General features: G+C 56.6%; 90 protein-coding genes and 10 pseudogenes. 49 read left to right on the forward strand and 51 right to left on the reverse strand.

The genetic code is table 11. The annotated features are described in order from the left end of the window. Window positions 1–408: 408 nt before the first annotated feature. The 5 genes and pseudogenes from CUJ84_RS33415 to CUJ84_RS33430 all read left to right on the forward strand — a co-directional run bounded on the left by CUJ84_RS33415 (window position 409) and on the right by CUJ84_RS33430 (window position 4,434). Window positions 409–1,227, forward strand: a complete 819-nt coding sequence (locus tag CUJ84_RS33415) for an IS5 family transposase (RefSeq protein ID WP_105009813.1) — start codon at window positions 409–411, stop codon at window positions 1,225–1,227. Between the two features lie 358 nt (window positions 1,228–1,585). Then, window positions 1,586–1,753 carry a hypothetical protein gene (locus CUJ84_RS38135; RefSeq protein ID WP_158687002.1) on the forward strand — a complete coding sequence of 56 codons (168 nt, stop codon included), beginning with the start codon at window positions 1,586–1,588 and terminating at the stop codon, window positions 1,751–1,753. Next, entirely contained in the window at window positions 1,750–2,817 is a 1,068-nt protein-coding gene (locus tag CUJ84_RS33420; protein WP_105009814.1) for a redoxin domain-containing protein, read from the forward strand. The genes CUJ84_RS38135 and CUJ84_RS33420 overlap by 4 nt, the downstream gene beginning before the upstream one ends. A 76-nt stretch (window positions 2,818–2,893) precedes the next feature. Continuing rightward, window positions 2,894–3,128, forward strand: a pseudogene (locus CUJ84_RS33425) (DDE-type integrase/transposase/recombinase); the annotation flags it as partial. A gap of 358 nt (window positions 3,129–3,486) precedes the next feature. Continuing rightward, on the forward strand, window positions 3,487–4,434 hold the full coding sequence (locus CUJ84_RS33430; RefSeq protein ID WP_245457656.1) for an omptin family outer membrane protease: 948 nt from the start codon (window positions 3,487–3,489) through the stop codon (window positions 4,432–4,434). Window positions 4,435–4,518: 84 nt separating this feature from the next. Here the strand turns inward: CUJ84_RS33430 and CUJ84_RS33435 are convergent, their stop codons facing one another. Further along, window positions 4,519–5,337: an IS5 family transposase gene (locus tag CUJ84_RS33435; RefSeq protein WP_105009813.1), complete on the reverse strand. Its 819-nt coding sequence runs from the start codon at window positions 5,335–5,337 to the stop codon at window positions 4,519–4,521. Window positions 5,338–5,781: 444 nt separating this feature from the next. On the opposite strand from CUJ84_RS33435, the gene CUJ84_RS33445 reads away from it, so the two are divergent. Further along, window positions 5,782–6,216, forward strand: coding sequence for an ACT domain-containing protein (locus CUJ84_RS33445; RefSeq protein WP_105009816.1), 435 nt, complete (start codon window positions 5,782–5,784; stop codon window positions 6,214–6,216). A 366-nt stretch (window positions 6,217–6,582) separates the two neighbouring features. On the opposite strand, the gene CUJ84_RS33450 is transcribed toward CUJ84_RS33445, so the two are convergent. Next, the gene (locus CUJ84_RS33450) at window positions 6,583–7,692 is read right to left on the reverse strand and encodes a redoxin family protein (RefSeq protein WP_105009817.1); all 1,110 of its coding nucleotides are present in this window, start codon (window positions 7,690–7,692) and stop codon (window positions 6,583–6,585) included. Window positions 7,693–8,527: 835 nt separating this feature from the next. On the opposite strand from CUJ84_RS33450, the gene CUJ84_RS33455 reads away from it, so the two are divergent. Continuing rightward, a complete protein-coding gene (locus CUJ84_RS33455) occupies window positions 8,528–8,869 on the forward strand; it encodes a hypothetical protein (RefSeq protein WP_199788885.1) in 342 nt (113 codons plus the stop codon). A gap of 14 nt (window positions 8,870–8,883) precedes the next feature. Beyond that, a pseudogene (locus CUJ84_RS33460) lies at window positions 8,884–9,100 on the forward strand (transposase); the annotation flags it as partial. Window positions 9,101–9,270: 170 nt separating this feature from the next. Here the strand turns inward: CUJ84_RS33460 and CUJ84_RS33465 are convergent. Next, window positions 9,271–9,831, reverse strand: coding sequence for a hypothetical protein (locus tag CUJ84_RS33465; RefSeq protein WP_105009818.1), 561 nt, complete (start codon window positions 9,829–9,831; stop codon window positions 9,271–9,273). A 130-nt stretch (window positions 9,832–9,961) separates the two neighbouring features. Next, window positions 9,962–10,624 carry a transcriptional regulator gene (locus CUJ84_RS33470; protein ID WP_105009819.1) on the reverse strand — a complete coding sequence of 221 codons (663 nt, stop codon included), beginning with the start codon at window positions 10,622–10,624 and terminating at the stop codon, window positions 9,962–9,964. A gap of 687 nt (window positions 10,625–11,311) precedes the next feature. On the opposite strand from CUJ84_RS33470, the gene CUJ84_RS33475 reads away from it, so the two are divergent. Further along, on the forward strand, window positions 11,312–11,560 hold the full coding sequence (locus CUJ84_RS33475) for a hypothetical protein (protein ID WP_105009820.1): 249 nt from the start codon (window positions 11,312–11,314) through the stop codon (window positions 11,558–11,560). Window positions 11,561–11,636: 76 nt separating this feature from the next. Here CUJ84_RS33475 and rpoN read toward each other — a convergent pair whose 3' ends face one another. The 18 genes from rpoN to nifH all read right to left on the reverse strand — a co-directional run bounded on the left by rpoN (window position 11,637) and on the right by nifH (window position 33,083). Continuing rightward, the gene (gene rpoN, locus CUJ84_RS33480) at window positions 11,637–13,193 is read right to left on the reverse strand and encodes an RNA polymerase factor sigma-54 (RefSeq protein ID WP_105009821.1); all 1,557 of its coding nucleotides are present in this window, start codon (window positions 13,191–13,193) and stop codon (window positions 11,637–11,639) included. A 304-nt stretch (window positions 13,194–13,497) separates the two neighbouring features. Continuing rightward, window positions 13,498–13,656: a cbb3-type cytochrome oxidase assembly protein CcoS gene (gene ccoS / locus CUJ84_RS33485; RefSeq protein ID WP_105009822.1), complete on the reverse strand. Its 159-nt coding sequence runs from the start codon at window positions 13,654–13,656 to the stop codon at window positions 13,498–13,500. Further along, window positions 13,653–15,938 carry a cation-translocating P-type ATPase gene (locus CUJ84_RS33490; RefSeq protein WP_105009823.1) on the reverse strand — a complete coding sequence of 762 codons (2,286 nt, stop codon included), beginning with the start codon at window positions 15,936–15,938 and terminating at the stop codon, window positions 13,653–13,655. The genes ccoS and CUJ84_RS33490 overlap by 4 nt, the downstream gene beginning before the upstream one ends. Further along, window positions 15,935–16,420, reverse strand: a complete 486-nt coding sequence (locus tag CUJ84_RS33495; protein WP_105009824.1) for a FixH family protein — start codon at window positions 16,418–16,420, stop codon at window positions 15,935–15,937. Before CUJ84_RS33495 ends, CUJ84_RS33490 begins: the two co-directional genes overlap by 4 nt. Further along, window positions 16,417–17,985 carry a cytochrome c oxidase accessory protein CcoG gene (gene ccoG / locus CUJ84_RS33500; RefSeq protein WP_105009825.1) on the reverse strand — a complete coding sequence of 523 codons (1,569 nt, stop codon included), beginning with the start codon at window positions 17,983–17,985 and terminating at the stop codon, window positions 16,417–16,419. Before ccoG ends, CUJ84_RS33495 begins: the two co-directional genes overlap by 4 nt. Window positions 17,986–18,162: 177 nt before the next feature. Further along, window positions 18,163–18,345 carry a hypothetical protein gene (locus CUJ84_RS33505; RefSeq protein ID WP_105009826.1) on the reverse strand — a complete coding sequence of 61 codons (183 nt, stop codon included), beginning with the start codon at window positions 18,343–18,345 and terminating at the stop codon, window positions 18,163–18,165. Continuing rightward, window positions 18,342–19,205 carry a cytochrome-c oxidase, cbb3-type subunit III gene (ccoP, locus tag CUJ84_RS33510; protein ID WP_105009827.1) on the reverse strand — a complete coding sequence of 288 codons (864 nt, stop codon included), beginning with the start codon at window positions 19,203–19,205 and terminating at the stop codon, window positions 18,342–18,344. The genes CUJ84_RS33505 and ccoP overlap by 4 nt, the downstream gene beginning before the upstream one ends. Before the next feature lies 1 nt (window position 19,206). Continuing rightward, window positions 19,207–19,359: a CcoQ/FixQ family Cbb3-type cytochrome c oxidase assembly chaperone gene (locus CUJ84_RS33515; protein ID WP_017969139.1), complete on the reverse strand. Its 153-nt coding sequence runs from the start codon at window positions 19,357–19,359 to the stop codon at window positions 19,207–19,209. Between the two features lie 8 nt (window positions 19,360–19,367). Next, window positions 19,368–20,102 carry a cytochrome-c oxidase, cbb3-type subunit II gene (gene ccoO, locus CUJ84_RS33520; protein ID WP_105009828.1) on the reverse strand — a complete coding sequence of 245 codons (735 nt, stop codon included), beginning with the start codon at window positions 20,100–20,102 and terminating at the stop codon, window positions 19,368–19,370. Between the two features lie 8 nt (window positions 20,103–20,110). Then, window positions 20,111–21,733, reverse strand: coding sequence for a cytochrome-c oxidase, cbb3-type subunit I (gene ccoN, locus CUJ84_RS33525; protein ID WP_105009829.1), 1,623 nt, complete (start codon window positions 21,731–21,733; stop codon window positions 20,111–20,113). A 1,229-nt stretch (window positions 21,734–22,962) separates the two neighbouring features. Continuing rightward, window positions 22,963–24,063, reverse strand: a complete 1,101-nt coding sequence (locus tag CUJ84_RS33530) for an aspartate kinase (RefSeq protein WP_105009830.1) — start codon at window positions 24,061–24,063, stop codon at window positions 22,963–22,965. Then, window positions 24,060–25,097 carry an aspartate-semialdehyde dehydrogenase gene (locus tag CUJ84_RS33535; RefSeq protein WP_105009831.1) on the reverse strand — a complete coding sequence of 346 codons (1,038 nt, stop codon included), beginning with the start codon at window positions 25,095–25,097 and terminating at the stop codon, window positions 24,060–24,062. The genes CUJ84_RS33530 and CUJ84_RS33535 overlap by 4 nt, the downstream gene beginning before the upstream one ends. Before the next feature lie 328 nt (window positions 25,098–25,425). Continuing rightward, on the reverse strand, window positions 25,426–25,749 hold the full coding sequence (gene fdxB / locus CUJ84_RS33540) for a ferredoxin III, nif-specific (RefSeq protein WP_105009832.1): 324 nt from the start codon (window positions 25,747–25,749) through the stop codon (window positions 25,426–25,428). Between the two features lie 377 nt (window positions 25,750–26,126). Then, window positions 26,127–27,446, reverse strand: coding sequence for a nitrogenase iron-molybdenum cofactor biosynthesis protein NifN (nifN, locus tag CUJ84_RS33550; RefSeq protein ID WP_105009833.1), 1,320 nt, complete (start codon window positions 27,444–27,446; stop codon window positions 26,127–26,129). Window positions 27,447–27,499: 53 nt separating this feature from the next. After that, window positions 27,500–28,921: a nitrogenase iron-molybdenum cofactor biosynthesis protein NifE gene (gene nifE / locus CUJ84_RS33555; protein ID WP_105009834.1), complete on the reverse strand. Its 1,422-nt coding sequence runs from the start codon at window positions 28,919–28,921 to the stop codon at window positions 27,500–27,502. Window positions 28,922–28,974: 53 nt separating this feature from the next. Then, window positions 28,975–30,516 (reverse strand): nitrogenase molybdenum-iron protein subunit beta, encoded by a 1,542-nt coding sequence (gene nifK, locus CUJ84_RS33560; RefSeq protein WP_105009835.1) that lies wholly within the window; start codon window positions 30,514–30,516, stop codon window positions 28,975–28,977. 97 nt (window positions 30,517–30,613) lie between these two features. After that, window positions 30,614–32,095: a nitrogenase molybdenum-iron protein alpha chain gene (nifD, locus tag CUJ84_RS33565; protein ID WP_105009836.1), complete on the reverse strand. Its 1,482-nt coding sequence runs from the start codon at window positions 32,093–32,095 to the stop codon at window positions 30,614–30,616. Window positions 32,096–32,189: 94 nt separating this feature from the next. Next, window positions 32,190–33,083 (reverse strand): nitrogenase iron protein, encoded by an 894-nt coding sequence (nifH, locus tag CUJ84_RS33570; protein WP_105009837.1) that lies wholly within the window; start codon window positions 33,081–33,083, stop codon window positions 32,190–32,192. Window positions 33,084–34,119: 1,036 nt separating this feature from the next. Between nifH and CUJ84_RS33575 the strand changes: the two genes are divergently transcribed. From CUJ84_RS33575 to CUJ84_RS33635, 14 genes and pseudogenes are all read left to right on the forward strand, one after another. Further along, window positions 34,120–34,572, forward strand: a complete 453-nt coding sequence (locus tag CUJ84_RS33575; RefSeq protein ID WP_105009838.1) for a TlpA disulfide reductase family protein — start codon at window positions 34,120–34,122, stop codon at window positions 34,570–34,572. Window positions 34,573–34,624: 52 nt separating this feature from the next. Beyond that, entirely contained in the window at window positions 34,625–34,789 is a 165-nt protein-coding gene (locus CUJ84_RS38140; RefSeq protein WP_158687003.1) for a hypothetical protein, read from the forward strand. Window positions 34,790–35,016: 227 nt separating this feature from the next. After that, window positions 35,017–35,613, forward strand: coding sequence for a hypothetical protein (locus CUJ84_RS33580; protein ID WP_105009839.1), 597 nt, complete (start codon window positions 35,017–35,019; stop codon window positions 35,611–35,613). Between the two features lie 452 nt (window positions 35,614–36,065). After that, window positions 36,066–37,340, forward strand: coding sequence for a diaminobutyrate--2-oxoglutarate transaminase (gene ectB, locus CUJ84_RS33585; RefSeq protein WP_105009840.1), 1,275 nt, complete (start codon window positions 36,066–36,068; stop codon window positions 37,338–37,340). Window positions 37,341–37,887: 547 nt separating this feature from the next. Further along, window positions 37,888–38,589 (forward strand): hypothetical protein, encoded by a 702-nt coding sequence (locus CUJ84_RS33590; protein WP_105009841.1) that lies wholly within the window; start codon window positions 37,888–37,890, stop codon window positions 38,587–38,589. A 480-nt stretch (window positions 38,590–39,069) separates the two neighbouring features. After that, window positions 39,070–39,279, forward strand: coding sequence for a helix-turn-helix domain-containing protein (locus tag CUJ84_RS33595; protein WP_245457661.1), 210 nt, complete (start codon window positions 39,070–39,072; stop codon window positions 39,277–39,279). A gap of 104 nt (window positions 39,280–39,383) precedes the next feature. Further along, the gene (locus CUJ84_RS33600; RefSeq protein WP_105009843.1) at window positions 39,384–40,619 is read left to right on the forward strand and encodes an ATP-grasp domain-containing protein; all 1,236 of its coding nucleotides are present in this window, start codon (window positions 39,384–39,386) and stop codon (window positions 40,617–40,619) included. A gap of 679 nt (window positions 40,620–41,298) precedes the next feature. Next, the gene (gene gltB, locus CUJ84_RS33605) at window positions 41,299–45,948 is read left to right on the forward strand and encodes a glutamate synthase large subunit (protein WP_245457657.1); all 4,650 of its coding nucleotides are present in this window, start codon (window positions 41,299–41,301) and stop codon (window positions 45,946–45,948) included. Window positions 45,949–46,176: 228 nt separating this feature from the next. Further along, on the forward strand, window positions 46,177–47,583 hold the full coding sequence (glnA, locus tag CUJ84_RS33610; RefSeq protein WP_105010018.1) for a type I glutamate--ammonia ligase: 1,407 nt from the start codon (window positions 46,177–46,179) through the stop codon (window positions 47,581–47,583). A gap of 81 nt (window positions 47,584–47,664) precedes the next feature. Next, the gene (gene trxA / locus CUJ84_RS33615; RefSeq protein ID WP_105009844.1) at window positions 47,665–47,985 is read left to right on the forward strand and encodes a thioredoxin; all 321 of its coding nucleotides are present in this window, start codon (window positions 47,665–47,667) and stop codon (window positions 47,983–47,985) included. Between the two features lie 297 nt (window positions 47,986–48,282). Continuing rightward, window positions 48,283–49,527, forward strand: a complete 1,245-nt coding sequence (locus CUJ84_RS33620) for a D-amino acid dehydrogenase (RefSeq protein ID WP_105009845.1) — start codon at window positions 48,283–48,285, stop codon at window positions 49,525–49,527. A 38-nt stretch (window positions 49,528–49,565) separates the two neighbouring features. Further along, window positions 49,566–49,946, forward strand: coding sequence for a RidA family protein (locus CUJ84_RS33625; RefSeq protein WP_105009846.1), 381 nt, complete (start codon window positions 49,566–49,568; stop codon window positions 49,944–49,946). Between the two features lie 227 nt (window positions 49,947–50,173). Further along, window positions 50,174–50,446 (forward strand): annotated as a pseudogene (locus tag CUJ84_RS39335) (aldehyde dehydrogenase family protein); the annotation flags it as partial. 239 nt (window positions 50,447–50,685) lie between these two features. After that, window positions 50,686–51,303: an AAA family ATPase gene (locus tag CUJ84_RS33635; protein WP_245457627.1), complete on the forward strand. Its 618-nt coding sequence runs from the start codon at window positions 50,686–50,688 to the stop codon at window positions 51,301–51,303. Window positions 51,304–51,479: 176 nt separating this feature from the next. Here CUJ84_RS33635 and CUJ84_RS33640 read toward each other — a convergent pair whose 3' ends face one another. After that, the gene (locus CUJ84_RS33640; RefSeq protein WP_105009847.1) at window positions 51,480–52,901 is read right to left on the reverse strand and encodes an IS4 family transposase; all 1,422 of its coding nucleotides are present in this window, start codon (window positions 52,899–52,901) and stop codon (window positions 51,480–51,482) included. A 155-nt stretch (window positions 52,902–53,056) separates the two neighbouring features. Between CUJ84_RS33640 and CUJ84_RS33645 the strand changes: the two are divergent. Further along, a pseudogene (locus CUJ84_RS33645) lies at window positions 53,057–53,296 on the forward strand (Lrp/AsnC ligand binding domain-containing protein); the annotation flags it as partial. Between the two features lie 286 nt (window positions 53,297–53,582). Here the strand turns inward: CUJ84_RS33645 and CUJ84_RS33655 are convergent. Continuing rightward, complete coding sequence (locus CUJ84_RS33655; RefSeq protein ID WP_115097769.1) at window positions 53,583–54,047, reverse strand: Lrp/AsnC family transcriptional regulator; 465 nt, start codon at window positions 54,045–54,047, stop codon at window positions 53,583–53,585. Window positions 54,048–54,233: 186 nt separating this feature from the next. On the opposite strand from CUJ84_RS33655, the gene CUJ84_RS33660 reads away from it, so the two are divergent. The 7 genes and pseudogenes from CUJ84_RS33660 to tnpC (CUJ84_RS33690) all read left to right on the forward strand — a co-directional run bounded on the left by CUJ84_RS33660 (window position 54,234) and on the right by tnpC (CUJ84_RS33690) (window position 62,614). Continuing rightward, on the forward strand, window positions 54,234–55,637 hold the full coding sequence (locus tag CUJ84_RS33660) for an aspartate aminotransferase family protein (RefSeq protein WP_105009850.1): 1,404 nt from the start codon (window positions 54,234–54,236) through the stop codon (window positions 55,635–55,637). Window positions 55,638–55,805: 168 nt separating this feature from the next. Then, window positions 55,806–57,215, forward strand: coding sequence for an aldehyde dehydrogenase family protein (locus tag CUJ84_RS33665; protein WP_105009851.1), 1,410 nt, complete (start codon window positions 55,806–55,808; stop codon window positions 57,213–57,215). Window positions 57,216–57,296: 81 nt separating this feature from the next. Beyond that, window positions 57,297–58,598, forward strand: a complete 1,302-nt coding sequence (locus CUJ84_RS33670; RefSeq protein WP_105009852.1) for an aspartate ammonia-lyase — start codon at window positions 57,297–57,299, stop codon at window positions 58,596–58,598. A 294-nt stretch (window positions 58,599–58,892) separates the two neighbouring features. Continuing rightward, window positions 58,893–60,131, forward strand: a pseudogene (locus CUJ84_RS33675) (CapA family protein); the annotation flags it as partial. 39 nt (window positions 60,132–60,170) lie between these two features. Continuing rightward, entirely contained in the window at window positions 60,171–60,578 is a 408-nt protein-coding gene (locus CUJ84_RS33680) for a transposase (protein ID WP_245457544.1), read from the forward strand. After that, window positions 60,575–60,919 (forward strand): IS66 family insertion sequence element accessory protein TnpB, encoded by a 345-nt coding sequence (tnpB, locus tag CUJ84_RS33685; RefSeq protein ID WP_105005955.1) that lies wholly within the window; start codon window positions 60,575–60,577, stop codon window positions 60,917–60,919. The genes CUJ84_RS33680 and tnpB (CUJ84_RS33685) overlap by 4 nt, the downstream gene beginning before the upstream one ends. A 75-nt stretch (window positions 60,920–60,994) precedes the next feature. Further along, window positions 60,995–62,614, forward strand: a complete 1,620-nt coding sequence (gene tnpC / locus CUJ84_RS33690; RefSeq protein ID WP_105005954.1) for an IS66 family transposase — start codon at window positions 60,995–60,997, stop codon at window positions 62,612–62,614. Between the two features lie 258 nt (window positions 62,615–62,872). Here the strand turns inward: tnpC (CUJ84_RS33690) and CUJ84_RS33695 are convergent, their stop codons facing one another. From CUJ84_RS33695 to CUJ84_RS33780, 17 genes are all read right to left on the reverse strand, one after another. Further along, entirely contained in the window at window positions 62,873–64,042 is a 1,170-nt protein-coding gene (locus CUJ84_RS33695) for a M20 aminoacylase family protein (protein ID WP_105009854.1), read from the reverse strand. 292 nt (window positions 64,043–64,334) lie between these two features. Next, the gene (locus CUJ84_RS33700; RefSeq protein WP_105009855.1) at window positions 64,335–65,261 is read right to left on the reverse strand and encodes a LysR family transcriptional regulator; all 927 of its coding nucleotides are present in this window, start codon (window positions 65,259–65,261) and stop codon (window positions 64,335–64,337) included. Window positions 65,262–65,496: 235 nt separating this feature from the next. Further along, complete coding sequence (locus CUJ84_RS33705) at window positions 65,497–66,930, reverse strand: amidohydrolase family protein (protein ID WP_105009856.1); 1,434 nt, start codon at window positions 66,928–66,930, stop codon at window positions 65,497–65,499. 37 nt (window positions 66,931–66,967) lie between these two features. Beyond that, window positions 66,968–68,140, reverse strand: a complete 1,173-nt coding sequence (locus CUJ84_RS33710) for a M24 family metallopeptidase (protein ID WP_105009857.1) — start codon at window positions 68,138–68,140, stop codon at window positions 66,968–66,970. An 836-nt stretch (window positions 68,141–68,976) separates the two neighbouring features. Further along, entirely contained in the window at window positions 68,977–69,684 is a 708-nt protein-coding gene (locus CUJ84_RS33720; RefSeq protein WP_105009859.1) for a hypothetical protein, read from the reverse strand. Window positions 69,685–69,775: 91 nt separating this feature from the next. Continuing rightward, window positions 69,776–70,849, reverse strand: a complete 1,074-nt coding sequence (locus tag CUJ84_RS33725; RefSeq protein WP_105009860.1) for a DUF2817 domain-containing protein — start codon at window positions 70,847–70,849, stop codon at window positions 69,776–69,778. A gap of 130 nt (window positions 70,850–70,979) precedes the next feature. Continuing rightward, window positions 70,980–72,194: a M24 family metallopeptidase gene (locus CUJ84_RS33730; protein ID WP_245457628.1), complete on the reverse strand. Its 1,215-nt coding sequence runs from the start codon at window positions 72,192–72,194 to the stop codon at window positions 70,980–70,982. 176 nt (window positions 72,195–72,370) lie between these two features. Next, window positions 72,371–74,146: an ABC transporter permease subunit gene (locus CUJ84_RS33735; protein WP_105009862.1), complete on the reverse strand. Its 1,776-nt coding sequence runs from the start codon at window positions 74,144–74,146 to the stop codon at window positions 72,371–72,373. A 17-nt stretch (window positions 74,147–74,163) separates the two neighbouring features. Next, window positions 74,164–75,285 carry an ABC transporter ATP-binding protein gene (locus CUJ84_RS33740; RefSeq protein WP_105009863.1) on the reverse strand — a complete coding sequence of 374 codons (1,122 nt, stop codon included), beginning with the start codon at window positions 75,283–75,285 and terminating at the stop codon, window positions 74,164–74,166. Between the two features lie 89 nt (window positions 75,286–75,374). Continuing rightward, entirely contained in the window at window positions 75,375–76,478 is a 1,104-nt protein-coding gene (locus tag CUJ84_RS33745; protein ID WP_105009864.1) for a polyamine ABC transporter substrate-binding protein, read from the reverse strand. Between the two features lie 71 nt (window positions 76,479–76,549). Next, entirely contained in the window at window positions 76,550–77,713 is a 1,164-nt protein-coding gene (locus CUJ84_RS33750; RefSeq protein WP_105009865.1) for a M20 aminoacylase family protein, read from the reverse strand. Between the two features lie 498 nt (window positions 77,714–78,211). Next, window positions 78,212–79,240, reverse strand: a complete 1,029-nt coding sequence (locus CUJ84_RS33755; RefSeq protein ID WP_105009866.1) for an ABC transporter ATP-binding protein — start codon at window positions 79,238–79,240, stop codon at window positions 78,212–78,214. After that, on the reverse strand, window positions 79,237–80,244 hold the full coding sequence (locus CUJ84_RS33760) for an ABC transporter ATP-binding protein (protein WP_105009867.1): 1,008 nt from the start codon (window positions 80,242–80,244) through the stop codon (window positions 79,237–79,239). The genes CUJ84_RS33755 and CUJ84_RS33760 overlap by 4 nt, the downstream gene beginning before the upstream one ends. A 1-nt stretch (window position 80,245) precedes the next feature. Continuing rightward, on the reverse strand, window positions 80,246–81,127 hold the full coding sequence (locus CUJ84_RS33765; RefSeq protein ID WP_105009868.1) for an ABC transporter permease: 882 nt from the start codon (window positions 81,125–81,127) through the stop codon (window positions 80,246–80,248). Between the two features lies 1 nt (window position 81,128). Continuing rightward, window positions 81,129–82,070: an ABC transporter permease gene (locus CUJ84_RS33770; RefSeq protein WP_105010020.1), complete on the reverse strand. Its 942-nt coding sequence runs from the start codon at window positions 82,068–82,070 to the stop codon at window positions 81,129–81,131. A 5-nt stretch (window positions 82,071–82,075) separates the two neighbouring features. Beyond that, window positions 82,076–83,674: an ABC transporter substrate-binding protein gene (locus tag CUJ84_RS33775; protein ID WP_199788876.1), complete on the reverse strand. Its 1,599-nt coding sequence runs from the start codon at window positions 83,672–83,674 to the stop codon at window positions 82,076–82,078. Between the two features lie 359 nt (window positions 83,675–84,033). Then, window positions 84,034–86,157 (reverse strand): prolyl oligopeptidase family serine peptidase, encoded by a 2,124-nt coding sequence (locus tag CUJ84_RS33780; protein ID WP_105009870.1) that lies wholly within the window; start codon window positions 86,155–86,157, stop codon window positions 84,034–84,036. 1,014 nt (window positions 86,158–87,171) lie between these two features. Here CUJ84_RS33780 and CUJ84_RS33785 point away from each other — a divergent pair. From CUJ84_RS33785 to CUJ84_RS39455, 5 genes and pseudogenes are all read left to right on the forward strand, one after another. Continuing rightward, entirely contained in the window at window positions 87,172–88,185 is a 1,014-nt protein-coding gene (locus tag CUJ84_RS33785; RefSeq protein ID WP_105009871.1) for a D-alanine--D-alanine ligase family protein, read from the forward strand. 228 nt (window positions 88,186–88,413) lie between these two features. Continuing rightward, window positions 88,414–88,983 (forward strand): annotated as a pseudogene (locus CUJ84_RS33790) (MFS transporter); the annotation flags it as partial. Window positions 88,984–89,052: 69 nt separating this feature from the next. Further along, window positions 89,053–90,132: an IS630 family transposase gene (locus tag CUJ84_RS33795; protein ID WP_105009872.1), complete on the forward strand. Its 1,080-nt coding sequence runs from the start codon at window positions 89,053–89,055 to the stop codon at window positions 90,130–90,132. Then, window positions 90,120–91,202 (forward strand): annotated as a pseudogene (locus tag CUJ84_RS33800) (MFS transporter); the annotation flags it as partial. The gene CUJ84_RS33795 and the pseudogene CUJ84_RS33800, both read left to right, overlap by 13 nt. Before the next feature lie 56 nt (window positions 91,203–91,258). Then, window positions 91,259–91,606 carry a CapA family protein gene (locus tag CUJ84_RS39455; protein WP_158687004.1) on the forward strand — a complete coding sequence of 116 codons (348 nt, stop codon included), beginning with the start codon at window positions 91,259–91,261 and terminating at the stop codon, window positions 91,604–91,606. 55 nt (window positions 91,607–91,661) lie between these two features. Here the strand turns inward: CUJ84_RS39455 and CUJ84_RS33810 are convergent. Together CUJ84_RS33810 and CUJ84_RS33815 are read right to left on the reverse strand one after the other, a co-directional pair. Then, window positions 91,662–92,171, reverse strand: a pseudogene (locus CUJ84_RS33810) (IS481 family transposase); the annotation flags it as partial. Between the two features lie 188 nt (window positions 92,172–92,359). After that, complete coding sequence (locus tag CUJ84_RS33815; protein ID WP_105009875.1) at window positions 92,360–93,313, reverse strand: LysR family transcriptional regulator; 954 nt, start codon at window positions 93,311–93,313, stop codon at window positions 92,360–92,362. Window positions 93,314–93,538: 225 nt separating this feature from the next. Between CUJ84_RS33815 and CUJ84_RS33820 the strand changes: the two genes are divergently transcribed. From CUJ84_RS33820 to CUJ84_RS33845, 6 genes are all read left to right on the forward strand, one after another. Next, window positions 93,539–94,240, forward strand: coding sequence for a CoA transferase subunit A (locus CUJ84_RS33820; protein WP_105009876.1), 702 nt, complete (start codon window positions 93,539–93,541; stop codon window positions 94,238–94,240). 7 nt (window positions 94,241–94,247) lie between these two features. Continuing rightward, a complete protein-coding gene (locus CUJ84_RS33825) occupies window positions 94,248–94,880 on the forward strand; it encodes a 3-oxoacid CoA-transferase subunit B (protein WP_105009877.1) in 633 nt (210 codons plus the stop codon). Continuing rightward, window positions 94,881–96,164, forward strand: a complete 1,284-nt coding sequence (locus CUJ84_RS33830) for an ArgE/DapE family deacylase (RefSeq protein WP_105009878.1) — start codon at window positions 94,881–94,883, stop codon at window positions 96,162–96,164. It abuts the gene before it with no gap. Between the two features lie 4 nt (window positions 96,165–96,168). After that, window positions 96,169–97,347, forward strand: coding sequence for a thiolase family protein (locus CUJ84_RS33835; RefSeq protein WP_105009879.1), 1,179 nt, complete (start codon window positions 96,169–96,171; stop codon window positions 97,345–97,347). A gap of 49 nt (window positions 97,348–97,396) precedes the next feature. Next, on the forward strand, window positions 97,397–97,885 hold the full coding sequence (locus tag CUJ84_RS33840; protein WP_105009880.1) for a GNAT family N-acetyltransferase: 489 nt from the start codon (window positions 97,397–97,399) through the stop codon (window positions 97,883–97,885). A 143-nt stretch (window positions 97,886–98,028) separates the two neighbouring features. Beyond that, window positions 98,029–99,336: an aspartate aminotransferase family protein gene (locus CUJ84_RS33845; protein ID WP_105009881.1), complete on the forward strand. Its 1,308-nt coding sequence runs from the start codon at window positions 98,029–98,031 to the stop codon at window positions 99,334–99,336. A gap of 653 nt (window positions 99,337–99,989) precedes the next feature. On the opposite strand, the pseudogene CUJ84_RS39460 reads toward CUJ84_RS33845, so the two are convergent. Further along, window positions 99,990–100,099 (reverse strand): annotated as a pseudogene (locus tag CUJ84_RS39460) (transposase); the annotation flags it as partial. A gap of 190 nt (window positions 100,100–100,289) precedes the next feature. Here CUJ84_RS39460 and CUJ84_RS33850 point away from each other — a divergent pair. From CUJ84_RS33850 to CUJ84_RS33870, 5 genes are all read left to right on the forward strand, one after another. Beyond that, window positions 100,290–102,107, forward strand: coding sequence for a CocE/NonD family hydrolase (locus CUJ84_RS33850; protein WP_105009882.1), 1,818 nt, complete (start codon window positions 100,290–100,292; stop codon window positions 102,105–102,107). Window positions 102,108–102,535: 428 nt separating this feature from the next. Continuing rightward, a complete protein-coding gene (locus CUJ84_RS33855; protein ID WP_105009883.1) occupies window positions 102,536–103,639 on the forward strand; it encodes an ABC transporter substrate-binding protein in 1,104 nt (367 codons plus the stop codon). A 154-nt stretch (window positions 103,640–103,793) separates the two neighbouring features. Further along, window positions 103,794–104,888: an ABC transporter ATP-binding protein gene (locus CUJ84_RS33860; RefSeq protein WP_105009884.1), complete on the forward strand. Its 1,095-nt coding sequence runs from the start codon at window positions 103,794–103,796 to the stop codon at window positions 104,886–104,888. 17 nt (window positions 104,889–104,905) lie between these two features. Further along, window positions 104,906–106,678 (forward strand): ABC transporter permease subunit, encoded by a 1,773-nt coding sequence (locus CUJ84_RS33865; RefSeq protein ID WP_105009885.1) that lies wholly within the window; start codon window positions 104,906–104,908, stop codon window positions 106,676–106,678. A gap of 184 nt (window positions 106,679–106,862) precedes the next feature. After that, a complete protein-coding gene (locus CUJ84_RS33870) occupies window positions 106,863–107,066 on the forward strand; it encodes an IS4/Tn5 family transposase DNA-binding protein (RefSeq protein WP_348632690.1) in 204 nt (67 codons plus the stop codon). Between the two features lie 11 nt (window positions 107,067–107,077). On the opposite strand, the gene CUJ84_RS33875 is transcribed toward CUJ84_RS33870, so the two are convergent. From CUJ84_RS33875 to tnpA, 4 genes are all read right to left on the reverse strand, one after another. Next, on the reverse strand, window positions 107,078–107,374 hold the full coding sequence (locus tag CUJ84_RS33875; RefSeq protein WP_105009886.1) for a hypothetical protein: 297 nt from the start codon (window positions 107,372–107,374) through the stop codon (window positions 107,078–107,080). After that, a complete protein-coding gene (gene tnpC, locus CUJ84_RS33880; RefSeq protein WP_105009887.1) occupies window positions 107,374–108,996 on the reverse strand; it encodes an IS66 family transposase in 1,623 nt (540 codons plus the stop codon). Before tnpC (CUJ84_RS33880) ends, CUJ84_RS33875 begins: the two co-directional genes overlap by 1 nt. A 63-nt stretch (window positions 108,997–109,059) precedes the next feature. Next, window positions 109,060–109,407 (reverse strand): IS66 family insertion sequence element accessory protein TnpB, encoded by a 348-nt coding sequence (gene tnpB, locus CUJ84_RS33885; protein ID WP_003554417.1) that lies wholly within the window; start codon window positions 109,405–109,407, stop codon window positions 109,060–109,062. Further along, a complete protein-coding gene (tnpA, locus tag CUJ84_RS33890; protein ID WP_199788877.1) occupies window positions 109,404–109,772 on the reverse strand; it encodes an IS66-like element accessory protein TnpA in 369 nt (122 codons plus the stop codon). Before tnpA ends, tnpB (CUJ84_RS33885) begins: the two co-directional genes overlap by 4 nt. A 111-nt stretch (window positions 109,773–109,883) precedes the next feature. On the opposite strand from tnpA, the gene CUJ84_RS33895 reads away from it, so the two are divergent. Further along, window positions 109,884–111,101, forward strand: coding sequence for an IS4 family transposase (locus tag CUJ84_RS33895; protein WP_245457662.1), 1,218 nt, complete (start codon window positions 109,884–109,886; stop codon window positions 111,099–111,101). Between the two features lie 54 nt (window positions 111,102–111,155). Here the strand turns inward: CUJ84_RS33895 and CUJ84_RS39465 are convergent. Together CUJ84_RS39465 and CUJ84_RS33900 are read right to left on the reverse strand one after the other, a co-directional pair. After that, a pseudogene (locus tag CUJ84_RS39465) lies at window positions 111,156–111,260 on the reverse strand (IS30 family transposase); the annotation flags it as partial. Between the two features lie 237 nt (window positions 111,261–111,497). Beyond that, window positions 111,498–112,871 (reverse strand): ISNCY family transposase, encoded by a 1,374-nt coding sequence (locus CUJ84_RS33900; RefSeq protein ID WP_105008341.1) that lies wholly within the window; start codon window positions 112,869–112,871, stop codon window positions 111,498–111,500. Between the two features lie 254 nt (window positions 112,872–113,125). Between CUJ84_RS33900 and CUJ84_RS33910 the strand changes: the two genes are divergently transcribed. Beyond that, window positions 113,126–114,151 (forward strand): IS110 family transposase, encoded by a 1,026-nt coding sequence (locus tag CUJ84_RS33910; RefSeq protein WP_105009889.1) that lies wholly within the window; start codon window positions 113,126–113,128, stop codon window positions 114,149–114,151. 523 nt (window positions 114,152–114,674) lie between these two features. Here the strand turns inward: CUJ84_RS33910 and CUJ84_RS33915 are convergent. Further along, complete coding sequence (locus tag CUJ84_RS33915) at window positions 114,675–115,247, reverse strand: methyltransferase domain-containing protein (protein ID WP_105009890.1); 573 nt, start codon at window positions 115,245–115,247, stop codon at window positions 114,675–114,677. Window positions 115,248–115,343 lie beyond the last annotated feature (96 nt).

Here is a 115,343-nt window from a genome sequence, read left to right on the forward strand (position 1 = left end):
TTGGAGCATCCTGTCAACGGGGCAGGGAAGGTTCATGATCGTGCCCACGAGCAAATCTCACATTCCGTCCAGACTCTGCCACGACGATCGCCAATCTAAACGGCGTCGAAGCCCAAGTCTGGCGCGCCCAGCTTCTTGCCTGCGTTGCCGATGGTTCCATCAGAAAGCTGATCTGCTTCTTCGGTCGAACTGGTAATCGACTCATTGAACTCTTGGGCGGCATAGTCTGCGGCCCTGACGACGGCTTACGGCCTAACATTGTCGCTTTACTCCGACCCCCGACGCAGGAGCCACCCTGTGCGTTACCGCGACACTTAGTGTCTGTTCAAGAATGGCGGCCGGGCGCGGGGTTGAGTGAAGGGCGGCAATCAGATTCTTTGTATTTTGCGACAAATACGGAGACATCGAATGGCCTGGACACCCTTCACCCGGCGTCATCATGACAGAAGCCGCATGCGCTACGCAAGCGATCTGACTGACCGTGAGTGGAGCTTGATCGACCCCTTCATGCCAAGGCAGCCCCGACTTGGCCGCAGACGCAAGACGTCCCTTCGGGCGGTGATGGACGCGATTTTTTATCTGCTGCAGTCGGGCTGCCAATGGGCATTGCTACCGCATGATTTTCCACCGAAGAGTACGGTCTATCATTATTTCAAGCGGTTCTGCCGGGACGGGACGTGGCGTCGTATTCATGACGCGCTCTATTGCCGAACGCGGCAGCTTGAGGGGCGCGAAGAGCAGCCATCATTTGCCATCATCGATAGCCAGTCGGTGAAGACAGGCCCGGACGCCCGTTCTGATATCGGCTATGACGCGGGCAAAAAGATCAAGGGTCGCAAGCGGCACATTCTGGTCGATACCCTGGGCATGCTTCTGAAAGCAGAGGTCCACTCGGCGGGCATTCAGGATCGCGACGGAGCGGCACTTGTCTTCGACAAGCTGGCCAACCGCTTTCCATTCATCGAAAAAATCTGCGGCGATGGCGGCTATCAGGGCCCAACGGTCGAAGAGACAAGCCCGCGACCGATGGAGATTATCAAACGCAATCAAGCCGGTTTCCAGGTGCTGCCGAAGCGATGGATCGTCGAACGAACGCTGGCTTGGCTCGGCATAAACCGCCGAATGGCAAAGGATTTCGAGCGCTTCTCAGCCACAAGCCTCGCCTTCATCCAAACCGCAATGATCACGCTCATGACCAGAAGGCTCGCTCGATATCCCCTTTCTTGAATAGACTCTAAGAGAAAATTCAATGAGGCACGGCCTTCCGATGGAGCCGGTAAGTTTGCTGGCGCGGCAGTTTATTGACTGTTGACGAGCCAATAACGATTCTATACCGTCATGACGGAATAAGAAAGCAATTGAGCTACAAAACCGTCTGGAGGCAATTGTGGCACATTTTGAGAATCTACGCATGGTCAAGGGGTCCGACCTCCTTGTCTCGGCGATTGAGAACGAGGGGTCGAGTACATCGGCGTCTCCGGCGAGGAAAACCCTCGGCGTCGTCGCTCCTGCTCCATCTGCATCAAGTCGGCGTCTCCTGTCGCGACGGGGACATCGGCACTCTCACAAAAGAAGGACTGTCGCAATGGCCGCACCCGCAGAAGCCATTTCAGAAGACGAGCTCACCAGCTTTATTGTCCAACAGATGGAACATGAGCTGCGTTTCGAAATAGGGCAACTCAACCAGATACTTAACACGCTCATTCCTGGCGCACGAAACGGCGGACAAAACACTGTGGAGAATAAGACATGACCTCTACCTTAAATAGCGGCTCTCCAGCCCCGTCGATCAACGTGCAGCACTGGCTGCGCGGCGATCCGCTTTCCAACTTCCAGCTCGGGAAGATATACATCCTCGATTTCTTTTCGACTACCTGCGAACCTTGCGGGCCGGCGCTGGCCCGCCTGGCGCAGCTGCAGGAGAAATACAGCGATATCGAAGTTGAGCTCATCGGAGTTGCAGCAGGTGAAAAAGCTGCAACGGCTGACAAGGCCCGAGCTCGGGTGCGCCATTGGTTAACCAAATGGCTCCCGCATTCGAACATTCGGATCGCGTTCGACTACTCAGGCGAAATGGCTAAGCATTGGCTGTTAGCCAGCCTGACTTTCCATGTTCCACAGGCGTTCGTTGTCGACCGAGACGGCAGCATCGCCTTTATCGGCCACCCGGACTCGCTCGAGGACGTTTTGGTAAAAGTGATTGACGGCAGCTGGTGCGCCAGCGCGGAAGCAAAAAATGCCGAAAAGGAACGGATTGCTGAAGGCGAGATCGATGCTGCGAAGTACGCGTTGTATGGTCGAATCTGGGCGGCGACAAAGATTGAGGATTGGAAGACGGCGCTCTCGGCCATTGAAGAGGGCGTCAACCTTTTCCCGGACGACATCTCCTGGCGCCAGTCGCATGTCGGGACATTGATGAGAGAAATGCGCGACATGGAGGCGGGCTGGATCGCATTGGGCCAATTTGCTCGCACTGCAATTGAACGAAACTCGGAAGAGTGGCTTCTCACGGCGATGCAACAACTCTTCTATCCCTATGATTACTCGGGCCTATTGGCGGAACGCCTTTCGATGGGCAAGGAGCTCTCCGAACGAATCCTGAGACTGTATCCGCAGCAGGGTTCTCGCTTACGCTTTCATTCTTACACGATGATTGCCTTTTACTACCATGAGAGCGGCGACAACGACCGGGCAGTGGATTTGATCGAGCAGGCTTTGACGTTCGTAGACGAAGAGTCTTTGCCGGACGTCAAAAAGCAGAAACTGAAGGCGCAATTGCTGTCTGCCCTGGCGGAATACAAGGGTGAGCAGGTTTGATACAGGGGAATTTGCCTGCCTCCGCGGAAGCAGCCTTGAAAATAGCAACCTGTTGGCGCTGCTGAGGCAGCGTCGACATGTCACCAATCATCTTCAGTAGGGCATCGAAATGCGACCATTTCCGGGTGGAAAAGAACATGCCCAAAATCGGTGGCTTCCAATCCTTCGAAACCGCGCGGCGAACCATCGCGGGTTTCGAGGCGATGCTGTGGTTGAGGAAAGGCTTCGGTTTTACCGGTGGCTAGACTGTCAACCACCAGAACGATCTACTTGCGCGCCTCTTTGAACTCAAAAAGGTTAACAAAGCGTGAAATCCATTTCGTTCGGGGGATAATTGCGACCTGGAAAATCTTTGCGACAAGCCCACGGTCAGGTTCTGAACTCGCCCGGCGGTTTCCAGACCAAATGGCAGATCGTTAGGCTTATCCGCGCCGGGCTCCGGCCCAGTCCGCAAATTGATCACTCTCCGGCAAAGGACAACGAATGTTCTGCGATTACTTGCATTCCCTGAAGGGGTCGACGCAGCCAGCCTCGCAACGGCACGGCGACACCGGTCCATCAACACCAGTGGCTTGCGCAGCGGACAACTCTGACGCAACAAAAAGGCGATCTGAGGCGAAAAAGGTCAGGCCCAAGACGGAGGCGCCAGACGGAACACGCAGTCAGTTGATGAAGCGCGTCATTACCGGATTCGTAGTCACTTCCTGTTTACTGGTGGCCACCCCATCATTGGCCGCCGCAGACAAGACTCTGTTTTCCTCCGACGACGGCAATTTCGTCGTTTTCGGCGGACTCGGCCTCGCCAATATCAAGGCCCAGGAATTTGCCTATTACGGCGACCACAAAAACAGCCAGCTGAACTGGGAAAGCAAGGGGATGACCCTTTTCACCGTTGGTGCGGACGCGCAATTTGACAACGGCTGGAGCGTAAAGAGCAGCGTCGAAATCGGCACCGGCGGCAACGGTCACATGGTTGACTACGACTGGGCCAGTCCCGGGCATGAGGACTGGAGCGACCGCTCAATACATCCCCTTACCGAACTCGACCACTATGTCGCCGGAGCGATCCAGTTGGACCGAAGCATCTACGACAACGAGACCAGCAGTATCGCGGTCGGCGCCGGTGTCCAATATACCGACTTCAAGTGGACCGCCTATGGCGGGTCCGGCATCTATTCGTCCGCGGGTGGCTTCCGAGACGACCCCTGGAAGGCTCCAGACTGGGAAAGAGGCATCAGCTATCAGCAACAGATTCCGATTGGCTTCCTTAGCCTGAGCGGCGAATACAACTTTGGCGATCTTACCATCAGCGGCGACCTTCAGACCGGCTTGAGCTTCGGCATCAACGCCATCGACGACCATTGGGGGAGGCATCTCCGTTTTCATGAGGACATAAACCCAGCGCCGACAATCGGCGCAACTGTTGCCCTTGACTACGCGATGACGCCAGCTGCTTCGCTCTATCTGTCCGGTTCGTTCGAGCAGGTGTTTAACAGCCGCGGGGACATGCAAGAAGAGGACACCGAGGAGGGCACACGCTCCGCCTGGGAAAAGGATGTGGCCGGGGCAAACTTTCAGTCGATGTCGATCTCCATCGGGCTAAAGGTCACGTTTTGACGTGGTAGCGAGCCACTTTGCATCAGAAGACCTTCGCCGCGCGCCAGTCTGACTGTTCCGGGACAGTGGGGTCCTAGAGTCTATTCAAGAAAGGGGATATCGAGCGAGCCTTCTGGTCATGAGCGTGATCATTGCGGTTTGGATGAAGGCGAGGCTTGTGGCTGAGAAGCGCTCGAAATCCTTTGCCATTCGGCGGTTTATGCCGAGCCAAGCCAGCGTTCGTTCGACGATCCATCGCTTCGGCAGCACCTGGAAACCGGCTTGATTGCGTTTGATAATCTCCATCGGTCGCGGGCTTGTCTCTTCGACCGTTGGGCCCTGATAGCCGCCATCGCCGCAGATTTTTTCGATGAATGGAAAGCGGTTGGCCAGCTTGTCGAAGACAAGTGCCGCTCCGTCGCGATCCTGAATGCCCGCCGAGTGGACCTCTGCTTTCAGAAGCATGCCCAGGGTATCGACCAGAATGTGCCGCTTGCGACCCTTGATCTTTTTGCCCGCGTCATAGCCGATATCAGAACGGGCGTCCGGGCCTGTCTTCACCGACTGGCTATCGATGATGGCAAATGATGGCTGCTCTTCGCGCCCCTCAAGCTGCCGCGTTCGGCAATAGAGCGCGTCATGAATACGACGCCACGTCCCGTCCCGGCAGAACCGCTTGAAATAATGATAGACCGTACTCTTCGGTGGAAAATCATGCGGTAGCAATGCCCATTGGCAGCCCGACTGCAGCAGATAAAAAATCGCGTCCATCACCGCCCGAAGGGACGTCTTGCGTCTGCGGCCAAGTCGGGGCTGCCTTGGCATGAAGGGGTCGATCAAGCTCCACTCACGGTCAGTCAGATCGCTTGCGTAGCGCATGCGGCTTCTGTCATGATGACGCCGGGTGAAGGGTGTCCAGGCCATTCGATGTCTCCGTATTTGTCGCAAAATACAAAGAATCTGATTGCCGCCCTTCACTCAACCCCGCGCCCGGCCGCCATTCTTGAACAGACACTAAGGGATGCCGGCGCTGTCGCGAGGTAACGGACCGTTGGATTTATAGGGGCGCATCGCGAAAGATGTCCGGATGACGCCAATTGCGGGAAGAGCGAGTAACGCGAGCAGAACCGTTGCTTCATACGTAGCCGTGCCCCTAAGAAGGAGTCAGCGTTGTCGTGCGAGTGTCGTGGGCGTGACGGGATATCCTCTCTCCAATTGGGGTAGGCCGGCACTGCTTTGGCCGCCCGCTCATCGATCCAATATCGTCAATCTGCCTTATGGCAGTTAAGGAAATCTCATTTGTTCGCGCCCCGTCTTAGACAATGAACACCTAAGACATCATGATGATAGGCAAAGGAGACCGCTAAAATGACTATTGTGTCGCGAGACAAGTTCGAAATGCTGTCGAACATGACGCCCTCGCTCGAAGACGGCGAGTATGTGTTCTGCTCGATACCCAATGAAGGGAGCAAAGTCCACAATCTGAGTCCGATTGGGACATTTCACGAAAGAGAAGGTTTGACAGTCATCCTTGAGAAAGGAGAGGCGCACGAAGCGGGGTTCGAAACTTCACTTGCGATGCGCCAGATCACCCTCAATGTGAATTCTGCGCTCGATAGCGTCGGCCTTACGGCGGGCGTCGCCGCCTCTCTCGCAGAAGCTGGCATACCGTGCAACATGGTGGCAGCATATCACCACGACCACATCTTTGTTCCGGCGGGCCTAGCTGATCGAGCATTGCATCTGTTGGAAACGCTGCAACGCGAGTCCGCGCGGGCGAAGCGCAATGTTGACGAACGGTAATCCCCCGCACATAGCCGGCGAAGCCTTGCTAACTTCGCGGGCAAGCGGCAGCACGAGCAGACCTGGCGTTGGTTCGCGATTCGGGTAGACCTTGATATCAGCGCCCAGTTTGACATGGCGCAAAGCTCCGATGATCGCCGTCAATGCATCCAGATTCCCCGTATCCCAGCGAAAGCTTCATTCCGGTTGGCAGCAGCGCACCGATTTCGGAAGAAACTGACAGATGGACCGTCTTCCCTCCTGATGCCGGTTGTGGGATGTGCGCGAAACGCGAGCGATCCGGTCGGATCAAACATGATTTTTGCCCCAATGGTTCGTTAGAATTCCTGTCGACGCTGCCTGAGCAGCGCCAACAGATTCCCATGTTCAACATTGCTTCCGCGGAGCTACACAAATCCCCCCATAACAAACCTGCTCACCCTTATACTCCGCCAGGGTATGCAGCAATTGCGCCATCTGTTCATGCTTCTCGACCTCCGGGAGAGACTCTCCATCTAGGAACCTCAAAGCCTGCTCGAGCAAATCCACAGCCCGGCCGTTGTCGCCGCTTTCATGGTAGTAAAGGGCAATCGTCTGGTAAGAATAAGAGCGTAAAGGAGCATCGTGTTGCTGATACAGTTTCAGGATTCGTTCGGAGAGCTCCTTGCCCATCGAAAAGCGTTCCGCCGATGGAAGGCCCGAGTAATCGTACCAACCGAAGAGTTGTTGCATCGCCGCAGAAAGCCAATCTTCAGAGTTTCGTTCAATTGCAGTGCGAGCAAATTGGCCTAGTGCTATCCAGCCCGCCTCCATGTCGCGCATACTTCCGATCAACGTACTGACATGCCGCTGGTGGAACATGATGTTGTCCGGGAAAAGGTTGATGCCCTCTTCAATGGCCGAGAGCGCCGACTTCCAATCCTCAATCTCTGCCGCCGCCCGGATTCGACGATGCAACGCGCGCTCCGGAGCTTTGATCTCGGCTTCAGCAATGCGCTCCTCTTCGGCATTTTTTGCTTGCGCGCTGGCGAGCCAGCTGCCGTCCATCACTTTTGGCAAGACAACCTCGAGCATGTCCGGATCACCGATAAAGGCGATGCTGCCGGCTCGGTCGACAACGAACGCCTGTGGAACTTGGAAAGTTAGGCTAGCTTTCTTCCAATCCTTATCCATTTCGCCTGAGTAGTCGAACGCGATCCGTATGTTCGCATTCGGGAGCCATTTGGTCACCCATGCGTCCACCTGAGCTAGGGCCTCGTCAGCCGTTGCAGCCCACTCATTTGCTGCAATTCCGATGACCTCAATTCCGATGTCGCTGTATTCCTCCTGCAACTGAGCCAATTGGGACAGCGACGGCCCGCAACTACTGCAGGTAGTCGAAATAAACTCAAGGATGTATGTCTTGCCGAACTGGAAGTTGGAAAGCGGATCGCCGCGCAGCCAGTGCTGCACGTTGATCGACGGGGCTGGAGAGCCGCTATTTAAGCTAGAGGTCATTTTCATTCTCCACCAGTAGTTATCCGACGCTTCGTGCGCCAGGGATGAGCGCGTGAAGTATCAGGTCGAGTTGCTTCGAGTTCGAAACGCGGCGCATGTTCCGTCTGTTGGACCCACGCTTGTGATCTCGTCTTCTAGAACGGCTTCTGCGGGTGCGGGCGGCCATTGCAATGGTGTCCTTCTTTTGGGAGGGTGGCGATGTCTCCGTCGTGACAGGATGACACCGAGCCTCGATGAAGATGGAGGTCTTTAAAGAGTTCCCACTAGTCATGAACACCGATTATGCTTCTCCGCGTTAGACGCCGCGCGGTCGTGCAAGGGACGCCTGTAAGTCAGGCGCCGGAGGTTCAGCCTCTTTGCAATTGCGGATCCGACCGGGACCGGGTCACCATTAATTGTCCGCTTTCCGGAACGACGATCAGGCGCCTGAATGTCCGGCACCCGTTTGATAAAAGGCACAGTGTGCATAGTCACTTGATCTCCCAAAATCGGAACAGGTCAGTAGCGACCCGGCTTACTCTGAGCACGACTCGTGCCAGTCAGGTTGCGCCGATAAGCCTTTGAGATTGCACATGTGCCGTTGTCGATATTCGGAGGGTTTTGTAGGGCTTCCGACATGCGTTGTCGGAAGCCGCCCCGATCACTACCGCGTTGGAGAGGCGCTCCGACAGGCTGCAAATCGGACAAGGCTGCGCTACGAGCGGGGAGATTTGTACAATCCCCATACCGTGGGTACCCATCCCCCCTGGTCGCGCCCTTCTCCGGGCGCGCTTATCGCATCCTAGCCGCCGACCGGGTTCCGCAAGATCAGGAGATCCTCACCCTGGATAATGAGGTGGTTGCGAAAAAGCTCATGGCGGTTAGAGCCAATGTTCGCGCTAGCAGCGATCTTGCCATTGACATCAAAGCTCTGATCTCGTCCGGAACCACCATCGGCCCGGTCCCCCTCCTCACTGAAACGGATAAGGCCGAGTTGGCGCATTTTCTCAATCTGCTGCGTGAGAACCGATTTTTCCGGTACGAGCTAATGCCGCGGCCGAATTGGACCTCGCTCAGCGACTTCCAAGCAGTCGACGCGAGGCGGCTCACTGTCATGGACCCAGCCTATGACGACATTCGCATGCTGTCGCACCAGGAGTTCACACGCAATAGACCGGTGCATTTTTTTGGCTGGTAAAGGAACGGAAGGCGATTAAGGCATCGCAATTTCCGCACGCGCAGAAGGCGTTCATTCTGAAACAATGTGATGAAGGTGTCGGTTGCTGCCGTCTGACGCAAGCGGGCATAAGTCAGGCGACCTACTTCAAATGGAAGAAGAAGTATGCCGGCTCTCCGCGCCGATCAGGCCGGTCTGGAACGTCGTCTTCGTGAGACCTGCGAGAAGCGTGTGCGGTACGGCTATCGTCGGTCAATTCGAAAGGTCCAGATCATGCTATTGATAGCTTAGTTCGAGTGCAGGCGCGGTTTGCTCCTTGCGTGGCGCTTGACCGGGCGCCAAGTGGGCTTCGGCCGAGCCGAGCATAAAATGCGTTGTCACGCTGCTCAAGCCCGCGGCCGGTGGATCGGACTTGGACACGTTCAGTGCCCGAACCGCTCCAGCATACGCTTCAATTGTGCATTTTGCATTCGAAGCTTGCCCGCCAACTGGTGCCGGAGGAGCCTGATCTCTTCATCGAGATTGATTGCATCGTCAGAAGCAGTGGAAACGCTCGGAGGCCGTGGGAGAACGACTGCAATAGTTTTCGCCTTCTTGCCCCGCGTGCTGCGCTTTCGCGTTTGACCTTCACCAAGTCGAAAGGCATTTGGTGCAGCATGTGCAGCTATGTCGGCTTCATTGGACAAAGCTGGATCAGCGGCTTCCTCCGGCCTCGCGCCTTCGATATCTGCGGGAACATCAATAGCGCTTGCCGCCTCGTCGGCATGATCCGGGTCGACTGACACCGCCGCGGAATGATCGTGAAAAACTGCCGTTTCGTCCGTAGGACGGTCTGTGGCGCCCAACTTGTTTTTGGCTGCAGTTTCAGTCGGCTCGGCGATTGCCAATACGTCCGGCTTCACGTCATCGGTCGAGCTGTGTTCTTGCTTCTGCTGGCGTCGCCGTGACACCAGTCTAGCAAGAAGTTTCCAGGGAGACGCCATTTTATTCGACCTCGAATTCTACTGCGTATGCAAACTGCGGCCAAAAACGTTGGCGGCAGAACGATCCGCCGCCAAAATCTTCACTTCAATAAGCATGAGAATGCGGCCAGCGCTTGGCCGACGCTGTCGATCAACCGAGGTTGAGTCGCTTTCGCAGATCGGCATTTTCGGCACGCAGCTTCTCGGCCAGCAGCTTGCGCAGTCTCTGGTTTTCCTCTTCCAGCTGCAGAAGATCCGCAAACTCGTCGACTGCAGCCACCGACGGTGCCGTCGCTGCCTGCACCGCCCTCGGAGCACGCTTGATAGGCGCACGTCTGGCGCTTGTCGCGCTTTCGTCAGACTTTGCTTTGCGTCCTCTCTTCTGCTTTCCGGCGGTGGCATTCGAAGCCGCTGCTGGTTGCACAGAAACCGGGGCTGGGGCCGTTTCAGGCACCGCTTTCCCGGCGCGAGGTTTGCGCACTTTCTTCGATACATCGGACGCCGTGGCGGCCGGCGTTTCAGCATTGGTCATCGTATCGTTTTCGTCGGCCATTGTGGTCTCCTGTAAAGCCGATGCATTTGTCTCCTGCTCGATCGGCAGTGTCAATAACGACCCGGCCTGTTCTTCTGCAGATACAAGCATCTCGCTGCTTTTTGCCTGAGGAGTTAATGACATAAATGGCATTGCCTCGTCCTGCAGATCTTGAGCAACGGACTTGAGATCGGTGTCTCCCCAGATTGAGTTCGGTTTGAAATTGAGCTTTCGGCGACCGGATTTATATTCTATGGCAAAGCTGCGTTGGACTTTTTTCATCGTAAAGAAGCCTCGGGTGTCTGATTCGAAGGTTCGGCGACGTCTTCAGCATCGCAAGCCTTTCAGATAGCGACTGCAGTCCATCCAGTCTATATTTTTTGAATCCTGGCTCACTGGGTCCAATCGAAAACAAGCAACTGCTGGGATATAGTTCCGTTGGCGCCGCTCGATGATTGCGAGCCGATCTTCGCTGGTGAGAGGATAGCCCTTCGACGTGGCAATGCGGCCTGATCCGATGTTCCGGCTATACAAAATTGCGTAAGTTCGTTTTGCGCGTAACCGTCGCATAGATGACCAATAGCTGACGCGCCGAACCCGATCACGGTTGTGCAAGTGTCGACCGAATAGCCGAATGAGTTACGTCGCAACTGGCGGGCTTTCTGCGCCAGCGCAAGCTCATCATCCGGCAAAAGCGAAAATGATCGAGCCCAATTGGGTCATAGTCCTCCGCAATCAGGGTTCGCCCACGGCCGCGGCCTAACTGGCTCGGGTAGGCATATCCGGCAATGCCTTCAACTCGATCAAACGTTGGTTCTATCGTAACATGTGCGCAGCCGAACACGGAACCCGACTGGGCGCATGGCGGCAGCAGCTCCCGCGGGCTTGAGGCAGGGCTGCACCGTCTAAATTTGAAGGACCGTAGTCCAAGTCAAAATTGATGCGGCTTTACCATGGCGGCGCAACTGATTGACCGCAGTTGCCGTCTGCTCGTCGCTTTTGGATCCGATTGATTGCTTTTTGAACAACGAGATCGAGGCGCTGAACTCCGATGCTCGCACGGTTCACCCCGGCCGCTTCGACGGCCTCTTGATCCGGGCGGTGATGCTTGGCGTTCCGCTGCCAAAACCCCAGGGCAGCGGTTTTGTGGTCTGTTCCGCAGTCAGATGGATTCGTCACGGCTCAGTGCAACCTTTGAGGATCGAGGCGCGGGCGTGATCCACCAAGAACTAGCTTTCAGAAAGAACGCGCCGCCGCTTGGAGCAGGACAATTCGATCCGGGGTGAAGACAGCCTCAGAAGCCCGCGACCTTGGCGAGTGCTCGCTTCTCGCGGCGGCGCTGGACCGAAGAGGCGATGTTCATCGCCTCCCGGTATTTCGCAACCGTGCGGCGGGCGAGATCGACGCCGCCCTTCTTCAGCATGTCGACGATATCGTCATCGGAAAGCACCGCCTCCGGGCTCTCCTGCAGGATCAGCGCACGGATCTTGTGACGCACGGCCTCGGCCGAATGGCTGTCGCCGCCCGCGACGGCGCTGATCGAGACGGTGAAGAAATATTTGAGTTCGAAGAGGCCGCGCGGCGTCAGCATATATTTGTTCGACGTGACGCGGCTGACGGTGGATTCATGCATCTCGATCGCCTCGGCGACCGTTTTCAGGTTCAGCGGGCGCAGGTGATCGACGCCGTGCAACAGGAAGGCGTCCTGCTGGCGGACGATTTCGCCTGCCACCTTCATGATGGTTTTTGCCCGCTCGTCGAGGCTGCGCATAAGCCAACTGACCGTCTCCTGGCAACCGGAAAGGAAGGCGCGAGCTTCGTCGTTCTTTTTCACCAGGGAAGAATAGGACTTGTTGACCAGCGGGCGCGGCATCGCATCCGGATTGAGCTCGACCAGCCAGCCGCCATCCGAGGCGGCTCTGACGACCACATCGGGCATGATCGCTTCGGAAACAGGTGCCTCGAAATCGCTGCCGGGCTTCGCATTGAGCTGGCGGATCTCGCCGAGCATGTCGAGAAGATCTTCCTCGTCGACGCCGCAGAGCCGCTTCAGCGTGGCAAAATCGCGCCGGGCCAGCGGTTCGAGGTTTTCGACCAGCTTCTGCATGGCCGGATCGTAGCGGTCCTTCTGCCTGAGCTGGATGGCAAAGCATTCGGCGAGGCTGCGGGCGAAAACACCCGGCGGATCGAGGCTCTGCAGGGTGGCGAGCACGCGCTCGGCCTGTGCGAGGCTCGTGCCCAGCCTCTCGCTTGCCTCGACAATATCGGCCTGCAGACGACCTCGCTCGTCGAGCTGGTCGACGAAATTCTGCGCGATCAGCCGGTCGGCCATGTCAGGCAGGGCGAAGGGGATCTGCTGGGCGAGATGATCGCGCAGCGACACCTGGCCGGCGCCGAAATCGTCGATATCGTAGTCGGCGCCCTCGCCGCTGCCCGGCATCGACTTCCACTGGCTGACGAGCTCCGGCGCGTCGAGTAGCTGCGGGGCCGCGTCGTCAGGAAAGACATTGGTGTAGTTGGCGTCGAGCTCGTCATTCAGTCGGCTGGTGCTGGCGCTGCCGCCATTGTCATACCAGTCGGTGGAGAGCGCCTCGTCACGATTGTCATAACCATCGTCGGAGCCGGCATCCTCCGGCTGATGAGCATACTCTCCATCTTCGGTTTCGCAGCATTCGCCACCCGCCTCGTCGTCGTCCTGAAATTCGAGCAGCGGATTCTGCTCCACTTCCATGGCGATGAACTGTTTGAGTTCGACATGAGTCATCTGCAGCAACTCGATGGATTTCATCAGTTGCGGTGACATCCCCAAAGACTGGGTCTGGTGCAGGAAAAGATTGGCAGAGCATTTCATGATAAAACCCTTGACTCGCAGGAGCTGCCGATCATGGCTTCAGGGCTCGGAAATCGATCCCTTCGCGTGAAAATTGACACGTGCTTGACATCATGAACCATTGGACAGTTTGGGCGCCTTGGCCGGTAATCTGCTTTCGAGATTTCGTGCCAAACCACTCGATTGGCTTCCGAAAAGATGCTCAAATTCGGTTGTTGGGTGAACACAGTTTGGATAGGGGCATGTGTTGCGGACCCGACGAAACGACGACAGTTCGATCTTCGCAATTCCCCATCTGCCTTTCCTGTTTGGACCGAGTGTGCGGTCAGAGTTTTCGTTGATCCGTTTCGTCCTCGGCGAGGATTCGCCAGGCGGCGCCTTGAAGGTCGTCATACTGGCCGCTCTTCAGCGACCAAAGGAATGCCAGGAGTCCTATTCCTCCCATCAGCAGCGCGATCGGTATGAGATAGATCAACATGTTCATGCGGCTTTGACCTCCGCACTCCTGCCGATCCCTCCTCGAGTGTACATATCCGGACGCTTGCTGAGGGCGTTCAGCCGCAGTGCGTTGGTCACGACGATGATCGAAGATGTCGACATTGACACCGCCGCTATCAGCGGCGTTGCCAATCCGGCGATGGCGATGGGCACCGCCAGAGCGTTGTAACCAATGGCGAGAGCGAAGTTCTGCCGGATGAGGCTGGCGGATCGTCGCGCAACGGCGATCGCTTCCGGAACAGCGTCAAGCCGATCGTTGAAGAAAACGAGGTCGGCGGCCTGTCTGCCGATATCGGAGGCCGTGGCCGGCGCCATCGAGACATGCGCCGCAGCAAGTGCCGGGGCGTCGTTGATACCGTCGCCAACCATGAGCACGCGCCGACCTTGGCCATTCAGCCTCTGGCATTCCTCGACCTTCTGTTTTGGCGTCAGAGAGCCCAAAGCCCTGTCGATACCCAGGGCACGCGCCGTATTGTCGACGACGGTCTGCCTGTCGCCCGACACGATCAGCGTTTCAAGGCCGGCTGCACCGAGCCGGTCGATGGCCTCGCAAGCACCCGGACGGAGCGTGTCATCGAAGAAGAAGCGGGCAAGATCGACGCCATTCTTCGACAAGACCACTTCCGAGTACGGACTATCGGCGGTCCGGGACACGAAACTGGTTCCGCAGGCAAACGCCGTGTTGCCCAAGCGATAGATATCCGCTCCGTTCCTGGCCTTCAGTCCGCCACCGGGGATTTCCGTGACGCTGTCGAAGGATATGGGGGCTGTTTCGGCGTCCCGCACCAGAGCCCGAGAAAGAGGATGCCGTGAATGCTCGGCCAATCCGCAGGCGATTGCGGTGGCGCTCTCGTCCATGGCGTCCACTCCGACAAGGCGCGGACTGCCCATCGTCAAGGTGCCCGTCTTGTCAAAGGCCACGGTGTCGGTCTCGGCCAGTCTTTCGAGTGCTGAGCCGTCCTTCACCATGATGCCCTTCCGGAAAAGCTCCCCCGCGGCGACGACCTGGACCACGGGCACGGCAAGACCCAATGCGCATGGGCAGGTGATGATCAGGACCGCTACGGCGACCAGCATGGCCTGTTTCCAGTCTCCGCCCAGGAAGCCCCAGGCAAGGAAGGAGACCAGCGCCAGCAGATGCACGACCGGCGAATAGAGTGTCGCAGCGCGATCGGCGATCCTGCGATAGCGAGCTCTTCCGCCCTCGGCGGCTTCCATGAGGCCGATGATCTCCGAGAGAAGTGAAATCTTGGCAATTCTCGTCGCCCGCAACACGAGCGAGCCGGTCAGATTCATCGCCCCGGAACTCACTTCGCTGTTGCTGGCGACGGCGACGGGGCTGCTCTCGCCAGTGACGATGGAGAGGTCCAGGTCGCTTTCTCCGCTGACGACTATGCCATCGACGGGAACCCGTTCGCCTGCGGCTATCGAGATTTCATCCCCCGCCGCGATCTCTTCTACCGCAATGTAGCGTCGCGACCCGTCCGGATTGATCAGCAATGCTCCGCGCGGGGCGAGCCGTGCCAGTCCGTTGATCGCTGCCCGAGCCTTTTCCCGCATGATATGATCGAGGGTTCTGCCGATCAGCAGGAAGAAGAGCAGCGAGACCGAAGCGTCGAACCACACATGCTCGCCGTGATGGACGGTCTCCCACAAGGAAACAGCATAGGAGAGCGACACGGCGAGTGAGATCGGAACGTCCATGTTGGTGCGCCCGTGCCGCAGCGCATTCCAGGCCGATTTGAAGAAGAAGCGCCCCGCATAAACCAGCGCGGGCGCTGCTATCATCGCCGAGATCCAATGAAACATGTCGCGCGTCGCCGCATCTGCGCCCGACCAGACCGACACCGAGAGCAACATGATGTTGGCGGCCGCAAAACCGGAAACGCCGATCGCGAGGAGAAGCTGATTTCTGGTCTTGTCGTTCTCGGGAGCTGAGGGCGTGAAGAGATGCGCGCGATATCCGGCCGAATTGATCGCTGCGAGGATCTTGGACGGATCGGTTGCACGCGCCTCGATCTCCTCCTGGTAGACGCAGGTCACCCTTCGAGCTGTGAGATTAACTCGCGCTGTCTTGACGAAGGGAAGCGACAACAACGCCCTTTCGATAGTCGATATGCAGCCGCCGCAGTGAGCATCGGGAACACTTAGGTCCAGCTGACGCAATCCCTCGCCGAGCGGCTGGCTGACGAGGCGAACCTCTTCGGCACTGGATGATGTCGTGCTGAGGGCAAGCACGCTTTCCGCGTCCATGGTACAGCAGGTCATTGGCCTAACTCCGCGGTATCGATGCGTTTTGCCTCATGCATGACGACCACGCCGCCGTTTCGCGAGATGGCCTCGACGATCCAGTCACCTTCGGCTAGGCCATGCTCCGCTTCGAACCGCCCCGCGGCTGTCTTCCTGAGCGTAAGGTGGAAGTCCTCGTGGTCTCCGACGGGCCGTTTGAAATTCAGAACGACGTCGTCGACGATCGCAGGCGATCCGCTCTTGTCGCGAATGTCGTAGCGGATCTCGTGCCCCTTTACGGAGAGGTTGCCCTCGATGCCGGAAGCGGCCATTGCCTTCATCGCCGCCGCTTTGCGGTTGAACTCCTGACTGGCGACATAGGTGTTTTCCACGACCAGACCGCTCCAGCTGGAGGAGGCATAGAAGGCCATGGTGACGTTCACCGCGATCACCACGCCAAAGAATGCCGAGGTCGCAAGCAGCATGTGCAAGCCTGTAAAACCTTGAGCGGAGGTCTTCATTTGATGTCTCCCGGTGCATTGAACGCCGCGCGGTAGGTTGCCCGATCGGCATGATCGGTATCTTCGATAACGAACAGAAATTCATTGATCGCGGCTCCGGTAGGCTTGCGCGTAACGAAGACCCTGAGCGTCGTGGCCGCGTCGGGTTCGGCATGGACTGTAAAGCTGCGAGCGTCTTCCTTGCCGAACTCGGGAATGCGCATCGTCGCCCCCTCCAGCCCGACCAGACTTATGTTCACATCCCGGGGCGTCGGCACCATGTTGAGGACACGAAGCGTGTAGCCATTCCGCAGCGAGCCGTCGCTTTCCAGAACATATTGGGGGTTTCGGTCGTGAACGACGTTGAGTTCAAGGCGCTCCCGAAAGGTGAGATGGACGAGCATGGCCACGCCGACCGACGCCCAGGCGACTGCGTAAAACACGGTTCTCGGACGAAAGATGATCCGCCAGTTGAAGTGCCGGATCGCCGGAACGAAGGTCCCATCCTGATTTCGAACCCTGGATGGCTGGACGGCCGTTCGTCCTTCGTCCGTGGCAAGCGACATGTTGCTCGAGTATTCGCTGAGCGTGGCGTAGGCGATCAGGCCGCGAGGCTTCCCGCGCTTCTCCATGCGACCGTCGCAGGCATCGATGCAGAGCGCGCATGTGATGCACCCCATCTGCTGCCCGTTGCGAATGTCGATTCCCATCGGACACACTGCCACGCAGGCATTGCACTCGACGCAATCCCCGACCGGCATGCCTCTGGCTCGAGCCCTCTTGGGGTACCGCGACCGCTGCTCGCCCCGCCAGGCATTGTAGGTGACGACGAGAGAATTTTCATCGAGCATCGCACCCTGGATGCGTGGCCATGGGCACATATAGGTGCACACCTGCTCTCGCATGAGACCGCCGAGCACATAGGTCGTCGCGGTAAGGATGGCGACAGTCGTGTAGGCGACTGCAGGAGCGCGGCCGGTGAACAGCGAAACAAACAGGCTCGGCGCGTCGGCAAAATAAAAGATCCACGCTCCGCCCGTGACGACGCCGATCAGCAACCAGATCGAGTGTTTGACGACACGCTTCCTCAGCTTGGCAAAGCTCATGGGACTAGCGTCAAGCTTCATGCGCGCGTTTCGGTCGCCTTCAATCCCACGTTCGACGGCGAGAAAGAGATCAACCCAGACGGTTTGCGGACAAGCATAGCCGCACCATGCGCGGCCAACCGCTGAAGTGACGAGAAACAGGCCGAAGCCCGCCATGACGAGGAGACCCGCTACATAATAAAATTCCTGAGGCCAGATTTCGATGAAGAAAAAGAAGAAACGCCGTGAAGAAAGGTCGATGAGGATTGCCTGGTCAGGCGCGTAAGGACCCCGGTCCCAGCGAATCCATGGCGCGAGAAAGTAGATGCAAAGCGTAATCAGCAGGACGATCCACTTGAACCGACGGAAACGTCCCTCTGCATGCTTGGGGAAAACCTTCTTCCGAGGAGCGTAGAGAGGCTGCCGGTTGCGACGGGCGTTGAGTGGCTTGCCACTGAGCCTTTTGATGTTATCGGAATCTGGTGCAATGTAGAGTTTCATGGGATCCGTCCGATTTCACCTGCCGTTGTCCCATCTGCGGCGCATCCGTCCTTGATGCAGATCAAGAGCGAAGCCCTTCCAGGGAAAGGAAAACGCCACGCCCTTGAGAGAGGGGGGCGCGGACTGGAGGAACTGTGGGCAACAACCAACGCTGGGACGTCCTTAACAATTGTAGAGTTAGCGGCTTGTCTGCTCGTGGTCGTTGAGGCAGGTCAATCTGCCGATCTTTGCCGGGTCGTCCTGATCGGACGGTGGCGGCTTGGCCTTGGCGTCGACACCCCGCGATCCTATCGTGGCGCGCGGTGTGCCGTAGAGGCCGAGGATCGGTTGTGGCCGTGAGTTGCATGCTTTTCTCCTCACGTCCCGCCGCCGAGAGAATGCACGAAAATGGTAAGTTCCTTGACCGTCGTATCGCCGAGACGCCCTGCCCAGGCAGGCATGACGCCATGCTTGGGAGCGGCCACCTGACGGATGATCGCATCCTCGCCGCGTGCCTTCAGCCATATCGCATCGGCGAGATCCGGCGCGCCCATGTCGGCCTTTCCTTTGGCGTCGTCGCCGTGACATGCGGCACAGTTATCGACGAAGACCTGTTTTCCGGCCTCTGCGAGACCGGGGTCCGACGGTGTATTGGTCAGTCCCCAGACGTAAGCCGCGACCTGCCTTGTCTGGAGGGGATCCAGAACATCGGCAAACGGCGGCATCTCGGAAGCATGAGTGTCCGTATCCCCGTCGAAGCGAATCCCATGCGCGATCGTCGCCTGGATGGCATCCAGGTCTCCGCCCCACAGCCAATCGTCGTCGTTGAGGTTCGGAAATCCCGGGCCGCCGCTTGCTCCCGAGCCATGGCACGGCGCGCAGTTCACCTTGAATGCAGATGCGCCGCCGGCGATCGCAAATTCGCGAAGGGCAGAATCGGAATCGATCTCGCGCACCGTCTTGGCGGCGATCAGATCATGAAGCGTCGTCTGCGATGCCTTGGCCTGATCCAGGTTCTGCTGCAGCTCGGCGCGGCTGGAAAAGCCCAGCATGCCCTTCGTGGCGTCGGTAATCATCGGGATGGCGGGATAGGCGATCGCATAGCCCAAAGCCCAGACAATGGTGGCGTAGAAGGTCCACACCCACCAGCGGGGCATCGGATTGTTGAGTTCGCGGATGCCGTCCCATTCATGTCCGGTCGTTTCGACGCCGCTAAATTCATCGATATGTTTTTCCGACATCTCAATCATCCTTCAGGGGAATATCGGCGGCCTCTTTCGCCGTCTGCTTGCTGCCTGGGCGAAGGGTGAACACAACGACGCCGACGAAGAATGCCGCCATTGCCAGGAGGCCCCAGCTGTCGGCGAAGTGTCTCATTGCAGTGTAGGTTTCCATGGATCACCTCATCGGTAGCCGGTCGCGTCGTCGTAGGTCGAAAAATCGACCAACGTTCCGAGCATCTGCAGGTAGGACACCAGGGCATCCATTTCGGTCAGCGCAGCAGGATCGCCGTCAAAATCGCCGGTCTTCGCCTTCGGATAGCGGGCAAGCAGCGCCGTCGTATCTGCGTTCGGATCGGCTTGGGCCTTCATGTCGGCCTCTGCGTTCGCCAGCATGTCGTCGTTATAAGGCACGCCCACATCCTCGTTGGCCTTCAGGTCCATTACCACGTCCTTGACCGTCACCCTCTGTTCTTTGAGGAAGGCGTAACTCGGCATGATCGACTCCGGCACGACTGCCCGTGGATCCGCGAGATGCTGGACATGCCATTCGTTGGAGTAGCGTGCGCCGACACGGGCCAGATCCGGCCCTGTTCGCTTGGATCCCCACTGGAAAGGATGATCGTACATGGACTCGGCTGCGAGCGAGTAATGGCCGTAACGTTCGACCTCGTCGCGGAACGGCCTGATCATCTGGCTGTGGCAGAGATAGCAGCCTTCGCGGATGTAGATGTTTCGTCCGGCCAGCTCGAGCGGCGTATACGGCCGCATGCCTTCCACTTTTTCAATCGTGTTCTGCAGGTAGAACAGCGGTGCGATTTCGACGATGCCGCCGATGCTCACGACGAGCAGCGAGCCGACGAGAAGAAGCGTCGCGTTCTTCTCGAGGATCTGATGTTTATCTAGTATCGATGCCATGTCTCACCTCATTCGGCAGGCTGTGGTTGGGGCACGAAAGTGGTTGGGATTGCAGCTTCGTCGCGCAGATGGCCGCGGATCGTCATAAACACGTTCCAGGCCATGACGAGACCGCCCGCCAGGTAAAGCGTTCCGCCGACCGCGCGCAGCACGTAGTAGGGGAACATCGCCGCGACCGTCTCCGCGAAGGAGTAGACGAGGAAGCCCTGGGAATTGTATTCGCGCCACATCAGCCCCTGCTGGATGCCGGCAACCCAAAGCACGGCGGCGTAGACGACGATCCCGAGGGTTGCGAGCCAGAAGTGCCAGTTGACCATCCGCAGGCTGTAGAGACGCTCGCGTCCCCATAGCTTCGGCGTCAGGTAGTAGATCGCCCCGAAGGTGATCATTCCCACCCAGCCGAGAGCGCCGGAATGCACGTGGCCGATCGTCCATTCGGTATAGTGACTGAGCGAATTGACGGTTTTCACCGACATCATCGGGCCTTCGAAGGTCGACATCCCGTAAAAGGCGATGGCGACGATCATCATACGGATGATCGGATCGGTGCGGATCTTGTCCCAGGCGCCTGAAAGGGTCATGAGACCGTTGATCATGCCGCCCCAGGAGGGCATCCAGAGCATTATCGAGAAAACCATGCCGAGCGTCTGAGCCCAGTCGGGCAGTGCCGTGTAGTGCAGATGATGCGGGCCGGCCCAGATATACATGAAGATCAGCGCCCAGAAGTGGATGATCGAGAGCCGGTATGAATAGACGGGTCGGTTGGCCTGCTTCGGCACAAAGTAGTACATCATGCCCAGGAAGCCGGCGGTGAGGAAGAAGCCGACGGCGTTGTGGCCGTACCACCATTGGGTCAGTGCGTCCTGGACGCCCGAGAAGACAGAATAGCTCTTGGAGCCAAGGAACGAGGCCGGAACCGCCAGGTTGTTGACCACGTGCAGCATCGCGATGGTGACGATGAAGGCAAGATAGAACCAGTTTGCCACATAGATATGCGGCTCTTTGCGCTTCAGGATCGTTCCAAGATACACAGCGAGATAGGCGACCCAGACGATGGTCAGCCAGAGGTCGACGTACCACTCTGGTTCGGCATATTCACGGCCTTGAGTGATTCCGAGAACGTATCCAGTCGCAGCCATCACGATAAAGAGCTGGTAGCCCCAGAATACGAACCAGGCCAGGCTACCGCCGAAAAGACGCGCGCGACAGGTGCGTTGCACCACGTAGAACGACGTCATGATTAGCGCGTTGCCGCCGAAGGCGAAGATGACCGCCGACGTATGAACGGGCCGCAGCCTCCCGAAATTGAGATAAGGGGCGATGTTGAGGTCAGGAAAGGCCAGTTGCAGCGCAATGACCACGCCAACCAGGAAGCCGACCACGCCCCAAAACACCGTGGCGATCAAGCCATACCGGATCACCTCGTCGAAGTAGCCTGATATATCGACTTTCCGCCGTTGGCCTGCCGGCGAAAAGTCAACCTTCGTGACCATCAGCACAGCCCCCACGGCGAGGCAGAAACAAAGTATGCCCATATGGACCGCAAAGAGATGATCATGCGCGAATGCGGCTAGTAGCAGCGCTAGAAACGCCGCGACCGCGATCACCATCGTTTCCGTTGTGTAATTCATGATGTCGTCCCCAGTACGCCGACGACCGCGTCGCGGCCGTCTTTCTCGCCAGGACTGTCACGAAGCCGCAAATTGCTCCTTGATCCACATCAACGAGAGGGCGGGAAGATGGGACGGCGCTACGATTATAATACGAGGGGTCGTTAGTCGTTGGCACATTCCGACTGTCCTACCGTCACGAAGGGTGTTTTAGGTTCGATCTCGCGTTTTCATGGTGGATCAGTTCTCTGGATTGGCGGAACGCGTTATGGGCCAGGTGCTATACACGAGCGCACGACGACAGATGCAGCCCATCAAACAATGTCAGAGTTTGCTGACGCGCTATAGGATCAACCTGAGGAAGGTGGCCGGAAGAAAAATTATGCTCTTGGCCGACATGCCGTAGGAAACGCCGAATTTAAGGCGCTGCACCTTGAGGTGAGATGTCCAGAAGGAGGGCTAAGGAAATCGTTGCTAACATCGGCTGGGATAAGTGTTTCGAGCGGCAACTTGTCGACGGCGTGCAAGCCCGGCGTATAATCGATGAAGCACGAGCCGATTGGAAGCAAGCTGCGCGCTTCGCTCGATCGTGTCAGAAACGCCGCTACGGGTGAGCGGCATTCTTGTCCCTCCCTATGTTGGTTGTCTGGCCAAAAGGGGGCCGTCCAACACCTGGTTCGCCAAGATAGGTGGAAGTCCGATTCGATCAGAGCGTTCCGCCGGGAGCGTTCTCCTCCCGTCGTACAAGGGTTGCGCGAGTCGTCGGGGCTGGAAGGTGCGCCGAAGACCAACCCCAATGTCATCCCATGGGGGGCTAGTCGTATGCCACCGCAGCGCGGACTGCCGCCGGACCCATCAATAACCGCGAATGCGATCTCAATACTGCGCGATGGGTCTGGCGACCAGCAAGCGCTTCATGATCGAGCCGGAGCCAGACAACCATATGCTGGCGCACCGGAGTCGAAGGCTATCAACTTCAGCCGCATTGGACTGCCTCGTCTTCAATAACGGGAAAGAGCCGATCCGGAACCTACAACCCTATCCGTATTCACCGGTCGCGTCTGTCCGCACCCTATCCCTGCGATGAAGACTGCATGTTGAACTCGACGATGTGCCGGGGTTATCAGAGCGGTGGAACAGGCGATCGCCGCTAGCGATCACCTGGCTACCAAGTCGAAGCATCCCTGGGCCGATGGCCAGATCAAGCGATTTCGCCGCCGCCTCCATTCGGACGTCGCCTGTGGCGCTGTTTAGTCGTTCTCTATCACAAGATCGCCAATGGCTGCAGGATGCATTTGTTCGTGGATGTTTTGCGCATGTGCTATGGCACTCTCGTAGTCAACGTGAAGGTGGACGCGCGACATTGCGCCATTGAGCTCGGTCACCACGACCTTTGATCCGATGGCGACGGCGCGCGTGCCAGCCGGTGCGACAAGGCGCATCGCGAAATCGATGTCGGTTATGATGCAAAGGCAGGGCCTGCCGTCCTCTTCAAAGCATATCGAGCTAATATCGTGTTGATCAAGAAGGACACAGAGAGCATCGCGTTCTGCAACACTCGCGACAGCTAATACTGCTGTGTCGCGTGCTACTGTCACGGATCCGGAGTATCCGTGGCCTGTGATGACCGTGCCCGTCGCCGCTCCGTTATTAGTCAGTGCTTTGCACACTATGGTGACTGCGTGCTTATTAGCATAATCCACTGCCCTATGGTGCAGCACCTTTGCGCCCTGCCGCGACATCTGCGCGATTGTCCCATACCCAATCTTCGGGATTAATCGTGCCCCTGGTACAAGGTGAGGATCTGCCGTGTAGACGCCCTTAACATCTGAATATATTGCGCACGCTTGCTCTCCCAACATAGCGGCGATCACGACAGCAGTCTGATCGGAGCTGTTTCTGCCGAGAAACGTTAGTCTGCCCGACTGATCAATTGCCTGACCACCCGCGGCAATGACCATGTCATGCTCCTGAAGTGCAGCCCTGATTGGCTGAGGATCGACGCTTTCTACCGACGCCCGACCGAAGTCTGAGTTTGTGCGTATCCCGAGGACATAGCCGTTCAACGACGTTACGGGAATCCCAAGGCGACTGACTGCAGCATCCAACAGGCACGCACTCAGCATCTCGCCGATAGCAAGCGTCGCATCGAGATTCGATGGCGTTGCTTCCCTATTGACGCCAAGCACGGTTGATTTCAGCTCGTCGGTCATTCCAGACATTGCGCTGACCACGGCAACTATCTTGCTTCCTCCTTCAGCTCGCAGCTCAGCTAAATGCCGAGCAACTCGGGCATAATGAGAAGGATCTCGAAAACTCGAGCCCCCGAATTTGACAATAGTCGTCTTCATGATTCACCGATCAAATTTTTGGCGATCGCAAGCTGTGCGATGAGGAGTGCGTTGAGTGCCGCCCCAACCTGAATGTTGTCGGCTACCACCCACATCCACAGACCGCGCGGATTCTCGGGATTAACTCGGACCCGTCCGACGTGAACATCTGCAGGATCTCCCAGATAGCGCGGCGTTGGATATCCGTCGCGAATTTCGTCAGCATAAAGTCGAACACCTGGTTCATTTGCCAGGATCTCACGGACCTGTTCTAGTCGAACATGATCGTCGAACTCGACGTATACCGCCTCGGAATGGCCCGTCTTTACCGGCACTCTAACGCAGGTGGCGGTTAACTGAAGATGAGGCATACCGAAGATCTTCCGTGACTCTTGAACCAGCTTGCGTTCCTCAAGAGCCACGCCTTGGCGGGAAATCTCTCCGATCTGAGGTATGACATTGAATGCAAGAGGGACAGGGAAACTCTCCGCAGCGGGTCCGGTGCTCCCCTCGAGCCAGGCTTCGGCACCGTCTTCTAGCTCGCTAATCCCGCGCAGGCCAACTCCTGACGCGGCTTGATAGGTAGTTAAAAGAATCTGGTGAACACCGAACGTCGCTATCAACGGTCGCAGTGCTCGAACTAGCTGTATCGTGGAGCAATTTGGATTTGCTACTAGTCCAGACGGTGGACGAACCGTTAGTGAGCACGCGTTAACTTGTGGTACGATGAGGGGTACGTCAGGCGTCATTCGAAAGGCATTCGAGTTATCAATCACCAAGGCTCCTTGGGATGCGAACCGGGGGCCCCATACGGCGCTGACGTCGTCGCCTGCAGAGAAGAATGCAAGGTCAGTTTTGATATCACCGATATCGCCGATGTCGCGGAGTGCCTCAACTAAGTATGTTTGGTCTCGAAACTTAAGTTGACGCGCACTCGAACTGGAGGCGAACAGCCTCAGTCGATCGATCGCAATCTCGCTTTTTTCCAATAACTGGATCAGGGCCGTTCCGACCGCCCCGGTTGCTCCAACGACAGAAATATCTAATGGTCTCATGAGTACCTCATTTAGACGCTCGTGGTTGGATCTTGCTTTCAAATTTCGAAGCTCGCTTCGGCCGCCCAAGGATGTAACCGGAAGGCTGTCGTCGCGGCTTAATGCACAGTTCAATGCCTCCTCTCTTCAGATCGTTCGAGTTTCGACCTGGTGTTTGCTGTGATGATTGCCTCCGAACGGCAGATTGGATGCCCAGAAAGAGCTTCGCATCGCATGGCTGGATTTGCTTTCGCGCTAAGCTGCCATGCCGCCTTCTGCACGTCTTCGAACCGATGCAATTGTCCCACACTGTGAATAGCGTCGGCGGCTTCTACCGCTCCGAATGGAATCAAGATTCGTGCACCGCACGATGATCAACGGCAACATGAGTCTGGCAGTTCTTGGGACAGACGCGGGCGCACGCTCCGCAGCCGATACAGCGGCCGGGATAATCAATGACCATGATCACGCGACTGAGCTCACCATTAAAGTCGTCCTCGCCATCGCAGGCACCGAGCATGTCACCTGCTTCATCGATGCCGTAGGGATGCATGACCTCGCGTGAGCAGACCTTGAAGCAGCGACCGCAGCCAATGCACATCGCAGGGTTGATCGAATTCAGATATTCCGGCATCCATGTGGACCCGTCGCGAGTCGCGCATGAGCTTGTCATAGATTCCTCCATTTTAGCGAGTTCTGCCGATGACAAATGTGACCGCCGAAGACCCGCCGATTGCCAGACAAACGCGAGTTGGCAGCTGTCTAACGCCGCGATTTTTGCCCAGCGCAGTCCTCACCTTCGCTTCTATGTCTTTCGATCTTTTCGGAGATATTCTCGACCCCTGACGCTTCACGAAGGTCCACGTGTCGCTTGTCTTGTCGCAGATGGAAAATAGTCTGGCCGATGCAAACCGCGCTGTCAGTCCCTTCATATCTTGCGCGACGATCGCAATTCGCAGAGCGCCTGCCGGCAGTTTCGGCCGCTGTTGCTGGAGTCTCCCATTGAAGAGACGAATTGATCTCATTTGCGATTCCCGCCTGTCGGTTGGGTCAACTGGACCGTGGGTTCGGAGGGTGGTTGGCCTGAATGATGTTTGCGAGGTCAAAGATCACATCGCGGGTTCCCCGGTATAATATTGTAAGCTTGTGCTGGCTGCCGACGCGGTCGAACATTGGGAAACCCACCCGCATCAGCGGAACGCCGAGCCGTTTGGCAGCTTCTCGGCCGTGCGAGTGTGTGGCGATAAGATCGGCCGTTGCGGCGAGACTTTCCAGATCACTGAGATCACCGACTTTGACGGTCTTCGCCGGTACCATCTCGAGTGCCTTCGAAGTACCGGTCGTAGTGACCGCGGCCGCAATTTCCGCACCCATGGCAGTAAAAAGATTGGAGAACTGGAAAAGCTGATCCGGCTCGGAGGCGATTGCGATCTTCTTGCCTGCCATATGGAAATGTCCGTCGAGCATCGCATCCTGCAGCTGCATTCGATTGCGGCGGACGTTGAGCGGCGCCTGTTTCCGTGACAGAGCGGCAAGCACGCGAATAAAGCGATCGACGTTCTCTAGGCCCGTTAGCGATCTAAACAGCACGTACGGGACGCCGGTCAGTCTCTGCAGCGCTTCAGCCGGTCGCCGCATATGCTCACCGATTGCGATACACTGCATCGCCGTACCGAGATCGCGGATTTCCTTAACTTTCGTGCCGCCATACGTGGTCGGCATCCATTCTTCAGGGATGGACCCGTCGAGCGCACCTGATACATCGGGCAGGATAACCGGATCGAGTCCGAAGCTTACGGCCGTCTCGCGCAAATGTTCAATATCAGCAACTGTTAAGTTGCAGCCAGGCAAGATAACGATCTTCCCCGGGTCACGATACTGCTTGTCAGGTCGTGTTATTGCCTCGATCATGGCGGCAACAGCTTTAGACCAACCCTCCTCTATGGCGCCATCAAAGTCCGGCGTGTTGGCGACGACCACTTCGGTCCCGATAAGTTCTATCGCCCGCCTGCGTTTGATGTTTTCGACGTCACCGGCGACATCCTCGTCGCGGGCCTCGACCGATGCGGTCGTGCATATTCCGATCAGTCGGGGCCTTGTGCGGGTTTTGAGGTTGAGAATTGCCTCTTCGAGACGATCCGGGCCGCCGACGATTGTCGCGACTTCGTTCATCGCCGTCGTTTGCAGCAGGATCGCTTCATTGAAATGCCTCACGAGCAGTGCGAGCGCGAAGCTCGTACATCCCTGGCTGCCGTGGAGCAGAGGTATTGCGCCGTCAATGCCCAGAAAGGCGAAGGCAGCACCAAGCGGCTGCGACGACTTCAGGGGGTTGACCGCCGCCGACTTGGTTTGAGATACGACGCGTGCCATAGTACGACCTCAACATTCTTTGCGAGTGATCTCGCGGTTTTGGTTCGACGCGCTTACGCTTCTCTTTTCGCTCGCTTTTCAACGACCACGGCCGGCTCCCATGGCGCCGGCGCGCGCACCTGCGGCCACATCGGATTGTGGATTGCCAGGTCAATTTGTCGAGCAAGTTGCACCATTCCCTCATAGCCAGCGTAAGCGTGATGACGCTCCTGGTTAATGTCGAGCCAAGGTAGTTTAGCCTTTAAAGCTATATACTGGGTGCGTCCGCCCGAAAGCATGATGTCAGCCTTTCTCTCGAGTAGAAGCGAGAAAAGCTCGCGCGGCGACATTGACTCGAATAGGAGGTTCTCCTCCTTCAGGGTCTGTTTGACTCGCTCTTTATCTTCGAGTGTCGATTTCTTGACTGATGTACCGACGATCTCGATGCCGATCTCCATCAGGGCATGGACGAGCGACCAGGATTTCACGCCGCCTGTATTTAGAAGCACGCGCTTGCCCTCGAGGCGAGGTCGGTAGGGTTCCAGCCTCGCCCACACCTTTTCCTCTTCTTCCGCTACAAGGATTTCCGTGCGGTGCAAAAGCGAGGGGTCGGCACCCTTCTTTACAAGCAGATCCGCGATCCGCCGGAGCGCCTCCGAGGTGCCGGAAATGCCATAAAAGGAGCCCTCGAAAAATGGAATGTCCCAGCGTTCCTGCATCTTACGTGCCAAAGCAACGAACGCTGTCGAACACACCGTCATCGCTGCGCGTGAACGGTGGGCGGAGGCGACTTGCAGGTATCGCGCGTCTCCGGGGATACAGGCGTGGACGCGGATGCCAAGCTTATCCAAGAGCGGCTTCACCAGCCAGAACTCACCCGAGAGGTTAAATTCGCCAAGTATGTTGATGTCGCAAAGGCCGGGTTCATCGGGCTCCACGGTACCAATGACATGCTTGAGTAGCGCCTCGCCCGCTAGCTTGTTGCCGAGGTTCTTAGATCCGACAAAGCCTGGCGCATTGACCGGCACCACCGGTAAGGCAAATTCGTCCGCCGCTCGCTTGCAAACAACCTCGATGTCGTCACCGATCATCGCCGTAACGCAGGTTGAATAGACGAAGATTGCCGCGGGCGCATACCCCTCCTTGATTTCCCGGATCGCTCTAAAGAGCTTCTGTTCGCTGTGTCCCATCACAATGTCGATTTCCGTAAGATCAGTCGTGAAGCTCGTGCGCCAAAGTGTTGGACCTGACGAGGCAGCGCCGCGGTTGTCCCAGGAATTTCCCTCGCAGGCGAGCGGTCCGTGAATCAGATGTGCGACATCGGTGATCGGCTGCAGTGCGATCTTGGCGCCGTCGAAAGCGCAACCGCCGACGGCCGTTCCCGGGGCCATTGGCCTCGCGCAATTCCTTCGGCGTGCCTTAGGGTCCTTGCTGCCGCTCCTCTCGCTCGCGAGCTCATGGAAGGCATCTTTGATTTTGGCGTTGAGCGAGGCCATTCGTCTGCCTTCATGCTGGGTTTAGAGATAGGCCGTTTGGGAGACCGCCGCTCTTAGCGAGTGAGGTCATACGAATAGTCCGTCACACCCGCGTGCATTGTTTCGCGATCGAGGTTGTCGAAGATCTTGTCGAGGATCGCCGTTAAAAGACGCAGTCCGCCCTGGTAGCCCATGAGGGGGAATCGATGATGATGGTGCCGGTCGAAAATTGGAAACATCAGCCGAACCAGTGGGGTACCGGTGTCCCGTTCGAGATACTTCCCATAAGAATTTCCGATCAGGAGATCCACCGGCTCGGTGAAAAGTAGCGAGCGCAGTGCCCAGAGATCTTTGCCTGGCCAAACCTGTGCATTCTTCCCGAAGGGCGAGGATGCGAGGAGTTCCTTCATCTCGTCCTCCCAAGCCGAGGTGCCATTTGTGGCGAGGCAGTGGGTTGGCTCGCCGCCGGTCTCCATGATGAAGCGTGCCATCGCATAAACGAAATCTGGATCGCCGTAGATCGCGTATTTTTTTCCGTATAGCCAAGCTTGGCTGTCCGCCATCGCATCGATGAGTCGGCCGCGCTCCAGGCGGATCGCCTCGGGAATTTCTCTCCTGGAAATCTCCGATATCACCATCAGAAGTTCGTCGGTAGCTTGGACGCCGAGAGGGTAGTGGAAGGAGGTAGCCACTTGTCCAACGTCTCTGCAATAGTCCAGCGTCTTGCGAGTGTTGTAATGCTGCAGGGACAATGTCCACTCCGCGTTCAACGCCGCCTTCACGTCATTAATTTTGGTCCCGCCGTCATACATCCGAAATTCGCCATCGGAAGGCGTATCGAACTGATCTGATGCATCCTGGATGAACAGGTAAGTCACTTGCATCAAGTCAAGCAGGCGTTTTAATTCGCGATTGTTCCCAACGCAGAAGCCATCAAATCCAGGAATGATGTTGATAGAAGCGGTGGCTTCACTTCGCGCGGCGCCCTTCCAGAAATTCTCCAGCACACCTTTTACCATGCTGTCGTAGCCATCGACATGGCTGCCGACAAAGGCTGGTGTGTGGGCGAAGGGGACATCGAAATCGCGCGGGACCGAACCTTCACTTTTGGCGTTTTCGATAAAACCATGCAGGTCATCTCCGATGACCTCTGCCATACAGGTGGTCGACACCGCGATCATCTTCGGGTTATAGAGCTTGTAGGTGTTGGCGAGACCGTCGACCATATTTTTCAAGCCGCCAAATACAGCCGCGTCTTCCGTCATCGATGACGAGACCACCGATGACGGCTCTTTGAAATGGCGAGATAGGTGCGATCTGTAGTAGGCTACACAACCTTGGCTGCCATGGACGAACGACATCGTTCGCTCGAATCCCGCCGCTGCAAAAACCGCGCCGAGTGGCTGGCAGGCTTTGGCTGGATTAACCACAAGAGCTTGGCGGGCCAAGTTTTTTTCGCGATATTCCCAGGTCTTCGTGAATTCACGTTGGTCAGAGACGACCTGGTCCGGGTGTGGGCATTCGAATTTCAGCTTTTTTTTGGCCAACATCTGCCTGTATTCCGGCTCGCAGAATAGGGGTGCGTGGTCGAGAGTTTTCTCAGCTGATTGCGGCATAGGGTCACCTCTTTCGTTCTGACCGCGGCTCAAAGGCGGTGCAGAAACCTTCGTCGCTTAAGGCCTTGCGCGCGTTTCCGCGCGAATCGTTACGTTCTCACCCAGCATCCGCCGCCCAAGCGGGGTCCTTCCAGGGAGCGTCGTAAAGAGCCCAAACTGGATTATTGATTGCCATATCCATGTCCCGGGCGAAAATCGCGAAGCCGTCATAACCGTGATAAGGACCAGAATAGTCCCAGGAGTGCATCTGGCGGAATGGAATGCCCATTTTCTGCACCGGGTATTTTTCTTTAACGCCGGACCCGACGAGATCGGGCCGAATTCCCTCAATGAATTTCTCTAGTTCATAGCCAGTCACATCGTCGTAGATCAGCGTGCCTTCTTTTACGTAATGGCCGGTGCGCTGATAGTCGTCGCCGTGACCGAATTCGTAGCCTGTTCCTACGATTTCCATACCGAGGTCCTCATAGGCGGTGACGACGTGACGAGGACGCAATCCGCCAACGTAGAGCATTACCCTTTTGCCAGAGAGGCGCGGCGAGTATTTGTTGATTACGTTTGAGACGAATGGCTGGTATCTGGCTATCACCTTTTCGGTTTTTTCTTCGATTTCCGGCCCAAAATGCTTGGCTATGTTGCGGAGCGAGGCATCAATCTGGGACGGACCGAAGAAATTATACTCCATCCAAGGAATGCCGTATTTTTCCTCCATATGCCTGGAGATGTAATTCATCGACCGATAGCAGTGAATGAGGTTGAGCGTCGCTCTCGGCGCGCGCTCCACTTCTGCGAGAGTGGCATCTCCCGACCAGTTGCCGACCACGCGCAATCCGATTTCCTCGAGCAGGATGCGTGAGGCCCATGCATCCCCGCCAATGTTATAGTCGCCAATCACATTTACGTCGTTGGGACCTGACGCGAATTGTATGTCTTTCTTGTCGAAGACCCAATCTCGAATTGCGTCGTTGGCGATGTGGTGGCCAAGCGATTGCGACACGCCACGGAACCCTTCGCAGCGTACCGGAACAACGGTCGTCGCGTGTTCTTTGGCCTTTTTTCGCGCTACGGCCTCAATATCGTCGCCAATCAGACCGATCGGACATTCTGATTGCAGGGTGACGCCATTGCTTAGCGGGAAAAGGTCAGCGATCTCATCGATGACCTTTTCCAGTTTCTTGTCACCACCGAAAACGATATCCTTTTCCTGGAAATCGGATGTAAATTGCATAGTCACGAACGTGTCGATGCCTGTCAGACCGACGTAATAGTTGCGACGTTGCGACCAGGAATATTGACCGCAGCCCACAGGCCCGTGTGAAATGTGAACCATATCCTTGATTGGTCCCCAGACGACACCTTTCGAACCGGCGTAAGCGCAGCCGCGGATCGTCATCACGCCTGGAACAGACTTTATGTTCGACTTTACCTCGCATTCGCTGGTCGCGTTTGCGTTCTTTTCGCTCGTTGCAACGCTAAGATGCTTACTGCGGCGCTTTGCTGCTTTGTCCGGATATTGCGACAGCACATCCGCTATAAGCTTCGCATGTAAATCACTGTCATTGGCGTATTTGAAGGTCATTGACCCAACCCCTTGGAAAATCCGGATGAAGGCTCATTGGCGAAACCATCCCTCACGGGATGGCTGCCGCTTTTGCGCGCTCGCGCCAGTGAGATCACTGGGCAGCTTTCAACTTGGCATCCCTGGCTTGAAGTTCGGCAAGCATCTGCTCGTCGGTCTTCATGATCCCGAAATCAAGAAGCATGTCTTCAAGTTCTTCCATGGTGATGGGGGTCGGGATGGTGCCTTTGCCAGAATTGTCATGTATTCTTTGGGCAAGTGTCCGGTACTCGGCCGCTTGCTGAGAGTCCGGCGCATATTGGATCACCGTCATCTTTCTAAGCTCGGCGTGTTGGACAATGTTGTCGCGTGGCACGAAATGGATGAGTTTGGAATTGAGTTTGGCAGCCAGTGCTTCGGCGAGGTCGATTTCGCGGTCGGTCTGACGCTCGTTACAAATGAGGCCACCCAGGCGCACGCTGCCGCCTGCAGCATATTTCAGGATGCCTCTGGCGATATTGTTGGCGGCATAGAGTGCCATCATTTCGCCGGACATGACGATGTAGATTTCCTGAGCTTTGTTTTCACGGATCGGCATCGCGAAGCCGCCGCACACAACGTCACCGAGCACGTCATAGGACACGTAGTCGACATCGTTGTAGGCGCCGTTCTCTTCGAGAAAGTTGATCGAGGTGATAACGCCGCGTCCTGCGCAACCGACGCCTGGCTCCGGACCGCCAGACTCCACGCATTTGATCCCTTTATAGCCGACCTTGAGCACGTCTTCGAGTTCAAGGTCTTCAACCGAACCTCTCGTTGCTGCGAGATCGAGGACCGTATCTTGGGCCTTCGAGTTCAAGATCAGGCGCGTAGAATCAGCCTTGGGATCACAGCCGACGATGAGGATCTTCTGGCCATGGTCTACAAGGGCGGCCAGCGTGTTTTGGGACGTAGTGGACTTGCCAATTCCGCCTTTTCCATAGAATGCGATCTGACGCAGAGCTGCCATGCTTGGCGTTCCTTCATGTGTTCGAAGCAATTTGGTTATCCTGCAACGCGGATGCTGCGGCCGTTCCGCTGCCTCGCAATAGCTCTCAAGATTCGTGCCAAGCAGGCCGATTGAGCTGACGAACAACAATTTGCTGCGATTCCAGTTATGTGGGCGCGAAAGTGCGGGCTTGAGGAAGAGAACTCCTGTCACATAGCCGACAAAGGTGATGCCAATGTCGTAATTTAATTGTCACACGCTGAAGGGCTGGTGAGTGGTGGTGGCCCTTTGTGCAAGATCCGCCCCAATTGACAGGATGTCTCATTTATCCATATTTAGCTTCTAGGGCTATTGTTCGAACAGCCTATATCCAATCACCAGACCGGCCGTAACGGATTCTGATCGCTTCCCGCATGAGTTGTCTTCGGTGGATATTGATGATGATCATGCCTCGCTTCGACCGAGCGACGCACTTGATCAGGATGACGTGACTGACGCGGCGTCTGGTGCCCACAAAGGGTAAACGTCCTGCTCTGCTGTCCATCATGATAGTGGCAGTGACGTCAACGAAGCTCTTGCCCCTCCACACGCAATCATGACAATTAGATGACGAAGAGGCACCACTTTCTGACAACACGTCGTGTGGCGCGGTCCTATTGAGCACGGATCTGTTCGAATGGGCTTCAGCGTGTCATCCATCCTTCCAAGTGGCTTGCTTTTCTTCAATCACCAGCCCCGTAATTTTCGAGGCCTACGTCGAGTACCTTACTTCCCCCGTCAGAGATCGTAATTGGCAAATTCTAAATGGCCTAATTATTTGGGGTACGTCACAAGTCGCGGCATTGTCGCTACCTTTGTCGGTTACGTGACAGGCGTTCATGTTCTCAATCCCGTATTGTAACGGCCACATCGCTGGAATGGTTGCAAATTATTGTTCGCCAGCTCAATCGGCCTGCTTGGCACGAATCTTGAAAGCTATTGCGAGGCGGCGGAACGGCCGACACATCCGCGTTGCGGAATAGCCGCGTTGGTTTGAACATGTGAAGGAACACAAAGCATGACTGACCTTAGGATAGGAGATCCAGCTCCCTCAATCAGTGATCTACACTGGGTTCGTGGCGGGCCTCTCGACACCTTTCAGCCCGGCAAAGTTTACATCTTCGTGTTTCTGACAACCACCTGCGGAAGTTGTGTTGAAATAGTGCCCTATCTCGTACAGCTGCAGGAGAACTACCGCGAGAAAGGTCTTGAGGTTATTGGCGTCGTATATAAAAGCTCTGCATCGGCGGCTGAGGGTCGAGTCTATGTGAATGCGTGGCTGAACCAAAACTGCCCAAATGTGAATTTCAGAGTAGCAGTCGATTTCACAGGAGAGATTCTCAGGCTCTGGATGGATCCGACGGATTTTGGGGCTCCGGCCTCTTTCATTCTCGACCGCGGCGGGAAGGTCGCCTCTATCGACCCGATGGACCTCGATGACGTTGTGCTGAAAGTGCTTGGCGGAAGCTAACTCAAGCCCACGCGGTATAGGCGCAAGCTGAGGGCCAACCGAAGGCATCCCATTGATCGATCTTTCCGCCGATGTTGGTTCTGAAACACAGTGGAGTGCAGATATGGCTATTGCATACTGGCTCTTCAGCTCTCCGTCGATTAAAGCGCAGGACTGGCTGCGTGGCAATCTTATCTCGGCCCTCCAGCCCGGCAAAATATACATCCTCGGTTTTTGAGACGCCATACGGTCCTGCATACCGGCACGGCCCCGCCTGGCGCAAGTGCAGGAGAAATACAGAACATGGGCTCGAGGTCATCATAGGCGTTGCAACAGATGAGGAAGCTGCGACGGCTGACGGCTAGAGCTCACCCACCTGTACATGTGGCTAACGGCAAAGTTCCCTCATTTTGACGCAGCTGGCGCACCAGCGAGGAAGCGAACGATCTGACGACGGAGAACGAGATGGATGTCGCTGAACAATCATTGATCGGTCTCATCTGGGCCGCGATAGAGGCGAAGGATTGGAAGACGGCACTTTCGTTACTAGAAGATGGCATCAGTGTTATGCCGGACAGCCTCTACCTATTCCAGTTATATGCAGACATGTTGATTGACGAATTGCAAGACATGGAGGCCGGCTGCCTGATGCTACGCAAATTTGTCCGCCTTGCAATTGAGAAGGACTCAAAAGACTGGCTTCTTGGAGCGATGCATCAACTCTTTGACTCATCGCATGACTACTCGCGATTTCCATTTGGTGAACGCTTATCGATGGGCAAGGCGCTCTCCGAGCACATCCTGACACTGTGCCAGTGGGAAAATGCCCACTCAAGAGCCGAATATTATCAGGCCATGGCCTACTTCTTCCATGAGATCGGCAACAACGTCGTGGCAGTGGAGTTGTTCGAAATGACTGTGACTTTGGTAAAGGGGTTGCCCATCCAAGACGAACTGAAGCAGCTAGCGCGATTGCTGAAGACACTAAAGCGTGTCGCATTTATTCAGCCTCATAAGAAGTTTCGACATTCGGTGACCGAGAAGAGGCCACCACGCCGATAGTTTTGACAGATTGTAGAGGCTGGCAAAGGCAAGCCGTGGTCACTTCTGTGCAGGCGACGAACCGCGATCGATAAACATCGACTGAATGCTTCGGTCAACCCCTCCTTTGCCGATTCAAAGTGATCACAGCAAAAAGATAAACGACTCGCACATGAGTTCCGCGCGCCACAAGCGGTCAACCGTGCATAGGAGACACGATGTACGACATTGTCACGACAATTTGCGGGCTCAGCGACATGCCTGCTTCTCTCAGTCCCGTATTTGGGCGTCTAAATAGCTGACATAGCAGAGATTAATATGCGTCGACTACAAAGAAGCAAACTGGCACGAAACTTGAAAGAAATGGACCGGACAACGAAAGTTGCCAGGTCATAACCGTTGAGCCAAGCCGGAATATTGAAACTTGGCTGTGACACGAGACCGAAATTGCAGCGGTCAAAAGGAGTAAGATCGTGTTCGCTGACAACAACTCCAACTCGCTTTATCTTTTCGAAAACCTCGAATCGAACGTCAGGTCGTATTCGCGATCCTTTCCTACTGTATTTAGGAGCGCCCGCGGAGCCATTCTCGAGGACGAGAAGGGTTGCAAATACATCGACTTTCTCTGCGGCGCGGGCGCTCTCAACTACGGTCACAACGATCCCGGGTTGATAAATGCCATGGTGGAATACGCGAAATCGAGTGGAATAATCCATGGATTGGACATGGCTACGTCAGCCAAACGAGAGTTTATGGAGTGTTTTGATGCGACAATTTTGCGCCCACGTGGTTTGAAATATAAATTTCAGTTTCCCGGTCCGACCGGCGCCAATGCCGTGGAGGCTGCTTTAAAGCTCGCACGCAAAGTCACTGGACGGCATAACATAATTTCATTCACCAACGGCTTTCATGGAGTGAGCCTGGGCGCGCTTGCGGTGACGGGTAATCGTTACTACCGCGATGCGGCAGGCCTTCCTCCAGCCGGCGCCGTATTTATGCCCTATGACGGCTACTTCGGGCCTGAAAGAGACACGTCGGAGTACCTGGACAAAGTGCTTTCGGATGCAAGCAGTGGCATAGATCTGCCAGCAGCCATCATTTTGGAAACCGTTCAAGGCGAGGGGGGCATAAACGTCGCGGGCGAGAAGTGGCTGCGGTCGGTTGAGCGACTTTGCAGAAAGAACGACATTCTCCTCATCGTTGATGACATTCAAGCAGGATGTGGAAGAACGGGCAGTTTCTTCAGCTTTGAGTTCGCCGGTATATCGCCCGACATAATCGTTCTATCGAAGTCGCTGAGTGGCATTGGGCTGCCGCTGTCCCTTTTGCTGCTCAAGCCCGAGTTGGACGTATGGCAGCCGGCAGAGCACATCGGGACGTTCCGAGGCAACAACCTTGCGCTCGTGACAGCGACGCGCGCTTTGAGGAAGTTCTGGGCGAATGAAAATCTGTCTGACGATGTCATGGAAAAAGGAAGCATCATGAGCGAGCGCCTGCGGCAGATCGCGCAAAGCACTCAAAATCACAATCTATCCGTCCGCGGAAGAGGCCTGATGCTGGCGCTCGACTGCGCTACAGGCAACCTGGCCGAAAGGGTCGTTCGCAAAGCCTTTGATGAGGGGCTTGTGGTAGAGAGATGCGGTGCAGAGGACCAAGTTATCAAGTTTCTTCCACCTCTGACGATCGATGCGCAAACGCTTCAACGTGGTCTGGACATTCTGGACCTGTCTGTCCACGCGAGCGTCTGACTCTAAAAGCCGAAAATAGGACAGAGGCTCAATGCAGGGTCAGCGGGACATGAACTTCCTTCGAAAACGCGTTGGCGTACGGTCGCGGAAACTGATGTTACTGAGTGGCGGACTTGAAGCAGAAGATGCTCATCGCCGGCGGCGGCGCCTCGCAACCCTAATGTTGAACGTAAAGGCCCAGGAAGGCCCTGCATCTCGCCACGGTGGATGAAGAGCTCCAACTCGTGGCTTAGTCGAAAACCGCTTGTGCTTCACTCAAATTCAGGAGGTAACGATGAGCGAAGCTGTTGGCTTTTATATTGCTCACCAGATGACCGTTGCCAATCTCCCAAGTAGCGAAGCTCGAATATATTCGCCGTTGGCTGCAAAGAAGGTAGACAACGCAGCGGAGATTGGACTGCCGGTGAGTATAGGCCGTAGACGGCGGCGGCATGCGTGTCCGATTACGCCGCAATGCCAGCGGGGTAACCAAACAGACGACTCATCTGTTGGACGAAATGCCCTCTAGCGATCTCCGCCGCAAACCCTGGTGGAATAGGAGAGTGACATGCACGGAAACGTGACGACGCTCGATGTATCAAAATATATCTGCGCAACAAACGAGTTGGCACGCCGATCCGGTCTCAGCATTACGATGGGCGAAGACTTTGAGGAATATGTGGGGATCACTAGCAAACTTCCCGGAAAGCGGCCCACGTATCCAAACTTCCGTCCAGACTGTTCCGATCTTTTACCTGGGAAGGCTTTTTGGATTGTCGGGCGAGACAGGGAAGGAACCGTGGCACATGTCCAAGCAATGCGCGTCGACGATCTACTTGACACGAACCTTGCAGAGCACCTCGAGTCGCTAAAATCCTGCTTCAAGGATCCTGACTTGAAAGCGGGACAGGACTCCTCATGTCGCTGCTATGCTCCGAGCGCTCGAGGAATAACCGGCGTTGTCGCATATCGTGGCGACCTGTGGCTGCGGGAAGACTTTAGGGGCCGCGGGCTCATGAGTTATATTGGTCACATCGCATTCGGATTGGCATGGGCTAAATGGGCGCCTGATTTCATTTATTCGCTGGTTGCCGACTGGTATGTGGCAAAAGGGGTCCTTGGTCGTTCTGGTTACGTGAACCGAGAGCAGCATGGGTCGGTCCTGCGCCTGGATGCCGAGGGCATCGATGATGATGATTGGCTTCTTTGGATGACGCGAGACCAAGTGCTGCAAATGATTTCGTCCACTTTGGAGACTGACAACCGCTAATTTGTCTGTGGTACGTGGCCGCGCTCGGCGCTCGGTTTGCCCCCAAAGCGACAGTCACCTTATTGATGTGCGTTCCCGGTCGTAAAGGCATCTATCAAGACCAAGGCAATCCTTAGGGGGTCGAGGTCATCAAGCATGACCTTATCCCATGGTTTATCAGTCGGCGAACGCAATTGTTGCCTGCTTGCTTGTGGCCCAGAAGGATCGGGCTTTCCTCCCGCCGAATAATTGACTGGGCACCGGGCCAAACCATGCCGCGAGGTGGGCCTGCTGTAGAGTTTGTCTACTTCAAAACACGACGCTGTTGGCCTGCCTCCATGCTTTTATGCCGTAACCAGTTGAAAAGTAAATGGCAAATTCGTCTGAGGCTCGTTCGACGCTGTTGGCACGATATTCGCAACGAAAGAAGCGGCGACGTCAACAGGCACTTTCTATGGCGTCCCTCAATCGGAGGAACGAATCGAGATGGATAAGGGTGGCATGGAGTGTGTTCCTAGCCTCTCTCCACGCGAGAAAGAATGTCTCCTGTGGATAGCGCAAGGAAAGACATCGTGGGAAATGGCCGTGATCATGGGGATTTCTGAAAATACGGTCGCTTTTCATGTGAAGAACTGCCTACGAAAATTGGATGTTCGAACCAGAACGGCCGCCGTTGCGACGGCAACACGATTCGGACTCCTGGAGCTATAGCGAGCACTACTTTAGCATGGCCTGGCACGTTCCTACCTCGTAGGCTTCGATACTCGCCAGAGCCTGTACATAGGGTGTTATCGAAACCATGGAGGTCAACGCCATTGGCCAAAAGAGCGCTAATTCTGGTTGAGGGCCATAGAACTATTGGCCACCTGTACGTGAAAGAAGCCCGGCGTTTGGGTCTTTACCCAATCACGCTTTCTGCCGACCCAGCTCAGTATGCATATCTCGAGGAGGAAGGCACTGAGGTCATCCCAGTCGCCACGGACAATGTCCAGGCTCTGCTTCATGAATGTTCACTACTGCGTTCAACCCATGAAATCGCTGGCATAACTGGCTTTTCGGGACTTGACGAGTCGATTTATGTGACAGTCAGCGAACTCTGCCGGCATTTCCGTCTGCCGGGGCCGGACCCTGCTTCGATCGATCGATGCAACGACAAATTCAATCAACGTCAGTTGCTCAAAAAGGCAGGCATTCCAATGCCCGCTTATCGCTTAGCAATGGATGCAAAGGAGGTAGAATACGCAGCCGCAGAGATCGGCCTACCTGTAGTTCTAAAGCCAGCTGAAGGAAGCGGCAGCAGTGGCGTTCGATTGTGCCGCGATGTCGCCGAATTGGCCGCTCATACGAGCTATCTGCTGGGCGGGGAACACACTTGGCGGTCCAGGCCGAGGATACTAGTCGAAGAGTTCGCAATGGGAACTTTTTTCAGTGCTAACTTAATGGGGAGTGAAGTCGTTGCAATCGGTGCTTCTGAATTCGGCCCCCCGCCGAACTTCGTCTTCCATGAGACTGTCTTTCCGGCCCCTGTGACTGATGAGGAATATAATCGCGTGGTCGATCTGTCCCGGCGCTGTTTGGAAGGTCTCGGGCTTGGCTGGGGACCGACAAACGTTGAATTCCGATGGACAAAGCAGGGGCCCGTAGTGATTGAAGTCAATCCGCGTCTTGCCGGTGGCGCCAGTCCTCGGCTGGTTCAGCTCTCCTGCGGTATCGACCTCATACGCGAGCATATAAAGGTTGCTATCGGCCAGGAATGGGATTTGCGCAGCAGGCATTCGCGCACTGCAATTGTACGGCATCTAGTTCCTGATAGCGATGGGACCTTAGATTGGATTAGTGGCGGCGCCCGGGCGGCTTCTATTCAGGGTGTCGCCGATGTGAAGTTCCATGTAAAACCTAACGCCCGGATCATCAGGAGAGGCGACTATACAGATACTCTTGGACATGTCATCGCCGCGTCACCCAGCCTCGCTTTGACGCAGGAGATCCTCCAGCGGGCCGTTGACGAAGTCACTTGGTCAATCACACCATTTCGGACAGACGACGAATAGGTTGGGCTCCTCCCGCGAGCGGCTGATGCGGGAGCGAAATTTGCATTGATGTGACTCATAACAGAGGGAATCGTTGATGACGCTCTCGTTAATCACCATCACGGAAGCTAAAGCCTACGAACGGTGCCGGTTCCCCCATTTCCCTCTTCGGCCACCCTGGCGGCGCCCGCCTGACGACCGATCTCGGTCAGCCTCCCCGCGGCGCCTCAAAGTGCAAGCTTCTAGTGGCGGCAGACAGAGTACGTCCATGACATTCAGAGCGGACCGCACCGTGACTTTTAGAAGGAGCGATTCCAAAGCTGTGCCGCCTGCACACCAGTGCGTCTTCGCCATTGCCTACGCCGCTTGTGGGAGGGAACGTTTACTGGGTGCGAGCCATCTCGTCTGCATGTGGCAGCGGTTGGCCTGCGGCAAGGCTCTTAGCGGTATTGGGCGCTTTCGTGCGCCACAAGCGGATGCGTCCTACCCGATCCTGTAGGTTTCGGACTGCACTCGAGATGATAAATACAGAATTTAGGAAAGGAGATTTGCGTGGGCAGCGCCAGCCGGCGCCGGACCGTTAAATCAATAATGTTGATCTTGCTGAGGCGTGTCATCAGTCCGTCGACGGGAGATTGCCGCTGATATTCCTCGCCAACATCGCTGGTGGGGAGGAGAAACACAAGAGGGGCCTAAGGTAATGCCAACATTCGGCTCAAGTCCGACAGCCAAGAAGATTGCTGCCAATGCGGTCAAGCCTCGTGCCCAAGGCCTCTACGAGCCACGCAACGAGCAGGATGCCTGCGGTTTCGGCTTCGTCGTGCATATCAAGGGCCAGAAGTCGCACCAGATCGTCATGGATGGGCTGGGCATGCTCAAGAGACTAATGCATCGCGGCGCCGTCGGCGCCGATCCGCTGGTGGGTGACGGCGCTGGCATCCTGGTGCAGATCCCGAACCGTTTCTTCCGCGAGAAGATGGCCGAGCGGGGCATCACCCTGCCGCCGGTCGGCGAATATGGCGTCGGCCATATCTTCATGCCGCGCGATGAAAAGCAGATCGAGCACTTCAAGAAGGTGATCAAGGACGTCATCACCGAGGAAGGTCAGGTCTTCATCGGCTTCCGCGACGTGCCGGTCGACAATTCCTCGCTCTCCAAGGCGCCGGCCATTGCCGCAACCGAGCCGTTTCATGTGCAGGTCTTCATCGGCGCCGGCGAGGATGCCGAAAACAACGACGAGTTCGAGCGCCGGCTGTTCAAGCTGGGCAAGGTGATCTCCAACCGCATCTATGACGAGTGCGACGGCGAGGAGAGCAATTTCTATCTGGCATCGCTGTCGTCGGCGACGGTGGTCTACAAGGGCATGTTCCTGGCCGATCAGGTCGGCGTCTATTACAAGGACCTGTCGGATCCGCGTTTCGAAAGCGCGGTCGCCCTGGTCCACCAGCGCTTCTCGACCAACAGCTTACCATCGTGGAAGCTCGCGCATCCCTACAGCATGGTCGCCCATAACGGCGAGATCAACACTCTGAGCGGCAACGTCAACTGGATGGCGGCGCGCCGCCAGGCGTCGGTCTCCTCGCCGCTGTTCGGTGAGGACATCTCCAAGCTCTGGCCGATCTTCGAAAAGGGGCAGTCGGACACCGCCTCTCTCAACGACACACTCGAATTCCTGGTGCGCGGCGGTTGTTCGATGGCGCATGCGATGATGATGCTGATTCCGGAACCCTGGGCCGGCAACCAGCCGATGGCCGCCGAACGCAAGGCCTTCTACGAATATCATGCGGCGCTGATGGAACCATGGGACGGACCGACTGCCATCGCCTTCACCGACGGCAAGCAGATCGGCGCCATGCTCGACCGCAACGGCCTGCGGCCGGCGCGCTACCTCGTCACCGATGACGACCGCGTCATCATGGCGTCCGAAGCCGGCGTGCTGCCGGTTCCGGAAGAGAAGATCATCCAGAAGTGGCGCCTGCAGCCGGGCAAAATGCTGCTGATCGACATGGAAGAAGGCCGCATCATCTCCGACGACGAGGTGAAGTCGCAACTGGCGACGGCGCATCCCTATCGCAGCTGGCTCAACCGCACCCAGCTCATCCTCGAAGACCTGAAGCCGGTGGAACCGAGGGCGCTGCGCCGCGACGTGTCGCTGCTCGACCGCCAGCAGGCCTTCGGCTACACTGAGGAGGACCTGGCGATGGTCTTGAAGCCAATGGTCATTGACGGCGAAGAGGCTCTCGGTTCGATGGGCATGGATACGCCCATCTCGGCGATGTCGCAAAAGCCGAAGCTGCTCTACACCTATTTCAAGCAGAGATTCGCGCAGGTGACCAATCCGCCGATCGACCCGATCCGCGAGGAACTGGTCATGAGCCTGGATTCCTTCATCGGGCCGCGGCCGAACATTCTCGACCATGAGGGGGCGGCAAACGCCAAGTGGCTCAAGGTTCGTCAGCCGATCTTGACCAATGGCGATCTTGAAAAGATCCGCTCGACCGGCCGTTTCGACACCAAGACGCTCGATTTCACCTATGATATCGAGCGTGGCGCCGAAGGCATGCCCGAAATGCTCGACCGGCTCTGCGAGCGCGCGGAAGCGGCCGTCAAGGGCGGCTACAACATCATCGTGCTCTCCGACCGCCAGATCGGGCCGGACCGGATCGCCGTTCCCGCATTGCTCGCCACAGCCGCCGTGCATCACCATCTGATCCGCAAAGGGCTGCGCACCTCGGTCGGTCTCGTCGTCGAGACCGGAGAGCCGCGAGAGGCTCATCATTTCTGCCTGCTCGCCGGCTACGGTGCCGAGGCGATCAACCCGTATCTTGCCTTCGACACGCTGCTCGACATGCATGCCAAGGGCGAATTCCCGAGGGAAATGGATGCTTCCGAAGTCGTCTGCCGCTACATCAAGGTGGTCGGCAAAGGCATCCTCAAGGTCATGTCGAAGATGGGCATCTCGACCTACCAGTCCTATTGCGGCGCGCAGATCTTCGATGCGATCGGCCTGCAGTCGGAGTTCATCGACAAGTATTTCTTCGGAACCGCGACGATGATCGAAGGCGTCGGCCTCGAGGCGATCGCCGCAGAAACTGTCGCCCGCCATAATGCGGCCTTCGGTACCGATCCGCTTCTTGCCACGACGCTCGACATCGGCGGCGAATATACCCAACAAATAGGCGGTGAAAGCCACGCCTGGACGCAGGATGCGGCCGTCGTCCTTAAGAAGGCCGTGCGCGGCAATGCCGAGGACCGCTACCGCGAGTTCGCCGATATGATGAACAATTCGGCGCGCATGAACACGATCCGCGGTCTCTTCAAGCTGAAGAGCGCCGAGGCGCTCGGCCGCAAGCCGGTATCGATCGACGAGGTCGAGCCGGCGGCCGATATCGTCAAGCGGTTCTCGACGGGGGCGATGTCCCACGGCTCGATTTCCAGAGAGGCGCATACGACACTGGCGATCGCAATGAACCGGATCGGCGGCAAGTCGAACACCGGCGAGGGCGGCGAAGAATCCGACCGCTACATGCCGCTGGCCGATGGTTCGATGAACCCGGAACGTTCGGCGATCAAGCAGATCGCGTCGGGCCGCTTCGGCGTCACCACCGAATATCTCGTCAATGCCGACGTGCTGCAGATCAAGGTGGCGCAAGGCGCCAAGCCTGGCGAAGGCGGCCAACTGCCCGGAGACAAGGTGGATGCGACCATTGCCAAGACCCGCCACTCGACACCGGGTGTCGGCCTGATCTCGCCACCGCCGCACCACGACATCTATTCAATCGAAGATCTGGCGCAGCTGATCTACGATCTGAAGAACGTCAACCCGACCGCCGATGTTTCGGTCAAACTCGTCTCTGAAGTCGGCGTCGGTACGGTTGCTGCCGGCGTCGCCAAGGCGCGCGCCGACCATATTACTCTTTCGGGCTCCGACGGCGGCACGGGTGCTTCGTCGCTGACCTCGCTCAAACATGCCGGCAGCCCTTGGGAAATCGGCCTTGCCGAGACCCAGCGGACGCTGGTGCAGAACGGGCTGCGCTCGCGCGTCGCCCTGCAGGTCGACGGCGGCCTGAAGACCGGCCGCGACGTTATCATCGGGGCGCTGCTTGGAGCCGACGAGTTCGGCTTTGCCACCGCGCCGCTGATTGCCGCCGGCTGCATCATGTGTCGCAAGTGCCATCTCAACACCTGTCCGGTGGGCGTGGCGACCCAGGATCCGGCGCTGTGCAAGCGCTTCAAGGGCGCGCCGGAGCACGTCATCAACTACTTCTTCTTCGTCGCCAACGAAGTGCGCGAAATCCTCGCCTCGCTGGGCTTCACCCGGCTCGACGAGATCATCGGCGCCTCGGAGCTGCTGGAGAAGGACGAGATGCTGAACCACTGGAAGGCGAAGGGCCTCGATTTCAGCCTCATCTTCCACAAGGTCGACGCTCCCAAGGAAGAGACCTTCTGGACGAGCCGACAGAAGCACCCGATCGACGACATTCTCGACCGCGTGTTGATCGAGCGGGCTCAGCCGGCCCTGACGGCCAAGACGCCCGTCGCCTTCGAGGTCGGCATCAAGAACGTCGACCGTTCGGTGGGCGCGATGCTTTCCGGCGAGGTCGCCAAGCGTTACGGCCATTGCGGATTGAAGGAAGACACGATCAACGTGACACTTCGCGGCACGGCGGGGCAGAGCTTCGGCGCCTTCCTGGCACGCGGCGTCACTTTCAACCTGATCGGCGACGGCAACGACTATGTCGGCAAGGGCCTTTCAGGCGGCAAGATCATCATCCGGCCGCCGGAGAATTCGAGGATCGTGGCCGAGGACTCGATCATCGTCGGCAACACCGTGCTTTATGGTGCGACCGAGGGCGAGTGCTATTTCCGCGGTGTGGCGGGCGAACGTTTCGCGGTGCGCAATTCGGGCGCGATCGCCATCGTCGAGGGTGTCGGCGACCACGGCTGCGAATACATGACCGGCGGCGTCGTCGTCGTGCTCGGCGCCACGGGCCGCAACTTCGCGGCCGGCATGTCCGGCGGTGTCGCCTACGTGCTCGATGAAACCGGCGATTTCGCCAGCCGCTGCAACATGGCGATGGTCGAGCTCGAGCCGGTGCCCGAGGAGGACGACATGCTGGAGAAGCTGCATCATCACGGCGGTGATCTCATGCACAAGGGACGCGTCGATGTCTCCGGCGACATGACGCGCCATGACGAGGAGCGCCTCTACCAGCTGATCTCCAACCATCTGCACTATACGGGCTCGGCCCGCGCCAAGCAGATTCTCGACAACTGGGCCTATTACCGCCCGAGATTCCGAAAGTGCATTCCGCGAGGCCAGGGCATACCGAGGAGGGAAAGCAAGTGAACGGAAGTGGCAGCGACAAAATCGTTTGGTTTTGTCCGACAATGTCGGCCATAAATATTGTCACAGAAAGTTATCATGCTGTTTTACAAGCGTTTTCCGTTTGGTATCGAAATTGCAAAGATTGGTGGACAGGCAAGAGGAGAAATCGTCCCGACATCGAGCCTACTGAAAATGCTCCCGCTCCAACGGGTTAAGCTGACTTTTGATCAACGCGGCGAAGGACCAAACATGGACCCGCTAAAAAGGCTGCTCAAGCTTATCAAAGACAACGACGTCCAAGAAATCGACTTCCGCTTCACGGATATGGGCGGCAAGTTGAAGCACATGACATACGACGTCGCAATAATCGACTCGGACATAATGACTAAAGGTTTCATGATAGACGGTTCGTCCTTTGGCGGCTGGAAGGCGATCAACGAGTCCGACATGGCCCTTATGCCAGATCCGACGACCGCCCAGATGGACCCGTTCCTCTCGGTACCCACGCTGACGATCATCTGCAACATTTTCGAACCTGTCACGGGTGAGCGCTACAACCGCGACCCACGCGGCATAGCCGAAAAGGCTGAGAATTACGTGCGGTCGATTGGAATCGCCGACACGGTGTATGTGGGTGCCGAGCCCGAGTTCTTCGTCTTCGACGACGTCAAGTACCAGGCCGACCCCTACAACACCGGCTTCAAGCTCGATTCCGTGGAGCTGCCGATCAACGGTGATAAGTCTTACGAAGGAGGTAATCTCGGCCACCGTATCCAGACCAAGGCCGGCTATATGTCAACGCCGCCGCAGGATTCCGGTCAAGAAATGCGCAGCGAGATGTCAGCACGCATAAGATCGATGGGCGTGACAGTGGAAAAGCACCACCACGAAGTGGCTCCTGCCCAGCACGAGATCAGCACGGAGTTCAAGACCCTGGTTCGCAGCGCCGACGAAGTGCAGATCCTCAAATACTGCGTCCGCAATGTCGCTGAACGTTACGGCAAGACGGCGACATTCATGGCGAAGCCGATCATTGGCGTGAATGGCTCGGGTATGCACGTGCACCTATCGTTGTGGAAGGGCGACAAGCCGATCTTTGCCGGCGACGAATATGCCGGCCTTTCGGAGAGCTGCCTGTTCTATATCGGCGGCATCATCAAGCATGCCAAAGCGCTCAACGCCTTCACCAACCCGTCGACGAATTCCTACAAGCGTCTCGTCCCGGGTTACGAAGCACCTGTGTTGCTTGCCTATTCGGCCCGCAATCGCTCGGCCGCCTGCCGTATTCCGTTCGGCTCCAACCCGGAGGCAAAGCGTGTGGAGGTCCGCTTCCCGGATCCGGCCGCCAACCCCTATCTCGCCTTCGCCTCCATCCATATGGCCGGTCTCGATGGCATCCTGAACAAGATCGATCCAGGTCCAGCGATCGACAAAGACCTCTACGACCTGCCACTGTACGAAAAGGAAAAAATTCCGACCGTCTCTCTATCGTTGCGCGAAGCTCTTGACAGTCTCCACAACGACCGCGCCTTCCTCAAGGCCGGTGGCGTCTTTAACGACGATTTCATCGACAGCTATATCAAGCTGAAAATGGAAGAGGTCGATCTCTTAGAGGAAACCCCGCACCCGGTTGAGTTCCAGATGTACTACTCATGACAGAAAGGAGCGTAACCTTCGGCGACATCATCACATTGAGATCGCACAATCATATGACAACCCAATTTAAAGGAGTCGCCCATGTCTATTTTCAAAGTTGATAAAGATAACTTTCAGTCAGAAGTTCTGGAATTCGAAAAACCGGTTGTGGTCGATGTCTGGGCCGATTGGTGCGGCCCCTGCAAGATAATTGCTCAGGTCCTCGAAGAAATCGCCGTCGAGTTGGACGGCAAGGTCAAATTCGCCAAGCTGAATATCGATGAGAACCCAGAACTCGCCGCGCAGTTCGGTGTGGAGTCTATTCCGACCCTTGCAATCTTCAAGGACGGCGAGGTTGCCGATAAGCTGGTCGGTGCAAGACCGAAGTCCGATATTTCTAACTGGATTCTGAACGCCGTCTGAGGTGAGTGATATCGACCAACTGCTATGAGAAAAGGGGCGGGGCGACCGGTCGTTTTTTATTGCGGTCGCCATTTCGAAGGTGCCATTGTCGGCTAGCTGTAGGCTTTGAGGTTGTCCATCCGGAGTGAATATTAGGAGACTGGAGTTGCTACACCTCGATTTTCCAGGATCACTCCGAATGAACATCTGGACAATGACCGACAGACACGGCTGCATCGAGAGGAAATGGCTCTGGCCGTCGCCTCGGCGACCGCTACCATAGACGGCATCGTTAGGGGTTCATCCATTGAGGACATTATGAGGGTCATCGTTCTAGGCGCCGGTATTGTTGGCGTCACCTCCGCATATCAGCTCGCAAAAGCCGGTCACACAGTCACCGTTGTCGACCGGCAGAAAGGTCCGGGACTTGAGACAAGCTTTGCTAATGCAGGCGAAGTCTCGTTCGGATATTGCTCACCTTGGGCAGCGCCAGGAATTCCGATGAAGGCTTTGAAATGGCTGTTCATGGAACACGCGCCGCTGATCCTTCGGCCGAAGATCGATGGCGCCATGCTGTCATGGCTCGTAAAGATGCTCTCGAACTGCACTTCCGAGCGCTATGCAATCAACAAGAGCCGCATGCTGAGGTTGGCTGACTACAGTCGTATCTCCCTCGCTACCCTGCGCAAAGAGACAGCCATCGAGTACGACCAGCGTATGCAGGGCACGCTCCAACTCTTCCGTACGCAGGCACAGCTTGATGCCTCCGGCAAGGACGTCAAGGCGCTTGCAGCGGACGGCATTCCCCACGAGGTTCTTGATCGTGACGGCTGTGTCCGCACTGAGCCGGCGCTCGCGCATGTCCGCGATAAGATCACCGGCGGTCTGCTGACGCCAAAGGACGAAACTGGCGACTGCTTCAAATTCACCAACGCGCTTGCCAAAAACGCCGAGCAGCTTGGCGTCCGGTTTTCCTGGAGTACGGAGATTAAAGGCTTGGATGTCGAGGCCGGCCGGGTGCGCGGCGTTGTGACGAAATGGGGAACCCTGCCCGCAGATGCGGTCGTCGTGGCACTGGGCAGCTACTCTCCGTTGCTTCTCAGACGCCACGGCATCAAGCTCCCTGTCTATCCGGTCAAGGGCTACTCCCTGACGATCCCTATCACTGACCCCGCGCGGGCGCCGGAATCGACGATCATGGACGAGACTTACAAGATCGCCATTACGCGTCTGGGCGACCGTATCCGCGTCGGGGGCATGGCAGAAATCTCCGGCTATTCGAACGACCTCGGCCTAGCCCGCCGGAGCACCCTCGAGCATTCCGTCATGGATCTTTTTCCCGGTGGTGATGTAAAAGAGGCGACATTCTGGTCGGGTCTTCGCCCGATGACTCCGGATGGAACGCCGGCGATTGGTCCCACCAAGATCGCGGGCCTCTTCCTCAACACCGGACACGGCACACTCGGTTGGACGATGAGCTTTGGCTCGGCCCGAGTCATCGCTGATCTCGTGTCCGGTCGAAAGCCCGAAATCGACGCAACTGACCTGGCGGTTAGCCGCTAGACCTAAACCACACTCAAAACCTCACGGAGCATAAAACCTTGATTGAACAAATTTCCACGACCGACGCTCCTGGTGCCGTCGGCCCATACTCACAAGCAATCAAGGCCGGCGATCTGCTCTTTGTTTCGGGTCAACTGCCAATTGATCCGGCCACAGGCGAGTTCACTTCCGCAAGCGCCGTAGAACAGGCCGAACAGTGCCTTAGAAACCTTGAGGCCATCGCCAGGGCCGCCGGTGCTGAACTGTCGAAGATAGTCAAGACGACCGTGCTGCTAACCGACCTTGGTGACTTCATCGAGGTCAACGGCGTTTATGCGAGATTTTTCTCACCTCCCTTTCCCGCTCGCGCATGCTACGAGGTAAAGGCTCTTCCAAAAGGCGCGAAGGTCGAGATTGAAGCTGTCATTTCCCTGGTTTGATCGAAGGAGAAAACCAACGCGCGAACCGGAGCGATGTTCGTCATTGCCCGGTTTTGCTGTTTTCAACACGAACGGAAATAGAGATGGTCGTGAGCATACCCGGGAGTAGGAAGAGCAATGGTCCTAGCCACGGCATTGACGCGTCATTTGAAACGAGCGGAGCTATTCCTTGATCATGCCAATGGCTTTTGCTCTTCGCCTGCAGGGCTAAGCAAGAGATTTGCGGTGGAGAATTGCTGGCGGAAGTACCCGACATGAATGCCGATGATATCCGGTTCGCCATTGAAAAAGCTGACGCCTCGCAAGAGGCCTGGGCTCGGCTCACCGCCCGCGCGCGATCAGAGGTATTGTGGAATTGGCATCGGTTAATTATTGGGCATGGTGATGATCTCGGTGCTATCCTCCCTGCGGAGATGGGAAAACCGCTGGCAGAGGCCAAATCAGAGATCTCCCATGCGGCGGCCTATGTGCAACGGAACGCCGAAGAAGCCAACCGCATCTAGGGCGAAACCATTTTGGCTCCATCTGCCGATCGCGAATGCTACCATTTCCTAGGTTGATGGCCGTTTGAACCAATGACGAAAGTTGCCGTCGATCTATATAACACGTACTCGCCATCTCCTCCTCAGCCAGTTCAGGGTCAAAGCTTGGCCATGCACCGAACCCCCGTCCCTTCGTAACAAAGCTCTCCCACAGCTCCTGGGAGATCTGAGGAGCGAAGTCGACAGGAGCAAAGTCAATGTTTCCACGACGTCAGGCCGCCGCTCCGTTTCCTACGGCCGATGAAAACGACCCTAATTTCCCAAGGGGTGTCCCTATACTGCCTTTACATTCCCTGGGCGAGCGCATCGCGATTCTTGGCCCTTCAAACGCAGGCAAGTCGACCTTGGCGGTCGCCTTGTCTAAGAAGCTCGGTATTCCAGCCGTCCATCTCGACCAACTTCATCATCTGCCCTGCACGGATTGGCAGTCGCGCCCGGAAGCAGAGTTTGCCGCGCTTCATGATGCGGCGATTCACGAAGAGCGGTGGATTATCGAGGGTAGCTACTCGCGCCTGATGCCGCAGCGATTAGCCCGTGCCACTGGCGTTATTGTCATCACCTCAAATCATTGGCTGCGTTTTTTGCGCTATCTCAAACGCACTCTTGCCAATCAACCGGATCGCGCAGGACACCTCCAAGGGGCCAAAGACAGTATAAAATGCGGAATGGTTTATTGGATTCTGTTGAAGACCCGTAACAGCGGCGTCAAATATGCGAAAGTTCTTCAGGAGTTCGGTTTGCCAACCGTCCAGTGCCACACTGCAACTGCCCTCAATAACCTCTATCGAATTTGGGATCTGCCGGTCCGGCGGTAGCGAGACCGATGGACCCGACGTCAAGGGCCATTCGCGCGGGGCAAACAGTGTGACGCCCGATTCGGGGCTAAACAAAAAAATGCGATTCCCGCTGTTCATCGAAGTGTCCGAGCGCACGGAGTTAGTCATGGCCTAACTCCGGTCTCTAAAACGTAAGCATCCGGTGAAGCTTGCAATTACCCACATCTGAGTGTGGCCGCCATTTCGGTTCCGAGGCGAATGTCTGTCAGCCGGCTGAGGCCGCGCCAGACGACCGTATTTCCCGGTGGCGGATCTGATGTTCTTGCAAGGTAACCACCTAAACGAGCGAGTTTGGTGAGATAGAAGTTTAGCGATCCCGGCGTCGCTTGCCGGTTGCCTGCGTTGCTGACCATTTGATCGAGGATTTCAATTTCCTGTTCGGTGAGGGCCGCGGTTGGCGGTGTTTCGGGCGCTGTGCACGCGAGCATTGTCAACCAGAGCATTCTCCAGCTCATGATGCAAAACACGGCGACGAGGTTTGCCAGTCGATCGGCCGTTCGTAGTCTTGCATCTTCAGCCCGGCAACCGGACTTGAGGATCTTAGGGAAGACCTCAATCTTCCAGCGCATCGCGTACCATTTGATTTTTTCGACTGCCTCCTCGCAGCTATGCACCTCAAGATCCGTCAATAGCTTCCACTCGATGCGCTTGCGGCCGGCCGGAGGGTCGGGCTCTACCGCGTGGATGACGGTAAGGTCCAAAGCAGGGTATCGCTTCTTCTTGCCGATGGGCGGCAGCACCCGGATCCGTTTGAATCGGATGTCCAGGTGGACTTTGGTGACCTCATCGGTGTCGGCGCGAACTTCGATGAGATGCCGGCCGACAGTTTCAACATCGCGCATTTCAGCCGATATCGTGTGATCCCCGTTGCCAGCCAGCCGGTCGACGACGGTGCGCACGACGAAGTGCGTGCCAAGCTCCTTGGTCAGGCAGTAGAGTTCGTAGATATCACTTTCGCGATCGCCTACATGAATGCATCGGTCTGGCTGACCGAGAAGCGTGAGGGATTGGCACAGATTTTCAAGCCAACGGATGCTTTCCTTGGTTTCGATCGGAACACGTGTCGGATTGACCTTGCGTTTGAGCTGAGCCGTACCCTTGAACTTGTCGCGGCTCCAGAACTTGACGGCTGCCAACCCTAAGGGTAGCCCATCCAAGGTCACCGCAAGGCTCGAATGCATCAATATCCCGCAGACCGTATGGTGGCGCAGCCGCTCCTGTTTGTCACGGCCACTGTTGACGCTCTTCGTAAAGCCAACGGCATGCGGATTGCGGCGCTGATAGGTAAACTCGGTCGTGTCCTGCAGCACCAAGATCGGACCATTGGAAGCATCGTAGCGTTGAGCGGTCGCGGCGAAATGGCCGTTAAGGATATCGCCTTCCTCAACATTCGGGTTGGAGAAAAACCGATAAGCGGCTTTTGTGTTGGCCCAGTCCTGGCAGGCGAAAGGAATGGAGCCGCCCATATGCTCTCCAAGCTGTCGTAAAAGTTCTGTGCAGCGTCGGCCAAGGCGAGCATCCTTGAAAGACCCCGCGTCTATTTCCTGCTTGCTCCAATGGCCGTCATTATCAGCCATCACATCGTCTCGAACCGACATAAAGCACCACCTTAAGAGAATCAGGTGCTCGACACAGAATCACAAGTGATTCTTTCGATTCAAGATTTCAGCGAAACCTTTTCGTAAACGAGTCAGCTACTTATGGGTAATTGCAAGCCTCACCGGGCGCTTACCGGCAAACGGAGGACTACCTCGACAAGTTTGAGGCAGCCGTACGCAAGCATCCCGAGATCAGGGAATGCTATCTGATGACCGGTGGATCGGACTACATGCTCAGAGTTGATGTCGAGAATGCTGGGGCCTTCGAGCGCATACACAAAGAGGTTTTGTCCACCTTGCCTGGCGTCCTGCGTATCCATTCGAGCTTCTCGATCCGAGATGTCTTGGCGGCGCGCTCGAAGCAGAAACGATAGCATTTACGAGCTGTAATCCGCCGGTCGGGGAATGGCCGTAGCGGACGGCATAGCGAACTTTTTGCCAGCAGTGTCGGGGCTGAGCTTGACCGGTTCCTCTCAGATTGCCCGTAGCCTTGATCTATACGAACAGCCTTGCAGGTACTTCATCAACATGGACGCGGTGACATTGGCCATGTGGATTAGAGGCGGCATGGCCTCTCTGGCGAGATGGAAGATAGGCGTCTGTAAAAGCACGCCGCATGAGATGAAGGCCGCTTCTCGAACCGCTTAGGAACACTGTATCTTAATCTTCGATCGGAAAGGCAAACCCAGCCTTCACACGGTCCATGACAACCATCGTCTTGAACCCCTTGATATCATTATTCTCATAGAAGAAGCGGCGCGTAAACTGTTCGTAGTCTTCCATGTCCTTTGCGGTGACAACGAGCAGGAAGTCCGCGTCGCCGGTCACGTAGTAGCCGATCATCACTTCGCGTGTGTTTTTGATTGCTGCCTTAAAGCGATCGATAATGTCAGCCCTCTCCCGCTCAAGAGATACCAGGACGACGACCGTCACATGCCTGCCGACTGCCTTCGGGGACACGATTGAAACGTCAGCCTCGATGACGCCCTCGGCGCGCAGGCGCTTAAGGCGCCGCTGGCAGGCTGTAGGCGAAAGATGTGCTCGTTCGGCCAGTTCCTCGGACGTGAGCTTGTTGTTCTTTTGAACGGCGTTAAGTAGCGCGATATCCGCGCGATCGAGTTCCATGGTCGGGAAATCCTGCAGTTCGCGTTCATATTCGCAGGATTCCTGCATAGACTGCATCATATCCGCCGTCAATCTGCATCAGTTTGGCTGCACATTGCCGTCATCAAATATAGATGCGGGGAGTCAGGGGAGCATATCACGCTGCCTTTAGCCGCTTCACATCATCGTGTTACGGAAGGGCTCACAATGACCATCAACATTAAGGACATCGCCGAGAAGGACCGCAACTCGGTCCTGCATCCGTTCACGCAGCTGAAGGACTTTGCCAGCGGCAAGCTTGGCGAGCCGACGATCGTCGAAACGGGGAAGGGAGTCCGCATCCAGGACGCCTACGGCAATCAGTTGATCGATGGCTTTGCCGGGCTTTACTGCGTCAATGTCGGCTACGGCCGCACCGAGGTAGCTGAGGCGATCTCGCGCCAAGCCTACCGGCTTGCCTATTACCACTCTTATGCCGCTCACACGACTGACGAATTGGCGATCCTCTCTGACCGTCTGGTGAAGATGGCCCCGGGCAAGATGAGCAAGGTGTTCTACGGCATGTCCGGTTCGGACGCCAACGAGACCCAGGCCAAGCTCGTCTGGTACTACAACAATCTGCGCGGCAAGCCCACGAAGAAGAAGATCATCTCACGCGAGCGCGGCTACCACGGTTGTAGTGTTGTTTCGGGTTCGATGACCGGCATGAGCTTCTACCACGACCATATGGACCTTCCCTTGGCGCAGATCACCCATACAGGCGTGCCGCACCATTACTGGGGTGCCAATCCTGGCGAGACTGAGCGGGAATTCTCCGCACGCCGGGCTGTCGAGCTCGACCAGCTCATCGAACAGCTTGGGCCTGACAATGTCGGCGGCTTCATCGCTGAACCAGTGCTTGGCACAGGCGGTATCACGCCGCCGCCGGAAGGTTATTGGGAGGCCATCCAGCCGGTGCTCAAGAAGCATGACGTGCTGTTGATCGCCGACGAAGTCATCACCGGTTTTGGCCGCACCGGTTCCATGTTCGGATCGCAGCATTATGGTATCGAGCCGGACTTGATCACGGTCGCCAAGGGCCTGACGTCTGCCTACTTCCCGCTCTCGGCTGCGATCGTCGGCGAGAAGGTTTATAAGGTGCTGGAAGACGGAGCCGACAGGGTCGGTGCCTTCTCGCATGGCTATACCTATTCCGGCCATCCGATCGGCGCAGCCGCGGCCAACGCCGTACTCGACATCGTTGAGAAGGAAGATCTGCCGGGGAATGCCCGCGATGTTGGCGCCTATTTCCAGGCGCAGATCAAGGAAAAATTCGCGCAATTGCCGATCGTCGGCGAGGTGCGTGGTGTTGGCCTGATGGGTGCAATCGAGTTCGTCGGCGACCGCGAGAGCAAGACCCGTTTCGATCCGTCGCTGAAGGTGGGTGCACGTGTCTCGAAGGCAGCTCGCGACGGCGGTCTGATCGCCCGTGCGATGCCGCATGGCGACATCCTCGGCTTCGCACCGCCGCTGGTCACCACCAAGGAAGAGATCGACGAGATCGTCTCGATTGCCGAGAAGGCAGTGCGCTCGGTCATGGACGACCTGGTGCGCGACGGCCAGAAGCTCTGACCGAGAGCGGCTTGCGTTTTCCAGGCCATCGCTGAACAGCCAGTCGCAATCAGATTGTCGTTGTCGACCACATCAAGTGGGCACAGGGTGGGGATAAGACCTCACCTTGCCCGAAGACCATACCCGCCGCTCATGCCGGCGCTTCATCAGGGAAAGGGAAGTTGGCCTATGACCGCTGCCAAACTTCATATCAAAGCGGGCCTGCCGCCCATATCTGTTTACAGTCCGTTTGACGGCTCTCTGATCGGATCGATCGACACAACGGAGGCATCCGACGTCGACGAACTCATCGCTCGTGCCCGTCGCGGGGCCGAACTCTCGCGCAACCTGCCGCGGCACAAGCGGGCAAGCATCCTCGAAGGTGCTGCACAACTTATCGAGCGCCGCCGCGATGCCTTTGCCGAGACCATCGCACGCGAAGCCGGAAAGACGATCGTTCAGGCACGCAAGGAAGTCAGTCGCTGCGTCAATACGCTAAAACTCTCTGCCGAGGAAGCAAAGCGCAATGCAGGCGAGATCATCCCCTTCGATGCATTTGCCGGATCAGAACAGCGCCAGGGTTGGTTCACGCGGGAACCGCTCGGTATCATCACCGCTATCACGCCATATAACGATCCGCTGAACCTGGTCGCGCACAAGCTCGGTCCGGCGATCGCAGGCGGCAACGCAGTGCTACTGAAGCCGTCGAGTTTGACGCCGTTCTCCGCCGTCAATCTCGTCGATGCCCTCTTGGAAGCCGGCCTTCCACGCGATGTCATCACCATTGTTCACGGTGACAGGGAACTGGTCACTGCCTTGATCACATCCCGAGATGTCCGCATGGTGTCGTTTACCGGTGGATTTGCCACCGGCGAAGCCATTAGCCGCGCGGCGGGGCTTAAGAAGCTGGCAATGGAATTGGGCGGCAACGCCCCCGTCATCGTGATGAGTGACTGCAACTTTGATAAAGCGGTCGAGGGCTGCGTCTCCGGCGCGTTCTGGGCGGCTGGCCAAAACTGCATCGGCGCCCAGCGCATCCTGGTGCAGGCGGCTCTTTATGAGCGGTTCCGAGATGCCTTCGTCGCTGGGACCAAAAAGCTCAAGGCCGGCGATCCGTTGCGCGGCGACACCGATGTCGGCCCGATGATCTCGGCGCAATCGGCCGAGCGGACCGAAGCTGCTGTCAATGACGCGATTGCCGCTGGAGCGACGCTGCTCTGCGGTCATCGTCGCGAAGGCTCGCTTTATCATCCAACGGTGCTCGAAGGCACGCCGCGAACTTGCGGGCTATGGAGTGAGGAAGTGTTCGCGCCTGTTGTCATGCTGGCTCCGTTCGAGACCATAGGTGAAGCCATCGAGATTGCCAATGATCCCGAATACAGCCTGCATGCCGGTATCTTCACCAACGATCTCAACGTCGCGCTCGACGCAGCAAACAGGATTGAGGCAGGCGGTGTGATGATCAACGATAGCTCCGATTACCGGTTCGATGCCATGCCCTTTGGCGGCTTCAAATACGGCAGCATGGGCCGCGAAGGCGTTCGCTTTGCCTACGAGGACATGACCCAGCCAAAGGTCGTTTGTATCAATCGCGGATGACAATTGGCGCTAGAACTGGCGCTGAGTTTTTCGTGATCCTGGGCTACCCGAGGCAACGCCGCCTGAACAATCGAGGCAACAATGTCTAATGACACTCGTATCGAACACGATCCCCTTGGCCCGGTGAGCGTGCCGGCAGATCGATATTATGGCGCTCAGACGGCCAGAGCGCTCGCTAACTTCCCGATCTCGGGCATTCCGATCAAAAGCATGCCGTCCGTCATACAGGCACTCGCCCACGTAAAGATGGCTGCTGCACAGGCGAATTGTGACGAGGGATTACTGCCAAGCGAAAAGCGAGACGCGATCGTGCTGGCTTGCCAGGAAGTGCTGGCGGGCAGGCACCACGAAGAATTTCTCGTCGACGTATTTCAGGGTGGAGCGGGCACTTCCACCAACATGAACATGAACGAGGTATTGGCAAATCGTGCGAGCGAACTGCTGGGTGGGTTCAGGGGCGAGGGGCGTCTGGTTCATCCAAATGACGACGTCAACCGATCCCAATCAACAAACGATGCATACGCGACTGCCGTCCGGCTTTCCGTGATCCCAGCTAGCCGCCAACTGCGCGATGCGCTCGCCGATCTCGCCGCGGCCCTTAATCGCAAGGCGAAAGAGTTTGCAGATATCAGCAAGCTCGGGCGAACCCAATTGCAGGACGCTGTTCCGATGACGCTTGGACAGGAGTTTGCAGCGTTCGCGACGACGCTTTTGGAAGACTGTGACCGTCTTGACGAGACAGAGCGGCTGTTTCTGGAGGTCAACCTCGGCGGTACAGCAATCGGAACCGGGGTCGCAGCCACCCCATCCTACCGACAGCGCGCGATCGAGAATTTATCCCGCAACATGCAATTGCCAGTGGTCGGATCAAAAGACCTGCTGGAGGCAAGTTGGGACATGGGCGCATTCATGCTTCACATGGGGCTTTTGAAGCGAACTGCGGCGAAGCTTTCGAAGATCGCGAATGATTTTCGGCTCCTGTCAAGCGGCCCGCGCGGGGGTATCGGCGAGATTGTGCTACCATCCCTTCAACCGGGTTCTTCGTTGATGCCTGGGAAGGTCAACCCGGTTGCTGCAGAAGCACTGAACCAAGTCTGTTTTTATGTATATGGCATGGATACGACGGTCGGCATGGCTGCCGAAGCAGGGCAGCTTCAGCTGAACGCCATGGAGCCGGTGATCATTTTCAGTATCCACAACGCCATGGAGCTCCTTAAGCAAGCGATCGGGACATTTACGAGAACATGCGCCGAAGGGGTTCAGGCGAACGCTGCACAGTGTGAAGCCAACCTCAAGAATAGCACGGCGTTCGCAACAGAACTTGTGACGTCGATTGGCTACGAGGCAGCGGCCGAAATCGTGAAAGCACGATTGGCGAGTTGATTTCTCCGCAAGGAATACATTGGAGTTTCCCCGCCCTCCGGGGCGAACTGGCTGTCGTCGAATCCGCTTCGGCGGCAGCCATCTTTTTAGGATGGGCTGACAACGTGGCTTGGCGGACAGCTGGCGATGTGTGCCAGAATTTGGCTCTGCCACCTATCACGCATTGCTTTGTGAGGACTGATCCGGACCTCCGACTACGGGGCGTACAGGCCGCATGTTCGGCATGCCGGGCAGGATGAGAGACAGTTCATTGACTTTACAATTCAACGAACGAACGACATTGAGGATAGATTCATGACGGAAAAGCTGGCGGTTAATTCTGGGCATGATGATAATGGACCGGTTCAGCCAGGCCTCCACGACGTCGATGGCTGCGTTGAGACAAACGTCGCAGATGGCTTCACGCTGGTGGCTGTTGGCGACCTGATCGTCACGCGACCGCTCACAAAAGGTCACCATCCAGGGTTCAGTGAGGTCGTCGAGATCCTGCGCAACGCTGACGCCACTTTCGGGAATATGGAAACCAATATCCTCGACATCCGGTCGTTCAAAGGAAGCCCACAGGCGGAGCACGGTGGTGCCAATCACGTCAGCCTGCCAGATCTCGGGCCTGATCTGAAGTCCATGGGCTTTAACTTGGTGAGCTATGCCAACAATCATACCTTCGAATGGGGAGTTGAGGGCATGCGCGAGACATGCCGAGCGCTCGGTCAGAATGGAATTGTCTACGCTGGAGTTGGCGAAAACTTGGCAAAAGCTGGTGCTGCGCGTTTCCTGGAGACCCCGCGCGGTCGGGTAGCGCTGATATCATGTGCGTCGACGTTTACCCCAATGTCGCGTGCATGCGATCCGGCCGGTGAGGCACCGGGCCGACCTGGGCTTAATCCCCTTCGTCTCGAAGAACGGATTGTCGTTACTCCTCCAATGTTTGAAAGTCTACGACAAGTGCGTAACGCATTGCCGAACTATCGGCCAGGTGAAAGCAATTCAACTTCTCTTAAGCTGGCTGGAGCGACGTACACGACCGGCGAGAACGGAGGCTACAGCTACCGACCCAACCCAATCGACGTCGCCAACGTCCTGCGCAACACTCGGCAGGGAAAGCAGTTCGCCGATTTCTGTATCGTCACCAATCATGGCCATGAGCCGGGCAATTGGAGCCAGCAGCCTCCCGATTATGAACAAGCGTTTGCACGTCAGATGATTGATGCCGGGGCCGACGCATACATCGTTCATGGACCGCACCAATTGAGGGGCATCGAGATCTACAAGGGTCGGCCGATCTTCTACAGCGTCGGCAACTTCATAATGGATGACCTCTGGACACCGGTCGGCGCCGACATGTTCGCCGCATACGGCAAGGATCCGCGAACTGACACCGATGCGGAAGTGACGCTGGCAGAAATGGCAGAAGGATATGAGACGGACGCGGGTTTTTCTGACCCGATATTCCACGAAAGCGTCATTGCAGTGAGCCGGTTTGAAAATAATCAGCTCGCGCAAACGCGGTTGTATCGTAAGCGCGTAGGCCATCCCACGTATCTTTCGGACTGCTGATCAGCGATTTTCTGCATGAATCATGCGGAGAATCCTATGAGCGATACTGTGAATCACCATCGAACCTTTGAGGTTTTGACGGCTGAGCCCGTGCGACAAAGACGCAAGCCCCGGGAATGGTCGGATGACGAAAAGACGCGGATCGTCGCCGCGGCGCTGCAGCCTGGGGCCAATGTCTCGGCGGTTGCCCGGTCTGAAGGCTTGGATCCCTCGCAGCTTTATGGGTGGCGTCGCAAGGCACTGGCATCGGGAGTTGTTGCGCCGCTGACGGAGGAAACGGGCAAGCAGATCAAGTTCGCGCGCGTTGAAACGGTAAGCAGCGGCTCGGTAGATATTGTCATTGCAGATATGGTGGTGCGCGTCGGCGGCGATTTTGACCCCGATCACCTGGTGAAGGTTCTGCGGGCGGTTCGCAAGGCATGATCGCGTCTGGTGTTGTGGTCTATGTGTCGTGCCAGCCAGTCGACTTCCGCAAGGGGTCCGCGTCTTTGATGGCGCTGGTGCGCGATGGCGGTCTCGATCCCTTCAATGGCGCGCTTTACGTCTTCCGGTCGAAACGGGCAGACAAAATTAAGATCGCGTGGTGGGATGGCAGCGGGGTCTGCCTCTATTTGAAAACCCTGGAAGATCAAGGCTTCTGCTGGCCGGGCATATCGGCGGCACGGATACGTCTTGACCATTCTCAGCTCATGGCGTTGCTGGCCGGAATGGATTGGAAAAAGATCCGCCCGACCAAGGTCAGGCGACCCTTGTTGACGGGCTGACAGCGCCTGCGGCAAGATGAATCATGCCGCTGTAATGGTTGGGAAAACGGCTGTTTTTGTGCTCTACTCATTCCCATGGATTTGCCCCTTCACGACCTGCCGGACGACGTTGACGCGCTGAAAGCGATGGTTCTTGCGCTGGCCCGCGAACAGGCCGCGAAGGAAGCCCGGCTTGTCACCGCGGCAGCCGAGATCGCCCGGTTGGAAGCGGTGGAGAAGAGTGCCAACGAGCGGATTGCCAACCTCACATCGATCCTGAAGGTTCTGCAGCGCACCCAACACGGCACCCGTTCCGAGCGACTGCGCCTTGGCGTCAATGACGAGCAGGTGTCCTTTGCCTTCGAGGAAGTCGAGACCGGCCTTTCGGCAATCCAGAGCGAGCTTGATTACGCGGCCAAAGACAAGCCGAAACGAGCACCACGTCCGCGCAAGGGTTTTGCCGCTCATCTCGAACGCATCGAGGAAGTGATCGAGCCAGAGATCCCGGCCGGCTGCGAGGGGCTGGAAAAGGTCCTGATCGGTGAGGATCGCTCCGAACGATTGGATGTCGTGCCGCCTCAGTTCAGGGTCATCGTGACGCGTCGCCCCAAATATGCCTTCCGGGGCAACGATGGCGTGATCCAGGCTTTGGCACCGGCACACATCATTGAAAGTGGCCTGCCAACAGAACGGCTGCTCGCCTATATCGCCGTCTCCAAATACGCCGACGGCCTTCCGCTTTACCGGCAGGAGGCAATCTATCTACGCGACGGTGTCGAGATCAGCCGATCGTTGATGGCCCAGTGGATGGGGCATCTGGGCTTCGAACTGCAGATATGCGCCGACTACATTCTTGAGCGCGTCAAGGAGGGCGACAGGGTCTTCGCCGACGAGACGACATTGCCTACCCTCGCACCGGGTTCGGGCAAGACGACGAAAGCCTGGCTTTGGGCCTATGCTCGCGATGATAGACCCTTTGGTGGAACCAGTCCGCCGATGGTGGCCTATCGGTTTGAGGATAGTAGGGGCGCAGATTGCGTGGCGCATCATCTCTCCGGGTTCAACGGCATCCTGCAAGTTGACGGATACTCGGCCTATACCAGTCTGGCCAAGACGCGTGCCAAAGCCGGCAGCAATGAAACGATCCAGCTCGCAGGGTGCTGGGCGCATCTTCGCCGCAAGTTTTACGATCTTCACATCAGCGGTGTCTCCAAGGCCGCAACGGACACGATCGTCGCGATGACCGAGTTGTGGGGCATCGAAGATGAGGCCCGCGGTCGGGATGCCGACAGCCGCTCCACGCTGCGTCAGAAGAAGTCGGTGACCATCGTCGCCAACCTCTTCGATCTTTGGGAAAAGGAACTGGGCAAGGTCTCTGGCAAGTCCAAGACCGCCGAAGCTATCCGCTACGCGCTCACCCGGCGCGAAGCACTGGAGCGCTTCCTGACGGACGGCCGGATCGAAATTGACTCCAATATCGTCGAGCGCGCAATCAGGCCCCAAACGATCACGAGGAAGAACAGTCTATTCGCCGGTAGCGAGGGCGGTGGACGGACATGGGCGACGCTGGCCACGCTTCTCCAGACGGCCAAAATGAACAATGTTGACCCGCTCGACTGGCTCTCCCAGACATTGACCCGCATCGCTAAAGGCTGGCCAGTATCCGAGCTCGAGGCGCTTATGCCATGGAACTTCAGGCCTGACGCCATCAGCTAACCGCTTACGTTGTATCCTATCGAACTTGGCCATTCGAAAAGGTTTGCCAATCGCGGTGTCCCGCAGCTTGCCCGCGGACAGCAAGGCCGGGCCATTCTGCAACGAATTCAGGAGCTATCGAAGCCATTTGGAACTGAGGTCACAATCGACAACGGTGTTGGAGTGATCGCTCTGTGAATCCCGCACCGAACAGACGGCACGAGAGAGGATATTTTTTGCAGATGGAAATCGCGGAGCTACAGCATGAGAGCTCCGCTATCACAAGGGAGCTGGTAAGACTGTCTTTACAAGGTTCGCCCAGTATCCGATCCCGTAGGGAAGAGCCTCATCGTTGAAGTCGTATGTTGGGTTATGGAGAGAAGCTGTTGAACCGTTGCCGATGAAAATCATAGCACCGGGTCGAGCTTCGAGCATGAACGCGAAGTCTTCCGATCCCATGACGGGCGCGAACTGGTCATCTACGCAGATCGGACCCACCAGATTGCGGGCGGCGCTGATCGCGAGGTTCGTCTCCTCAGGAGAGTTGGTCATGATGGGATCAAGCCTGCGGTACTTAAATACGATCTCCGCGCCATATCCGCTTGCTATCCCGCGCGCTACGGCAGGTATTTGCGTCTCAGCCAAGCCTCGAAGCTCATGCTTCAATGTTCTGACTGTCCCGGACAACGTCGCGGTCTCGGGTATCACATTGTAGGATTCCCCTGCGTGCATCTTGGTAATCGAGACGACCAACGATTCGAGCGGGTTCGTCGAGCGGGAGACTAACGGCTGGAGGCCGACGATGATTTGGCCTGCAATCACTATGGGATCGATGTTGCGATGAGGGCTGGCAGCATGTCCTCCTTGGCCCTTGATGACGATATCAAATTCGTCCAGCGCCGCCATAAAAGGACCGTCGCAAATTGCGAACCGCCCGACATCAAGGCCTGGCGAGTTGTCCATAGCAAAAACGCGGGATATTCCGAATCTATCCATAATGCCTTCTTGAACCATCCGCTGCCCGCCAAGCGCATTTTCCTCAGCTGGCTGAAAGATCAAGGCAACGGTGCCGCCAAAGTTTGGGGCTTCGGCGAGAAATTTCGCGGCCCCGAGCAACATTGCCATGTGGCCATCGTGTCCACACGCGTGCATTCTTCCAGACATTTTGGATGACCACGGTTTGTTCGATCTTTCCTCGATGCGGACAGCATCCATCTCCGCCCTCAAGCCAATCGTCGGGCCACCACGATGATTTCCTTCAATCAGTGCAACCAAACCGGTCTCCGCAAGGCCAGTCTCGATATGATTGACGCCGAACGATCGGAGTGTTCCTTCCAGGTAAGCTGCGGTTGAGTGCAAATCATAATCAAGCTCTGGATGCTGATGAAGGTGGCGGCGCCACTTTGTCGCCTCCTTCACCAAAGGCCTGAAGGTTTTAAGATCGTGCATGGTGCTTTCCTTTGACTTTCGTCACTGCTGAAATCCGGCCGGACCATGGTTCCGTTAAACCAAGCAGGGTGTCAAATTCAGACTTTCTATACAATAAATCTTGATCCGCTATGGATGACATAATGATTATGAACGGTGCCCCGCTGGCTTTAAAGGGGTGTAGTGAGCTGGGCGTTTCGCGGCCACGAACGATGACTTCAAAGTGACCAGCTCCTGCTGCAGAAAAAGCCAGAAGAATTATTCTTCGTCGAAGCCAACATCATGATTTCATGTGGATCGAATCCTGACAAAGTTACGGTGATTGCGGCAATCTCGCCTGCCATCTTCCATCCTTGATCAACTGGCGCACTACCTTCGGAAGCAGCCCTCGGATGGCGGCAACTTCAGCCGAACGCTCATCTCGTGCATTCACCGCAAGTATTACCGACCTCGATACTGATGGGTTTATGATCTTCGCCATTCGTACAAGACCGAGTGACGTTTCGCGCTGGACTGCGGAGGGTGTCAATATGGAGTGAGCTTTGCCATCTGCGACCATGTCTATGATCGTTGAGAGCGAATCTATCTCGTACCGGACGTCTAAGAAGACATTGTGCATTTTTGCTGCGTCAGTCACGGCTCTCTGAACACTGGTGACATTCATGGGAACAGCCAGGGGAAAAGCGCTTAACTGATCAAGAGAAATAACATTTTCAAAAGGGGGGCTGCCCGGAGGGATGATCAGACAGAATTCCTCTTCAGCGAGGACGTCATAATACGAACCGTCATCTTTCATGGTGTAGAAGACAGCGAGGTTGAATCGGCCCGCAAGCATCATTTCTTCAATCGAACCGCTCATCCCTTCAACAATCTTTAGCGAGACTTTTGGGAAGCGCTCGTTCGCCATATTAAGTAACTCTGGTGCCATAAAGCGTGCCGGACCGGACGGCAGTGCGATGGACACTTCACCCACGGGTATCTTCGGCTTGCTGGTAAGCTCTTCCTCGGCAATACTCACCTGATTCAAAATAATGCGCGCGTGGTGCAGCAATCGCGAGCCAGCCGGTGTCAGAGTGACGCCGCTACGCTCACGGACGAGGAGCTTGGTTCCTAAGCCGTCTTCCATCTCTCGCACATGAAGACTAAGCGCGCTTTGCGCGACGTTCATATACTCCGCGGCTCGGGTAAATCCGCCTGCCTCGGCTATGCCAACGAAATATTTTAACTTCTTAAGATCCACTCTGGTCGTCCGTAATTCGCTGAACTTCCAGTAGTATCGCAAATCGAGATGGATAGAAAGGTTTCTTTGAAATTTCGCCTGCGGTCGCACTATAACTACGAGTACTGTGCCGTTAGTCTCTGCTGATTGGGCTTCCGATGGGCGAGCTAGCAGCCGATCATCTGAAAAAACGATAAGCCCAGTTCCGGGTAGCCGATTCTTTCTCGGCGGCAACATAAGGGACGCAACACCGCTCTCAGTCATCGAGTCCGTAAACGTTACGGTTGTTCTTGTAGAGTATCATCCTTGCGGCATCGATGGCTTCCTCCCCCGACAGGCTTCCACCAATGACATGATCCGTTAGGGCCTTTGCCAGGTATCGTTTCCCCCACCGACCTGCGAGCCAATACAATTCTGGAATATGGTATGCATCGCTCGCAAAAAGGATTTTTGAGAGCGGTACCACCTCCATCACCTGCATATATCGCTGATACAAATTCTGATGCACGTGAGGCGTCATAATCGAGAGTTCGAAGTAGCAGTTGGGGTAAAGGTGACTGAGCCAGGCGGCCTTACCGACCGAGGGATAGCCAGCATGCAGTGGAATAATTTTGGGCATGCGCATCATGTTGTCGCGGTCAAACCGGACAACCTCTTCCAAGTAAAAAGGGTCTTGATTGCGGAGGACCACGTCGGGAGCTTCACCATCTCCCGCGTGAATCTGCATGGGCATGTTGCGCTTGAGGCACTCCTCGAGCGCGAGGGTGAACGTGTAGCGGCGCAAATCCTTGGTAACTTCCGCAGCAGACTCGCGGTCCATATCAGGCAACTTGCTGAAAGAACTTCTCAGCGCCTCCCAGGATACTCTTGCAGAATTCCGGTCGTGCAGCGGTCGGATGAGGCCAATGAACGGCAGGAGGTATGATTTCATCCCGTAAGATTTCTTCCCGAAATTGCCGTTGCCATCTAAAGTCTCGTGCAGCCTTTTGATGTAGCGCTGCTCGAACTCGTCAAAAGAAATGTCAAGATGGAAGAACTCTCTCTGGATCTCTTCAATGCGGCTGATTCGGTTTGACCGGCATGGTAAGATCGCCTCCTCGAAGCGGGCAATTGCTTCACCTCCCCGATCCTCGTGGTAGCCGGTCTCCAGCATGATGTTTTCGTAATTGACGTCGCGAAAAAGGCTGTTCACATACGTCCAGTAGTTCTTGCCGCGGTCATTGCGGGCCTCGATGACTGCGTCCAGTGTTGCCTCGCAGCCGAGAAACTGGGCCATTTCCTTCACCAGGAACTTAATGAAAATTCCTTGGGAAATGTCTCCGGTTACTGCATCTACCTTGCCCTGAATGTCATAAATCCTATTGAGATCATGCCTCCTGGCTTCATTCCCGTTGAGCCACTCTGTGTAGATGCCCTTTGGAAAGTATGCCGCCATTGGCATTCCCGCCAATGAGATGCGCTCCAGGTAACGCTTTGGCGTCGTGATCGCATCCTGATCGGTGATGACGTGGCAATGAGTGTCGTCGATCGGCAGCGCATCAACTGCCTCGAATATTGCCGCAAACTCCGGTTCCTGCCTCGAGAGGAACAGCGGTAGGTGCTCCAGATGATACAAGCCGCTTCGGTTTGGGCCGGTCGTCTGAACACTGGCCGTTGAGCCAGCGTGCGGGTCTTTTGAATGCTCTGTCATTGCGGCCTCCTATTTTTTACAATGCGCGACATGCAAGTCACGAAACTTGGAATATCTCTCTTGGCGCGGTGGTAAGAACATCGACGCCGGTGCGGGTGACCCGAAAGGTTTCGCTAATTACATAGCCGAACTCTTCATCGATCCAGTTTCCAAGCATTAAATGAAAGGTCATGTTTGGTTGCAGCACGGTCATGTCGCCGTCACGCAGGCTAGCGGTCGGTTCTGTCCAGCCAATCCCATGGGCGTAGCCGCAACGGGATTCCTTTGTCAGTCCCCTTTTCTCGATGGTCCGATAAAAAGCGTTAGCAACGTCGCTGCAGGTCGCTCCTGGTCGAACGGACGCGAGCGCAGCATCAAGCCCTTCCAGTTGAATATCATGGACCCTGCGGAGCCGGTCTGATGGAGGACCAATTGAGTAGGTGCGCATGAGCGCTGCACAGTAGCCATGGCGGGATCCGGCAAGCTCGATGTTGACTTGCGAACCTTGGCGGAAGGTGTCTTCGGTCCAGGGGATATGGCATGTCCCGGTTCGCGGCGTCGAGCAGATCGCTATCTCTTCAAGCCGCGTGCCCGGCTTTCCGTTGACGCCTCGGATCAAGACGGAGGCAATCTCAGCGCATGCATCGGCTTCGCGCACTCCAGCGCGAATGACCTCTGCGGCGCGGGCGATGGCGGCGTCTGAAATCGCGGCCGCTTGCCGCATGATGTCAATCTCAAGATCGGATTTGATGAGACGAATCCAGGTGACTGCCTTCGTGCAGTCAACGACGTTGGATGCTTCCAAACGTCTTTTGAATTTCTCGGCGGTGAGTGGGGAAAGGCTGAATTCCTCAATACCGATCCGTTTGTCCGCAAAGCCCGCTTTCTGAAGGTATTCGATAATAGCGTCGTATCCGTCCTTATCCGGGTGAGCAACCAACTCCTCTGGATAGGCGATAATTTTCTCCCTCTCCATAAAGCACTGGTGCAAAGCGGCGGGGGCATCCATGCGTCGCAAAATGAAGACGGGCTCTTCCCCCTCCGCAAAAACCACCAAGGCTTGGGGTACATAGGCTGATCGAGCGGTGTAACCGGTAAGATAAGTGATGTTGTGTTGATCGGAAACAACGAGCGCCTCGACATCTCGCCGCGCCATTTCAGATTTTACCAGTGTAAGACGCCGCAGATACTCGTCCCGAGGGAAGGCCGGTGGTGCCTTGCTTATGGTCATGATGGTCATCCTTTATATGAAATTTTTGCTGACAGATCAGCTTTTAAGACCAGGGTTTCGAGCCGAGCCTGGCGTAGGATCGCGGGGCAACGGACTCCATGAGCATTCTGCCCAAAGTGGTGACGTCGTAGACTGGCAGCCCGGTGGATCGGCGGAGTGAACGAGCAATTCGCGGGAACATGGTACACTCGAGCAATAATGCCTTGATTTCAGGATGTTTCTCCCGCAACTGCTCCACACGCGAACAGACATCCTCTCGCAGGACACTTAGTTCTGTCCGCACCGGCGGTCTTTTCATCTCGTTTTGCCAAGTTGGCGTGTTTTCGATTCCGCTAACAACCACCCGAGAAATGTCACAGGGATCTGACAAGCCGAGCAGTTCGGTCCCAAAGTGCGTGGAATCAAAGGTCAGGACAGCAAGCTTTGCTCCGCCCGACAACTGTCGAACGATCATTGATGTCAGCAAGAGGGCTGACACAGCAACCGGAACGGGGACAGCAGCCGCAATTGCGGCCTGGTGCCGAATTGAAAAGCCACAGTCTGCTGTAATCGCTGTAGCTCCACGGCCGACAAGGCACTTCGCTGCCGCGATGTAAGGTCCTTCCAGGGATGGATCACCACGAACGACAACATCCGCCCATGCCCCGGAAACAGTCTCCCGAATGGCCGGGAATGTGAAAATCGATGAGTCCTGCAAGGACCCAGACACAAGTGACCCGTTTGGGTCAGACCCTGGCTCAAGATCCAGAATTCCGAGGATGCCATTGCTAATTGTAGCTCGTTCTTCACACATGTTGGCACCAGTGGCTTGTGAGGGAATTGAAATACCCGGGATGTCACGGGGAGTGGTTGGCGCCACGCTGATCCCTGACCGGGCTGACTTCGAGGAGCATTTTCGCCAGACTGACATAGTCTGCAATCATCAAGCCGGTCTCACGGCGCACGGCGTCGGCCGCGAGCGGGAAGGCAGCGCATTCGAACACAAGTGCGGCGACTTCAGGCTCACGCTTAAGCAGCGATCGTGTGGCTATCAACACATCTTCAACTATGGCTGATGGCGGTAGGTCCGGAATGGGCTCGGCCAATTGCCTCCACGTCTCAGACCCTTCGATGCCGGCTACGGCGACATCGATCTGAGCCGATGACCATCCCGCCGCGGCAAAGTGTATTTCCCCCATCCGTGTGGCATCATAGGTAAGGATTCCGACTCTCTTACCCTTGGGAACAGTCGTCGCAGCGAACGGCACCAAAGAGAGGCTCGACAGGGCGACCGGTACGTTTACAGCCGCTGCAAGCTTGCTTTGGAATAGCGCCGTAAATCCGCAATTAGAGGTGATCGCGCACACGCCGTCGTTCTCCAGTTGCCGAGCGCAACGGATATAAGCGTCAAGAACATCCTCATCCCCGTCTACGATCGTTCTTACCGTGGCTCCTGGTACCGCAGTTTGCAGGGTTGCAAACGAAAATGTATTGGGATTGCAAAGCGCCCCGGCATGGGTGATTGGCCGGTTTTCCAAAAGAAGTAGACCTAGGGTCTTCTCCACTTTCCACCTCCAAAACTGAGAACTTCTTTCTGCCTAGAGCGAAATCGATATTCGCGGACAACTGGCGGCTAAACCTACCGGTTCAGCGGCGTCATTTCGCCTGCGTCAGCGCTGCAAGAGCCTGGCGATGGACCTGGTCGCACCGCGACAGGACCATCTCCTGCCAGTCCGGCAGTGCGGGGTTGTAGTGCTCCCGCGTGGCGTTTCTTATATGCTTCCCGATCTCGGTGTTGGCTTGATCTGGGTGGTATGCGAAAAGCCAATGATCGTTGCGGAGGACTTCACGGCCTTTGTCCGGACTGGAGGTGCCAAACTCCAGGCACACATAGGTGTGCCGACTCCCCAGCTCGCGCTGCCAGAACTCGTCTTGCGTACCCGTGATTGCGACTGACGATGAGGTTCCGAGGTCCGGCGACGTCACCGACGGTCCAAAGATCTCGAAGGCTCGATGATACCCCTCAAGACCTGAGGAAGTCTCGGTTTGAAGCTCGCCATAACCATAGGGGCCAAGCCCCGTGTGATAATCAACGACGATCACTTTTTGTCGCTGTGCAACCCGGTAATCCAAAGAGATTTTCTCCAGCACTTGCCGCGGCTCTGACGGGCACTTGCCTCCGAAAAACATGCCTTCGGGTCGGGAATATTGTCCCTTCTTCCGCGCCGTCTGAAACGCCGTCTCGCCACGGGTCGCCCGGAATTCCGCGATTGCGCGTTCTGCCACTGCCAAACTTTCGGCTGAAAGGTCAGATGGAACGAGATGATCTGCCAACTCGTCATAGCCTGGATTTTCCGGCAGCGGCTTGGAGAAATCGACAAAATTCCGATTAAGATCGCATCCCTCGGCTGTGACGCGCCGATCCCAGGCAAAGCCATACGCGTTTAAGGCGTGAATCAAGAGAATGCCGACAGATCCACCAAGGCTACCCGCCAACTGCGACTGAAGAAGGGACAGTTGCGCCGCAGATCCACAATAGCCCTCCACACCATGCGTGCCTGCGATAGTAACGAGCAGGCTGTTTGCATCGGGGTCTCCGAGATAGGCGACATCCGTAGAAAGTGGCTGCCCTTCAGGTCCACTCTCGCTCGATCGATAAGATTGGACCTTCGTCGCGTCGACAAAACGCGTCCGGGCTTCAAAATAAGTATCTGAAAACAGGTTCTTCATGGTGTCTTGTCACTATGGGCTGGGGGTGCGCGGGCGCCACAGGATGTGACGCAAGCTCAGAAATTCGCGACCGCTATGGAGCTGGCGAAGCGTCTCACTTGCTGCTGGGCAAGAACCCAGCTGCGAGAGGTTAGGTGATGGAGACCAGCTCCCGCTCGAACCGCGTCAGAGGCTCATTTCCTTCCTCAGTCACCAGGAATGATTGCGTGATCGCAATTCCAGTGTCATTCAGCCAAAGACCGGACATGCAGTGGAACGCCATACCGGGCTGCAAGACTGTCTTGTCTCCCGGACGCAAGCTGACCGTGCGCTCACCCCATGTCGGCGGAAAACCGAGACCTATCGAATAGCCGAGGCGTGCTTCTTTCTCGAAGCCGTGCTTTGCGATAGACCCACGCCACACCAGTTCGACCTCTTCGGCCGCCATGCCTGGACGGATGCTGCTCATCGTGGTGTTCAAGCCCTCGACCACCGCCGCCGCAAGCCGGCGGTAACTGTCCGGCGGCCGGCCCAGAAATACTGTGCGCGTCATCGGGCAATGGTAGTGAAGGCGCGATCCAGCGATCTCGATGTTGAGGGGCGCATCTTTCTTCATAGGGCGATCGGTCCACAAGCCATGTGGTGTTCGCACGCGTTCATCGGCACAAAAATGCGGAGGGCTCGTCGTATAAACGCCACCGGCGTCGGGAAGCCCAGAGATCTGCGCCTTATATATCTCTGCAACCACGTCGCACTCACGCACACCTGGGGCGCATTTTGCGACCGCTGCCGACATCGCAGCATCTACGATTTGACCCGCTTGGCGCATATAGGTCTGCTCTGCACCGCTCTTCACCAACCGTACGCGATTGACAAGGAGTTCGGCATCCTCGAACCGAGCGTTCGGAAGGGAATTGACAAACTCGGCGTGGATGCGGGCAGTATAATAATACGCGCCCATTTCAACGCCGATTACACCTCTATCGAGGCGCCGTTCCTTCAATATCTCCGATACCGGCTGAACGGGGTGTGAGGTGGTCGATTGAACAAAACTGTCTGGATACGCGCGAATGTTCTCCTCGCGCATATAGGTCGTATCGCGAGCCGAAACAGCGTCCATGAACCGGCCGATCCAGATCGGCTGATCCTCGTTGACGGCGACGACAAGGAACAGAGGCGCATAAAATGCCCACGCGTCGAAGCCCGTCAGATAGAAGATGTTGGCCGGATCAGAAAGTATGAGGGTATCAAGTCCTGACGCTTGCATTTCCACTTTTGTCGCGGCAAGGCGCGCCTGGTACTCGGTTTCGGTGAAATAAAGGGCTGGCATAGCGGCTCCTGTTGGCTCGGACTTGGAAACAGTCATGCGCTTCTCGCTGCACGAGACCTGCTCCATTGGATCTAATTTTGCTTCCACTCCCTGGTGAAAGCGCCGAGTTTATCGGGCTGCTCGAAAGGCTTTGCGAACACTGCCAAACGAGACGAGCGAGAGATTGGTGGCGGGAGTTCAAGGTATGTCCCCGCCAGGAGGACCTTGTTTCTCTAAGCGGTAGCCTCAAGCACCTCATTCTGAGAGCCGCTCCTGGCACGCCACCAAGTGACGTAAAGCGCGATCATCCATAGGATCGGCAAAAGGGTGAGCAGTGACGCCACAGCGGCCACTGTCGGATCGATTTCATTGCGAATGTTCTCCCACATTTTAAGTGGCAATGTGCGGACCGAATATCCGCTGACCAAGGACGTCACGACCACTTCGTCAAACGAATGGATGAATGCGAAGAGCGCGCCGCCAATGATCCCCGGTCGGATCAGAGGGAGTGTCACCCGCATGAATGCGGTAAAAGGTCTAGCGCCCATACTTTTCGCCGCCTGCTCCAAGCGACGGTCGAAATTAGCGAGAGTCGCGGAAACAATGACAACCACGTAGCTGATTGCGCCAATCGTGTGGGCAAGTACGATCCCCGTCTCAGTTCCGATAATCCCAAGATTGACCAGGCCGAAGTAGCTCGCCACGCCGACGACTATGACGGGTATAGTGATCGGGGCGAGGATCACCATCGTCAACCAGCCTCGAATATCGGACGCGATCCGGCTAAGGCCGTAAGCTGCCAAAGTCCCTAGGACGGTCGACAGACCCGCAACGGCCAGACCAATCTTGATGCTGGTCCAGGCTGCGCCATACCAGGCTTCGTCACCGAAGAAGCTGCCATACCACTGAAGCGAGAAACCGGACGGAGGAAACTGTAGCGTTGCATCGCTGCTAAACGACATGATGATCACCACGACTTCGGGAAACAGCAGGAAGAAAATGACAAGCGTCAAGGTGAGGCTGCCGGCAAAACGCGACCATCCACCATCGCTCTGAGCCTGATAAAGTGCCTTGGACCACTGTTTGGATCTTGAAGCGACCGAAAGCTCATTCAGATACTGCTTCACCACACGAAGCAGGCTAAACCGTTCCATGAAACCTTTCCTCAGTTTCGGCGCACTGTCTTGTGTCCCCGAGAGGTTCAGGCCGAATACCGAGAGCATCACTACGGCAATCGCCAGAAGCACGAACGAAGAGGCGCTGACCGAACCCATGTTGAACCCGGTCGAGACCTGGGAGGCAATAAAGGTCGAGAGCATGGCGTCTCCTAAGCCACCCAACGCCGCCGGCGTGATGTAGAAGCCCAGGCAGATGACAAAAACCAGCAGCGTTCCGCTTCGAACACCCGGCATGCTCAAAGGGAAGTAAACCCGCCAAAAGGCTGTCGTTGGCTTCGCACCCATGCTTTTGGCAGCCGCAATCAAGGATGTGTTGATACCGAGCATGACGCTCACGAGCGGCAGTATCATCATCGGCAGCATGATATGGACCATGCCGACATAAACAGCCGCACGATTGTAAATCAAAGGGAGAGGGCTGGATATTAGGCCCCAATTCATGAGGGCGCTGTTGATCAAGCCATTGTCCCCGAGGATAATGACCCAGGAATAGGTGCGCGCCAAACCGCTTGTGAGATAGGGAATAACGACGAGAACGATCAAGACCATGCGCGCGCGTTTAGACGCTGTCGAGATCAGGTATGCCGTAGGATACCCGACCAACAAGCAGATGACCGTCGCTATTGCGCTGATCTCCAGCGTCTGGAGCAAGACCCGAATGTTGGCATACTGCCCCAGGAACGAAGAATAGTTCTGAATGCTGAAATTAGGAGCGTTCAGACTTTCGAGAAAAAGCTGGCCGGTTGGTACGCCAAAAACGACCAACAGTACGGCCAAAGCCGGTAGCACGAGGATTATAGGAGCACGGCCAATTCTTTGAAATGTTTGCATTTGTGCGCCCCCGCGGTTCATTCATCGAGCAGCCGGACGTCCGCCCGAAGCCAGTCAAGACGCACCGATCCACCAGTTGCAAAGACCTCTTGGCCAGAAGCCACGTGTTCGCGCACGACCAAGGATTTGTCTCCGACACGAACCTGATACTTCCTGAGTGGGCCGGCGTAGATCATTTCTTCTACGATCCCGGTGACGACCTGGCTCTGATCTAGCTCAACCGGGGCAGGGGAATTTACCGCAGAGATCCGGACGCGCTCAGGTCGAACCATCGGTACTCTTCCGTTAAAGTTATGGTCCTTTAATCCGAGTTCCGGTGAATCAAGCACATTTGCTTCTCCCAAGAAGTTGGCGACGAAACGAGTAGCTGGCCGGTCGTAGAGCGCCTCGGGTGTGTCCAGCTGTTCGATTTTGCCCCCCCTCATGACAACAATGCGATCCGACAGCGTGAGCGCCTCTTCCTGGTCATGAGTGACGCAAATAGTGGTTTTCCCAAACTCGCGATGGAGCCCCTTGATCTCCCCCTGCATCTGTTCTCTGAGGTTTCTATCCAGGGCGCCAAGCGGCTCATCCAAGAGAAGGATCGGAGGATCAGCGATAAGGGCGCGCGCAAGAGCGACGCGCTGCTGCTGGCCGCCGCTGAGCTGCGAAGGCATGCGCTCACCAAATTCGGCCAGGTGAACTCGCTTAAGCATGCGCTCGACTAAGGGTGCCCGCTCGCTCGCCTTGACGCCACGCATTTCAAGCGGGAACTCAAGATTTCGTCGGACTGTCAGGTGCGGAAATAGTGCGTAACTTTGAAAGACGATACCTTGGTCTCGGCCGTACGAAGGCACATTTGCGACCGACTTACCTGAGATCAAGATGTCGCCCTTCGTCGGGCACTCAAATCCCGCTAGCATCATCAGCGCCGTGGTTTTACCCGAGCCGCTTGGACCCAGGATGGTCAAAAATTCGCCTCGCCGAACTGTGAGTGAAAGCTCGGTGACCGCTGCGATCGGGCCGTACATTTTCGTGACGTCACGAAATTCAATCTGGGCGGGAGCACGGTCTTCCAAATTCTCATCCTTGATGGCTGGCTGTTTTGGCAGTTTCGCGACGGGGGGTTCATCCGACCGCAGGTGAGCAGACTGAGACATGCTGCCATCCTCTATTCGTGGCGCAAAGACGCCTGTGTTGCGTTGCCAATGTGCCCCCGGGCGACACATTGGCTTCGAGCGTGCGCTAATTACCGAATGACCCAGTCGCTCCAGCGTTGCACAAGGCGCTGGATATTCGAGAGACCATCGGGGCCTACTTCGGAGTACCAGGCACCATTCAAGAGGATCGCTTTCTCAAGATACTTGGGATGGCTGGGCAACGTAAGGCCAAGCTCCTCAGGTATAAGTTTAAATGCGTTCCGGTTGGTCGGACCTTCCGGATAGAGCTTGGCGAAAGCTGCCTGGTTCTCGGCACGGCTAACGAATTCAACGAACTTCTGGGCGTTTTCGGCATTCGGGCTGTTTTTTGGGATGACCCAGTAATCCCAGGTCATCTTCGCCTGGTTTCGATTCAACTCCAACGCAGCGCCTTGGGCGATCGCGGAGGCCGCGCGGCCGTCATACGACATCATAACGTCGCCGGCTCCGCTCAGCATCAACTGTTGGATCTCAGATCCGGCCGTCCACCACTTGCGGACGTGAGGTTTGATCTTGTCGAGGCTGGCAAATATCCGGTCGATGTCCATCGGATAAATCTTGTCCGGAGAAACGCCATCAGCTAGGAGTGCTTCTTCCCAAGGGCCCTCCGAACCGTATTGGCCCGACACCAGGTAACGGACGCCAGGGAATTTCTTAGTATCCCAGAACTCCGCCCAGTCACCGGGCCGCGCCTTGTCAGCGGGATATTTCTTAGTGTTGTAAACCAGGTTGTAGGTGTAAAAGAAAAAGCCGACGCCGAAATCTTGTTTCACATTCGGGACAAGCCCCTCGATATCTTCCTTCCTGAATTTCGAGTAATCAATATTCTCAAGATAGCCTTTTTGGGCAGCTTGCAGGGCCGCACCTTGGCTCATAGGGCCGACATCGATGGTCACGCTATTCGTCTTCTGCATCAGCTCGAGCTGTGCAAGCTCGAAGTCTTGTGTCACCGGGATAACCTTGATGCCGGTTTCAGCTTCAAATGGTTTGGCGTAGGCTTCGATAACATATTTACCGAGCTGCCCGCCGTAGGTCAGTACTCGGACCTCGCCGGCTGTCTGCGCCGAGGCGTTGACAACAGGCGTTGACAAAGTTGCGACGACAATGGCGAAGGACGCCTGCATAATTCGCCTGCGGTTGATAAAAATGCTCATCTTCGTTCACCCTCTATTTTTCCCCGCCACTATTGACGAGGTTCTGAAGTTCTGCGCCAGGCGGTGTCTGGCTACGGCGCCAGGACCCTTTCAACCAAGTTCACCCAGTAGCCAACGCCGTACGGCAAAGCATCGTCGTTGAAGTCGTATTCGGGGTTGTGGACGGAGGCTGTCGGGCCGTTGCCAAGAAAGATGTAAGAACCTGGCCGCGCCTCAAGCATGTAAGCAAAGTCTTCCGATCCCATACCTGGCTTGATGAGGTCATTGACTGAAGCGTGCCCAACCAGATCGCGTGCTGCTTCAACCGCTATCTTCGTCTCGGCCTCGTGATTCACGGTGACCGGTTCGAGACGGCGATACTTAAAATCGATATCCGCACCAAACCCGCCGGCGATACCCTTAGCGGCTTCCAGAATCCCTTTCTCTGCAAAGTCGCGCAGGCCGGGCGAAAGTGTCCGGACAGTCCCGCAAATAACTGCGTGCTGTGGGATGATATTATAGGCTTCTCCAGCATGGATTTTGGTCACGGAGATGACCAAGGCCTCCTGAGGATCGGTGTTCCTCGAAACTAATGTCTGGAGCCCGAGAACGATTTGGGCGCCGATGACAATGGGATCGATGTTTTTGTGAGGCGTCGCGGCGTGGCCGCCTCTGCCGCGAACCGTAATGTCAAATTCGTCGAGCCCCGCCTGGATGGGGCCGCTGCAAATACTGAATTTGCCGACATCCAGTCCTGGGTAGTTATGCATTCCGAAGACCTTGGAGATGCCAAATTGATCCATGATGCCTTCTTGCACCATCTTCTCCGCGCCACGGCCTTCTTCTTCGGCTGGCTGAAATATGAGGGCGACAGCGCCTTTAAAATTGCGCGTATCCGCCAAATACTTCGCTGCCGCTAGAAGCATTGAAGTATGGCCGTCATGACCACATGCATGCATTTTCCCAGGAACTTTTGATGCCCACGGTTTGCCCGAGGCTTCCAATATTGGTAGCGCGTCCATATCGGCACGCAGCCCGATTGTAGGGCCGTCACCAAGGTTTCCTTGAATTACGGCAACCACACCGGTCTGCGCTATTCCGGTTTCTATGTGGTTGATGCCGAACGAGGCCAATTTCTCGGCAACGAAGTTTGCGGTGTCGTGGACGTCATAATCCAGCTCAGGATTCTCGTGAAGATACCGGCGCCAATCCGTCGCCTCGTCTCTAAGCTTTTCGAAGTTTTCGATGCCGCGCATCGTTTATCCTTTTTGTTCTTGGACCGCTAAACGAAAAAATCCCTTGGCCGCGGATCCGCCACGATGTTCAGCTAGCCTCGAAGGCTCCAGGCGACATGTGGGCTTGGGCGGATCGTATACCCGCGATTTTGGGTTCCCTTTTTTTACCAACGTGCCTTCGCGGGCTGTCCTATGCAAATAGAGACTCAATATAAGCGCCATCTGGAAACCAGATGGCACACTGCTGGAGTGCAGACAGTCGGGGGGCTGGCCTAACGCCAACAGAGGAGCCGAATAGGCACTTCAATGGAGATTCGTCCGTGCCTGAAAAGCGTTGCACTCATCCCGAAGGGGCCAAGCCTTTCGAGGTCGAAGACAAGCCCCGCCCAGACTGGCTCTGTGCGCCATGGGTGCTCAACCGGCAGCATTATGGCGGGCATTATCGACCGGACGTCGCCTGGGGGTTCTTCAGGCGCTAATTCTGATTGGGCGAATTGCGAAAACCTCGTCGAAACGTAGCTACGCAAGACCCCCAACAAGTTGAGAGGTACCAGGCTGATTGTGCTCGATTTTGCCCGCTGGCGCACGCACATGACAGGCGACGGTGCGCCCATCAGGCATCGCTACCAGCGAGGGCACGTTAATGCGGCAGCGCTCTTCGGCGAGCGGGCAACGAGGATGGAACGTGCAGCCGCCAGGAGGATTGACAGGGCTGGGCACTTCGCCCTCCACCGGAACCTCCAATTGAACCATTGTGGGATCTGGTAGAGGGGCAGCCGCTATGAGCGCTTGGGTGTAAGGATGGATCGGCGTGGCGAAGAGTGCCTCTGAAGTCGCAATTTCAACAATTCGGCCGAGGTACATGACTGCAACCCGATGACCAATATGCTCCACGACCCCAAGATCGTGCGAGATGAAGACAAAGGCGATTCCTAGTTCCTCTTGAAGGTCCATCAGCAAATTGAGTATCTGCGCCTGCACGGAAACATCGAGAGCCGAAACCGCCTCGTCGGCAATAATAATTGAGGGCTTCAAAGAAAGCGCGCGTGCAATCCCGAGCCGCTGGCGTTGGCCACCTGATAGCTCTGATGGAAGCCGGTGCATGATCTCAGGCGCCAGCCCGACTTTTTTTAGAAGCTCCGCTGCAAGCTCCTCACGCCTCTTGCGATTCATGCGCTCGAAGTTCCCAACCGGTTCGGTGATAATCTCTCCAGCCGTTAACCGAGGATTGAGGGACGAGTAAGGATCCTGGAAGATCATCTGCATTCGACGCCGCGAATGGCGAAGCTCGCTTTTTTCGAGTTTCGCTATATCGGTGCCCTCGAGCAGCACACGCCCGTCGGTAGGGTCCACAAGCCGCATCAGAAGCCGTGCAAGCGTGGATTTGCCACACCCGGATTCACCAACAATACAGAGCGTCTCGCCTGCCTCAACCGAAAAGGACACACCCTCAACGGCCCGAACGACCGGGCCGTTCCTGTTCAGCATGCCCCCACCGAGCGGATAGTGTTTTACTAAGTTCTCGACCTTCAACAGCGGAAAGTTCATGCCTTCAGGACCTCTCCGGTGTGCCAGCAGGCGGCCGCGTGATCCGGCCCGTACTGCTCAAGGGTTGGCGTCTTTTCCCGGCAAATATTGGTTGCGAACGGGCAACGCGGCGCAAAACTGCATCCGACAATCGGCTCGCGCAGGCTCGGCACAATCCCGGGAATCTCTGGCAGGCGCCGCTCCTTACCGCGCCGCCTGTCTGGCACCGATCGCATGAGCGCCTTGGTGTAGGGATGCATCGGCCGCGCAAACAAATCCGTCACACTCGCCTGCTCAACGATCCTACCGGCATACATCACGATCACGCGCTGACAGGTCTGTGCTACCACCGCGAGGTCGTGGGTGATAAACATCACAGCCGTTCCCGTCCGCTGCCTCAATTCAACGAGCAGCCTTAAGATCTGCGCCTGGATCGTAACATCCAACGCAGTGGTCGGCTCATCGGCAATCAGCAGTTCGGGTGAGCAAGCAAGCGCCATGGCGATCATGACGCGTTGACGCATGCCGCCCGACATCTCGTGCGGATAATTTTTAACGCGGCGGTCTGGGTCTGCAATGCGGACGAGGTGCAGCATCTCTTCCGCTTTCGCCAAAGCCTCTGAACGAGACGCACCAGTATGAATTTCGACTGCCTCCGCGATCTGTCGGCCCACGGTGTGAACCGGACTCAAACTTGTCATCGGATCCTGGAAGATCATCGCAATCTCGTTACCGCGAATGCCTCTCATCTGTCGTTCGGATAGCTTCAACAGATCTTGACCGTGAAAGGAAATCTGCCCGGCCACAGTTCGAGCGGATAGCCTTGGCAGTAGACGCAGGATCGAGAGTGAGGTGACGCTTTTTCCACATCCCGATTCGCCGACGACGCCAAGTGTTTCGCCTTTCCGAACTTGGAAGCTGACCCCGTCCACTGCGCGGGTCACGCTATCTTCGCCAAAGAAATGCGTTTCGAGGCCCCGCACATCAAGGAGGACATCTTGATCAGAAACTTTCTGTATATGCATGTCAGCGCCGCCTCTTCGCGCGAGGATCGAACAAGTCGCGGAGACCGTCCCCAAATAGATTTACCGCCAGAACTGTGATCGCAAGAAAGATGCCCGGTGCGAATATGGTGAATGGAGCAATTGCCAGGTACAGCCGTGAGCTGGAGATCATATTCCCCCAACTAGAGATTTCGGGGGGTACGCCAACGCCTAAGAAGCTCAGCCCGGCTTCTGTCATGATCGCGTCCGCACATACAACCGCGGTTTGGACCATGAGCGGCGGCAGAGTGCTCGGCAGAATATGGCGCCACAGAATCTTTGGCAGCCGCGCTCCGCCGCAAGCAGCGGCTTCGACATATGCGCGTTCACGCACACTTAGGACCACTGACCTTACAAGTCTGGTCACGCTCGGAATTTGTGGGATGGCGATAGCAATAATCAGAATGCCAATTCCCGTCCCGGTGAGCGAGATGAGCGCGATTGCAAGCAAGAACGTCGGGATCGACATCAAAGCGTCCATCACGCGCATGATGATGTTATCGAAGCTTCGAATGTAGCCGGCGATTACACCGATCAGAAGCCCGGCGAAAGCCGCAACGAGGGCCGATATTAAACCGACCGTTAGAGAGATACGCGCGCCGTAAATTGTTCGAGCGAACACATCCCGGCCCAGGTTATCCGTCCCCAACCAGTAATCGGCCGAGGGAGGATGCAGGCGGACGAACGGATCCATTTTCAACGGATCTCCCGCATAAAGTGGAGCTGCGAGCGTCAGAGCGATCAGGATCACCAAGAGGCCACCGCCGATCAGAACCAGGGGGTGTCTTCGAGCATGGCGGGCGAGGGTTGAGACTCGAAACCGACCCCATTGCCCGGGGCTTCGTAACGAAACAGCGAAAGACATATCAGTACCGAATCCGAGGATCGATGAGCGTGTAAGCAAGATCGACCGCCAAGTTAATCAGGACGTATATTCCTGAGATGACGATAAGTACGCTTTGAATGACCGGATAATCTCGATTGTTGATCGCATCGACAACGAGACGGCCGATTCCCGGGATATTGAACACCGTTTCTGTGAGTACGACCCCGCCAATCAGATAGGCAAAACTAAGACCAATCACGGTGACGATAGGTGCCCCTGCATTTTTCAAAGCATGGTGAAATAACATGGAGTAGGGCGATGCCCCCTTGGCAGCGGCCGTGCGCATGTAGTCCTCCGACAAAACCTCGAGCATGCTCGCCCGCGCGATCCGGGCGATGAAGGCGATATAGGGAAGACTGAGCGCAACAGTCGGGAGGATGAGATGAGCGAACCATGGCCCTAGGCCTTGGCCGATCGGTGCGTAGCCTTGAACCGGGAGCAGTCGCGTCTGGATAGCGAACACATAAACCAGGAAATAACCGACCACGAAAACCGGAAGAGAATAGCCGAGTGCCGAAAACACGGTGAGAGCGCGATCGACGAAACCTCCAGCTCGCCAAGCAGCAAGAATACCGAACGTCACTCCGCCTGCCACTGAAACGAACAATGTCAAAAGCGACACTGATAGCGTCGGCTCAATCCTTTGTTTCATGAGTTGAAGGACCGGACGTCCGGCAAAGACGGAGGTACCGAAATCGCCTCGCAGAGTGCTTTGTGCCCATTGTCCAAACTGTACTGGCAGCGGCTCGTTTAGCCCCAGTTGCTCTCGAACGCTGGCGACCATCTGCTCGCTAGCAGTCGGCCCGGCAATGATGGCTGCTGGATCTCCAGGCGTTAGCCGAATGAGAAGGAAGATGAATATCCCGACCATCGCCATGACGACGATGGCCGAGATCAACCTGCGAAGGATGTAGTACGCCAAGAGACTCACCCCTTTTCCATATTCCACATCGGAACATTGCCGGTCTTCAGACCGACAAGGCCGGTCAGCTCCTTCCGGTGAGCAACGGGTGATACAACCTGGCCCAAGCTTATCAAGCTCGCGTAGTTCCACCAAACCTGCTGCATTTCGCGAGCGAGTGCTTGGCGTTCGTCGAGTGTCTCGACGTCCGGCCATTTTGCACGCAACGCCTCGTATTCGGCTGATTCAGGCCAGCCGAACCAACTTTCCTCTCCGTTCATCGCCATCCAGGCCGCAGTTGTCGGATCGCCGAACTGGAAATCAGTTGCAGAGGAAATAAAGATGCTCCAGCCACCTTCGTCCACAGAAACCTTCTTGGCCCTTCTGGTAACAAGGCCAGCCCAGTCAGTCGATGCAAGCTCCGCATTGATCCCAATCTTGCGCATCTCCGATGCGAGTAGCAGCGAAGCGTTGTGCGCTTCTCCCCAGTCGGTGGGATCGAGGATAACGACCTTCTCGCCAGCGTAGCCGGCCTCCTCAAAAAGCCGCTTGGACGCCTCCGGGTCACCACCCTCCTTGTACCAATCCGTGTTCGCTTCATTGGTATAAGCTGTGCCGGTCCCAAACAGCGATTTGACGGGACGACTGTATTGTGGCGATGGATTGATGACGCGTAAAAACGCCTCCTGGTTAATGAGGTGCAACATCGCCTGCCGCGCCTTGACGTTGTTAAACGGCTTTTGCAGGCAGTTCATGCGGAGAAAATAGTTGTAGCCTGATTTGAACAGATCCTCGAGCACAAGGCTCGGATCGCTTTCGATCAACGGGTAAAGATCGGCTGGAGGCGCACCAAGGAAATCGATCTCTCCGGCCTGCAAGGCTGAAACGGCCGTCTGCTGATCCGGGAAGTCGCTCCAGATGACACGACTGACTCTGGCGATCTTTCCACCGGCAAGTCCGTCAGGGGCCTCGCTACGGGGAACATACTCTTCAAACTTGTCGAACGTAATATTAGCCCCAGGTACGAAAAGCTCCTCGTTGAACTTAAATGGTCCCGATCCGATGTGCGTGGTGACCGCTTCACTTGGCGGACGATTTGCGTCCTTTTCGCGCATGATGAACAGCGGGTAGGTGCTGACTTGCGCGAGTTGATCAATCAGCAAACCAAGTGGCTCTTTAAGGGTGATGATGAAGGTTTTGTCATCATTTTGAGAAACATCCTGCGCCCGCTGCTTCACCAGACTCCCGCCTGGTGTTTGGAACCAACGTCGAATTGAGGCAACACAATCCGCAGCGGTAACCAGCGTGTGATCGTGCCAGCTCAGTCCGTCTCGAAGCTGGAAAGCGTAAGTCCTCTTGTCGTCCGAAGCGCTCCAATCCCCGATCATTTGCGGCTGTGGTACGAGTTTTGAATCGAGGCCGAAGAGCATATCGTAGACACCAAAGGCGTAATCGCCGATATCTACGTCTGTCGTAGTGTAAGGATCGAAAGCCTGCGGCACGCCATGGGACCATTTCACTGGTTCTCCTCCGGCCGATGCCTGCGCAAGGAGTAGGGACGGGAACGACGCTGCCGCTCCTATCGCCATGCTCGCTCTCATTACGTTTCTCCGAGAGATCTTCATTGTCTAAATTCCCCTACTTGTTTTTGATTTCATCGTGTCCGTGACCCTAGCTGTAACGACGTGGAACAGGTGTCGCTGGGTCGCTTCGAGGGCGCGCCTCTCTCCGGCGAGCAAACTGGCTACGCCGAATGGAGTTGACAAATAGAGTTTCGATATGTGGTCATATCGAAACAAGATCGCTGATATCTTTCAGAGACTTACACTCTCATACGATCGTGAATGTCGAAAGATATCGAGCCTAACTTCGTCGTTTGACAAAGCTCTAGCCGTGCACTTCAGTTGCTGAGATGCGATAAAGGCCTTGCGGAGACCTAGGACGTCAGCATCGCTCGGCCCGCTGGACGGGCTATGCTATTGCTTCATTTCAAGCTATCTGCAAGATTGACTCGATCAAGGATCCAAGCTTGGCGGAATGCGGCTTCTTCCACTACCGCGGGCCCGTGTGAGAATCCGGAGTGACCGCCGAGCATGCGGGTCCTAAAGACCAGCGCAGGGTCGCGGTTGGGCGTGCAGGAGCGGCGTTGTGCGACGTACCTCGCAGGTTGATGATATAGTACCTGACTGTCATCGAGCGCGGCGTCAATGTAAGTTGGCGGGAGTGGTCTATCAGCGTCAAGGTTGTAGTATGGGTCGTACGTCCGCATGTAACTGTACTCGTCCGGAGCGCGCGGGTCTCCGTATTCCGCCGTCTCCGCCAACGCGAACGGCATGTTGAAGTCCAGCTCGGTGTCGATGATGTCGGCAACTGGAACCTCCGCGATCACGGCCCGAAATAAATCAGGTCGCAATGCGGCCGCAGCCAACACGGTACCTCCACCAGCACTTTTTCCCTCAATGATAATTCCGTCGCGCGAAGCATAGCCCTTCTCAACGAGAGTCTCGGCACATCTGATCAAATCTGTGTAGGTGACGGTCTTTCGATCACGAATGGCCGCATCATACCAGCGACGCCCGAACTCTCCGCCCCCCCGTACATGCACGATGCCAAAGGCGATCCCTCGATCAAGAAGACTCAAGCGCTCATCCAGGCATGAGGGTGCGGAGAAGAAGGAGGGCCATCTTGTCGTGCCGTAACATCCGTAGACGTTCAGGAGAACCGGGCCGCCGGGCTGTCGGTCCCGGCATGAGACCAGTGAAATCGGCACCTGTACCCCGTCTTCGGCATCCGCCATGATGATCGTTGCAACGTATTGAGAGGCGTCGTAGCTCGGGACCTTGGCTTGATAAACGATTTTCGATCGGCCGTTTTCCATATCGTATTCGGTGAATGTGTCCGGCCTAATAAACGAACTGACGGAGTAGATAAGCTGTGAGCTGCAGAAGCGATGCCGCGCCACCGAGTAAGAGCCTCCTGCCGAAACTCCGACTTTCAACGTGCACGTGCTCGCCTCGGGAACGATGACAGATTTAACCTCTCCAGTTCGCCCATATACGACAAGCCGAGGTCTAAGGTTTTCTCGCTCAAGGGAAACCAGATCCTGATCGAACACGTGAACTTCCTCTAGGGTCACTCCTGCTCGATGAGGAACAAACTCTTTCCACTGCGACGGCGAAGGGTCGTCTGTTGGCGCGCTCACCATTCGCCAGTCCGGGCCATTGTCGTCTACACGGAACAGGAATCTATCGTTCCAATGTTCAGCATAAATCTTGTGTCCTAGATCGCGTGCCACGATCCGGCGCCACTTCCCTTTCGGACTGTTCGACGCGAGACACCACACTTCCGCGGCACCTCGTTGAACGCGTAGCGTGTTGTCACAACCGGGGACCACGTTGAGAAACAGCCAAGCGCCGCTGTGCGATCGCCGAACCACTACCGCCAGCCGCTCGTTTGATTCTTCGAAGACAACCTCGGATTTGCTGGCCTCCACATCGAAACGAACGATCCGATCATGCTGGCGCCTGTCACTGCGCTCCTGTGAGAAGAAGAGTGATTGGCTGTCGGCGGCCCAGACTGCCTGGCCTACCCTTGCCGGGCCTCGCCACACTTCTTGGCCCCTAGAAACATCCCGCACCCTAAGTTCGAAACCCTCATCGCCAACGACATCAAAACTATACGCTAGATACCGTCCGTCATCGCTTGGTTCGAAAATGCCAAGCGTGAAGAAGACAGCCGCGTGGGGTATCAAATTTGGGTCCATTACAAGTTCGTCAGGGCCTCCCGCTACCGGCCGGCGCCACCATGCCGGATGAGGCAGGCCATCTTCCTGCATCCGAAAATACTCAAAGGGACCCACTGTCAAAACAGGATGACTACCACCGCCGGCTTTACGCGCTTTAATTTCGGCAACCAGTTGCTGTTTGATCTCCGCCAGGTGCGCTGTCGCCTGTTCCGCGTAACGGTTCTCTGCTTCAAGATACTGGAGCACATCGGGGTTTTCGCGATTGCGAAGCCAGCCGAACTTATCAGTCGTGACATCTTCATGAAGGACGCGGATTCGCGCCTCGGCACGAGGAAGCGGCGGGTGCAAAATTTGCTCTCCCATCATTTGTCTCCAGACAGGGGACGTATGGCGACGATGATGCCGGCTTTACGCGAATAGTTCGCAGTTTTCATTGATGTGCCTCCCATTGAGCGTTGAGTAGCCTAGCTCGCGGGTCTCAGCATCTCCTGATGTTGTAGAGCTGGAAACAGTGCAGCTTAGGACTGGTTCGTTGCTGAAAATTGGAGAGCTCTTTCAGACTTGGCAAATATCAAATCGATATTCCAGCCATCGAGAAGCTAGATGGGCTGTGTTGCTGAGGAAGGGATCCATGTGAGCTTGCAACTCAAGTGCAGCGTAGGCGCGGGCTCAAGATGAATTGCGGCGCTCAGTGTGCGCCGAGCGGTATCGCGATCGGACATCAGTATGCCCGGTGATCTCCGAGGAAGGCGCAGCGGACGGCTGGTAGTCTAGAAGCACGATCGGCTAGTCACTGTCCTCTCTGCTGCAATAGGCCCAGAGCTCGCACATCCAATCGACAGGGCACCGCGACCGAACACTTCTTGGAGGTGCTGGACCACGATGGATAGTTCCGCTGCTTCCGCGGGGCTCCGTGCCTGAAACAACATCTGTGCGAAAGGCACTCGTGCGTCTTCGAATGTGTCACCCATGGCCTGGACAGGATCATGTTTGAGGGCCACGACCGGCAGCCGAAAGTCAGCACAATCCTTGTGACTCACTCAAGGGCCACCATGCAACGTGGCATCAAGGCTTGTGTGGCGCCGGCGCTTAGTCAGGTCCGATCGACGTGCCCGGTTGCTCCTCTTCGACTTTGTGAGATTTAAGACATTTGGGTGCGAAAGCGACAGCCAAGTACTACTATTTACGGCGGCGACGCGGGTAACACGTGGCTTTGGAGCCTCATTTCGCGGAACGTCATCGTTGGCACGCCGATTGCTACAGTCATGTGGCCCGGTCAGAGCGCTGGGCGTAAATGCCGATAGATACATAGCGAATCGAGGAAGGTTGCCAATTAAACGGCGTTTTGTCCTCGTGTTCTTTCGTTGGAGTATGACCATGCTAATAGCCGTCGTGTGTAATAGCGAATTCACGGGCGTAATCAACCGGTTCGGCCAGCCATATCCGCAGCCGCCGCAACCGTGGCCGCCGGAGGGACGAATAGTTGACAATGTGCTGGCGGCGCTGCGAGAAGGCGGCCACGAGACGCTGCTGTGTCAAGGGAATAAAACACTACTCGCTGTGGTTGAGCAGTTCATGCCACCCGATCCGCTAACCGGCCGCCCCTCGGGAATGGTCTTCAACTTGGCCGAAGGAATACAGGGCGAGTACCGTTTCACCCACGTTCCAGGAATGCTCGAAATGGCTGGTGTTCCGTATACCGGATCTAGTCCGCTCGGGCATGGGCTGACGGACGATAAAGTCATCAGCAAGATGCTTATGCGCGATAGTGGCGTGCCAACGCCGAACTTTCGCGTCATGCGTCGCGGCACCGAGAGCACCGGCGATCTGCAATTTCCGTTGGTAGTGAAGCCGCGTCACGAGGACAACAGCTTCGGGCTGCGAGTCGTCCATGACGCAGCTCAACTTAGGCCGGCAATCGAAATGATCGACGCTCAGTATGCGCAAGATTCGCTCGTGGAAGAATACATCGAGGGGCGGGAAATCAACGTAGCGCTGCTTGGAAACGAAGATCTCGAGGTGTTTCCTCTCGTGGAGCACGATCTCGCCAAGCTCGACACTAAAATTTTGACCTGGGAAGCGAAGTACCTGACGGCCGCGCAGCCGCCAAAGATTTGCCCGGCGATAATCGGGAGCAGACTTGCGGCATCACTGAGGGATATTTCGATTGCTACTTTCCATGCTTGCCAGTGCCGCGACTATGCCCGCGTAGATCTTCGGATCGATCGTTTCGGCAAACCTTTTGTTCTAGAAATCAACTCAATGCCGGGTCTCAGCAGGAGCTCCCCTTATGTACTAGCCGCGATGGCTGCGGGACACAGCTACTCGAGTTCGATCAATGGCATCCTTGATGTCGCCCACAAGCGGTATTTTGGAAATGGAATCCAATAGGAATCAACCGCTGATCCAAAAGACGCCGACCGGCACCTCAGAGAAGGTGCACACGCATGCAGCCGCTTGCGATACGGTCCTGGCGTCTCGCTAGCGCGGGCTCAATTCCGAAGGCTGGCGGAAACCTCCGCCAGCGCTTCGCCGCACCCATGACATTCGAGACCTGGCGTTTCGCACCGAATATCCTGCTGCCTCGCAGCATCGCCGTTGGATGAGAGCTAAAGAGATATGCGGCATGAAAAATCGAGTTCAGTCACTTCGACAGCATTCACCCCGCTCCGAAATAAGGTGTTCCGTTCAATCTGGACGGCCACACAAATCGCAAGCCTTGGATGGCTCATTCAGACGACAGCAATCAGCTGGCTGATGGCCACGACCTCCGCTTCCGATGTAATGGTCGCGCTAGTGCCGGCCTCTTCCACTCTACCGGCGTTCCTCCTGTCAATCCTCGCAGGAGCTATTGCCGACGGTTTCAGCCGACGCTGCGTAATGCTCATCGGCCATTGTTTGATCGCGTTTTCTTCGCTGATGCTGGCCATATCCGTTGCACTGGGATTCGTCAGTCCTTGGCTGATATTAGGGCTAGGCTTCCTGGCGGGATGCGGTTTCGCGGTGAATGATCCCGCTTGGCACGCCTCTGTAGGCGACATCCTGGAGAAGCGTGACGTTCCGGCGGCGGTCACCTTGATGTCGGTTGGGTATAACATTGTTCGAGCGGCAGGGCCGGCAATCGGGGGGCCAATTCTTGCTTTTTTGGGGCCTCTTACCGCATTCGTGCTAGCAGCTCTCAGCGACCTAGTGGATTGATCGCGACGAAAGATTCCGTCCTGAGATTCCCAACCGTTTGGGATTGTGCGACGGTTGGGGATGCGCACAGGGATCACATTTGACGTCACCGCCGCCGACCGTTCTCGGCTTGAAGCCATCATTGCTGCCCCAACGTCTCCGCAGAAGCATGTCTGGCGGGCCAAGATCATCTTGATGAGCGGCAACGGCCTGGGAACGGTCGCCATCATGCAGGCGACGGGAAAGTCCAAACCTTGCGTTTGGCGCTGGCAGGAGCGTTTCATGTCCGAGGGGGTCGATGGCCTGTTGCGCGACAAGAGCAGGCCTCCGGGCATGGCGCCTCTGGAGAGCGACGTGGTGGAGCAGGTCGTTGCGCTGACGCTGGAACCGCCTCGACAGGAGGCAACGCACTGGACCGTGCGTGCCACGGCAAATGCCGTTGGGATCGCGGCCTCTTCCGTCGTCAAGATCTGGCACGAGCATGGGCTGGCGCCGCATCGGTGGCGCAGTTTCAAACTCTCCAACGACAAGGCTTTTGCCGAGAAGCTTCACGATGTCGTCGGTCTCTACGTCTCGCCACCGGCCCACGCCATTGTCTTGTCCGTCGATGAGAAAAGCCAGATCCAGGCGCTCGACCGGACCCAACCGGGCTTGCCGCTCAAGAAGGGGCGCGCCGGCACAATGACCCACGATTACAAGCGCCACGGCACGACCACCCTGTTTGCCGCCCTCAATGTTCTCGACGGATCGGTCATCGGCCGAAACATGCAGCGCCACCGGCATCAGGAGTTTATTCGGTTCCTCAACGCCATTGAGGCGGAGCTGCCGAAAGATAAGGCGGTCCACGTCATTCTCGACAATTACGCGACGCATAAACAGCCGAAGGTCCGCGCCTGGCTGGCAAGGCATCCACGATGGACCTTCCACTTCGTCCCGATATCGTGCTCATGGCTCAATGCTGTCGAAGGCTTCTTCGCAAAACTGACACGCCGGCGGCTGAAGCACGGCGTTTTCCACTCCGTCGTTGACCTGCAGGCGGCCATCAACCGCTTCGTCAAAGAACACAACCACGAACCAAAGCCATTCATCTGGAAAGCAGACCCCGATGAGATCATCGCAGCCGTCAAACGTGGGCACCAAACGTTGGAATCAATCCACTAGTGCCGCTTGCTGCGGTATCGCGCTCAAAATGGCACGTGAAATCTTCCTCGCTGCCGTCTGAGCGTGTTCTAACAGCCATTCAAGATGGGCTGCGCTTTACCGCAATGTCGATCCAAATCAGAGCGGCGATTGCACGCGGCACATTGTTCGGCTTTGCAGGCATTTCGATTCTCGCTCTGCTGCCTCTGATCGTCCGCAATCATTTCGCCGGGGGTCCTATCACTTATGGCGCCCTCTTGACTGCGTTTGGCATAGGTGCGTTCAGCGCCGGGCTTGCCGCCGGCCATCTCAGGCGCCTTCTATCCCAGGACCGTCTCATCGCTATCGCATCCGTCGCCTGTGCCGTATGCTGCTTCGTCCTACCCTTGACGTCCTCGATCTGGTGCGCGGCCCTTGCATTGGCTGTCGGTGGTGCAGGTTGGCTCCTCACTTGGACCGGAGTAGACATTTCAGTACAATTATCGAGCCCGAGATGGGTCGTCGGCCGCACGCTGTCAATCTATTATGCCCTTTCTTCCGGCGGGATGGCGGTAGGCAGTTGGGTCTGGGGCGCCATTGCCCAGAATTTCGCACTGACCACCGCTTTCCTAGCCGCCGCCATGGTTTTACTTCTCACAGCAGGGGTTGCATTCCTGCTGCCGATAGAATTGTGGGAGGAAATGGATCATGAGGCCTGTTCGTTTGTAGCGCCGCCGCTCGCACTCGACCTCCAGCCGAGAAGCGGGCCCATCGTGGTCAAGGTCGACTACGTCATAGGAGAGCGGCATCTGGACGCGTTTCTCGAATGCATGCGCGAGCAGCGGCGCATTCAAAGCCGAGCGGGCGCTCGGAACTGGACTCTCCAGCGAAACTTACAGATCCCTGCTCTATGGACAGAGGCGTTTAAAACGCCGACATGGACTGACTATCTACGTCTAAACCACAGACTAACGGCAGCAGACAAGGAATTGGGCAATCGCCTGACCGCACTGCACGGCGGCGGCCGTCCTCCCGAGGCAGTCCTCTCGATTGAAAGAGCAACAGGGTCGGTTAACAGCTGCAACCAACCAATCCGCTCTTCGCGTCCGTAACGATGTTACCTAAAGATGAAGGTTACAGCTACCTACCCAACCCAGACGTCGTTGACATGCTGCGCAACACTCGCCAAAGAAAGCAGCTCGCCGAATGCTGCATCGTCGCCAATCATGGGCATGAGCCAGGCAATCGGAGCCGCAGCCGCCATTATGACAATCCTTTGAGCGCCAAATGGCCGATGCTGGGGTCGATGCGTAATATTGTGCATGGACCACACCAACAGAGAGGCATCGAGATATACAAGGGCAGAGCGATCCTCTACAGCGTGGGGAACTTCGGACATCAGCAGGCGCCGACATGTTCGCAGTTAACGGCAAGGACCAGGACCCACGGACCATTGGCGGAAATCGCCCAAGGGTACGAGACGGATGCGGGATTTACCGATCCAATTTTTACGTGAGTGTTGTCGCAGTGAACCAGTTTCCTCCAGCGCCGGGCGTGGTGAACTGGATTCCGTCGATGGCGACGAACATGTGCAGCTTGCCCTGTTCGGTGCGCACCTCGGCAATGTCGATGTGGAAGTAGCTGATCGGGTAAGCTCTTGAACGTTCGTCGGGAAAACGATTCAGTGGATCGTTTTCTATCCTCCTCAATCTTCGCCGGCCTATCGCCTTCGACATCCGGTAGGCGGCCGATGCCGTGGCGCTGCAGGCAACGATGCAGCGAAGACCGCGTGAGATGCGGGATTGTCGGCTGCAGTGCATAGAGGCAGTCATCGAGCGGCAGCAGCGTATACCGGCGAAAGGCAACGATAACGGCCTCCTCCTCGAAGGAAAGCACCGTCGATCTCGGCTCTTTCGGGCCGGTCGGAAGGTCCGCAACCGAGGATCGCTTCCGCCACTTGGCGACGGTCTTCTGATTATCCCATAACGCCTCGAAAGCGTTCTCAGGCTCTCTTGACTATGTTGTATCGCTCGACGGACTGCCTCTGTCGTCGTGGCGCTCCCATGAAGAACCTGGCCCATAGCGCATCCTTTGATTCGGAAGACAAGGATGCTCCATCAAAGCCTGGGATCAAACATTTAGGGCTCGCATGGACTGCCTGGCTGCAACGGCTGCTCAGCTCCCGTTCACTGTGAGAAGCACTGCGTTAACAGAATCTACACCGCACCAAAAGATACACCTGCCGACATGCGTTCATGACTTCGCACGCTTATGAGTAGGTACGCTCCTCGAGCGGCGTTGCTGCAATCATCTCCTGAACCGCTGTAAGGAACACCGACTCAGCTGGATTAAGGCTTCTGCGAGGGTTCACCACAACATGAATATCGATTTGGGGCAGTTCATCCCATGGCGGTAGCTGCCAAAGAAGTCCCGCATCAACGTCTCGGCGTGCAATGTGAACGGGAAGGGCGCCTATACCCAGTCCGTTCACGATCATACGCCGGACCTCCGGTAGGTTTGCCGAAACACCGCGTGGCTCGGGTTGCAAGTTGACCCGCTCGCGCAGCTGGCGCACCATATAAAGAGGGCCATTTTCGATTTCGGTCTGGAATGACACCGAGGGCTGACCCGCTAACGCCTCAGGGGCAGTATCCCTAATGCCGAACAGCGGATGTCTCGGTCCGCAGAATAGGCCAAAAAACTCGCGAAAAAGGACGCTGCTTTCCATCAGCGGATCGTCCTCGCGCATAAGGCACAATCCCAACGTAGCCTGGTTCTGCCTTATCCGACTGAGGACTTGGGCACTGTCGGTTATCGCTATCGAATATGTTACCTTGGGGAACGCACTGTTGAATTGCGCCAGCACCTCGTCGAAATGAGGACAGATCACATGGCTCGTCATCGCGATAGCAATGTGCCCGGTGACCACGCTTTCAGCCGTAGCCATCAACCCTGGAAGACGTAAAACCGCCCCAAAAAGCAAGCAACATTCCCGATAGAGGGTCTCGCCCGCCGGCGTCAGAGCAAAATGTCCGGGCCGTCGATCTAGAAGTCTCTTCTCGAGAGTATCCTCCAGCCGCTTCAGCGCACTTGAAACCGTAGGCTGGCTGAGCGTCAAGAATTCCGCTGCCCGCGTAATACCACCCTTTTCCACGACCACCGTGAAAGTGCGCAGCAGATTCCAATCGAGCCGCCAAATGAATCGCTCTTCGTATGGGCGCATCATAAATTCCGTCAATGATCGGAATTATGGATATCTGTTTGCACTATGCCTTGCAAGCAGAGATGCTCGGTCCAAGAGAGGCCTAATGGCAAAGAGCGCTTCAGCCGCCCTCTGGAGCAAATCCAGCGGTAGGGTGCGCCGTCTTCGGCAGACGGACATCGCTTGCCGCCGGGCAAAGTTAAATAAACGTGCCGGAGCGAGGACGCTCTCCGCTCATTAAGATGGATGTTTCTCGTGCCACTTCCCGATAAACGCAGTAAAATTGGCGAGGCGATCTCCCTCATTGGCGACGGTGCCTCGGTGATGCTCGGCGGCTTCGGTGTGCCTGGAACACCGTTCTGTCTGATCCGTGAGCTGGTCAGGCGGGGACCTCGCAATCTGACCGTGATCAAGAATGACGCCAATGAAGCCGGCATGGGCGTTGATTGGCTCCTTGAAAATGGCCAAGTGGCTAAATTGATCACCAGCCACATCGGTCTCAACCCGACGGCCATGCGGTTGATGAACGAGGGCACGATCGAGGTGCAGTTCGTCCCACAAGGGATTTTGGCCGAGCGCATCCGCGTGGCCGGAGCCGGAATGATGGGTTTCATCTCCGACATAGGTCTTGGTACAGCAATTGCGGAGGGCAAGCAGCGCGTCGAAATAGCCGGCAAGGCGGGCGTAGTAGAGCCCGCGCTGAGGGCAGACTTCGCGCTTGTCCACGCCAACAAGGCCGACGCTTTCGGTAACCTCACGTTTTCAGCCGCTGCCCGAAATTTCAATCCGCTGATGGCCATGGCAGCTGGTAGGACCATCGTCGAGGCCGAGGTAATCGTTCCATTCGGCGCGCTTGAGCCGGAGAATGTCCACCTGACCGGAGCCTTCGTCGACGCGGTGGTTGAACTCAATGAATTGCCGGAGGTCTACGGTGTCGTCAAACGCTAAAGAGCGAATGTTGAAGCGCGCCGCCGCCGATATTCGAGGCGGCATGACTGTAAACCTTGGCATTGGCCTGCCGACCGAGGTCCTGCAATATGTGTCGCCTGGCACCCCCGTCTGCCTGCATTCGGAAAACGGCATCGCGGGCGTTGGCCCAGTCTTGTCGCCAGAGGAGGCCGACCGCAACCTGATTGATGCGGGCGGCGCCTACGTCTCGATCATACCTGGCACTGCGTTTTTTGACAGTGCAGTAAGTTTCGCCATCGTCCGATCCGGGCGGCTAGACCTGAGCCTCCTCGGCGCCTTTCAGGTGGCGGTAAACGGCGATCTGGCGAACTGGAAGATACCCGGCAAATTCTCGCCAGGGATGGGGGGGGCGATAGAATTGGCGCAGAAAGCGCGTCGGGTGGGCGTTGTCATGATGCACACCGACAGCAAGGGCAATCCGAAGATCCTTAGCCAATGCAATTTGCCGCTCACGGCCGCGGGTCGCGTGAACCGGATCTACACCGACTTGGCGATCTTCGACGTCGCCGCCGATGGTTTGTACCTTCGCGAGATCGCTGCTGGTACCAGTATTGCCGCACTAGAGGCCGTCACCGGCACGGCCTTCCATGTTCCAAATCAAGATTTGCCGAGGTTTTAAATGGACAGGACGACTATCCTCCATGCCGTCGATTCGGTCTACGAGAGCGAACTGGAATTTTTAGCCGAACTGGTGCGCCATCCTTCGACCCGAGGCCAAGAACAATCGGCACAGGATTTTGTTGCCACAGATTTGTCTGATCGCGGCTTTGACGTCGATCGCTGGGAAATCGACGTGAATGACATATCAAACCTTCCCGGCTTCTCACCAGTCATAGGCAATTACGAGGATGCTGTGAACGTGGTGGGTAGTCTGCGTAGCCGAACCCGTAGCGGACGCAGCCTGATCCTCAACAGCCATATCGACGTCGTGCCCACCGGGCCACTAGATATGTGGAACCGCCCGCCCTTCGATCCTTACATCGATGGCGACTGGATGTACGGCCGCGGCGCGGGTGACATGAAAGCCGGATTGGCCTCGAATCTCTTTGCAATCGAGGCGTTGAAGCATCTCGGCCTGCGCCCTGCCGCCGACGTGTTCTTTCAGTCCGTTGTCGAGGAAGAATGTACTGGAAACGGTGCGCTCGCCTGCCTGCATCGTGGCTATCGCGCCGATGCAGCATTTATCCCGGAGCCGTTTGCCGAAAAGCTCGTGTCCTCACAAGTTGGTGTTATCTGGTTTCAAGTGCACCTGAGGGGTTTGCCGACCCATGTCGCCTATGCCGGTTCTGGCGCAAACGCTATCGAAGCGGCCATCCCGCTGTTTGAGGCGCTGCACCGGCTGGAGCGGCAGTTGAATGCAATGGAATGCCGCCATCATGACTATGTCGATCACAGCCATGCTCTCAACCTCAACATCGGCAAGATCGAGGGCGGGGACTGGGCCAGCTCCGTCCCTGCCTGGTGTGTTGTCGATGCGCGCATAGGGGTATTTCCGGGACATTCCCTCGAGGATGTGCGCCGAATGATCGAAGAGACCGTTTTCGATGCGGCCCGGAACCATCCCTCTTTGGCAAGAAGCCCACCAGAAATTTTTTATAACGGCTTCGCGGCCGAAGGCTATTCCTTCAAGGACGACAAGAGTGCAGCGGCGCACGCAGCGTTGGCCACGTTGGACCGAGCTCATAGTCATGTCGCTGGCAAGCCACTGGAACACGAGGCTATTACCGCCACGACGGATGCCCGTTTCTTCGGCCTCTACGCTGATATGCCCGCTCTGGTCTATGGCCCGCGGGCCGACGCAGTCCATGGCTTCAATGAGCGCGTCGATCTGGCCTCGGTCCGGCGCGTGACCCAAACGACCGCCTTATTTATTGCCGACTGGTGCGGACTGGAGAAAGTGTAAAACCATGCGCGACGCCGTCATCGTGTCCACCGCCCGTACTCCGATCGGCAAGGCCTATCGCGGCGCTTTCAACGCGACGCAAGGGCCAGTCTTGGCCGCCTATTCCATCCGCGCCGCCTTAACTCGAGCGGGACTGGAGGGCGGCGAGGTGCAGGATTTCACGCTCGGCTGCGCATTGACCCAGGGCACCAGCGGCATCAATGTTGCGCGGCACGCCATTTTTGCCGCAGGTCTTCCTGACGGTGTGCCCGCCGCTACAATCGACCGGCAATGTGCGTCCGGCCTGTCCGCCATCGCGACGGCCGCGAACCAAATCAGGTCCGGCGACAGTGAGGTAGTCTTGGCCGGTGGTATGGATAGTGTATCGCTGGTGCAGAACGATAATTGGAACGCCACCAATTATCGCATTCCGACGATTCGGGACGGATACTATATGCCAATGCTGGCAACGGCGGACCTTGTTGCGCGCAAGTATCACGTCAGCCGTGCGGCCCAGGATGAATATGCGCTAATCAGCCAGAAGCGCACCGCCGCCGCGCAGGAAGCGGGACGATTCGCCGATGAGGTGATTCCAGTCGAAGCTAAGCAGCTTCTGAAAAACGGGGAGACGGGCGAGGAAAATATCGCATCCGTGTACCTAGATCGCGATGAATGCAACCGGGCGGGCACAACTCTAGAGGGCTTGGCCGCGCTCCCAGCCGTTATCGGCGAGGGCTCGACGGTCACCGCTGGCAACTCCTCCCAGCTGTCCGACGGCGCCTCCGCCTGCGTCCTGATGTCCGCCCCCGAAGCGGCCTCGCGAAACATCACTCCGCTTGGTGTCTTCCGCGGCATGCTAACCATCGGCTGCGCTCCTGAGGAAATGGGAATCGGGCCAGCGCTCGCAATTCCGCCCCTGCTCAAGCGGCATGGCCTTTCGGTCGACGACATAGACCTCTTCGAGATCAACGAGGCTTTTGCAGCGCAGCTGGTCTACTGCCGCGACGAGCTTGGACTCGATCCGGCTAAGCTGAATGTCAACGGTGGCGCCATTTCGATCGGTCATCCTTATGGGATGAGCGGAGCACGCCTTGTTGGCCATGCGCTGCTGGAGGGGCGCAGGCGTGGCGCGCGATATGCCGTGGTGAGCATGTGCATTGGTTGGGGTATGGGGGCCGCGGCGCTGTTTGAGGTCGTTTCCTGACCGCTATAATGCCCACCGCAATTAACCGTCGGTGCAGAAAGGGTAGTTTATGTCCACTGTAGTGTCGTTTCGCATTGCCGAACTCAAAGACAGCGAGGAGATTCTGCGGGCGCTTCGTTCGCTCGCCAAGTCAATCGGCATCCCCAGACGGTTGAAAAGCACTAGGGAAGACATTGAAACCGCCGGCTTTGGACCTCGGCGCGAGTTTACTGTGATGTTGGCTGAGGCTAACGGTGGGATCGCGGGAATTTGTCTCTACTTCCCGATGTTTTCCACTTGGATGGGCAAGCCGGGCTTGTACATCCAGGACCTGTTCGTCCATGAAGAATGCCGCAGCGCCCGAATTGGTGAAAAGCTGCTGCGCTACGTCGCCTGGACCGCTCAAAACCAAGGCTACCACTACCTCCGCCTAACCGTCGATCATGGCAATCACGCGGGTGCTCGCTTCTATCTTCGGCATGGGTTCCAACCGGCGAAGGATGAGACGATGTACAGGCTCGATGGTGCGGCATTCGAAGAGTTTTGCAGTGGAAACTAAACGCCGCTGCGCGGCTACGTCAATTCTTTTGGCGTGCAATGTGCCGCCAAATTCTTCCGCCTGACGCGTTGTGCGGTATGCATTGAGTATACCGGACCTGCAATTGCGTTATCCAGCTTCGCAAATGTGAAATCGAAATCGTGATGCTCCAAAGCACCGCCCACCTAAATTCCTCCCTCGATGCCGCCCTGCTTGAAGCTCGGGAGCGATACACTGCGAAGCGTCCGAAGAGTGCGGCGCTACATAGCGAGGCGGCAAAAGTTCTCCCTGGCGGCAACACCCGGACCGTACTTGCCTACACGCCTTTTCCAACCGCTATGACACGGGGAGAGGGCTGCCTACTTTGGGACGTCGATGACAACATCTATCTGGACTTATGTGGGGAATACACCGCCGGCCTTTTTGGTCACAGCGATAGCCGCATCCAAGCGGCCCTACACGAGGCTATGGCGCGGGGATTGAGCCTGGCCGCAGTGGGGGAAGCCGAGCAGCGCTTTGCAAGAATCCTTTGCGGCCGCTTTCCGTCCATTGACATGATCCGTTTCACCAACAGTGGCACCGAGGCCAACGTGATCGCGCTCAGCGTCGCGCAAGTTGTTACGGGCTGCAGTCGCATCATTGCGTTTCGCGGCGGATATCATGGCAGCCTCCTGTACTACCCTGCCACCGGGTTCAACCCGATCAACGCGCCGTTTCCGGTGACGTTATGTGACTACAACGACATCGACGGCACCGTCGCGGCCATCCGCTCGGCAGCAGGCGAGCTTGCGGCGGTCATAGTGGAGCCTATGCTGGGTAGCGGGGGCTGCATCGCCGCCAATCCATTGTTTTTGACTGCCGTTGCCGACGCTACACGCGCTGCAGGTGCGATCCTGATCTTCGACGAGGTGATGACATCGCGGATGTCGGCAGGCGGGATGCAGGAACGTCTCGGTATCTTCCCTGACATGACCACGCTGGGAAAATATATCGGTGGCGGCATGAGCTTCGGCGCCTTCGGCGGGCGGTACGACATCATGGAGATCTTCGTCTCCAAGGTGCCTCATGCCGGCACCTTCAACAACAACGTAATGTCCATGGCGGCAGGCATCACTGCAATGGGAGAGGTTTTCAGCGCAGCAGCGGCCGCCGACCTGTTTGCGCTAGGGGAAGGCCTGCGCGAACAACTCAACGGGATTTGCGAAAAGGCCGGCGCAACGCTGCAGTTCCATGGCCTCGGCTCGCTCGCCACGGTCCATTTCCGTCGGGGTGGGATCGAACGCCCATATGCGAGCACCCCGAGGGAGGAAGCGCTAAAAGAGCTTTTCTTCTTCGACATGCTCGACGCGGGAATCTACCTAGCCCGCCGCGGCATGACGGCGCTGAGTTTGCCGACAACGAAACGCGACCTTGTGCAGTTCACAACTGCCGTCAGCGATTTCCTCGATGGACGGGCGCCGTTGCTGCGATAGATCGAGCCCGGAGGCAGGATGGTGCGAGATGTGCAGGAGCACACGATCAGTCACGCGCCAACGCGCATGTGCTACGGAGAAGGAAGGCCTATCGGTGCGTTGCGTATGCCTCGACCGCGTTTGGCACCAGATGCGACAAGCTTCCCGGCGGCGAGCCTCATCGCAAAATCGCAATCACGATGACTGGATGCGCTCATCTCCGACCAGCAGCAGGCTGGGCTCGGCATTGTCGGCTCGAAGAACGAAGCCCACCGATTAAGATGGTGATAACATTCGATCGCTCATACTAGCAGCGAGACTGATGATTTCCGCAATACGCTTGGCAGGCCCGCGGGATCAAATCAGAGTTTGAAGATCGCGGACACTCGCGAAGCGGCCGCCACAGCTTCATCGGCTGGCTCTCAGTTACTACGATCACTCCGACCGGGCGGGTGACCTTGCCTACAAGCTTTGTTCAGTTGAGTTCAATCCAGTGGTTTTTGGTTGGTGTTTTTGGCGTGGTAGCGGCGGGTTGCGGTCTCGAGCTATCTCGGCTGCGCGCCGCCGCATTCCGTCGCGAGTTAATGGACTGAGCAACTTTGTCAGGTCTCATCCACCGGAGATCCGAGTGGGCCGGTGATCGTTTGTAGTCGCTGCGCCACCTTGAAGCCGCTGCGACAAAGCTCAGAGACCGGCGCACCTGCCTCGTGCTCCTCAAGATGCCGACGATCTGTTCGTCCGTGAAACGGTTGCGCTTACCCGGCGGTCTCTGGGGTCTCGACAAAACGCCGGCTGATCGGTCCGAGCGCGAGCGTTACAACTTCCGACCCGGTGACATTTTCGGGGCAGGTGGAACGGGTCGTCAGAATAATGATACAATTGCATTAAATACTCCAGCGTAGAACACATGTTGCAGACTCGGTCCAATTGGGGTAATCACGGAATATGCAGCCACATGCCCGCTAGGAGGAACAATGATCGTGTCGAATCGTCCACCAACGGAGACCAGTGTGCTTTCATCGGCAAAGATTGCCCATGCGCAAGAAACACACGGGCCAATCTTTGGCTTGAATCTGCGCGGCGAAACCACGCGGCTGCACGAGGTGGGTTCACTGAAATCGGTGTATGTGCCTGCGCGCGACGGCGTGCGGCTAGCGCTGGACGTCACCCGTCCGGTGGGTGATCTCGACAATACGAAGCGCGATACAATTCTGGTGATGACGTGTTACTGGCGCGGCAAGAATGGCGAGCCATCCAACAAATATGCCGACCTATTTGTGCCGCATGGCTACGCCGTAGTCGTTGGAGATGTTCGTGGCACCGGGGCTTCGTTCGGCGAATGGCCAGGCCATCGCACTCACGATGAGATCTTGGACTTCAGCGACGTTTTGGACTGGATCGCTGCTCAACCATGGTCCACTGGGAACGTGGTCGGCTATGGCCTTTCCTACACGGCTAACTCCGCAACCTGGATGGCGTCGTTAGGAAATCCAGCGCTGAAAGGGGTTGTGACGCGTTTTGTTGATTACAGTATCTATGAAGATATTGATTTCCCAGGCGGAGTCCGCAATGTCACCCAGCTTCAGTGGGACAGCCAACTCAAAAACCTGAACCACAATGTGTTTTCCAAGAATACTGGCGAAAGCCAGCCTTCCCAAGGCATTCGTCCAGTTGGGGGGGAGGCGGAACTAGCAGCAGCATTGCATGACCACGAGAGAGTGCCCTCTCGCCCACCTCTGCAGCAGAGCATGGACAAGGACGAGTATTTTGGCCTGGACTCCTCCGGGTTTGACTGGTCACCACAGACGGCGGCAGACCGCATATCTCGCTCTGGTGTCCCAATTCAAAACTGGGGAGGTTGGTTCGATTCTGTATCGGCGGAAGGATCTATTCGCCAATTCCTGTTGCAGTCAAATCCGATGGCCGTAATCATCGGCCCGTGGAACCACGGTGCCAGCGTCGCCACTGACCCACTCCGTCCCGCCGGGGAAGAAATCGTTCCCTCCCTCGCGGCCCAGGAGGCAAGCTGGATCCGCTTCGCCGACGCCTGCTTCGCTGGCGAAGCGGTCGGCGAACAAGGAAAGATCCTGCACTACTATACGCTCGGGGAGAGCGCTTGGAAATCAACCCGCTCCTGGCCGATCCCAGCGACACGTCAACGTTTGTACATGGCAAGTGGCTCCCTTCTGAGCCCATCGGTCGACAAGACTGGCTTCGACACGCTGCAGGTGGATCCCGAACTGGGGGATGTAATCTCAAACCGGTGGGAAACCAACGGTGGCGCTTTGGAATCGATGGATCAGGTCGAATATGGCGATCGGCGAGAGTTCGATGCGGTGCGCCTCGCTTATACGAGTGAGCCCCTGACGCGGGAGCTTGAAGTTACCGGGCATCCCGTTATCCAATTGGACGTCACCTCGACACGAGAGGATGGCGCCTTCTTTGTCTATCTTGAGGCCGTTAGGCCGGACGGGGTATCCTGCTATCTCACCGAGGGAAACCTGCGAGCTCGGCATCGCAAGGTATGGACCGACTCACCACTCAGCATGCTGGGACCGCAGCACAGCTATTTGAAGAAAGATGCCAAGCCGCTCACCCCTGGTGAGTCCGCAATCCTGACGTTCACCTTGCAGCCGATTTCAGCTCTCGTTCCAACCGGTTACCGTCTCAGAGTGGTTCTGGCCGGCAGCGTCAAGGGTACATTCGCCAACGTTCCCGATGATGGTCCGCCGCCGTTCCTCACGTTTCACCATGCCGACTGTTACATCGACCTTCCGATTATTGATCGGTGAGTGGCCAACCGAAGCTCTCTATTTGGCGGTCGACGTATTCGTGCGGTTATCGAGCGTCCCACATCCTTTCCAGGCATTCGGCGAACCGTATTCTGTCGAGGGCAGGTCGAGATCCTGCAAGTGCCTCCGAGTAATACGCTTGGATCATATCTGTCTATGTCAAACATTTGTTGCAAATAGTGCCGTATTGCGCTACTCGTTGGAAGAGGCGCCCCACAGGGCGCCTCTTTGGGAGAACCTGGACCGGGGCACCGATGGTGATTGGAAGGACCCGGTGCGTCACAACGCAGCAGTCGGTCGGTGCAAAGCAGACGCAGGCGCCCTGCTTCCCCTTTGACCATTGGCGTGAATTGTTCGTGGTTTCCCAACTGCATTGAGTAATTGGAAGCCCTTCTCAACGAGGAGGGTATAATAGAGGGAGAACGAAAATGAGCATTCTGATTAATCGCAGGCACTTTATGCAGGCGACGTCGTCCGTGATCGCGGTAGGTGCGTTATCCTCCGCGAGCGGTCGTGCAAGGGCAGAGTCCGCAGGCGAACTAAAAGTCAATATGAGCGGAGGCAATTGGGGCGATGCTGTAATGGAGGCTTATGTAAAGCCTTTTCAGGCCGAGACCGGTATTAAGGTGACGCCTGTGAAGGCGGACTTCTCATCGACGCAGATCGCGATGATGGTGGACACCAAAAACGTTTCGGCCGACATCGTCAACCTCGGCCAAACGAATGTGGATCCGCTTACCGCAAAGGGCTACCTCGAACAGATCGACTATTCGATCTGGAAGAAGGATGAACTCGAAGCGACACCAGACTACGCCAAACAACCGAATGGCTTCGCCTCCTACGTCTATTCATTGAATATGGCGTGGAACACGAAGAAGTTCCCAGCTGAAAAGCCCCGACCAACCAAGTGGGCTGAGTTCTGGGATGTCGAGAAATTCCCTGGCACCCGCTCGTTAAATTCCGGCGAGGGTGGAGGCGGACCTTGGGAGGAAGCCCTTCTAGCCGATGGTGTTCCCATGGATCAGCTTTATCCATTGGATATTGATCGTATCTTCGCTAGCTTGGATAAGATTAAGCCACACGTTCGCAAATGGTGGACGAGTGGCTCCGAGGTCTTGCAGATAATGCGGGACAACATCGCAGACGTCGTTGAATCCTACGATGGTCGGATACTTTCACTTATTGATGAAGGTGGGCCGATTGAGATCAATCGAAATCAGGCTAAGCTCACGACGGATTATTGGTGCATACCCAAGGGTAGCCCCAATGGGCAGAATGCCCAAAAATTTATCGAGTTAGTTGGCCGCGCCGACCGGCAGGCAGAATTTGCCGGTTTGATTGGGCAGGGTCCAACAAACAGGAATGCCTACAAAACGATACCGGACAATGTTGCACGAAAGCTTGCTTCGCATCCCGACTACGCGGCTTCCAGCTTCCCTCTGAACGCCAAGTGGTACGCTGAGGTCGGATCGGATGGCAAGTCGAATAAAGAGCGGCTTTCTCAACGTTGGAACCAGTGGATTCTCCAGTAATCATTCGCCCCACTAATAAAGCACCGGTGGCGCTCATCTAGTCGCTTGGTTTTTCGTCCCGAGAAACTGGATAGCGTCGCCTTGTCCGACGGGTAGGCCCTTTCGGGATTGTACGTGTTGCTACGACCGCACCTGTCCTGCTGGAGTATCGTCAATGAACTTGGATCTTAAAAATTACCTTCCTGTCAAGGATCGAGCATTGGAAAAGAGCCTAGCTCCCGCACAGATTGAATTCTGCAACGTCACCAAAATGTACGGACCTATTGCCGCCGTTAAAGACATGTCTCTTTCCGTCTCCCGCGGTGAGTTCTTGACAATTCTCGGTCCGAGTGGCTCCGGAAAAACGACAGCATTGATGCTGCTCGCAGGATTCACGGCCCCAAGCCGAGGCGACATTCTAATTGCCGGAAAATCCGTCTCAGACGTGCCTTCATACCGTCGCGACCAAGGGATCGTGTTCCAGAGTTACGCTCTTTTCCCGCACCTCACTGTGCGCCGCAACTTGGAATTTCCGCTTGAAATGCGTGGAATAAAGGCTGCCGAGAGAGCAGCGCGTGTCGACCGAATGCTAGCACGCGTTCACCTCGATGATTTCGGCGGCCGCCTACCATCGCAGTTAAGTGGAGGTCAGCAACAGCGCGTGGCCCTCGCTCGCGCCTTGATTGCCGATCCACCTGTCTTGCTGCTGGACGAACCGCTCGGTGCGCTCGATCGCAACCTACGTGAGCAGATGCAAGTTGAAATCAAGGACCTGCACAAGGAATTTGGAAAAACTACCATTTGTGTTACCCACGATCAGGAGGAAGCCCTCACCTTGTCGGACCGCATCGTGGTCATGCGCGCCGGCGAAATCGTCCAAATCGATACTCCGGAAGCCCTCTACGACCATCCGAAAACGCGCTTCGTCGCTAACTTTTTGGGTGAGGCCAATTTTCTCGAGAATACTGCGTTTAAACTCGAATCCGATGTCGCGCCGTCTTCCGGAATGGTTGCGATGCTGCGACCTGAGCGCATTAACGTCAACTCGCGTTTGTCGGCAAGACGCGAGGATGCGGACTCAAGACAATCTGTTTCCGGGACCGTCGAAGATATGATCTATGCGGGCCCGTTGAGGAAATACCGCGTGCGCGTGGGGAACACGGTGCTGATCGCACGCGAACATGTTGCCTCGGGACAGGAGGTCTTCCGTTCCGGTGATGAGGTTCGCCTCGAGTGGCTTCGGTCCGATATTCGGTTTATCGCTGCCTAGCGGAGAGGACGGCATTGATGAAAACGATTCAAAAAATAGGCTCTATGCCAATCCTGCTTACGGTGCCAGCCTTCGGCGTCCTATTTGCGGTATTTGGCATACCCATGATCCTCCTATTCCTAACAAGCCTAAATGCGCCCGCGCTTTCTCTCGTCAATTATGTGGGATTTTTCGAACAACGATCGTACATCTTTATTCTGTTGCAGACCCTCAAAATAAGCGCAGTAGCCACGGCCATCTGTTTGATTATCGGCTACCCCACGGCCTATTTAATAGCAGTTTCGGGCCGGGCGCGACCCATCCTCATGGTGCTCGTCTTCTTGCCTTGGCTAACCAGCGCCCTGGTTCGCACATATGCATGGACGGTTGTTCTCGGAGACAATGGCCTAATCAACGGCCTGTTGCTCAATGTTGGTCTTATCGACAGTCCGCTGCCACTTATTTACAATCGTTTTGCCGTCTACGTCGGTATGGTGCACATCATGCTGCCGATGATGATCTTACCGTTGATTAGCGTCATGGTGAGCATCGACAACTCGTTGATGGCGGCGGCTCGCAGCTTGGGCGCCAAGCCCTTCACCGCCTTCTTGCGCGTGTTCTTTCCACTCAGCATCCCGGGCATTCGAAGCGGATGCATACTAGTCTTTGTCGTTTGTCTCGGTTTCTACGTCACGCCGCAAGCTCTTGGCGGTTTGGGCGATACGATGCTATCAACCCTCATCAACTCACAGCTCACGACCTCTTTAGATCTAGCGCCTATCGCTGCTGCATCCTTCATATTACTTGCGATGGCGGTGGTGGTTCTCTTAACTGTGGGCGTCAACTTCGCGGGTGCGCACGGACCAACAGGATCAACAGAGCAGAAGCATCGGACTAACTGGCTGCCGTCATTTAGCAAGGCAATCGGTTATCTTAACGAGTTTGCCATACCGTATCGAGCACGGCGCTGGGCGGCAAAGCTCTATCAGGCTCAACGGGATACCTATTGGTCGAACATCATCGGAGTGGTTTTCCTTGCCCTCGTAATCATCTATCTGCTAGCGCCGGGTCTGATCGTCATCATAATCTCATTTAATGCGGGGGAGTTTCTTGAGTTTCCGCCTAAAGAAGTTTCTCTCCGGTGGTATTATTCGTTCTTTTCCGACCCTTCTTGGATCGGTGCTTTGTGGAACAGCTTTCAATTCGGTGTGATAGTCAGCATCGCATCGACCGTCATTGGCACAATGGCAGCCTTTGGGCTCAGCCGCTGCACCCCCAGCCTGCGTTCGAGCCTGACAATGGTCATCCTGACGCCGATCACCATTCCAGTTATCGTCGTCGGCGTGGCCGTCTATCTCGGGCTAGCAAAACTTGGATTTATTGGAACACGTACCGGCGTTATTTTGGGTCATACCATTGGTGCAATCGGTTATGTCGTCGTGATTGTCCTGGCAACCCTCGCTGGCTTTGACCGAAGGTTAGCCCAGGCAGCGATGAGCATGCGTGCCGGACCCACGCGGACCTTCATGCGAGTGACGCTACCCTTGATTCGCTCTGGCATAATTGGTGGTGCCTTGTTCGCGTTCCTTGCTTCCTTCGACGAGGTTATCATAACTTCTTTTGTCGGCGGCTATGCAATTCCGACGTTGCCTTTGAAGATGTTGGAAAATCTGAAGCAGCAGGTTGATCCAACGATCGCTGCCGTGGGATCTTTGTTGACGCTTCTGCCCATTGTCTGGCTAGTTGTTCTCTATTTTACCCTCTGGCGAGCACGGGGTACCTTGCGAAAGCCTGCTACGAACGCGACTTGAGGGTCTCGGGGTCAAAGTTAGCTTAAATGGTAAGCGCCCGGTGAGGCTTGCAATTACCCATAAGTAGCTGACTCGTTTACGAAAAGGTTTCGCTGAAATCTTGAATCGAAAGAATCACTTGTGATTCTGTGTCGAGCACCTGATTCTCTTAAGGTGGTGCTTTATGTCGGTTCGAGACGATGTGATGGCTGATAATGACGGCCATTGGAGCAAGCAGGAAATAGACGCGGGGTCTTTCAAGGATGCTCGCCTTGGCCGACGCTGCACAGAACTTTTACGACAGCTTGGAGAGCATATGGGCGGCTCCATTCCTTTCGCCTGCCAGGACTGGGCCAACACAAAAGCCGCTTATCGGTTTTTCTCCAACCCGAATGTTGAGGAAGGGTAACCGCCCGATTGCTACCGCCGAGATTTTGCTTTGATGCGAGCGACGAGCAGCTCGTCGTCAACAAAGCTGTCGAGGAAGTCGTTCCATTCTTGGGGTGAGCGGCGGGCGTCTTTGAGCATCTGCTCCAATTCGTCCATGCCGTCGTCTGTCAGTGCGGTCACGGATTCGTCGTCTCCGGTGTACACGGAGATGATGCTGCCGTAGCTCAGATTATCATCGTTGGAGACGATTGCCTGAAGAAGCTCCGGGTCCTCTTCGAGAATTTCGGCAACAAATTTGATCGTACGGACGTAGGTGACTGTCGCCATCAGGCTGCCTTTGCGTCGACTGTGGTGATCGCCGACCAGTTCCACGGAAGCAATTCGTCTAACCGATTGATCTTGTGATCGTGGATGCGATCGAGCACGTCAGCCAGATAGGCCTGCGGATCAAGACCATTCATCTTTGCCGTCTCGATGATCGTCATGGCGCGTGCCAAGGTCTCCGCTCCCGTATCGGCTCCCGCGAAGAGCCAGTTCCGTCTTCCCACGCCTATCGGACGTAGTGCCCGCTCGGCGGCATTGTTGTCGATCGCGACGCGGCCGTCTTCGAGGAACAGACAGAGCGAAGACCATCGGCTCAATCCGTAGCGGAAAGCTGTCGCCAGATCGCTTTTGCCCGGAATGCGCGTGAGTTGAGCTTCAGCCCAGTGGCGGAATGCATCGACCTTAGGCTTGCTCTGCTTTTGACGCGTAGCAAGACGGATCTCAGGAGGCTGCCCGTCAATGCCACGCTCGATGTCGTAAAGCGCTCCGATGCGATCGAGAGCCTCTCGCGCAATCTCCGACTTGTTTGATGTCCAGATGTCGTGGAAGTCTCGTCGCCAATGAGCCCAGCAGGCGGCTTCCTTGAAGCGAGATTCTCCCTTTTCTCCAGGCGAGTATAACTTGCCATATCCTTTGTAGCCGTCAGCCTGAAGGATGCCGCTTGATTGCTTGAGGTGGCGGTGGACGTGCTCTTCTTTCCAGTCAGGAGCAAAATAGTAGACTGCACCGGGCGGGGAAGTCCCCACCCATGGACGCTGATCGCGGACATACGTCCAGATCCTGCCCTTCTTCACACCCTTGCCCAACCCCTTGTCTCGCAGCGAGCGATCCAGCACTCGGATCGGGGTGTCGTCGGCATGAAGGAGGTCACTTGCCATAATCGCCGTTTCGATCCGCTCGATGAGAGGCTGAAGCACCTGCATGGCGCGACCACACCAATCAACCATCGTGCTGTCGGGAATGTCGGCGCCCATCCGGGCGAAGATCTCGTTCAGCCGGTACAGTGGCAAATGGTCGTCGAACTTCGAGACCAGAATATACGCCAAGAGGCCAGCGCCGGCCATGCTGCCCGGTATCGGGCGGCTGGGTGCTGCCACCTGCACCATTTTCTCGCAGCAGCGGCAGGACTTCTTCAGTCGAGCAACCTCGATGACTTTCATCTGCGCGGCGATCATGTCGAGGATTTCGCTGACGTCCTCACCGACAAGACGCAATTCACCTCCGCATTCCGGGCAGCAGGAGCCAGGATCGAGCTCTCGGCGCTCGCGAACCGCCTTGTCCGAGACGCGTGGGCGCCGGCGCATGATCTTTTCAGACGTATCCGCCAGGAGAACAACAGACGCCGCCTCATCAGGTTCATCGATTGGCGCCGTACTGCCTTCAGCGGCGGCGATCAACAGATCCTCAAGCGCCAGTTCCAACTGCTCGATTTCACGCTCAATCTTTTCGGAGGACTTGCCGAAGACTTGTTTCTTCAGCTTGGCAATGCGCAGCCGCAGCGTTTGGATTAACTGGTCATGCGCCTGCAATGTGGCCGACATCTTCGCGTTTTCCACCTGCAAAGCGGCAATCATTGCCTTGAGAAAGGCTGGATCGTCCGGAAGAATTGTCGTCGCGCTAGACATGATCCTGACTACCACGAGTCAGGATAAATTTCCATAAAAACCAGTGGTTTCAGTGGGATAAAATCACCCGACACGGGCCGGTGGCGCACCCCAATCAGGACGACGCCAATCGATCCCTTCCCACAACATCGCCAGTTGGGCCGACGTCAGCCGGGCAGTCCCGTCGGATGCCGAAGGCCAAGGAAACCGCCCCTTCTGCAAGATCTTGTAATACAGGCAGAAGCCCTGGCCATCAAAATAGAGCAGCTTCAAACGATCGCCACGCTTGCCGCGAAAGGCAAAGACCGCGCCGCCAGTCGGCTTCTGACGCAAAACATCCTGCGCAAGCGCGGCAAGGCCTTCTACTCCCTTGCGCATGTCCGTGATCCCGCACGCAAGATACACCCGAACGCCGGTCCCAGGCCCAATCATGCTGCTTCCACTGCCCGGATAACCTGCGTCAGGACGCTGGGGGCCACCGAACTCTCGAAGCGAAGGGTGCGGCCGCAGCTCAATCGTAGCTCAATCATCCCGAAGCAGCTCTCCCTCAATTCAGGGGCATCATTCTGCACGGCATTCAGATCGACGGGAATGAACAATGCACTCGAAGACACCGAGAGCAGCCCCTTCTTCTTGAGCTCGCTACGCCAGGCGTATATCTGCTGCCGCGTTACATCGTGACGATGAGCAACCTCTGTGATCGTGGCTCCAGCAACCCCAACCGACATGACAATCGCAAGCTTGTCTTCTTCGCGCCACCGCCGTCGACGTTCCTGCCCAAGAATTTCAACGCGCATCGCAATCCTCGCCTAAGACATGTCGCTAACGACGTCGTTAAACACGTCTCTTAGGCCATCAGGGCGTTAGGCGGCAGGCGGTGCCAATCGGGCGGTTACGAGGAAGGCGATATCCTTAACGGCCATTTCGCCGCGACCGCTCAACGCTACGATGCTTCCAATGGTCCGATCTTGGTGCTGCAGGACACGACCGAGTTTACCTATCAGCGCCGCAATCCGCATGCCGTTGGCTTTACGAAGAGCGTCAACAGTGGCCGTGACAAACAGGAGCGGCTGCGCCACCATACGGTCTGCGGGATATTGATGCATTCGAGCCTTGCGGTGACCTTGGATGGGCTACCCTTAGGGTTGGCAGCCGTCAAGTTCTGGAGCCGCGACAAGTTCAAGGGTACGGCTCAGCTCAAACGCAAGGTCAATCCGACACGTGTTCCGATCGAAACCAAGGAAAGCATCCGTTGGCTTGAAAATCTGTGCCAATCCCTCACGCTTCTCGGTCAGCCAGACCGATGCATTCATGTAGGCGATCGCGAAAGTGATATCTACGAACTCTACTGCCTGACCAAGGAGCTTGGCACGCACTTCGTCGTGCGCACCGTCGTCGACCGGCTGGCTGGCAACGGGGATCACACGATATCGGCTGAAATGCGCGATGTTGAAACTGTCGGCCGGCATCTCATCGAAGTTCGCGCCGACACCGATGAGGTCACCAAAGTCCACCTGGACATCCGATTCAAACGGATCCGGGTGCTGCCGCCCATCGGCAAGAAGAAGCGATACCCTGCTTTGGACCTTACCGTCATCCACGCGGTAGAGCCCGACCCTCCGGCCGGCCGCAAGCGCATCGAGTGGAAGCTATTGACGGATCTTGAGGTGCATAGCTGCGAGGAGGCAGTCGAAAAAATCAAATGGTACGCGATGCGCTGGAAGATTGAGGTCTTCCCTAAGATCCTCAAGTCCGGTTGCCGGGCTGAAGATGCAAGACTACGAACGGCCGATCGACTGGCAAACCTCGTCGCCGTGTTTTGCATCATGAGCTGGAGAATGCTCTGGTTGACAATGCTCGCGTGCACAGCGCCCGAAACACCGCCAACCGCGGCCCTCACCGAACAGGAAATTGAAATCCTCGATCAAATGGTCAGCAACGCAGGCAACCGGCAAGCGACGCCGGGATCGCTAAACTTCTATCTCACCAAACTCGCTCGTTTAGGTGGTTACCTTGCAAGAACATCAGATCCGCCACCGGGAAATACGGTCGTCTGGCGCGGCCTCAGCCGGCTGACAGACATTCGCCTCGGAACCGAAATGGCGGCCACACTCAGATGTGGGTAATTGCAAGCCTCACCGGGCGCTTACGGTTAGAGCCTCGGCGACTTCAGATCAGCCACGCCGAAGGCTACGAGCAATCTCCGCCTGCATGATCTTCTTCTCGTGCATCCGCGCGACGATGCGACGTTCGCCCATACTCAACTGCACAAAAGAGCGGGCCATTCCATCCTCCTGAAACTATGGCCGTTATTCTCCTCGTTGCATTTGAAAATGGCATCTGCCCCCCTACATATCTTGTCAAAGCTGAATAGCGCTGCGACTTCGCCAGCCAGTTAGAAACGCGACACTTGCGCTTCGGAATAGCCGCCGATCCGAGCGGCTGGACCGGGTTGCAAGGGAGGAGCGGGGGCGGGTGAGGAACACCCCTTCGGCTTTAGCTTTGACAGTTGCAGCAGCCAATCATTCCGCCGCATCGAGGCCAGAGAGCGCCTTCTGCCGTCGGGCAATGACGGCGGGATCGTTCATGAAATCTCTGCCTCGTCCCGGCTTGCGGCCCCGCGGCGTGTAGCCGTTCTTCTCGCTGTTGGTCTTCACCTTCGGCGTCGGCAATTGCTCCTGGCGCTCCTTGATGTAGGCCAGCACATCGGAAAGCCGCTTGTTCTCGGTGATCGCCGCATGCGTCACCCGCTGGTCCTTATCGAACGTCCTGTAGGGCAGGGAATGCCCCTTCCACCGCACATCCAATCGACCGTCCGCATAGGCGTAGGTCTCGACATAGCGACCCGCCAAACCGCGCGTCACCTCGCTCTCCTCCAGCATGATCCGCTGGCGCTCAAACGAAAACGTCAACTGCGATCCGACATAGCGCTGCTCGCGCTTGCACAGAATCTCGCTGAGCCGATCCGGCGCCAGATTCATCGGCCGGTGCAGGTCATCGGACCGGGCAGGGACAATCGCAAACCGGGCATTGTAGTCCTCCATGAAGCCCGGCAAAAACGCATTGCCCGCCTCCATATCGCCGATATCCGCCAGCCGTAATTCCTTGACCAGTCGATCCTGCAGCGTCCGGTTCATCCGCTCGACGCGACCTTTGGCCTGACTGGAATTTGCGCAAAGAATCTCGATGTTTAGCTCGCAAAGCGCACGCCCGAACTGGGTCATGCCCTGGCCACCCTTGGCGTCCTTCTTCGCCACCCGGAATACCGAATGCTTGTCGGAGTAGAAGGCCACAGGCGCGCCGTGACGCTTGAGGTAAAGCGCCAGTGCCTCGAAATAGCTGAAGGCACTTTCCGAGCGTACAAAGCGCAACTGCATCAACCTGCCGGTCGCATCGTCGACGAACACCAGCAGCGAACACGGATCACCGCGGTCCTCAAACCAGCGGTGCTCGGATCCGTCGATCTGCACCAGCTCGCCATAGGCTTCACGCCGCAAGCGCGGCTGATGGAACGTCCGGCGCTGCTTGCGCGAGAGCCACAGGCCCGCATCCACCATCCAGCTGCGCAACGTCTCGCGCGACACACGCAATCCATCGCGCTCGGCAAGCTTCTCGGCCGCCAATGTCGGCCCGAAGTCCGCATAGCGTTCGCGAACCAGCGTCACCGCGTAATCTCGAACACCATCGCTGATCCGGTTGTTCGACGGCCGGCCGATCGCCTTGTGCCGGATCGACGCCGCACCACCCGTGCTGATCCGCTCCAGCAGCCGGCGCACCTGGCGCGTACTCAGATCAAGCACATGCGCCGCCGACACCATCGTCATCCGGTCGGCGATCACCTTCGACAAAATCTCGATCCGCTGCAGATCGCGCTCGCTCATCGCTATCAATCCCATCCGCAATCTCCACCGTCATCAAACCCGGGGAGTGTGACATTCCAACTTTGCAGAAACAGGACACTTCAACTTTGCGGCTACAATATCTGTGTCACATAATCTATCTTATGGAACTAATATCTCTTGCTCGCCAAATTTACATGCTTTATTCTTGGCGGACTTATATCAGCCTAGGCTCGGTGGAGTGGACGCCCCCCGACGGCATCAAATGTGCCAATGTGCGGGTGTGTTTAGAACCAGCGAGGAGGACGTCGATGAACGAGATTAGCATTGTTGGCTTGGATTTGGCAAAGAACGTATTCCAGATTCACGGCGCAGGTCCTGACGGAAGCGTTGCTCTACGTAAGAAATTAAACCGCGGAAGATTGCTCGAGTTTTTCGCCAAGCTCCCTATTTGCGTGGTTGCGATGGAAGCTTGCGCTAGTGCCCATTATTGGGGCCGCGAGATTGGCAAATTGGGCCATGAGATCAGACTCATCAATCCCTCCTATGTGAAGCCTTTCGTCAAACGGCAAAAGAATGACGCTGCCGACGCAGAGGCTATTGCGGAGGCAGCTTCGCGACCAACAATGCGGTTTGTGAGCGTTAAAAGTGCGGAGAAGCAGGCCTCGTCCATGGCGTTCAAGGTGCGCGACCTATTGGTTCGACAGCGGACGCAGACAGTCAACGCGTTACGCGGACATCTCATGGAATATGGCCTAATCGTACCTCAAGGGCTCAAAAACGTTTCCCTCCTGCATGAGCAGATCGCGACGCATCCCGATCTGCCTGAGGTTGCCAAGATGCTGTGCAAGGGCTTGTTGGAACAAGTCATGTTCCTCTCTCAACAGATCGTCGTGCTGGAGAAGGAGCTTCGCATACGCGCCAGACAGGATGACCTTGCCTCGCGACTGATGACTATTCCGGGTGTCGGCGCAATTTGCGCCACGGCGATCGAAGCATTGGCTCCATCAGCGGAGACTTTCTCCAAGGGGCGCGATTTTGCAGCTTGGATCGGGCTCACCCCAAAGCAGAATTCTTCCGGAGGCAAAGATCGGCTTGGTAAAGTCTCCAAGATGGGGCAACGCGATCTTCGTCGTCTCCTTGTCCTCGGCGCTACCGCCGTTGTGCGCTGGGCAAGACGATACGGAGCGCCTGGCGGGGCATGGTTGGCAAGAATGCTTTCGAAAAAACCGCCGAAGCTTGTCGCGGTGGCGTTGGCGAACAATCTGGCACGCATCGCTTGGGCTCTGATGTCCAGCGGTGGTGTCTATCAAGCTCCGGCATCTGGCGCTGCGTAATGTAGGGCCGGGCAGCCGCGAGGCGTCGGGAATGTGGAAGGTCTAACGGAGGATTATGGGCAAACGGTCAAAAACGGAATCGGAAGAGCCATTAGGTGAACGAGTGCCTCGAGCACGCCGGTTCGAATTGGCTCCGATTCACGCATTCCATAAGGGCCCACGGCGCGTTGAAGTCGCTTTACGAGGCCGGACACACGTCAGCACCCGACCACATGCCTATATCGCCGTAAGATTTTGCTTGCATTTACCGGGGCGTCCACACACGTTCACCTGGATTTGTCAGGGCTGATCCGTAAGGGCGTGCCGCTCGCACCTTGACCGATATAATACGCTACATTTGCTGATCGCAGTATGATGGAGGCGGCAACTGTGCGCCAGAAGTGGACATTGCACGTTAGCCCGCGACCAGTCGCCACGAGAAAGGCCTGATCCCAGACGATCGTGCCGCCGGTGCGCATGTTCATCCACGATCGGATGTGCGAGAGTATCGGATTGAACCTCTTCCGCCGAGGCAACACCATGTTCAATCAAACGTGGCAGCATCCGCATTAGTGTCGGGAGGAAGGAAGGGTCGTCGGGCTGGATCAGAACGCCTTCGTTGCGTGCCTGAGTTCGAAAGGCCCCGTGAGCGCATCTGGTCAACCAGGCGCAGACCAAGTGTCACATCGCCGCCCTCGGCCGCAACTGTCTCCCACACCCAGTCGTAAAGGCGTCGATGCAGAGAAAGGGCTGCAAGACCGAAGGGAAGACTGGCGCGCGCGTGTTCCTGAAAGGCCAGTATCGCCCTAGGATTCGCAAGTCCGACCAGCCGAGCGAGCGTGGCGGAAGCGTCTGGGAGATACATCAGAACACGGCGTCCGACGATTACATCGAAGCGACCGAGATCGTGCAGATCAGCCGCCAGATAGATGATCGGCGCCGCATCCGGTTCACGGCCCGCAGCACGTGCCAGTGCCAGCGCCGCTTCGCTACTATCGACTGCGACGACCTCGCCCTGCGGCCCGGTCAACCTCGCGACGAACCGGCTAAGGTCACCGTTCCCACAGCCGATAGAGAGAACGCGCGATCCGGTTCTGATGCAAACGGTCTCAAAAATCGTGGGCTTGCTGAATTAACGATTAGCTTAGTCTGCTTTGGGGCAGAAAGGCGACCTCGGCAGAGGAGGAAGCTATTGTTCCTTCAGGGGAGAGGC

Source organism: Rhizobium leguminosarum, assembly GCF_002953715.1.
GTDB lineage: Bacteria > Pseudomonadota > Alphaproteobacteria > Rhizobiales > Rhizobiaceae > Rhizobium > Rhizobium leguminosarum_V.

Bases quoted from the DNA above. Each gene is read 5' to 3' on its own strand.
- CUJ84_RS33415 (WP_105009813.1), top strand. From the start codon at position 409: ATGGCCTGGACACCCTTCACCCGGCGTCATCATGACAGAAGCCGCATG.
- nifK (WP_105009835.1), bottom strand. From the start codon at position 30,516: ATGCCGCAATCAGCTGAGAAAACTCTCGACCACGCACCCCTATTCTGC.
- fdxB (WP_105009832.1), bottom strand. From the start codon at position 25,749: ATGACAAGCTCATGCGCGACTCGCGACGGGTCCACATGGATGCCGGAA.
- ccoP (WP_105009827.1), bottom strand. From the start codon at position 19,205: ATGTCGGAAAAACATATCGATGAATTTAGCGGCGTCGAAACGACCGGA.
- CUJ84_RS33515 (WP_017969139.1), bottom strand. From the start codon at position 19,359: ATGGAAACCTACACTGCAATGAGACACTTCGCCGACAGCTGGGGCCTC.
- CUJ84_RS33900 (WP_105008341.1), bottom strand. From the start codon at position 112,871: ATGGGATTGATAGCGATGAGCGAGCGCGATCTGCAGCGGATCGAGATT.
- CUJ84_RS38135 (WP_158687002.1), top strand. From the start codon at position 1,586: ATGGCCGCACCCGCAGAAGCCATTTCAGAAGACGAGCTCACCAGCTTT.
- CUJ84_RS33420 (WP_105009814.1), top strand. From the start codon at position 1,750: ATGACCTCTACCTTAAATAGCGGCTCTCCAGCCCCGTCGATCAACGTG.
- ccoG (WP_105009825.1), bottom strand. From the start codon at position 17,985: ATGAAACTCTACATTGCACCAGATTCCGATAACATCAAAAGGCTCAGT.
- CUJ84_RS33640 (WP_105009847.1), bottom strand. From the start codon at position 52,901: ATGGCTGATAATGACGGCCATTGGAGCAAGCAGGAAATAGACGCGGGG.
- CUJ84_RS33620 (WP_105009845.1), top strand. From the start codon at position 48,283: ATGAGGGTCATCGTTCTAGGCGCCGGTATTGTTGGCGTCACCTCCGCA.
- gltB (WP_245457657.1), top strand. From the start codon at position 41,299: ATGCCAACATTCGGCTCAAGTCCGACAGCCAAGAAGATTGCTGCCAAT.
- CUJ84_RS33680 (WP_245457544.1), top strand. From the start codon at position 60,171: ATGAATCATGCGGAGAATCCTATGAGCGATACTGTGAATCACCATCGA.
- CUJ84_RS33705 (WP_105009856.1), bottom strand. From the start codon at position 66,930: ATGACAGAGCATTCAAAAGACCCGCACGCTGGCTCAACGGCCAGTGTT.
- CUJ84_RS33865 (WP_105009885.1), top strand. From the start codon at position 104,906: ATGAAAACGATTCAAAAAATAGGCTCTATGCCAATCCTGCTTACGGTG.
- CUJ84_RS33795 (WP_105009872.1), top strand. From the start codon at position 89,053: ATGCGCACAGGGATCACATTTGACGTCACCGCCGCCGACCGTTCTCGG.
- CUJ84_RS33850 (WP_105009882.1), top strand. From the start codon at position 100,290: ATGATCGTGTCGAATCGTCCACCAACGGAGACCAGTGTGCTTTCATCG.
- CUJ84_RS33430 (WP_245457656.1), top strand. From the start codon at position 3,487: ATGAAGCGCGTCATTACCGGATTCGTAGTCACTTCCTGTTTACTGGTG.
- tnpC (WP_105009887.1), bottom strand. From the start codon at position 108,996: ATGTCTAGCGCGACGACAATTCTTCCGGACGATCCAGCCTTTCTCAAG.
- CUJ84_RS33745 (WP_105009864.1), bottom strand. From the start codon at position 76,478: ATGAGCATTTTTATCAACCGCAGGCGAATTATGCAGGCGTCCTTCGCC.
- ccoO (WP_105009828.1), bottom strand. From the start codon at position 20,102: ATGGCATCGATACTAGATAAACATCAGATCCTCGAGAAGAACGCGACG.
- CUJ84_RS33845 (WP_105009881.1), top strand. From the start codon at position 98,029: ATGCTCCAAAGCACCGCCCACCTAAATTCCTCCCTCGATGCCGCCCTG.
- tnpB (WP_105005955.1), top strand. From the start codon at position 60,575: ATGATCGCGTCTGGTGTTGTGGTCTATGTGTCGTGCCAGCCAGTCGAC.
- CUJ84_RS33465 (WP_105009818.1), bottom strand. From the start codon at position 9,831: ATGGCGTCTCCCTGGAAACTTCTTGCTAGACTGGTGTCACGGCGACGC.
- nifE (WP_105009834.1), bottom strand. From the start codon at position 28,921: ATGGCCTCGCTCAACGCCAAAATCAAAGATGCCTTCCATGAGCTCGCG.
- CUJ84_RS33910 (WP_105009889.1), top strand. From the start codon at position 113,126: ATGAACGAGATTAGCATTGTTGGCTTGGATTTGGCAAAGAACGTATTC.
- CUJ84_RS33735 (WP_105009862.1), bottom strand. From the start codon at position 74,146: ATGCAAACATTTCAAAGAATTGGCCGTGCTCCTATAATCCTCGTGCTA.
- CUJ84_RS33730 (WP_245457628.1), bottom strand. From the start codon at position 72,194: ATGACTGTTTCCAAGTCCGAGCCAACAGGAGCCGCTATGCCAGCCCTT.
- CUJ84_RS33580 (WP_105009839.1), top strand. From the start codon at position 35,017: ATGGATGTCGCTGAACAATCATTGATCGGTCTCATCTGGGCCGCGATA.
- CUJ84_RS33760 (WP_105009867.1), bottom strand. From the start codon at position 80,244: ATGCATATACAGAAAGTTTCTGATCAAGATGTCCTCCTTGATGTGCGG.
- tnpC (WP_105005954.1), top strand. From the start codon at position 60,995: ATGGATTTGCCCCTTCACGACCTGCCGGACGACGTTGACGCGCTGAAA.
- CUJ84_RS33870 (WP_348632690.1), top strand. From the start codon at position 106,863: ATGGCTGATAATGACGGCCATTGGAGCAAGCAGGAAATAGACGCGGGG.
- CUJ84_RS33655 (WP_115097769.1), bottom strand. From the start codon at position 54,047: ATGGAACTCGATCGCGCGGATATCGCGCTACTTAACGCCGTTCAAAAG.
- tnpA (WP_199788877.1), bottom strand. From the start codon at position 109,772: ATGCGCGTTGAAATTCTTGGGCAGGAACGTCGACGGCGGTGGCGCGAA.
- nifN (WP_105009833.1), bottom strand. From the start codon at position 27,446: ATGGCACGCGTCGTATCTCAAACCAAGTCGGCGGCGGTCAACCCCCTG.
- CUJ84_RS39455 (WP_158687004.1), top strand. From the start codon at position 91,259: ATGCTGCGCAACACTCGCCAAAGAAAGCAGCTCGCCGAATGCTGCATC.
- CUJ84_RS33825 (WP_105009877.1), top strand. From the start codon at position 94,248: ATGTTGAAGCGCGCCGCCGCCGATATTCGAGGCGGCATGACTGTAAAC.
- CUJ84_RS33815 (WP_105009875.1), bottom strand. From the start codon at position 93,313: ATGCGCCCATACGAAGAGCGATTCATTTGGCGGCTCGATTGGAATCTG.
- tnpB (WP_003554417.1), bottom strand. From the start codon at position 109,407: ATGATTGGGCCTGGGACCGGCGTTCGGGTGTATCTTGCGTGCGGGATC.
- CUJ84_RS33445 (WP_105009816.1), top strand. From the start codon at position 5,782: ATGACTATTGTGTCGCGAGACAAGTTCGAAATGCTGTCGAACATGACG.
- CUJ84_RS33765 (WP_105009868.1), bottom strand. From the start codon at position 81,127: ATGTCTTTCGCTGTTTCGTTACGAAGCCCCGGGCAATGGGGTCGGTTT.
- CUJ84_RS33660 (WP_105009850.1), top strand. From the start codon at position 54,234: ATGACCATCAACATTAAGGACATCGCCGAGAAGGACCGCAACTCGGTC.
- glnA (WP_105010018.1), top strand. From the start codon at position 46,177: ATGGACCCGCTAAAAAGGCTGCTCAAGCTTATCAAAGACAACGACGTC.
- CUJ84_RS33665 (WP_105009851.1), top strand. From the start codon at position 55,806: ATGACCGCTGCCAAACTTCATATCAAAGCGGGCCTGCCGCCCATATCT.
- trxA (WP_105009844.1), top strand. From the start codon at position 47,665: ATGTCTATTTTCAAAGTTGATAAAGATAACTTTCAGTCAGAAGTTCTG.
- CUJ84_RS33470 (WP_105009819.1), bottom strand. From the start codon at position 10,624: ATGAAAAAAGTCCAACGCAGCTTTGCCATAGAATATAAATCCGGTCGC.
- ccoS (WP_105009822.1), bottom strand. From the start codon at position 13,656: ATGAACATGTTGATCTATCTCATACCGATCGCGCTGCTGATGGGAGGA.
- CUJ84_RS33530 (WP_105009830.1), bottom strand. From the start codon at position 24,063: ATGAAGACGACTATTGTCAAATTCGGGGGCTCGAGTTTTCGAGATCCT.
- rpoN (WP_105009821.1), bottom strand. From the start codon at position 13,193: ATGAAATGCTCTGCCAATCTTTTCCTGCACCAGACCCAGTCTTTGGGG.
- CUJ84_RS33635 (WP_245457627.1), top strand. From the start codon at position 50,686: ATGTTTCCACGACGTCAGGCCGCCGCTCCGTTTCCTACGGCCGATGAA.
- CUJ84_RS33435 (WP_105009813.1), bottom strand. From the start codon at position 5,337: ATGGCCTGGACACCCTTCACCCGGCGTCATCATGACAGAAGCCGCATG.
- CUJ84_RS33710 (WP_105009857.1), bottom strand. From the start codon at position 68,140: ATGACCATAAGCAAGGCACCACCGGCCTTCCCTCGGGACGAGTATCTG.
- CUJ84_RS33535 (WP_105009831.1), bottom strand. From the start codon at position 25,097: ATGAGACCATTAGATATTTCTGTCGTTGGAGCAACCGGGGCGGTCGGA.
- CUJ84_RS33670 (WP_105009852.1), top strand. From the start codon at position 57,297: ATGTCTAATGACACTCGTATCGAACACGATCCCCTTGGCCCGGTGAGC.
- CUJ84_RS33875 (WP_105009886.1), bottom strand. From the start codon at position 107,374: ATGGCGACAGTCACCTACGTCCGTACGATCAAATTTGTTGCCGAAATT.
- CUJ84_RS33725 (WP_105009860.1), bottom strand. From the start codon at position 70,849: ATGAAGAACCTGTTTTCAGATACTTATTTTGAAGCCCGGACGCGTTTT.
- CUJ84_RS33595 (WP_245457661.1), top strand. From the start codon at position 39,070: ATGGAGTGTGTTCCTAGCCTCTCTCCACGCGAGAAAGAATGTCTCCTG.
- CUJ84_RS33755 (WP_105009866.1), bottom strand. From the start codon at position 79,240: ATGAACTTTCCGCTGTTGAAGGTCGAGAACTTAGTAAAACACTATCCG.
- CUJ84_RS33695 (WP_105009854.1), bottom strand. From the start codon at position 64,042: ATGCACGATCTTAAAACCTTCAGGCCTTTGGTGAAGGAGGCGACAAAG.
- CUJ84_RS33860 (WP_105009884.1), top strand. From the start codon at position 103,794: ATGAACTTGGATCTTAAAAATTACCTTCCTGTCAAGGATCGAGCATTG.
- CUJ84_RS33820 (WP_105009876.1), top strand. From the start codon at position 93,539: ATGTTTCTCGTGCCACTTCCCGATAAACGCAGTAAAATTGGCGAGGCG.
- CUJ84_RS33835 (WP_105009879.1), top strand. From the start codon at position 96,169: ATGCGCGACGCCGTCATCGTGTCCACCGCCCGTACTCCGATCGGCAAG.
- CUJ84_RS33780 (WP_105009870.1), bottom strand. From the start codon at position 86,157: ATGGGAGAGCAAATTTTGCACCCGCCGCTTCCTCGTGCCGAGGCGCGA.
- CUJ84_RS33840 (WP_105009880.1), top strand. From the start codon at position 97,397: ATGTCCACTGTAGTGTCGTTTCGCATTGCCGAACTCAAAGACAGCGAG.
- CUJ84_RS33450 (WP_105009817.1), bottom strand. From the start codon at position 7,692: ATGACCTCTAGCTTAAATAGCGGCTCTCCAGCCCCGTCGATCAACGTG.
- CUJ84_RS33575 (WP_105009838.1), top strand. From the start codon at position 34,120: ATGACTGACCTTAGGATAGGAGATCCAGCTCCCTCAATCAGTGATCTA.
- nifH (WP_105009837.1), bottom strand. From the start codon at position 33,083: ATGGCAGCTCTGCGTCAGATCGCATTCTATGGAAAAGGCGGAATTGGC.
- CUJ84_RS33785 (WP_105009871.1), top strand. From the start codon at position 87,172: ATGCTAATAGCCGTCGTGTGTAATAGCGAATTCACGGGCGTAATCAAC.
- CUJ84_RS33740 (WP_105009863.1), bottom strand. From the start codon at position 75,285: ATGTCTCAGTCTGCTCACCTGCGGTCGGATGAACCCCCCGTCGCGAAA.
- CUJ84_RS33490 (WP_105009823.1), bottom strand. From the start codon at position 15,938: ATGACCTGCTGTACCATGGACGCGGAAAGCGTGCTTGCCCTCAGCACG.
- CUJ84_RS33855 (WP_105009883.1), top strand. From the start codon at position 102,536: ATGAGCATTCTGATTAATCGCAGGCACTTTATGCAGGCGACGTCGTCC.
- CUJ84_RS33495 (WP_105009824.1), bottom strand. From the start codon at position 16,420: ATGAAGACCTCCGCTCAAGGTTTTACAGGCTTGCACATGCTGCTTGCG.
- CUJ84_RS33830 (WP_105009878.1), top strand. From the start codon at position 94,881: ATGGACAGGACGACTATCCTCCATGCCGTCGATTCGGTCTACGAGAGC.
- CUJ84_RS33750 (WP_105009865.1), bottom strand. From the start codon at position 77,713: ATGCGCGGCATCGAAAACTTCGAAAAGCTTAGAGACGAGGCGACGGAT.
- nifD (WP_105009836.1), bottom strand. From the start codon at position 32,095: ATGACCTTCAAATACGCCAATGACAGTGATTTACATGCGAAGCTTATA.
- CUJ84_RS33590 (WP_105009841.1), top strand. From the start codon at position 37,888: ATGCACGGAAACGTGACGACGCTCGATGTATCAAAATATATCTGCGCA.
- CUJ84_RS33775 (WP_199788876.1), bottom strand. From the start codon at position 83,674: ATGAAGATCTCTCGGAGAAACGTAATGAGAGCGAGCATGGCGATAGGA.
- ccoN (WP_105009829.1), bottom strand. From the start codon at position 21,733: ATGAATTACACAACGGAAACGATGGTGATCGCGGTCGCGGCGTTTCTA.